The following is an 88,234-nucleotide window of genomic DNA, read 5'->3' as shown; positions in this document are numbered from 1 at the left end:
GAAATTGGTAGACACGCTGGACTTAAAATCCAGTGAACAGCAATGTTCGTGCGGGTTCAAGTCCCGCTCTGAGTACTGAAAACTTCAATTGACTTTTGTTAATTGAAGTTTTTTTTTGCATAAAATTGATATCAGAGATTAATTTTATATTTTTACTTCTCTATTCCTTATATTCTACAATACTTAAAAATTATGCAAAACGTTTTTCTTAAAGAAGATTGTGACCAATTTGTGAAGAGAATCAATCATCTTAAATCAGATACACAACCGCTTTGGGGTAAAATGTCTGTAGATCAGATGTTAGCTCATTGTAATGTTACGTATGAAATGGTGTATGATGATATTCATAAGAAGCCAAATGCGTTTATGAGATTTTTATTGAAATCATTTGTTAAGGATAAAGTAGTAGATGAGACTCCTTATCCAAAAAATATACGAACAGCTCCGCAATTTATTATAAATGGTAATCGTAACTTTGAGCTTGAAAGACAAAGACTTATAGCTTATATCAATAAAACTTTAGAATTAGGAAAAGATAATTTTGAAGGAAAGGAATCTCTTTCTTTTGGAAAATTATCTTCTAAAGAATGGAATAATATGTTCGCCAAACATTTAGATCATCATTTTTCTCAGTTTGGTGTTTAATAATTTTATGGCTATGAAAGTTTATATAGTTGTTTTTTTTCTTCTTTTTGGATTATCTGCCAATGCTCAAAAAAAAGAAGTTCAGCAATGTATTGAATCATTTTTCGAAGGATTTCATCAAAGAGATTCTATAAAAATAAAATTAGTTTGTTCTGAAAAAATGATATTGCAGTCTATTAGCGAAAGCACTGCAAAAGGGAATAAATTATCTAATGAAACTGCAAATGAATTTTACAAATCCATAGCATCAATTCCCACAACTTTGAAATTTCAAGAAAAAATATTAAGTTATAATATTCAAATTGATGGATCAATGGCTCATGTTTGGGCTCCTTATGAATTTTATTTGAATGATAAGTTTAGTCATTCTGGTGTGAATACTTTTACTTTGTTTAAAGAGAAAGATTCTTGGAAAATTATTTATTTGATTGATACAAGAAGAAAATAATTAATTTTTGAGGATTTCAGTATTATAATACAAGCAAATATCATTTAGAAGACATTCTGGACATTTTGGTTTAGGTCTGCAGATTTCACGGCCTAAAAAGGAAATTGCCATTCCTATTTCTGACCAAATATTTTTAGGTAAAACTTGCATTAAATCTTTTTCTACTTTATTTCCATCTTTAGATTCTTTAATTATTCCAATTCTTGGAGCAACTCGTATTACATGTAAATCTGCAATAATTCCTTCTGCAGGTTTGCCAGTTTCTCTTAAAATTACATTTGCAGATTTTCTACCAATCCCTTTTAATGCTGTTAATCCAGCCATTGTTAGAGGAATATCCTTATCCTCTTTTATAGTTGTTGCAATATCTAAAAGCCATTGAGCTTTAGTTCCGTGATTTCGAACTTTCGATATAAAAGGTAAAAAAGTTTCTAAATCAGCTTTTGATAAACTTTTAAGTGTAGGGAACTTTTCAAACAAAGCTGGTGAAATTGAGTTAATATTGGCATCAGAATCTTGAGCAGATAAAACAACCATAACCAATAATTGATATGGATTTTGATAATCTAATGGATGTTTTTTGTTTTTGTACTTTTTTAGAATGGGTTTTAATTTAGTTTCCCAGTTTGATGTTTCTCCAAATAGATCCATTTTAATCTCTTTTAAAGTAATATTGAAATAGTTATCTATAAAGTTAATTGATTTTGATGAATTCTAGAATTTTTTTGATAACATTTTGATTTCCAAGTATTTTTCTATGTCCCAATCCATCGGTTAAAAACAAAGTTCCATTTTTAAGGTTTTCGTGAATGTGTTTACCAGCTTTTACAGATACCTCAGGGTCATCATTGTCATGGATAACTAAAACAGGAATATTAATTTTTTGAGCTGCTCTGTAAGCTGAAAAATCATCCATTTTTACTTGGTATTTTTCTTCAAAAGCATCTCTTAAACGATTGCTGATTTCTTTTTGCAAACCTAATTTAAAAGTAAATTCATCTAAAATATCTTGAACAATATCTCCACTTCCTATAATTACTGCCTTTTTTACTTGAAGCCCGTCTTTAATTGCATTTAGAACAGACATTCCACCTAAAGAGTGTCCGATTGCAATTTCAAAAGGTCCAAATTGCTTTTCTATTTCTAAAACGGAAGCAATAAACTCCGACATTATTGTTGTTTTACCTTTTGATTTTCCGTGTGCTGGCGCATCAAAGCTAACTGTGGAATACCCTTTTGCTAAAAGTTCGTCTGCAATTTTAAAAAGTTGTGTTCCTCTTCCAGACCAACCATGAACTAATAATACTTTACGTTCGCTTTGCCCATAAGTATATGTAACAACACTTTTATCAATTGCTGGAACATAAATTAATTCTTGAATGCTTTTGGCATCCATTTCTAATTCTCGTTTAGGAACTTTATGTTTTATTGGTGTTGTGAAAATCTTTGCAGCAAATTTTGTAACTAATTTTGTAGAAATAAAAGCGCAAATTTTCGCAGATATTATAATAATCTTAGGAATTTTTAATGATTTAGTAGGATTGATTGCCTTTTTTGCCATTTCAATAAAACTTATTTTAGGGAAGGATTTTGCTTGTTTTTTTGCTAAATTTAAAAAGCATAAAAGTAGTATATAAATTATTGCTTCTTATGATAATCATAAATTAATTTCTAAAATGGAAATATTTCATATTAGCGCAGAATGTTATCCTGTAGCAAAGGTTGGCGGATTAGGTGATGTTGTGGGTGCGTTGCCTAAATATCAACAATCTGCCGGTCATAATGTTAGAGTTGTAATTCCTTGTTATGACACTAAATTTAGAAAAGAAAATGATTTTGAGTGTGTTCATTGGGGTAATGTTAAATTAGGAAATTTTAATTTCCCGTTTAGTGTCTTAAAAGAGACAACAGACAAATTGGGTTTCGAACTGTATTTAATAGAAATTAATGAATTGTTTAATAGACCAAATGTGTATGGTTATGAAGATGATATCGAAAGATTTTTGTCTTTTCAGATAGCAACACTAGATTGGATAATCGCTAGAAGTGCAATTCCAGACATTGTTAATTGCCATGATCATCATACTGGTGTTATTCCGTTTATGCTGCAGTTTGCTTATAAATATGAAAGTTTAAAGAATGTAAAAACAACTATAACTATTCATAATGGTTTATATCAGGGGTGGTTTGGTTTTGATAAATTATATTATTTGCCAGAATTTAATCTAAAACATGTTGGGTTTTTAGAATGGAGCAATTCGATAAATTCATTGGCCGTTGGCATTAAATGTGCAAATGCCATAACTACTGTTTCTCCAAGCTATTTGAATGAAATTAATATATCAGCAAATGGATTAGAATCACTGTTTAATTCTGTAAGAAATAAATCGAAAGGAATTTTAAACGGAATTGACATCGAAGTTTGGAATCCTATGAAAGATCAAATGATTGCCGAAAATTATTCGATTGAAGATTTTGAAACGGGAAAAAGAAAAAATAAAGAAAAGCTATGCGAAGAATTTGAATTAGATCCGTCAAAACCATTATTTAGTTTTATTGGTCGATTGTTTGAAGAAAAAGGAGGCGATTTGCTCCCGCATGCTTCTGCTTTGGCATTGTCTGAACATTTCGAAGAAATTAATATTTTGATTTTAGGTTCAGGAAATGCGGAAATTGAATCACAGTTAACTCAACTGCGAAATGATTATAAAGGAAATTACAATGTTTTTATAGGTTATAATGAAGATTTAGCGCATTTGATTTATGCAGGTTCAGATTATATTTTAATGCCTTCTAGGGTTGAACCATGCGGGTTAAATCAAATGTATGCTATGCGTTACGGAACTATTCCGATTGTTAGAAGAACTGGAGGGTTAAGAGACACGGTTGTTGATTTTGGAGATGATGGAAATGGCATTTGTCATGATCAGGCTTCGGTAGCAGATATATGCTATTCAATAAATCGTGCTGTTAGGTTGTATGAGGATAAAATAAATTTCAATAAAGTTTTAACGAAAGGAATGTCAGCAGATCATTCCTGGGAAAGTGTTTGCCAAGAATATATCGAAATATACAACTTAATAATTCAGCAAAATGAAATTTAAAAAGAAAAATGTAGTTGCCATTATTTTAGGAGGTGGACAGGGTTCACGTTTATTTCCATTGACAGAAACAAGATCAAAGCCGGCAGTTCCTATTGGAGGAAAGTACCGTTTGGTCGATATTCCGATTTCGAATTGTATTAATTCTGATATTTTTAAAATATTTGTATTGACACAATTTAATTCTGCATCTCTAAATGCTCATATTAAAAACACTTTTAATTTTAGTATTTTTAGCCAATCTTTCGTTGATATTTTAGCTGCAGAACAAACTCCTGATAATCCGACTTGGTTTCAGGGAACTGCTGATGCAGTAAGACAATGTATGTCACATTTTTTAAAGCACGATTTTGACCACGCTTTAATTCTTTCTGGAGATCAGTTGTATCAAATGGATTTTAATGAAATGCTTGAAGCGCATATCGCAGCTGATGCTGAAATTTCTATTGCAACTTTACCAGTAAATGCCAAAGATGCTCCAGAATTTGGTATTCTTAAAACAGATCATGAAAACAACATTCATGCGTTTATAGAAAAACCTCATGCTTCTTTATTGCCAGAATGGGAATCTGAAGTGAGTGAGCAAATGCAAGAAAAGGGGAAAAAGTATCTTGCTTCGATGGGAATTTATATTTTCAATAAACCATTGCTAGAAGAATTAATGGCTGACCAAGAAACGAAAGATTTTGGAAAAGAAATTATTCCGCAAGCTGTTGGGAAGCATAAAATCTTAAGTTATCAATATGAAGGATATTGGACAGATATTGGGAATATAGAATCATTTTTTGAAGCAAATATTGGTTTAACTGCAGATATTCCAGAATTTAATTTATTTGATAACGAAAACAAAATCTTTACTAGACCAAGATTATTGCCTCCTTCTAAATTTAGAAATTCGATTATCAATCAATCTTTAATTTCTGAAGGCTGTATTATTAATGCAAAAGAAATTAAAAGCTCTGTAATTGGTATTCGTTCTAGAATTGGCGAAGGAACTGTTTTGGAGAACTGTTACGTAATGGGTAATGATTTCTATCAGGATCTAGAAGAATTAAATCATGAAAGCAGTATTAATAAAATTCATGTTGGTATAGGAGAGAATTGTTATATCAAAAATGCTTTGGTTGATAAAAATGTTCGTATTGGAAACAATGTGCATATTTCAGGAGGAAAGCATTTAGACAATTTTACTAATGAATTGTACAGCATAAAAGACGGAATTGTTGTTGTCAAAAAAGGAGTAACATTATCTGATAATTTTAGAATTGAATAATCTAAATTAAGTTCCAATAAAAATTCCGATCGCTATCGGGAACACCTTCAATTGTCTTAAAAAATAAATATGACTAAAGCAATCGCACACTCTCTTTTTACCGATTTTGATATAGATTTATTCAAAGCAGGGAAACATTTCAGATTATATGAAAAACTTGGAGCTCATTTAATTGAAGTGAACGGAGTTAAAGGCGTTTATTTTGCTGTTTGGGCTCCAACGGCTCAAGCTGTTTCTGTAATTGGTGATTTTAATTATTGGACACAAGGTGAACATAGTTTAAATGTTCGCTGGGATTCTTCTGGAATTTGGGAAGGGTTTATTCCAGATATTTCAAAAGGAGCACTTTATAAATACAAAATTCAATCTAATATAAATGGCGTAGTTACCGAAAAAGCCGATCCCTTTGCACGTTATTGCGAAAAACCGCCTCATACGGCATCTGTAGTTTGGGACTTGGATTATAAATGGAAAGATGATAATTGGATGCAAAATCGTCAGGATTTTAATGCTCTAGACAAACCCTATTCGGTTTATGAAGTGCATTTAGGTTCTTGGAAACGAGGAGATCATAATCGATTTTTAACTTATCTTGAACTTGCAGATGATTTAGTAAAATATGTAAAGGAAACTGGTTTTACACATGTTGAGTTTATGCCAATTATGGAGTATCCTTACGATCCTTCATGGGGATATCAATTAACAGGATACTTTGCGCCAACTTCTCGCTTTGGGAAACCGCAAGATTTTATGGTCTTGGTAGATAAATTACATCAGAAAGGAATTGGTGTAATTCTAGATTGGGTTCCATCACATTTTCCAGATGATGCGCATGGTTTAGGATTTTTTGACGGCTCGCATTTATACGAACATCCAGATAGAAGAAAAGGATATCATCCAGATTGGAAAAGTTTAGTTTTTAATTATGGAAGAAATGAAGTTCGAGCTTTCTTAATAAGTAATGCTGTTTTTTGGCTTCAGAATTATCACATTGATGGACTTCGTGTTGATGCTGTTGCTTCGATGCTTTATTTAGATTATTCTCGAAAAGATGGTGAGTGGGAAGCTAATATTTTTGGAGGGAGAGAAAATTTAGACTCAATTAGTTTTCTTAAAGAATTTAATGAAGTAATCTATTCTAATTTTGATGGTATTCAGACTATTGCAGAAGAGAGTACTTCATTTCCTATGGTTTCAAGACCCACTTCTTTTGGAGGTTTAGGTTTTGGAATGAAATGGATGATGGGTTGGATGCATGATACTTTAAAATATTTCGAGAAAGAGACAGTTTATAGAAAATACCACCAAAATGAATTGACTTTTTCTATGACATATGCGTTTACTGAAAATTTCATGCTTCCATTTTCTCATGACGAAGTGGTTTATGGCAAAAAATCTCTGATTTATAAAATGCCTGGAGACGAATGGCAACGTTTTGCAAATTTAAGATTGTTGTATGGTTACATGTTTACGCATCCTGGAACAAAATTGCTCTTTATGGGTGCTGAATTCGGTCAAACAGGGGAGTGGAATTTCGAACAAAGTTTGGACTGGCATTTGTTACAATATGACTATCATTCTGGAATAAAGAGATTGATTACCGATTTAAATCAATTGTATAAATCACAGCCTGCTTTGTATGAGAAACAATTTACTGGAGACGGTTTTGAATGGATCAATTATTCCGATCATCAAAATGCTGTTTTGTCTTATATCCGAAAAGGAAATAATCCAGATGATAATATTATTGTAGTGTGCAATTTTACTCAAGTTGTTCGAGAAAATTATAGAATTGGTATTCCTAGAAAAGGCAAACTGCAAGAAATTTTTAATAGCGATGCCAAAATATATGGAGGAAGTGGTATAGAAAATTCTAAAATTCTAAAAATAGATTCAATATCGTATGATGGAAGAGATTTTTCTGCCGAACTAGTTTTGCCGCCTTTGAGTGTTACTGTATATATTTTAGTTTAATTTAAAATCTTGAAGTAAGATTTTGTTATTATATCGTTTCAAAATTATCAAATTGTTGATTTTTTGTTTGGTAATTTGTAACTCATTCAGAAAAAACGTTTTCGTGAATAAACCTTTTATTCATAGGGTGTTACGGACTTTTTTTGTATGTTTGAATGAAAGAAAATGTTATAAATTAATTCATTGGAGATATGATTACAAACACATCATTAGAATACAAAGGCGATTTATATCCATCAAAAATTGTCTCGTATGAACATGAAGGAGATTCTATTTTCTTTAATACGGATAATAAGGTAATTTTAAAAGTTACTATTCTTCGTGATAGTTTAATTCGATTTCGTTTTACTACAAAAGGCTATTTCAGCAACGATTTTTCATATGCCATTGATAAAACACAACTTCATGGCTACAACTTTTTGGAAGTTACTGAAGAAGAAACCTACTTTCAAATTAGAACTAGTAAAGTTAAATGTAAAATTCAGAAAGCAGATCTTCGTCTTGCGATTTACGATTTAAATGATTTTCTAATTCTTGAAGATGAACTTGGTTTTCATTGGGAAGAAAGCTACGAATATGGCGGGAATATTGTAAAAATGAGCAAATTCGCTAAAGATGGCGAATGTTATTACGGTTTAGGCGATAAAGCCACTCAAATGAATCTTAAAGGCAAAAGAGTAGAAAATTTTGCTACAGATCAATATGCTTACCAGAAAGATCAAGAACCGTTATATAAAGTGGTTCCTTTTTATATTGGACTTCATAACAAACAGTCTTATGGTATATTTTTCGATAATACTTTCAGAACTTTCTTTGATTTTTGTCAAGAAAGAAGAAATGTTACTAGTTTCTGGGCTGAAGGTGGCGAAATGAACTATTATTTTGTTTATGGTCCTCAAATGCAGGACGTTGTTACCACTTATACCGATTTAACAGGTAAACCAGAATTACCGCCACTTTGGGTTTTAGGATACCATCAATGCAAATGGAGTTATTATCCTGAAAGCAAGGTTAAAGAAATTACATCAAAATTTAGAGAGCTTCAGATTCCTTGTGATGCCATTTATTTGGATATCGATTATATGGATGGGTTTAGATGCTTTACTTGGAATAAAAACTATTTTCGCGATCCAAAAAGAATGGTTTCTGAATTAGCAGAAGATGGTTTTAAAACTATTGTAATTATTGATCCAGGAATTAAAATTGATAAAGATTACTGGGTTTATAAAGAAGCTTTAGAAAAAGATTATTTCTGTAAAAGAGCCGACGGTCCTTATATGAAAGGAAAAGTTTGGCCAGGAGAATGTAATTTTCCTGATTATACAAATCCCATAGTTAGAGAATGGTGGGCTGGTTTATTTAAAGAATTAATTGCAGAAATTGGAGTAAAAGGAGTTTGGAATGATATGAATGAACCAGCTGTTATGGAGGTTCCTAATAAAACATTTCCGATGGATGTTCGTCATGTTTACGATGGAAATCCTTGTAGCCATAGAAAAGCTCATAATATTTATGGAACTCAAATGGCGAGAGCCACTTATCATGGTGTAAAGCGATTTGCATATCCAAAACGTCCGTTTGTCATTACAAGATCGGCTTATGCTGGCGCGCAGCGCTATACATCATCATGGACTGGGGATAATGTAGCCACTTGGGAACATTTATGGATTGCAAATATTCAGGTTCAGAGATTATCTATTTCTGGAATGGGATTTACAGGCTCAGATATTGGTGGCTTTGCCGAACAGCCAACAGGAGAATTGTACGCACGTTGGATTCAATTAGGTGTTTTTCACCCTTTCTGCAGAACTCATTCTTCTGGAGATCACGGAAATCAAGAACCTTGGGCTTTTGATGAAGAAGTAATTAATATTACTAGAAAATTTGTGAGTCTTCGTTACCAATTACTGCCTTATTTGTACACTATGTTTTGGCAATATATTGAAGAGGGAGTTCCTATGCTAAAACCACTGGTTTATTATGATCAAGATGATACGCAAACACATTATCGCAACGACGAGTTTATCTTTGGAAACCAGATTTTAGTCTGCCCTATACTTGAACCTAATGCTGTAGGTAGACGTATGTATATTCCTAGAGGTGAATGGTATAACTATTGGACAAATGAATTGTTTGTCGGAGGAAGAGAAATTTGGATTGATACCAAATTTGATGAGATTCCTGTCTTTGTAAAAGCTGGAGCAATTATTCCAAAATATCCTGTTCAACAGTATGTAGGCGAATTAGAATTTGATGAATTAACGTTGGATGTTTACTATAAAAACGGTAAAGAACAGTCGGCTGTATATGAAGATGCTCAAGATGGTTACGATTACAAAAAAGGACGTTACAGTTATTTGTCGTTACGAAATGTTGGAAAAGAAAAGGAATTGATTATTCAACTTCATAAAGAAGGGAAGTATATAACTCCTTACACTAAATATAAAATCAATCTTATCGGATTGCCTTTTAAAGTTGCAGAAATAGAAATTGACAACGAAAAGATTGAATTTGACAAAATTAGTTTTGAGCAAAATAATTTCTTAATAGTTGATAAAGAGTTTAATGAACTTCATATTGTTGGCGAATAGTTAAATTTTGATATTTTTTTATTTTAATGTATAAAATATTTTATTTTTTTTAATCGTATTTTTGTTATAAAAATAGCTCGAATTATGAAAAAATATATGTTTTTAGGGGTTTTTGGGGCGCTTGTTATGGCTTGCGCGACAAATCCAATTACTGGAAAACAAAATTTGAATTTTGTTTCAAACAGCGAATTGTTTCCAACTTCTTTTCAGCAATACAGTACTTTTTTGTCTGAAAATAAAGTTATTACAGGAACGGCAGATGCAAAACTTGTTGAAAATGTTGGATTTAAAATTAAGGCTGCTGCCGAAAAGTATCTAACATATTTAGGACAGTCACAGTATTTAAAAGATTATCGCTGGGAATATAAATTGGTTGATAATAAAGAAGTTAATGCTTGGTGTTTGCCAGGAGGTAAAATTGTGGTTTATTCAGGGATATTACCTGTTACACAAAATGAATCTGGTTTGGCAACAGTTATGGGGCACGAGGTTTCGCACGCTTTAGCCAATCACGGAGCACAAAGAATGAGCGCTGCGCAACTTCAGCAAATTGGAGGAGCCGTTTTAGATGCTGCTACAACAAATAAATCTGCACAAACAAGAGAAATATTTTCACAAGCTTATGGAATGGGAACTGAGGTAGGAGTAATGCTTCCTTTTAGCAGAAGCAACGAAAGCGAAGCAGATAAAATTGGTTTGACATTGATGGCAATTGCAGGCTATAATCCTGATGATGCAGTTGCATTTTGGACAAGAATGTCGGCAAAATCAGGCGGTTCTTCGACTCCAGAATTCATGAGTACTCACCCTTCTGATGCTACAAGGATTGCAAATATTAAAGCTTTAATTCCAGAAGCAAAAGCAATTGCGCTAAAAGTAGGAACTATTAAATAAAATATATTTTTTGAACATCAAGAAAAGCTATTCATAACGAATAGCTTTTTTGTTTATAATTTATTAATGAACGAATTGGATAATTTCTATCTGATTATGATAAAAATTAGATAAATTCGTAGCCTATTAACAAAACCATTTCTATGAAAAACCTACAAAAAGGAGATAAGAAGCTTTTAAATGCTTGGGCATTTTATGATTGGGCAAACTCTGTTTATACTTTGACAATTGCTTCTGCTGTTTTTCCAATTTTTTACGAAGCTTTATTCAGTGATCGCGATCATTACATCGATGTTTTCGGAATGCATCTTAAAAATTCAGCTTTAATTAGTTTTATTACAGCTTTTGCTTTTATGGTGGTTTCGTTTATTTCTCCATTATTATCAGGAATCGCAGATTACGTTGGAAACAAAAAGTCATTTATGAAGTTCTTTTGTTACGTAGGAGCTTTATCTTGCATGGGATTATATTGGTTTGACTTAGAAAATATTTATGTTGGACTTTTGTTTTATTTCCTTGGATTGCTAGGTTATTGGGGAAGTTTAGTTTTCTATAACTCATATCTTCCAGATATTGCTTTTGAGGAACAGCAGGACAGAATTAGTGCAAAAGGTTATTCTTTAGGGTATATTGGAAGTGTTATTTTGTTGATCATCAATTTGGCCATGATTATGAAACCAAAACTTTTTGGTATTTCAGGAACAGATGGTGAAGCAGCAATGAAAGCCATGCGTTATTCTTTTGTAATGGTTGGAGTATGGTGGATTTTATTTAGCCAGTACACTTATTATTATTTGCCAAAAGGGAGTAAAGAATCGGGCCAAAAATTAACAAAATCTGTTGTATTTAATGGTTTCAAAGAATTAAAAAAGGTTTGGGCGTTATTACAGGAAAATATTCCTTTGAAACGATATTTGGGAGGTTTCTTCGTTTCTAGTATGGCAGTTCAAACGGTAATGTTGGTCGCTACTTATTTTGGCGCACAAGAAATACAGTGGGAAAGCAAAGAACAAAGTACAATTGGTTTAATTGTTTGTATATTAATCATTCAGTTAGTTGCTGTTGTTGGAGCTATATTAACTTCTAGGGCTTCAGAGAAATTCGGAAACGTTCCAACCTTAATATTTATTAATGGTATTTGGGCAGTATTTTGTGCGCTTGCGTATTTTATTACTTTGCCAACCCATTTCTATGTCATGGCTACTATCGCCGGATTTGTAATGGGAGGAATACAAGCATTATCTCGCTCAACCTATTCGAAATTATTGCCAGATACCGAAGATACAGCATCGTTTTTTAGTTTCTATGATGTTGCAGAAAAAATAGGAATCGTGATAGGAATGTGTGTTTACGGAATTATCGATCAAATTACAGGAAGTCCGCGTGCTGCAATTGTAATTTTGGCAATTTTCTTCGTTTCATCAATATTTCTGTTAAGAAGAGTACATAAAAAAGACGTTTCAAACTAATTGAAACGCCTTTTTATAAAACCAATATCACGAATTGCAAGGATTATTTTGATTGATGATTTTTTTTGTAACTCGTGATATTTTTTTGAATAGTTAGCTTTTTGAAATAGTTCCTGATCCAGAAACTTTAGTATCTTTTTTTTCAGGATTTCCAACATATCTAATATTTCCAGAACCAGAAACTCTAGCCGTTAAGCTTTCGTCGCAAGCAACTTTACTGTTTCCAGATCCCGAAACATTAGCCTCAACAACCTTCGATTTTAAATCGGCAGCATTAATATCTCCAGAACCAGAAAGTTTAGCTGAGAAATTAGTAGCAGTTCCTTTTAAACGTACATTTCCTGATCCGCTTACGTTCAGTTCTAAATTATTGGTATCAACCGGTAAAGTAAAATTTCCAGAGCCAGATAATTTGATTGAAAACTTATCATTTTTGATCACATCTTTTGATTGAATATCACCAGATCCTGCTAAGCTTAATTCAGAGATTTTTTCAAATGGAACGGTAACTTGAATTTTACCTGAACTTGTACGTATTTGAGTACCTTTCTCCACATAAATTTTTAATGAATTTTCTTCAACTTCGACTTTGATAACAGCTAATAAATTTTCTTCTCCTTTGATAGTGATTTTCCCCTCTTTTCCAGACACTAAGTCCACATCAAAAGAACCTGCTACTTTAATACCATCGTAATCTCCAGTAGATCTTGTTTCAGTAACTATCTTTCCGTTACCTTGTACTTTGTTTTGTGCATTAACTGTGCTATTTGTAAAAAAAATAGCTAGCGCTAATAATAAAATTGATTTTTTCATTGTTTTGATTTTTAGATGATTAATTTTTTGTTAGCGAAATATTTCCGTAGTTCGAATTTATATTGATTTTATTCTGACCTTTTTTCTTGTAGAAACCTGCAATTCTTTTGTTGTTGCTTTTAATCTCAGTAACAGAAACTTCTAATGAATTATCATGTTTAATGTTTGAATATCTTGCAGAAATATCAAAATCAAAAGCATAATTGGGAACATAACCAATTGTAATGTCTGTATATCCTGAGTTTATTGTGATATTTCCAGCTTTTTCTGTTACTGTTCCGATACTGATTTTACTGTAATTGGTATCGTAACTAAAGTTGCTTGAAATTTCTCCAATAATAAAAGTCAAATAGTTTCCTGAACCACTCAAAGAATTGATTTTTTGAAATTTAAAAGTTCCATAGCTGCAATCAGCTTTAATATTCTGACCATCATTTAGATTAACATCTGTATAGTTTGCACTTAGATTCAAATTGCCAGAATCATTAATCTTAAGATTAGAATATCGAGCATCAATATTTCCTGTTTTAATGTAATCTATACTTGAATTTTGGCAATATTGAATAGAGATTTGATTGTTTGATCCGTTTAGTTTGCCTAAAGCAACTTTTCCGTACTTGCAGTCAATATCTGTAGAAGATTCTGCATTTGGAACCGAAATATTACCGTATTTATTGACCAATTTCATAGATCCATTTTTTGGAATTTTAATCACATAATTGATCTCAAAACTATTATTACTTCCTTTACTTTTAACATTAGAGCTTCCAAGTTTTGTCAAAGCAGAAACCAATCCCTTAAGAGCAGTAATATCAACGTCTATACTATTTAAACGTTCATTTACCCAATTTTCATTTGGTCCATTTACTTTTATAGTAATATCCAAATCAATTTTGTCTTCGTCCCAAGTTGTAACCGTTATGCTTCCGTATTTGTTGTCAACATCTATTCCTGCATTTGAATTGACGATATAAGTTTTTTTGATGTTTTTTTGTTTAGTGATATAAGTGTCATCGTTTGAAAACCCTAATAAAGGAATCAAAAGAAACAAGATTAGTAAGTTATAGTGTTTTTTCATTAGAGTTGTTTTTTAGTTTTTCGTTGTCTTCAATTCTTTTCAGAACGGTTTGCAAAAAAGAAATACGCGTTTGAAGATTGCTAATCATGGCATATATAATTTGTTTGTTCTCACCATTTTTTTGCAGTTCATTTATAATTTTTTGATAATCAGCATCAAAAGTTTTCATCTGATTCATCGCATCATTAATAATCTGCTGATTTTCTGGCGAATTTTTCTCTTTCAGTTTAACCAGTTCGTTGTCAATTAGAATATTGAAAATAGAATCGGTGCGTTTAGTTTCTTTAGAAGCAAATTTGAATTCTTTTGGTTTTTCATTTTTATAAAAAAGCGATACTCCAAGCATCAATACGATCGAAGCGACAATAGCAGTTGCGAACCAATATCTTTTCTTAGGCTCTTTTTTATTTAATTTTTGTAGAAAATCGACCTGATGATCAGAATTTAATTCCTGAATATCCCATTGGTTTTCAAATCTGTTGAATAATTCGTCTAAATTGTCTTTTTCATTTTTCATAATTCCAATTCATTTTATATCTCTTCCAATTTTTTTCTCAAACTGTCTTTGGCTCTGCTCAAGGTTGTTCTGCAATTTGCATATGTGATGTTTAAAATTTCGCAGATTTCTTCTTGATCATAACCTTCAATGTAAAAAAGCGTCAATACCATTCTGTAATTATCTTTCAGCTGTAAAATGGTATCTAAAACTTGTTTTACTTTAAGTGAGTTCAAGTCAATGTTTTCAGAAATAATTCCATCATTTTCTTCAATTTTATAAAGTTGTTTACTTAAATCTTCTACCTGAAAAGAGTTGTTTTTCTTGTAAAAATCGATGCTATAATTGATGATTATTTTTTTTAACCATGCGCCAAAAGCCACTTCTTGTTTATAGTCATTGATTTTTGTAAAAGCTTTTAAGAAACCTTCCTGCATGACGTCTTGTGCAAAATGTTCGTCTTTTACAATACGAAAAGCCACATTATACATCGCTTTACAATAGCGATTGTATATTTCAAATTGCGCTTTTTGATTGTTGTCTTTACAAAGCGCAATTAGTTCTTCGATATTTTGGTTGTTTATATTCAAGTAGTGGCTTTTGGTTTTTAGTAATGACTGTGCTTTTTTTGGTTTGTTACACTTTTATAAAATTAATTTTATTTTTTTTGAAATGAGTTGATAATTTTGATAATAATAGAGAGTAGGATTTTTATTTCATTTTATAAAATCTATATTTGCAGATAAAACGAATAGCTATGAAAAAAAAATATTTTTTGTTTATTTTAATTTCCACAATCGGCTTTTTAAGCTCTTGTAATCAAGATTTTGATAGTGGCCTGGATTTTTCAAACTCTGAAAACAATGGAAATGAAAGTGCAGGCGAAAAAGCCATTTTTAGTGCCAAAATTGGAGACGAAGAATTTGTTGCAAATACTACAACTGCTGTTGTAACTGATGACTATGTATTAATAGCAGGGACTAGATCGTCAAAAGGAGATTTAATTCAAATAATTTTGCCTAGTAATAAAGTAGGAACATATACATGGGCAGAAAACCAAGAAAATGCAGAAAAATTTGTTTTAGCTTATGTTCAAGGAGTAGATGGATATGCATTTGTTAGTGCCTCAAATGAAGACGCGGCATTTTTAGGCGTACAGAATTATACAGATACTGCAATCATTAAAATCACTGGAGTAAATAAAACTAAAAAAACAATTTCTGGCACATTTCAGTTTACTGGATTTAGTGATACAGAAGATGGTTCAACTGCGATAAAAGTTATTACAAAAGGTAATTTTGAAAATATACCTTATATAGATGATATTCCTGCTGAAGATTCTGATGATGTTTTGAAAGCAAAAATAGACGGAGTTGATTATACAAACAATAAAGTTGATGTAAGTAGTGTAACTGCTAGCGGCAGTAATCCGTATTATAGTATAGTAGGTAAAAACAACAATGATAATTCTAGCGTCGGTTTAATGATTAATAAATCATATTCTGTTGGAACCTATGAAGCTTCAAGCAATTTATCAGTTGAAGAAGGCGAGCTTGTAAATGTTATTGGCGCTTCTTACAGAACAAATGACCTTTTGTATAATTCTAAATCAGGGTCACTTACAATAACCTCAAAAACAGCAGAAAAAATGGAAGGGACTTTTAATTTTGTCGTTCATAATTTCACTACAGATGATGAAAAGACTATTACAGGCTCTTTTAGTATAGATATAAAGATTTAGAGCAAAGAGACTATCTACAAATTTAATCCGCCTTGTGCGGATTTTTTTTGGTAATGCAATTTGATTTTATTAGTTTGGCTAATTAAATAGATATCATATCTTCCATTCTTGGCATAGTGATTGTCTGTTTTAATAATATATCTTGCAAATTAAGCGTATAGTCTGTTTTTATTAGAAAAAAATGAATTTTAAACGTTAATTGCAAGTTGTATTAAACTTTTAATGACAAAACGACTTATATATTATTATGTCAAACCATAAAATACTTACTATTGACAATCTGTCACTTCAAGAATTTGACTCAGAGGCAGAATTAATTCCATTGTTGACTCCAGAAGACGAAGAGGAAATGAATAATGAAGAACTTCCTGTTTCGCTTCCAATTTTACCTTTACGTAATACTGTTTTATTTCCAGGAGTTGTTATTCCAATTTCAGCAGGAAGAGATAAGTCAATTAAACTGATTAATGACGCTAATGCAGGTGGAAAAATCATCGGTGTTGTATCTCAAATTAACGAAGAAGACGAAGATCCATCAAAAGATGATATTCATAAAGTAGGAACTGTTGCACGTATTTTACGTGTTTTAAAAATGCCTGACGGAAACGTAACAGTTATCCTTCAAGGAAAAAAACGTTTTGAAATTGACGAAGTGGTTTCTGAAGAACCATACATGACAGCAACTATTAAAGAAGTTACTGAGGAGCGTCCAGACGAAAATGATTCTGAATTTACTGCAATTTTAGATTCTGTAAAAGAATTAGCAATACAAATTATTAAGGAAAGTCCAAATATTCCTTCTGAAGCTACATTTGCAATAAAAAACATTGAAAGCCAGTCGTTTTTGATCAATTTTGTATCTTCAAACATGAATTTATCAGTAAAAGAAAAACAAGGCCTTTTATCGATAAATGGATTAAAAGAACGTGCTTTAGAGACTTTGCGATACATGAATGTTGAACTTCAAAAATTAGAATTGAAGAACGATATTCAATCAAAAGTTCGTTTTGATTTAGACCAGCAACAACGAGAATATTTCCTTCACCAGCAAATGAAAACCATTCAAGAAGAATTGGGAGGTGTTTCTCAGGAAGAGGAAATGGATGAAATGGGGCAAAAGGCTAAAACAAAAAAATGGGACGAAAAAACGCAGAAACATTTCGAAAAAGAATTGTCTAAAATGCGTCGTATGAATCCGCAGTCTCCTGATTTTGGAATTCAAAGAAATTATTTGGAATTGTTTTTAGAATTGCCATGGGGTGAATATTCTAAAGATAAATTCGATTTAAAACATGCTCAGAAAATTTTAGATAAAGATCATTTTGGACTTGATGAAGTTAAGAAAAGAATGATCGAGCATTTGGCTGTTTTAAAATTGCGAAATGACATGAAATCGCCAATTATATGTTTAACAGGGCCTCCAGGAGTTGGTAAAACTTCTATTGGGCGTTCTGTGGCAGAAGCTTTAGGACGTGAATATGTTCGTATTTCTTTAGGAGGTTTACGTGATGAAGCGGAGATTCGCGGACACAGAAAAACCTATATTGGAGCAATGCCTGGACGTATTATTCAGAGTTTAAAAAAGGCAGGAACATCAAATCCTGTATTTATTTTAGATGAGATTGATAAACTGTCAAATGGAAATAGCGGAGATCCATCTTCGGCTTTATTAGAAGTTTTAGATCCAGAGCAAAACAGTGCTTTTTATGATAATTTCCTTGAAATGGGATACGATTTATCTAAAGTTATGTTTATTGCGACTTCAAATAATATGGCAGCAATTCAACCTGCTTTACGTGACAGAATGGAAGTAATAAAAATGTCAGGCTATACAATTGAAGAAAAGGTTGAAATTGCCAAAAGACATTTATTCCCAAAACAATTAGAAGCTCACGGTTTAACAGTAAAAGATTTGACTATTGGCAAAAAGCAATTAGAAAAAATCATAGAAGGTTATACAAGAGAATCTGGTGTTCGTAACTTAGAAACTAAGATTGCTCAAGTAATCAGAAATGCAGCAAAATCGGTTGCCATGGAAGAGGAGTATAACAAAAAAGTTACTGATGAAGATATCGTAGCAATTTTGGGAGTGCCAAGACTTGAGCGTGATAAATACGAAAACAATGATGTTGCTGGTGTTGTAACAGGTTTAGCTTGGACAAGTGTTGGAGGAGATATTCTGTTTATTGAATCTTTAATTTCTGAAGGAAAAGGTTCATTGACCATTACGGGAAATCTTGGAACTGTAATGAAAGAATCTGCTACAATTGCATTAGAATATATAAAAGCAAATGCTAAGAAATTAGATATTAGCACTGAACTTTTCCAGAAATATAACATTCACTTACACGTTCCAGAAGGAGCGACTCCAAAAGACGGACCAAGTGCTGGTATTGCAATGCTTACTTCATTAGTTTCGCTTTTAACTCAGAAAAAAGTAAAGAAAAACCTTGCTATGACTGGGGAAATTACGCTTCGAGGAAAAGTATTGCCAGTTGGCGGTATTAAAGAAAAAATCTTAGCTGCCAAAAGAGCAGGAATTAAAGAAATTATTCTTTGTCACGAAAACAAAAGCGATATCGATGAAATCAAAGCTGAATACTTAGAAGGTTTGAGTTTTCACTATGTTAAAGAAATGAGTGAAGTTTTAGCTTTAGCTTTGACAGATCAGAAAGTAAAAAATGCTAAAGAATTAAAATAAAAATCTTTTAGTTAGATATATAAATTCCAAATTCCAATTTAACGATTGGGATTTGGAATTTTTTTATTTGACTTTAATTTAAGTGTTATATAATTTTATATTTGCACTTGCGTTATTCCCATATAGTGCGACAAAAACAAATGCTCAAAAAAGTTGTTTTATTTTTTCTAATCTTAATCTGTTCGTGTTCTTTCGGACAAGTTGGAGGGCGCTACACTTATCAATTTTTAAACTTAACTACTTCGCCAAGACAAGCGGCATTAGGAGGAGACATTATTACAATATATGATGATGATGTTAATCAAGCCATGTCGAATCCTGCTCTTATAAATGCGGACATGGATAATCATTTAGCGTTGAATTACGGAAGTTATTATGGCGAGGCTTCTTACGGTACTGGATCGTATGCTTATACTTATGATAGGCATCTTCAGACTTTTTATGCTGGAGTTACTTATGTTAACTATGGTACATTTGAAGGATATGACGAAAATGGCCAGGCAACTTCGAATTTTACAGGAAGTGAAGGTGCTTTATCGCTTGGATATGCATACAACGTTCCTTTTACAGATTTATACATTGGTGCAAGTGCTAAGCTTATAACTTCATCTTTAGAAACATATAATTCAATAGGAGGTGCGGTCGATTTGGGGTTTTTATATGTAGATGAAAGGAACGATTTGAATTTTGCTCTTGTATTTAGAAATATGGGAACTCAGTTTACTACTTATTCAGGGATTAAGGAAAATCTTCCGTTTGAAATTGTTGCGGGTATTTCGCAAGAATTAGAGCATGTGCCTATTCGTTGGCATCTTTCAGTAGAAAATATACAGCAATGGAATATCTCTTTTTCGAATCCTGTTCGCGGAGAAACTAATATCGACGGATCTACTAGTCCAGAGAAAGTCTCTTTTCTAAACAACGCTTTAAGGCACGTAGCTTTTGGAGTTGAGCTTTTTCCTAAAAAAGCATTCAATTTTCGCGTAGGTTATAATTTTAGAAGAGGCGAAGAATTGCGTGTAGAAGAACAGCGTAACTTTTCGGGAGTTTCGTTAGGGTTTGGTTTGAGAATGAATAAACTGAAGTTTAATTACTCTTATTCAAGATATACATTAGCGGCAAATACAAGTCTTTTTGGTTTAACCTTAAATTTTCAATAATTGCTCTTTTTTGATCATTTATTAATCAAAAAAACAAATAACTTTAATACTTCATATCCAGATAAAGATGGCTACATTTGCAATAACTTTGATGCCGAAATCTCTATTATTGCGATAAAGCAGTCATAAAAAGAATAAAAATTAAAAAATAAAAAATTGAAAAAAATTACCATTGCTATCGACGGATTTTCATCTACAGGAAAAAGCACGCTTGCAAAACAATTGGCAAAAGAATTAGAATATGTTTATGTAGATACAGGTGCGATGTACCGCGCTGTAGCTTATTTTGCAATGCAACATACTTTAATTGGAGCTGATTTTTTCAAGAAAGAAGCTTTGATTGAAGCTTTATCTGGCATTAAATTAGAATTTAAGTTTAATTCGGATTTAGGTTTTGCAGAAATGTATTTAAATGGTGAAAACGTAGAGAAACAAATTCGAACTATTGAAGTTTCTAATTTTGTTAGTAAAGTGGCAGCCGTTTCAGAAGTTCGTGCTAAATTAGTAGAACAACAGCAAGAAATGGGAGCCAATAAAGCTATTGTAATGGATGGAAGAGATATTGGAACAGTAGTTTTTCCAAACGCAGAATTGAAAATTTTTATGACCGCAAGCGCTGAAACACGCGCACAAAGACGTTTTGATGAATTACAGCAAAAGGGAGACAATGTTTCTTATGAAGAAGTTTTGAAAAACGTAGTTGAAAGAGATCATATGGATACACACCGTGAAGATTCTCCTTTAGTAATCGCAGATGATGCAATTGAGATTGATAATTCTTACTTAAATAAAGAAGAGCAATTTGCCGCAGTTCTGGAATTAGTGAATGATGTTGTTAAAACAGCATAATTTTTTGCAGATATTATTTTAAATGGTAGTTTTACCGCTTCATTTTTACAAAAGAACAAATATATTATATGGGGATTAAAAATAGATTGATTTTAATGAGCTTTCTTCAATTTTTTGTTTGGGGAGCCTGGCTTATAACAATTGGAAATTATTGGTTTGGCACAAAAGCGTGGGAAGGAACTCAATTCGGGCTCGTTTTTGGAACCATGGGAATCGCTTCTCTTTTTATGCCTACACTTACAGGTATTATTGCCGATAGATGGATTAATGCCGAAAAATTATACGGTGCTCTACATATTCTTTACGCGGTAGTTCTATTCGGAATTGCGCAAGTTACTACACCAGATACTTTTATTGTTGTAATGCTTTTAGCAATGTGCTGTTATATGCCAACAATCGCTTTAAGTAACTCGATATCTTATACTTCACTTAAATTAAATAACAAAAACATCGTAAAGGATTTTCCGCCAATTCGTGTTTGGGGAACTATCGGATTTATTGTTGCCATGTGGATTACCAATTTAAGCGGAAGTAAGGCAACCGAATATCAATTTTATATTGCAGGAGTTGGAGCTTTAATTCTTGGAATTTACGCTTTTACTTTGCCAAAATGTGAACCACAGCGTTTGATTAAAGAAAATGCAACTTGGATAGAAACTTTTGGTTTAGAGTCTTTTAAATTGTTTGCAAACTATAAAATGGCTTTGTTTTTTGTGTTTTCTATGTTTTTAGGAGGAGCACTTCAGTTGACAAATGCTTATGGAGATGTGTTTTTGGATGAGTTTAAGCACTTTCCAAAATATGCCGATTCTTTCGTTATTCAATATTCAACTATTATTATGTCAATTTCTCAGGTTTCTGAGACATTGTTTATTCTTGCGATTCCGTTTTTCTTGAGACGTTTTGGAATCAAACAAGTAATGCTGATTAGTATGTTAGCTTGGGTTCTGCGTTTCGGATTATTTGCTTTTGGAGACCCTATAAATGGTTTATGGATGATTATCCTTTCTTGTATCGTTTACGGAATGGCATTTGATTTCTTCAATATTTCAGGTTCACTATTCGTAGAAAGCAATACCGATTCTAAAATTCGTTCTTCTGCACAAGGTTTATTTATGATGATGACCAATGGAGTAGGAGCTGTTTTGGGAAGTTTGACTTCTGGTTGGGCAATTGATCGTTTCTTTACAAAATCGTTTGCTAATACAACAGAATTAGCTGGTTTTTTACAAACAGATCCCGCTAATGAAAAAATGGCTGAATTTGTAAAAAATCAAGGGAATTCAATTTCTACAGATGGAGTTTTTACAAATCCAGTTCTAATGAAAGACTGGCACACTATCTGGCTTTCGTTTGCGCTTTATGCTTTGGTGATTGCGATTGCTTTTGCTGTTTTGTTTAAGCACAAACATGACCCAAAAGAGATAGAAAATTTAAGTCATTAATATTTTAGACCTATAAAAAAATCCCGTTTTCGATTTATTGAAAACGGGATTTTTTTCTTTATGTGTATATTTGAAATAATATTCTTAATTTTTAATATGCACCATCAGCAAAAAAAAATACTTCCTCCTTTTAGACCTGTTAGTTCAAAACCAATGCTTTTCTTAAATGCAGTTTTTGGTTTGTTTTGGGTATTCTGTGCGCTTTTCTTTTTGGGAGGAATCGTTTTTTTATCAATAAATTCTCGTGAAGAAACTGGACTGGATGAAAAGGAACTCTTGCCTTATTTTGTATATTCTCTCTAATTATTCTAGCGATAATAGCCTTGATACTATATTCTAGAAGAAAGATGTACACATCAATTATAATTGACGAAAAAGGAATCCGCTATTTGAATGTATTCAATAACAAGGTTAGAAAAGAAATTCGCTGGAGTAATTTTGCAAAAAGAGAGAAGGTTACCTATATATTAGAACCTCCAAAATTTGATGTTTCTTATATTCGACAATCAAAATCTTTTTTTGACCAGTTTTTCTGGCCGGTTTTAATAAATAATAAAATAGAAGTTCATAGTGAAATGTTTTTAGGTAAACATTTTTTTGCGATGCTCTATGCAAATCGATTAGAATTGATTAGAACTTTTTTACTTGGATTGGCACATTACAGACCAGATATTACTGTAAATCCGGAAATTTTTAGTAATCATTATATTGATAAGGAAAGTTATACTATTGATTATAGTCAACGCAGAAAAATTGGAATTATAGCAGGGTTAGTTTGTGTCTTGATTTTTACAATTATATATTTTTTGGTTTTCTAAACAGTAAACAGTTTTTTAGTATTACAATTTTTTCAATATTTTAGTGTTTTTAACGTCTATGAGCAGCCAAACAAAAAATCTTCCTCCATTTAATTCAGTAACTTCCACTCCGTCTAAAATCAAAAATTATGGTTTAGGTTTTCTAATGTTGATTTCTTTTCTATTGGTTTTAGGGGTTTTCTTTTTTATTTTGTTTTTTCTGCCTTTTGAACAAAATATGATTTACATATGCATTTTATTGATTCTTCCTATAGTTCTTCAAGCCATTTACTTAAGAAAAACGATGAAGCATACCACTACGATTATTGATAATCGCGGTATTCATTATGTAAATAGATTTAATCATAAAATTGAAAATGCAATATCGTGGAATAGTTTTGAAAAGAGCGACAATTTTAAAGGAAAAATAACAGGAATAAATTCCTCATCTGATTCAGATCTTTTGCGATATGATGTTTTTGCAAAAATGGTTGGAAGCGGTAAATATAGTCACGAAGCGTTTTTCTGGTTCGTTTCGGCAAACGGAAATATAGAAGCTCACAAGGAAACATTTTCCGGGAATCATATTTTTAGTATGCTTTATTCAAACAAACTTGAGTTAGTAAGAGGTCTGCTGTTAGGATTATCGCACTTTAGACCTGACTTAAAAATTCATCCTAAAGCTTTTAGTATGTACTATATAAATCCTGATACTTTTGCCGTAGAATATGAAAAAAGAAAAGAAGATATTAATTCAGCTCTTTTTATAACGGCACTTGTTATTATAGTTACAGTGTTTGTAATGCTTTTTGTTTTCTTTTAAATTTAATATCTATTATATTTAATATAAACGTTATAGGTTTTTGAAATCTACAGCGTTTATTTTTTATTTAATTTTTCCTGAAAAGAAAACTTTTATTTTACTTGGAAAACTTAATTTTAATTCAATTTTGCAGGTTATAGAATATATAGCAGTTAGCAATGAGTTGTCATGATTATTGCTAGATAAATAATAAGTTGCTTATCTGTTTGTAATTACAAAAAAATATATTAATTTTGCAGTCCTTTTGGCAGAGAAGAGTTTCCATTAGGAATCAACCATTTATGTAAAACAACTTCTGTATTTTCTATCGCATAAAGAAACTCAAGAAAAACAGAATACAAATTTTTTTATCAGCATGTCTGAACAAACAAAATCACAAGAAGAGTTTTTAGCAAATTTTAACTGGCACAACTTCCAAGAAGGAATCGATGCAGTAGATGAAAAAAACTTGCAAGAGTTTGAAGAACTAGTATCAAAAACTTTCATCGCTACAGATCAAGAAGAAGTAGTTGAAGGAGTTGTAGTTAGAATTACAGATAGAGACGTTATCGTTGATATCAATGCTAAATCTGAAGGTGTTATTTCTTTAAACGAATTTCGTTACAACCCAAACTTAAAAGTAGGTGACAAAGTAGAAGTATTAATCGACATCCGTGAGGATAAAACAGGTCAATTAGTATTATCTCACAGAAAAGCACGTACTATCAAATCTTGGGATAGAGTTATTGCAGCTAATGAAACTGGAGAAATCGTTAACGGTTTTGTTAAATGTAGAACTAAAGGAGGTATGATTGTTGACGTATTCGGTATCGAAGCGTTCTTACCTGGATCTCAAATTGACGTTAAGCCAATTAGAGACTACGATGTATATGTAAACAAAATGATGGAATTCAAAGTGGTAAAAATCAACCACGAATTCAAAAACGTTGTTGTATCTCATAAAGCTCTTATCGAGGCTGATATTGAAGTACAGAAAAAAGAGATCATCGGTCAATTACAAAAAGGACAAGTATTAGAAGGTGTTGTTAAAAACATTACTTCTTATGGTGTGTTCATTGACTTAGGTGGTGTTGACGGATTAATTCACATTACTGACCTTTCTTGGAGTAGAATCAACCACCCAAGTGAAGTTCTTGAATTAGACCAAAAATTAAACGTTGTAATCCTTGATTTCGATGATGAGAAAACAAGAATTCAATTAGGATTGAAACAATTAAACGCTCACCCATGGGATGCTTTAGATGCTAACTTAACTGTTGGTGACAAAGTTAAAGGTAAAGTAGTTGTAATCGCTGATTACGGTGCTTTCATCGAAGTTGCTGAAGGTGTTGAAGGTTTAATCCACGTTTCTGAAATGTCATGGTCAACTCACTTACGTTCTGCTCAGGACTTCGTGAAAGTTGGAGATGTTGTTGAAGCAGTTATCTTAACTCTTGATAGAGATGATCGTAAGATGTCATTAGGTATCAAACAATTGTCTCAAGATCCATGGACTGACATTACTTCTAAATACCCAGTAGGTTCTAAACATACAGGTATCGTTAGAAACTTTACAAACTTTGGTATTTTCGTAGAATTAGAAGAAGGAATTGACGGATTAATCTACATTTCTGACCTTTCTTGGACTAAGAAAATTAAACACCCATCTGAGTTTGTAAACGTTGGTGAAAAACTTGATGTTGTAGTATTAGAATTAGATGTTGAAGGACGTAAATTATCTTTAGGTCACAAACAAACTACTGCTAATCCTTGGGATCAATACGAAGATTCTTTCGCTGTAGGAACTATCCACAACGGTGAGATTTCTGAAATCGTTGACAAAGGAGCTACTGTAGAATTCGGAGATGATATCGTTGCTTTCATTCCTACTCGTCACCTTGAAAAAGAAGACGGTAAGAAATTGAAAAAAGGTGATACAGCTGATTTCAAAGTAATTGAATTCAACAAAGAATTCAAAAGAGTAGTTGCTTCTCACACTGCTATCTTCAGAGAAGAAGAAGAGAAAAACGTGAAAGCTGCAACTGAAAATACTTCATCTAACTCTACTACAAATGCACCAGCTGCAACTTTAGGAGACAACAATGATGTATTAGCTGCATTAAAAGCTAAAATGGAAAAAACTGAGAAAAAATAATTCTTAGTTTTTTATAAATAGAAAGTCCCACAGCAATGTGGGACTTTTTTTGCTTAGACTTTATTTATTTTTTTAAATTTTAACAAATAAAGTTGTGTTATTCTGTTAAAAAGTTATTTTTGTATGAAAATACTACATATGAAAAAACTCTACTTTTTTGTTTTGACTTTATGCTTTTTTAACGGTTTGAATGCACAGGTTATTAATTTTCCTGATGCAAATTTGAAAGCCAAATTACTTTCTTCTGCGACATATAGTCCTATTGCCTTGGATTTGGATGGTAAACGCATGAAAGTTGATATAAATGGAAACGGTGAAATTGAAGTAAATGAAGCAGAGCAAGTTAGTCTTCTTTATCTTTCAGAAAATATAGTTGCGAATAGGATTTCTAATTTGGTAGGTATCTTGAATTTTAAAAATCTAAAGAGTATAACCATTGACAATGGTTCACTTACAGCTCCTGACTTACAAGGTTTAGAAAAATTAGAATCTGTAGTATTTAGTGGTAATCAAAAATTAACTTCAATAAATTTAAATGGTTTAGTAAATCTTAGAAATCTGGATCTTAATGGGTGTAAGGTTGTCAATATAGATTTAAGCACATTAATTAATCTTAGGAATTTAAATTGTAACGGAAATAGGCTTACGAATTTAGATTTAACAGGTCTGTCTAATTTGGAATCTTTAAGATGTAATTACAATTTATTCACAACATTAAATATTGTAGATTTTAAAAAACTTTCTATTTTAGACTGTAGTAATACTCCTCTTATTAGTTTGGTTTTAAGTGGTTTGGATAGCTTAACTGAATTGCAATGTGATTATACTAATCTTCTGAATTTAGATTTGAACAACATGATTAAGTTAGAAAACATCATGTGCAGATGGGGTAAACTTGAAAATTTAAATATTAGCAACTTACCGAGTTTAAAAAAATTAGAATGTTTTTATAATAGATTGCCTAAATTAAATATTTCGGGTGCCGATCAGTTGGAATGGCTCTCTTGCGGTAATAATGTTCTTTCAGATTTGAATGTGAGCAATTTCAAAGAACTAAAATTTTTAAATTGCGACACAAATAATCTTTCATCATTAGATTTAAGTAGATCATCGAAATTAGAGACATTGTATTGCGGTGTAAATAAACTTACGAGCCTCAATGTTAAGTCTGCTTTAAATATTGCCACAATTTCTTGTTATAATAATCAGATAACAGAATTAGATTTAAAGGGGCTCTCTATGGTTAATATACTTAATTGCAATAATAATAAGATTGAAGAATTAAACTTAAATGACGCAAAAAATATTCTTGAAATTCAATGTACTAACAATAATTTAATTTATCTATTTGTTAAAAATGGCGTAAAGGAAACTCTAAAACTGTATTCAATTTTTAGTTTTTACGGCAACCCAAATCTAAAATATATTTGTGCTGATGATTTCGATTTTGAATACATAGAACATTATATACAAAATAATGGTTTACCAAAAGTTAATTTGAATACTTATTGCTCTTTCAAACCGGGAGGGAATTTTTATACAATTCAAGCTTTTAATAAATTTGATGTGGGGCGTGATGGCTGTGATCTAAATGATGATAGTATTTATGATATAAAATATAATATAGTAGGAAATCTAAATTCAGGAGTATTAGTTTCTAATAGTTCAAAAGTGGCATCAATTGATCTTCAGGCAGGAAATTATAAAATTGTGCCAGTTTTAGAGCGTCCTGATTTTTTTGATATATCACCAAAAGAAATAAGTGTTTCTTTTCCGAATGATATTAGTCCTTTAAAACAAAATTTTTGTATAACTCCTATTGGAAACGTAACTGACTTAGAAATAATATTAATTCCGCTAAATGCAGCTGTCGGTGGTTTTGATACTGATTATATTGTTAAATTTACAAACAAAGGAAATACGATAGAGAGCGGTTCTGTTAGTATTAAATTTGATGGTACTATTTTACATTATCTTTCATCCAGTATAGCTCCTTTATCTCAATCTATTGGTGAGTTGAAATGGAACTTTACGAATTTAAAACCTTTTGAGAGCAAAGAAATTTCATTAAAACTTTATTTAAATAGACCAACAGACAGACCAGGTGTTAATATTGGTGATATACTAAAGTTTAACGCTATAGTTGAGTCTGTTAATAATGATGTGAATCCAACAGATAATACATTTTTGTTAAATCAAACTGTTTTCGGTTCTTTCGACCCAAACGATAAGACTTGCTTAGAAGGCTCAATTATTACACCAGATTTAATAGGAGAATATGTTCACTATAAGATTCGTTTTGAAAATTTAGGCACATACTATGCTCGAAATGTTGTAGTTACTGATGTGATTGATTTGACTAAGTTTGATATAAAAACATTAATTCCAATAAGTTCTAGCCATCCTTTTGTAACTAAAATTTCTGAGGGAAATAAGGTGGAATTTATTTTTGAAAATATTAATCTTTCTTTTGATGATGCTAATAATGACGGTTATGTAGCCTTTAAAATTAAAACCAAACCAACACTTATTGTGGGAGATTCTTTTACAAACGAAGCAAATATTTACTTCGATTATAATTTTCCAATTTTAACCAATACTGCAACTTCAACATTTAAAAGCACTTTGACCACTCAGGATTTTGATTTTTCGAGATATTTCGTTTTATATCCAAATCCATCAGATCAAATTTTAAATATTTCTCAAAATGAGAATATTAATATACAATCCTTTGAGATTTATGATATTTTGGGACAACTAATTATAGCCATTCCAAATGCAAAAACAACTTCAAATATTGATATTTCTAAACTGAAAACGGGTAATTACTTTATAAGAGTAAAATCAGATAAAGGAAGTTCAAGTATGAAATTCATTAAGATTTAAATAGAAAGTCCCACAATATTGTGGGACTTTTTTTGTTTCAAGTTTGAGGTTTGTTTCTTTTGTCAGTTCGAGCACAGTTGAAAATGATTTTTTTTTATTTTAAAGCTAATAACTTAGATTCCTCTGGCGTAAAATCATTTACAATTGCATATGTACTTATATCTGCAATTGCCATTTCATCTAATATATCAACTAGATTTTTAAAGTTAGATTTTTTGCTTGGTTTTATGATAACAACCATTCCTCGTCCTGGTTTTCCTAATTGCGCAGAATAATTAAGCATGTTTTTGTTTTGTTTTAGAAGCTCTTGTCTTATTCCGTCCTTTCCGTATCCAAACTTTTTAGGAGCAACTTGGGGCACTTCTAGTAATCCCATATAAGACACTAATTTATTATCATCTCCCAGTAAAATTGTATAAGATCTATTTTCTCCACAGCCACCTGTCCACCCACATGTATATGCGTCATAATCTGGTAGACATAGATACATAGCTTTGTTTTTTCGCAATTCTATTGTGACCATAAAAAATATAATTAGCAAAAAAGAGACACTAACCATTGCAGTTAAATCAACTCTTGAACTTAGCTTTTTACTTCTGACTTTTCGAGGTAGGTTTTTCATGATCAATTGGTTTTGAATTTAAATTTAAAAAGAAAAAGAATGCCAAAAACATCAGATTAAAAAAAGAAAAATATAGCATTAAAGGCCTATTAATCAGTGTGAATTGAGAATTTTTCAATATTCTTTTTAATTATTTTAAATTTTCTTAAAACCAAAAGGAATTATTAGCCGTAAATGACATTATAACTTAAAAATTAATAATTATGAAAACTAGAAAATTTTTAGCCACTGCAGTTTTAGCTTTAGCATTCGGATTTACATCTTTTGCACAAAAATCAGTTATGGTTGGCGGTGCAGCGATGTACCCAAATAAAAATATAATTGAAAATGCCGTTAATTCAAAAGATCACACAACATTAGTAGCCGCAGTAAAAGCTGCCGATTTAGTTACAACTTTAGAAGGAAAAGGACCATTTACAGTTTTTGCTCCAACAAACGAAGCTTTTGATAAATTGCCAAAAGGAACAGTTGAAACTTTATTAAAACCAGAAAATAAAAAGAAATTACAAACAATCTTAACCTATCACGTTGCTTCTGGAAAGTGGAGTTCTGCTGATATCGCAAAAGCAATAAAAGACGGAAAAGGTAAAGCAACGATTAAAACAGTAAGTGGCGGAACTCTTACTGCATGGATGAAAGGCAAAGATTTATATATTACTGACGAAAACGGTAATAAAGCTAAAGTAACAATTGCAGATGTGAATCAATCAAATGGTGTAATTCACGTAGTTGATGCAGTATTACTACCTAAAAATTAATAAAAATCTCCAGAATTAGATTTCCTACAATGAAAAGGCCCTGTAATTATTACGGGGCTTTTTTTATTTTTTAGCTGTTAATGTTGCTCCTGCAGAGGCTACAACAACACAAACTACAGCAAGAATTTCATGAAAACTTAAATTTTCATGAAGAAATATAAATGCGCAAATAGAAGCCGCTGCTGGCTCTAAGCTCATTAAAATACTAAAAGTACGTGGAGGAAGTTTTCCTAAAGCTTTCATTTCTAAAGTGAATGGAATCGCACTAGATAAAAGAGCAAGTGCAACACCCATTCCGAATAGCTTTGGCGTAAGATTATCTAATCCGCTTTCTAGAAAGCCAAATGGCAGGACTAAAAGTGCCGCAAATAGCATTCCTGTTGAAACGGCGTAACCGTCATTCATTATTTTTGAAATTTTTCCTCCCAAAACAATATAGGCACTCCAGAAAGCTCCAGCTAAAAGCGCACATATAATTCCAATAGGATCTAATCGATCGTTTGTCCAAGGAGCGATAAGTAAGATGCCAATTGCTGCCAGCATAACCCAACAATAATCAACTAAACGTTTTGAACCTGCTATAGCAAGCAATAACGGACCAACAAATTCTAAAGTCACGGCTAAACCGATTGGAATCTTTTCTATTGCGATATAAAAAATTAAATTCATGGCTCCTAAAGACAAACCATACGGAATTACAATTTTCCACTGTTGGAGTGTTATCGCTTTTAGATTTGGTCTATAAGCCAATAATAAAATTAATGCTGAAATACCAATACGCATAGATGCTGTGCCAGCTGCGCCGATTGTAGGAAATAGTGTTTTGGCAATTGCAGCCCCACATTGCACACTAATAATAGCTAATAATACTGCTGGAACAGGAGGAAGGCTGATTTCTCTGTTTTTCATAAAAAATAGGACAGAATTATAAATGAGTATATTTCTGTCGGATAAATAAAATGTATTCTAAATTAATTGCCTAATGCTTTTTTTGTAACATAGGCGCGATAACCAATAATAGCCATTTGCCATTTCTTAGCCTTAGAAATATCTAGACCTTGTTTGGTAAAGCTCGGCAAAAGTAGTTTATTTAGTTTAGCTAATAATTTATACATAGTAGATTTGTTTTGGTAAAGATAAAAAAAAAAGACTTTGTGATTGAAACAAAGTCTTTTGGGTAGTAAAATGTAAAAGTATTTAAATTTTGAGAATCAGATTTTCATCGCCTCATCTAGATTAAGCTTTTTTATTCTGCTTTTCCATTTCCTTCATGTCTTTTGCATGTTGTTTCATGTCCTTAGCATGTTGCTTCATATCTTTTGCATGTTGTTTCATATCAAGCTCATACTGTTTCATGTCTTGCTCATATTGCTTCATGTTACTTTCGTAGTCTTTAGAGTCATCTCCAAAATCAAACTTAAAGTCATAGCTGAATTTTTCCATGTTAGCATTGAATTTTTCCATTGCTATTTCGTATTTCGCCATTTCTTTTTCGTACACCTCTGCTCGTTGTGACATGATAGATTCAATTTGTTTTTCGTAAGCTTTCAATTGTGGCTCAAATGCTTCCATTTGTTTTCCGAAAGCTTCCATGTCTTTTTCAAATTTAGCCATTGCTATTTTGTCTGTTGGATTTTTAGGTGCAACTGGAGGTTTTGGCATTTTTGACATATCAATTGGTGGAGCAGGAGGAATTGGTCCGCCAGGAAATGTTGGTGGAGTTGGAGGTACTGGTGCCACAACATCAGAATCTGCATGATTGCGAACCACAACTCTTTCGTTTCTGATTATTATTGGCATTCTAAGATTTCTATCAGTATTAATATTGATAGATTTTGCTCCATTCTCGTCTGTTCCAATAGCTAGTTCACAGTCTTTAATAGCGTCGTCACCATCGATTTTGATAGTTTGTTTTTTTCCAGAATCTGATTTTACTTTGATTTGAATTGCAGTCAATTCTTCTTTTGTATTTCTTTTTACATCCGAAATTTCGACGTCAAGATTATGGTTTGACTTTAATTTCCCAGGCAATTCATTTAATTCTTTGTCAGTAGTATTTTTAGTGATTTTGATTGTTTCTTCAGCATCTTTTACTGTGTCTCTTTGGATTGTCGGAGTTTCGGTTTGTTTCTTTTCTTGTGCAATGGTCTTTATTTGAAATAAAAGGACAAACGCACCAAGAGCCGGAATTACTGCCGAATACTTCCAGTAATTTCTTTTGTTTGATTGATTTTTGTTTAACATGACAATTCGTTTTTTGATTAATGATTGATAAAAATGATTGGTGATTGCAACGCAAGTTTCATGCGTCGTTATTTTTAATAGCGTATATTGATACGCTTTTTTGTCGGCAATTTTTTTAGAAGCCTCACTGTCTGCAATGAATTCAAGGTTTTGTAAGATGGCTTTTTTATAAAGCCATATAATTGGGTTAAACCAAAATAGTATGCAAAAGATTCTCGAAATCAAAACGTCTATAGTGTGCTTTTGATCGCTATGCACTTTTTCATGTTCTAAAATGCTTTCTAATTCTGCTGAAGTATATAGTGATGAGTTATATACTATGTAATCAAAATAAGAGAAAGGAGCTATATTTTCATTTACATCTATAAATTTAAAATCTTCCTGCTGTTCAATTTTTTTTCCTTTTAGAACAGAATTCAGACTGTAAAAGTCGAGTGCAAACTTGATCATAAAAGCTAGAAAACCCATTCCGTAAACTACTGCCAAAACCAAACTCCAGTTGATTTCAAAATTTTCTTCTTCAATAACAGATACATTTGTAGGCGAGTAGTGATCTTGGTATGCAGCTACATTGCTATTAGAAACTGGAATGTTTTTTACATCCGTTGTCGTAGTTGTGATTATTGGATCTGGTGTTGGGACAGGTGGTGCTTCAACCCAAATTACTTTCGTGTATACTACAAAAGGCAATATTACAGAAGTAATTAATCCAGCGATTAAAAACCAGCGGCTACTGTTGAAAAAAGTTTCTTTGCGAAGTAAAAAAATGTAAGCAAAATAAAACATTGCTAATAACCCGCTCGATTTTAGTATAAAAATGAAAAGTGCTTCCATAACTGTTTTTATTATTTGCCTTCTGTTGGATTTTCGATCATGTTTAAGATTTCACGTAATTCATCTGCCGAAATTTTTTCTTCTTTAGCAAAAAAAGAAACCATGCTTTTGTATGAGCTATTAAAATAATTATCTATTGCAGTGCTCATGAAACCCTTTCTATAATCTTCTATGCTTACTGCTGGATAATACTGATGTGTATTTCCGAAAGCATTGTGTGCAACATAACCCTTTTCTTCCAGATTGCGAACAATGGTAGATAAAGTGTTATAATGAGGCTGATCTTCTAAAATCTCTGCTTGAATCTCTTTCACGAAAGCTTTTTTAAGCTTCCATAAGATATGCATGATTTCTTCTTCTTTATTGGTCAGTTTTTGCATTTCGTAATTATTTAAAAGATTAAAACGTCTTTATTTCTTAGTTTTAATTTCGACTATGCCATTTTCACCTTTTTCACCAAAAAGAGCTACAGCATCAAGACTTCTATAAACCTTTACCGATTTAATGCTGCTAGGCGGAAGACTATTCATATCAAAATCAGAAGACATATCTATTCCGTCTAGAATTATAAGTGGCGAACTTGTTTTTACATTAGTTTTTGCAGCATTTGAAACAGCAACAGTTGTACCTGCATCAGTTGTTGTTATCACTTTAGTATTATTGTCTTTGTCAACAATTACAGTAGTGCTACTAGTAGATGAGTTAGTATTGCTACTAGTTTTTGTGCTAGTATTAGAATTAGTGTTAACATTGGTTTCTGAATTAGAAGTTAAATTTTTGGTTACCGCAGTTTTAGAAGCTTTATTTTTTTTGTCATTTACGCTTACTTTCTTACTTGTAGCGGTTTTTTCTTCAAAAGTTTTTATACCAGCTTTTATAGTGCCGTTTTTATTTAAGATTACAAGGATTCCAAAATCTTTGATGGCTTCATCTCCACTTTGTATAGATTGAGATTTTTGTGTTCCATAGACTACATCAACTTTAAGAGATGTTAATTGATTTTCTGAGTTTCTTTTGATGTCAGAAACTTCTAAATCAATGTTGTAAGTTGATTTTAAATCCTTTTTTAGATCTTTAAACTCGGTGTCGGTTGTTTTTTTTGTGATTTTGAAAATATTCACCGATTTAATTTCGTTCGAAACTATTTCTAAATTTTGCTGTCTTTCTTTTGCAACTACTTCTACCTGAAATAAAAGTACAAAAGCAGCCAAGGCAGGAATTACGGTATAATACTTCCATGAATTCCTCTTTTTTGATTGATTTTTGTTTAACATGACTATTCGTTTTTTGATTAATGATTGATAAAAATGATTGGTGATTGCAACACAATTTTCGTGCGTTGTTATTTTTAAAAGAGTGTATTGATACGCTTTTTTGTCTGTAAGTTTTTTAGAAGCTTCACTATCAGCAATAAATTCTAAGTTTTGGCTAATTGCTTTTTTGTAAAGCCATACAATCGGATTGAACCAGAAAATAATGCTGAAGATTCTAGAAATCAATACATCAAGAGTATGATTTTGATCGCTATGAACTTTTTCATGTTCCAAAATACTTTCTAATTCTGAAGCAGTGTACAGTGATGAGTTGTACACAATATATTCGAAATAGGAGAAAGGCGCGATGTTTTCGTTTATATCTACAAATTTAAAATCGGCTTGCTGTTTGATTTTTTTTCCTTTTATAATAGCATTCAAACTATAAAAGTCAATTGCTAGTTTTGTTGTAAAGATTAGAAAACCAATACCGTATAATCCTAGAATAATATAATTCCAATTAAATTCTGCAGATTTATTTTGAGTAACGTTTAATAATGTTGATTGAATATTTGTGTTTAAATCGGGAGTAGCATCAATCCAAATTACTTTCGTGTAAGTCAATAATGGTAAAATTATTGAGACAATCAAACCAGATAACAGAAACCATCTGTTGCTATTAAAAAATGTTTCTTTGCGAAGTAAAAAGTAATAAGCGCAATAAAACATAAGCATTAAACTGCTTGATTTTGCGATGTAAATGAAAACTGCTTCCATAACCGATTATTTTTTTTCGTTTTTATTTTCAATCATTGATAAAATCTCACGTAATTCATCTGCCGAAATTTTTTCTTCTTTGGCAAAAAAGGAAACCATGCTTTTGTAAGAACTATTAAAGTAATTATCAATTGCGGTTTTCATAAATCCTTTTCTGTAATCTTCAATTGCTACAATTGGAAAGTATTGATGTGTATTTCCAAAAGCGTTATGTCCAACATATCCTTTTTCTTCCAGATTACGAACAATTGTCGACAATGTATTGTAATGGGGCTGATCTTCGGTGATTTCTGCCTGAATTTCTTTTACAAAAGCTTTTTTAAGCTTCCATAAAATCATCATGATTTCTTCTTCTTTGTTTGTTAACTTCTGCATCTTCTCTAATTTTAATTCAAACTTACAACTATTTTTCTAGTTACACAACTATAAAAATAGTTATTTAACTAAAAATTAAGTTTGCTTTCGGTTTTGAGCGCAGAAAGACCATTCAAATTTAATAGTAATAAATTGAATTATAAGGATTTAAAAAGTTAAAAGTTGTTTTTAAGAAATCTTCTCGTTGACTAGAGCATTCTTAATCCAGATGCAGCAGCCAGTTGCAACAACGCCAATACATGCCATGAATAACCAGTTGATTTGATAACCAAATCGGGTAATAATTTCAAACCCAAGTTTAGAACTAATAATATGAGCTAGACTAAAACTCATAGTGTATAGCGCCATGTATCTGCCTTCTTGTCCGCGAGGAGCACGACTTAAAGCAAAAGCATTAGAAAATGGAAAAGTAAGAACTTCACCAATAGAAATACATACCATACTTACAACCAAAATTCCTGCCCAGAAATTAATTAATAATAAAAAGAAACTACTAGCCATTACAAAAGATCCTACAATAATAATTCTGATTTTTGGAAAAGCTTTTCGTTCTAAGAATCCAACAGTTGGCATTTCGAGAGTAAAAATCAATAATCCGTTTAAAGTCATTAATAAGCCCGTTTGAAACTCACTTAGACCAAACTTTTCATTATGATATAAAGGTAGAGTAGTAAATAGCTGGAAGAAAATCATTGCTGTAATGAAGCTTACAAATAAGAAAACCCAGAAAATTTTATCATGAAAAACAGATTTTATATCTGCAGCACTTTCTTCTTTATCATCGTGGGTAACTTTTTTCTTTTCTTTTACTAATAAAGCAAAAATGGAAATGGAAACAATACAAGAAGCTCCATCAACCCAGAAAAGACCAGAATAACCCATTCCCATAATAATTAAACCTCCAAGAGCTGGTCCTGCGGCAAAACCTAAATTTACAGCAAGACGTACAAGTGTTAGTGCACGAGTACGGTTTTCTGGTTTTGCATAAGCGCCAAGAGATACAAACATAGCAGGACGAAACATATCTGCAATTGTCATAAGAACAAACATTGCAGCACAAAGTGACCAGAAAGTGGTAATAAATTGCACAAAAAAAAGAGAGACTCCACTGGTAAATAAACTGAAAATCATGATTTTATAAAAACCAATTTTGTCTGATAATTTGCCTCCAAGCCAAGAACCCAACATTGATCCTAATCCAAAAGCAACCATAATCCATCCGACTTGATTGTATGTAAAATGAAGATCTTCCTTTAAATATTTAGATAAAAAAGGAAGAACCATTGTTCCAGCGCGGTTAATAAAAGTGATGATGGCAAGGATCCAAACTTCTCTGGTGAAACCTCGAAAGTTGTTAATGTAATGAGTTAGTGCGGTTTTAAGCATTTTATGTGATAAATTATCGTCACAAAGTTAGCAAACTTTGTCTCGTTAAGTGGTTGTTGTTTTGTTACTTTTGAACTATTTTTGCAGAAAATTTCTCAGATGAAAACTATAAACGCCCTAGCTTTATTGTTGGTATTTAATTTTAGCTTTGCTCAAAAAAAGTTCAATAAAGCCGATGCTCAAAAATTCCAAAAGAAAATCAATGCAGAATATGCTGATCCTAAGACGAGTCCGTTGATGGCTGAAGATTTAAAAACTTTTAAAAGCTTAGATTTTTTTCCAATTTCTGAAACTTATTTTGTGAATGCTACTTTAGTAAAAGCAAAAGGCGGAAAAGTTTTTGAAATGAAAACTTCTGGAACGCGTACTCCTAAATATATTAAATACGGAACTTTAAACTTTAAAATAAACGGAAAAGCTTTTCAGCTTGCAGTTTATCAGAGTTTAGAACTTTTGGTTCAGGAGCAATATAAAAACCATCTTTTCTTGCCTTTTTCAGATTTAACAAGCGGGAAACAAAGTTATATTGGCGGTCGTTACATCGACTTAGAAGTTCCAAAAGGAAATACGATAGCAATCGATTTTAATCAAGCTTATAATCCGTATTGCGCTTATAATTATAAGTATTCTTGTCCGCTTGTACCACAGGAAAATGATTTAAAAATCGAAATTAAAGCAGGAGTAAAAGCTTTTCATTAAATGGAATATTTTAATTTTCATACTCATCAATTTACCAATCAATCTAATGTCTTAGAACTGGTTAATCAGTATCCAAAATATTTTGATGGTGAAATTCCATTTTATTCTATTGGAATTCATCCTTGGTATATTGACGAAAGTCGAATTGTTGAAGATTTGAAAATTATAGAAGCAAAATTACAAACTCAAAATTGCTTGGCAATTGGCGAATGTGGTTTAGACAAAAAAATTGAGGTTCCTTTTGATTTACAAGTTTCAGTTTTTGAGAAACAGTTAGAATTAGCAGAAAAATACAGAAAACCAATTGTTATTCATTGTGTTGCGGCTTATCAGGAAGTAATGGCTATCAAGAAAAAAAGGAAAGTGACAGTTCCATTGATTATTCATGGTTTCTCAAAGAATAATCAATTGGCAGAACAATTAATTGCTGCCGGTTTTTTTCTTTCATTTGGAAAGTATTTGTTAAAGAATCCAGATTTGAAATCGGTTTTTCAAAACGTTCCAAACGATCGTTTTTTCTTAGAAACGGATACTATTGAAGAATCGATTCAGCAAGTATACGAATTGGCTGCTGAGTATAAAGAGTTAAATTTAATAGAATTAGAAGAAGTTATTTCAAGTAATTATAGAAAGATATTTAAACAATAAAAAGAATAAAAAGTAAATAGTTTTGTGTTCAAAGTTTGTCACCCTGAGCATAGTCGAAGGGCATTCCAATTAGAACAGGGCTTCGACTTCGCTCAGCCTGACAACAGGGAAAAACTAGAAACATTAAACTTGAAACAAAAAATAAAAATCAACAAAAAAGAATATATGGCAGAATGGACAGAAAGAGCTGAGCTTTTGTTTACTAAAGAAGGATTAGAAAATTTACAAAAATCTAATATCTTAGTCGTTGGATTAGGAGGTGTTGGATCTTTTGCAGCAGAATTTTTAGCAAGGGCAGGTGTAGGAAATATGACAATTGTAGATGGAGACGTTGTAGATATTACTAATATCAATCGTCAATTGCCAGCTTTGCATTCAACAGTTGGTCAGCCAAAAATTAAAATTGTAGGTGATCGTTTAATGGATATTAATCCAGAATTAAATCTAACTCGTGTTCAAGAATTTCTTTCTCCAGAACGCGCTTTTGAGATTGTTTCTCCAGAATTTGATTATGTTTTGGACTGTATTGACAGCATTACTCCAAAATTAAATCTAATTATTGCTGCAAAGCGCAAAAGAGTAAAAATCATTAGCAGCATGGGGGCTGGCGGAAAAATGTTGGCTTCTAAAGTAAAAGTAGCTGATATTTCAAAAACTATAAATTGCTATTTTTCTAAAACAATCCGTAAGCGTTTAAAAGAAGTGAAAATTAATAAACTTAAAGTAGTTTTCTCTTCTGAAATTCAAGACGATAAGAGCTTAAAACTAACAGACGGGAAAAACTTCAAAAAATCATTCTACGGAACAAACAGCTATATGCCTGGATTATTTGGTTTGCACGCTGCAGAAACAGTGATTAGATATTTGCTTAAAAAATAAGGTTCTAAGATGCTAAGATTCTAAGGTGCTAAGTTTTTTGTGGCTGGTAGAGTGAATCTTAATTTTTTAGATCTTATAAATAGAACTTAAAGCAAGCTTTGTCAAGGTTTAAAACTTTGACAAAGTCAAATACAAAAAAGAGAAACCTTAGAATCTTAGTATCTCAGAATCTCAGAAACTTAAAAAAAATGATTAAAACAGTAATTTTTGATATGGATGGCGTAATTGTTGATACAGAGCCTGTTCATCGTTATGCCTATTATTTACAATTTTCAGAATTGAATATCGAAGTTCCTGAAGAAATGTATACCACATTTACAGGATTTTCTACTAGAAACACATTTCAAACTTTAAAAAGTTATTTTCCAAGTGTAGAGCAGGAGGTGGAAGATTTAATTCAGAGAAAAAGAACCATTTTTAATGATGCTTTTGATACTAAGGAAGATTTGCATCTTTTGGATGGTGTTGAAGATCTAATTAAAGATTTGTATAACAATGGTATACAGTTGATTTTAGCTTCTTCGGCTTCAAAAGTAACAATTGATCGTGTTTTTACAAGATTCAATTTACATCAGTACTTTACACATATTGTAAGTGGAGAAGATTTTCCTCAGTCAAAACCAAATCCAGCAATCTTTATTCATGCAGCTTCACTTTCTGTTGCGCCAAAAGAAGAATGTATCATTATTGAAGACAGTACCAATGGTATAAAAGCGGCAAAAGGCGCGGGAATTTACTGTATAGGATATAACAGCGAGCATTCGCATCTTCAAGATTTGTCTGAAGCTGATTTAGTTATCGAACATTTTAATGAACTAAATGCTGAAAAAATATCACAGCTAAAGGGTTGAATTATAGAAAATTTAACATTTGTTCCCTGATTGAATTTGTAAATTTGAATAAAAATAAAACTTAAAATAATGAAGAAACTACTTATTGCTTTAGCCCTGATCTTAGCACCATTAGCATCAGAAGCACAAGTAAAAACGCCACAGGCAAGTCCAAAAGGATATATTAAACAAACTGTTGGTTTAACCGATGTTGAAGTTACCTATTCAAGACCTGGAGCAAGAGGAAGAGCTGTGTTCGGAAATCTAGTTCCTTTTGGAAAATTATGGAGAACTGGAGCTAACGAAAATACAATCATCAACTTTAGCGATGATGTAATAATCGACGGAAAAACTCTAAAGAAAGGGAAATATGCAATTTACACAGTTCCAAGAATCGAAAGCTGGGATATCATTTTTTACCTTTCTACAGACAACTGGGGATTACCAGAAAACTGGAGCGATGCTTATGTAGCTTTAAAAACTACTGTAAAAGAAGATGCACTTCCAACTCCTGTTGAAACTTTTACAATTGGCATTAACGGTTTAGATCCTAATTTTGGATATTTGGATATTTCTTGGGAAAACTCTCATGTAGCTTTAAAATTTGAAGTTCCAACAGCTAAAATTGCTGTAGCTAGTATTGATAAAGCTTTAGCTGGTCCAACGTGGAATGATTATTTCAATGCTTCTCAATATTTATTTCAATCAAACGGAAATATTGAAACGGCTAGAACTTATGTAGATAAAGCTCTTGATATGAGTTCAGATAAACCATATTATGTTTCAAGATTAAAATCGTTGATTCAAGCAAAACAAGGCGACAAAAAAGGAGCAATTGAAACTGCAAAAGCTTCTTTAGCATCTGCAGAAGCTGCAAACAACGCTGATTATGTGAAATTGAACAAAGATAGTATCGCTGAATGGAGCAGATAAGACTTTAAGTCTCATTTTATAAAATTTAAAAAATTCCAAAGCTTTCGGGTTTTGGATTTTTTTTTTGTTTTTTACCGCAAAGAGCGCAAGGTTTTTCGATTTGCTGTTCTTTAACGCAAAGTTCGCAAAGCTATAGTAAATAAACTTTACGTAATCCTTTGCGTTCTTTGCGGTAAAATAATTTTAATTTAAACTAGGTGGTTCAGGAATTTTTACTGTTTTTTTAATTTTCTTTATTAAAAGATAAAAAGTAATTCCTCCAAGTATGATTAACAAAGCGATCTGAAGCTGGCCAAGTATATTATTTCTATTGTACATCGCATTTGCAGCTGCAAGTTTTGCTTTTCCTTCTTCAATCTGAATTTGCGATAGAGATTCAAGTGTTTTTAAAGCCTCGGCACTAGAGTTGGCTATTTTATCCCAATTTTTGCTTTCTACCTGCTTGTTTATTTCTTTACAGGAAAGTAAAAAAGCATCAAAATATTGTTTTTCTTTATTGGTCAAAACCGTTTTAGCGTACAGATCATCAATTGTGTGAATAATGTTTAGCGTATGAATGATTTCATCTTTTTTAATATTATCACTTAGGTTCAATTTTTCGGCTTCAGCTTTTATAAAATGAAGTTCTTTAGAATATTGAAAAATGTAATGCGCTACTACCAATCGGTCCTTATAAATCGCATTAATATTATCGTTTACGTTTTTGGAATTTAGTAAAGTATTAAAATTTCCAAGTAAAATAATCAGCATTACGATTAATAGAATAAAAGCAGCTTTGGTTTTGTTGCTGTATTTTTTTGAATCTCTCATAATGACGATTTTTAGGAGTTAAAATAGCATTCTTGCGATAGACTAAAATAGTGTTTTTTTACTTAAAATAATGGAAAATCCGATCGCAATCTAAGTTTTCAGGATGCTGTTCACTGCATCTTTTGCTTTTCCTACAGTTATCTGATGTTGCTTTTATCGAGGCTAGGTTATGACGTTTTTTATTTGACGAAAAGAAATCTATTTTTAAAACTTATAGAATTTAATTTGTTTTCCATTTGCTTCAAAAATTAGCTCGTTTTTAAGCTGAAAATCAAACTTGTTTCCTTCCCATATATTTTCAAACTTATTTTTTGATGTTGGTTCAAGAAGAAAAAGTGACTGATTATTGAAATTTGCGTATAATCTTTTATTATTGAGTGAAATAGTAATAGCTTCCTGATTTTCGTGGCTTTTGTAAATGCCAGTTATCATTTCTAAATCTTCCTTAACGGGTTCGTAAGCTTCAAAGTTGATTGCATAAGGTTTGTTGAAGTAGTTGCTTAATGCAGCAATTAAAATCTTTTTCTTATCATATATTGCACCATTTGTAACTATAGCAATAGCTAATTTTTCATTTGGAAAATAGGATAGGAGCGAACTAAAACTATCTATTTGGCCACGATGAACAAAACCATTTTTGTTATAAAAAGGAAGTGCGAAAATTCCCATTCCATATTTGTCTTGAATCTGAGTCATCATTTTTAAACTCTGAAAACTAATAATTTTTCCTTGAAAAAGTTTTTCAATAAAAAAAGTCAAATCTGATGGAGTTGAAACAATTGCGCCTGCTCCTAAAGGAACTGACATATCTCCCTCAGAATCTTTTTCCCATTTATCAGAGAAATAGTAAGAGTAACACTCATTATTCTGAATACTAATTTTGCCACCAAAGTAGGTGTTTTTTAGTTTTAAAGGTTGTATTATTTGTTCTTGTAATAGTTCTGAATACGTTTTTTTATACGTTTTTTCGAGAATTAAAGTCAGCAGATAATAATTAGAATTGCTATAATCTGCTTTAGAATCAGGTTCAAAATCACTTGGAAATTTACTTATAATAGAGACCATTTCTTCTTGTGACTTTGCTTCGGTGTATCCATTAGCAAATTCATCGGCTGCTAAAAGTTCATGAATTCCACTTCTGTGATTTAGTAAATTGCCGATGGTAATTTTTTGCGAATTTACAATTGTTGGAAAAAACGAATTGATAGTCTGGTCAAGACTGATTTTTTTTAATTCAACAGCTTTTAATACCAAAGCTGAAGTGAAAATTTTGGTTGTAGAACCAATACGAAATTTAGTATTCGCAGATAAAGATATGTTGTTAGCTATGTCTGCCTTTCCAATAGAATTGAAATAAATCTGATTTCCATTTTTAGAAATGGAAATGCTTCCCATAAAAAGGTTTTTATCGTTTAAAGCTTTGAATAGGCTGTCAAGTTTTGCATTATTAAGTTTTTGCGATTGAACATAGGATACTGTAATTGCAAAAGCAAAAACAAGACAAAATTTAATTTTCATTTTTCTCTATCAATTTAGAATTGAAAGATAGATTATTTTAATATTCGATAGTGTTATTTATTTCTTCTTTTTTAAAAAATAAAAACTGAATTAAAAGCGCCAATACAATCGTTAAAATAGCTCCAATAAAATTTAGCCATAAATAACCCAGTTTTTCTTGTCTGTAAATCATAAAATAATAGATTACAAAAATGGTAAGCTGACTTATAATCGCACTGATAAACATTGATTTTGCTTGAACTCGTTTAGTATAAAAAGCTACAAGAAATATTCCTAAAACGGTTCCGTAAAATATTGAACCAATAATATTTACAAGCTGAATTAAATTTTCAAACAATGTTCCAACACAGGCAAAAAGTATTGCTACAACTCCCCAAAAAAGCGTGAAAAACTTAGTAACGTTCAAATAGTGTTTCTCTGATTTTTCTTCTTTCTGATTTCGTTTATAAATATCAATCGCTGTTGTAGAAGCCAAAGCCGTCAATCCAGAAGCTGTAGAAGACATTGCCGCTGAAAGAATAACGGCCAGCAACAATCCGATTAGGCCTTTTGGTAGATAGTGCAGAATAAAGTGAAAAAATACATAATCTTTATCATTTGTTTCTGAATTGCTATCGGCTCTTGAGATTATTTCTTTGGCTTTATCGCGAAGATCTTTTTCTTTGTTTGATAAAGCAACCAATTCTTTACGCAAAATAGGATTATCGTAATCTTGATTTAACTGATCGATATATAATAAATTTATAACTTTTTTATCTTCAGAAAGCTTAACTAGCTTTTCTTCCAAAACATGATATTCTTGCTTGTAAGCAGACTTCTCAATAGCTATTTTATTATTTGGATTAAAATTTAATGGAACTGGGTTGAATTGGAAAAATACAAAAACCATAACTCCCGTTAAGAGAATGAAGAACTGCATTGGAACTTTTAGAAGTCCGTTCATAATTAATCCCATTTGGCTTTCGCGAACTGATTTTCCAGATAAATAACGTCCAACTTGCGATTGGTCTGTACCAAAATAGGCGAGAGCTAGAAAGAAACCTCCTGTAATACCGCTCCAAAAAGTATATTTTTCTTCAGGGTCAAAAGAGAAATCAACGATATTCATTTTGTCATTGGCACCGGCAATATGCATTGCACTATTAAAAGTCATATCGTTTGGCAAGTAATGCAGAATCAAGAAAAATGTGATAAACATTCCAGACATGATTACAAACATCTGCTGTTTTTGCGTAACGTTTACTGCTTTTGTTCCTCCAGAAAAAGTATAAATAATTACCAACACCCCAATAATGATATTCATTACAGTCAAATTCCAACCTAAAAGAGCCGATAAAATAATCGCCGGAGCATAAATGGTCAAACCAGTTCCTAAACCTCTTTGCACTAAAAATAAGATAGCAGCAAGAGAACGTGTTTTGACATCAAATCTTTTTTCTAGAAATTCATAAGCGGTAAAAACTTTGCTTTTATGATATAATGGAATAAAAGTCAAACAAATGACAATCATCGCAATTGGCAAACCAAAATAGAATTGCACAAAACCCATTCCGTCATGATAGGCTTGTCCAGGCGTAGATAAAAAGGTAATTGCGCTTGCCTGTGTTGCCATTACAGAAAGTCCTACAGTATACCAAGGCGTTTCATTATTTCCTAGAATGAAATCTTCTACGTTCTTACTGCCTCGGGTTTTCCAAGAGCCATATCCAACAATAAATAATAGTGTTACAATAAGTACGATCCAGTCAAATAGCTGCATAGGTTATGAGTATAATTGCATGATTAAGAAAAAAATAGCAATATAAATTGCGTTAGCCACCAAAACATAGGTGTAACTTTTTTTCCATTTTTTTGTCTTTTTAGCTTCCATATTTTATTGCTTTAAATCTTGTTTAGGAGCTTCAATTGGTTGTTTTAGAGAAATAATGTTCGATAATAATCTGTATGCTCCAGAAACCCCTTCTGGCAATTCTCTAAAGAAACTCAAACCTGTGTAAATGTAATAACCTTTTCCGTATGGCGCGACAAGCAAAGCTCCATCTTTCGCAGATTCTCCTTTGTCGTGTGACGAAATAATAGGAGTGAAGGCAGGATCATATTCGTTTGGATAGTATAAGCCTTGTTCTTGTTTCCAGCCTTGAAAATCTTTTTCAGAGATTTTATTTGGCGTATTTAAAACAGGATGATTAGGTGCCAAGAAAGTGATTTTAGCATTTTCTTCTGTTACACGATCGTTCGATAATTTAAGCGGATATGGAGAAATTTTGTCTGTTACTAATTTTCCGTTTGTGTTGTATTGAACGATCATATTTTTACCGCTTTTTACAAAATTGAAAAGTATATTTTGCTTGTTTGCCAAAGCATTTACGGTATTGTAAGCACGAATTCCGGTAATTACAGTGCTGAAAGAATCTAATTTTTCAGGTGTAATTTCTTCAGGTTTTAAGATCGAAACTTTATATCCCATTTGAGTCAAACTCTCAGGAACTTCATCTCCTGCACCCATAATGTAAGCAATAGCTTCACCAGAAATTTTTAAATCAATTCTAATACATTTTGACTCGGCTGGTTTTAAAACCATTTGTTTAGTGATGTGGCTGAATTCTATATTAGTTTGATCTTTATCAAAACGCTTATTGTCAACAATTGCGACACTTTTTGCGATAACTTCTTCTGGATTAACAGGCGGAGTCACTTCAAAATAAAAGATTTGCTCGTTACCTTTTTTGTCTAAAGTAAACGGAATTTCTTTTGGAGAAACAGACCAGCTATTTGGCAATTCTAGTTGTAGATTTCCTTTTACATTATCTTTTCCAGCGCGAACTTTCACTGGAACCATTTTACTTTTGGTGTTTCCAAAAATTAAAACTTTTTCAAGAATAGAAGTAGTCACTTCTGGAACAATATCAAGAAAGTTATACATTTCGCCTTTTACGCCATCATTGTATTTGTAGACAACTGTGCGCTCAAACGGAATTTCTATATCGTTGATTTTTACATTAAATACAACTTTTGTATCTCTTATAATATCTGGAGTGCCAATGATTTCTTGATTAGAAACGATGTACATTCCAACAGTAGCTTTTTCTTTTAACCAATAAGGCTGTGTGTATTCAATATTGTTTGGAAGCTGTAATTGCAGATTGATTTTCTGATCATCATTGTTTTTTAAAACGATATTTTGAGCTGTTGTTTGGTTGTCTGGAAGCGTAGTAACGCTAATTAATTGCATTTCTACAGCGCATCTGTTAATAGCCTCTAGGCTCAATTTAACAGTGCTTCCTGGAGTTGCTTCCTGCTCATTGGCAACAGCTTCAAGATATAAACCAGAACAAGATGCAATAATATTTTTTATAGCAGCTAACTTAATAGTTTTCCAATGTAGATCGTCTAGAGTTTGAATCATAGAATACGCTTTAACCAAATCTGGAATACTGGCTGATGGATTGCTAAAATCGTATTTTGAAATAATTGACGAAATTAAATCTCCAACTGGTTTTCCGTTTTTAATGCGATTCCAGCTTGTATCAATTCCATCAAATAAATTATCTCGTTCTTTTGGAGTTTCTCCATTAATTAGCTCTAAATATTCTGTTTCTTCACCACGAACGCCTGTACTGCCAAAGCCTTGCGATTGGTGACGGCTACGGCTTAAAGCGGCGATTTCTTGATTTGACTTTCCAATTCCAGTGTAGTAAACTCCTGTTTCAATCTTTGTAAATTTTGATTTATTGGCTGCATCAAATTTTTCCTGACTTCCGTAAAACCACCAAGAAGGATTAAAAAACTGACGTTTTACCTGCCAAGGTTTTACATATTTTAATTGTTCAGGATAAACTTTGGGATCGTTTGTTAATTTGAAACTTTCAACGCTTAACATTGCAGAAGAAGTATGATGACCGTGTGTTGTTCCTGGCGAACGATGATCAAATCTATTGATGATAATATCAGGCTGAAATTTTCTAATAGTCCAAACCACATCGGCAAGTACTTTGTCTTTATCCCAAATATCTAAAGTTTCTGAAGGATTTTTTGAAAAACCAAAATCATTTGCTCTAGAAAAAAATTGTTCTCCACCATCTATTTTGCGAGCTTCGATCAATTCTTGAGTTCTGATAACGCCAAGTAATTCGCGCAATTGTGGACCAATTAAGTTTTGTCCGCCATCTCCTCTTGTAAGAGATAAATAACCAGTTCGGGCATTCATATCATTGGCTAAATACGAAATCATTCTAGTGTTTTCGTCATCAGGATGTGCTGCAACATACAAAACAGAACCTAAAAAATTTAATTTCTTGATTTGATTGTAAATTTCAACTGAATTTAGTTTTTGTGGCTGTTGCGCAAATGAAATTTGAAAACCTATAAAAAATAGAAGAAAGATTTGAGCCTGTACTTTTCGCATATTCTGGTTAATTGTTTTTTTGAAAGTGCATCAAAAATACTAATTATTTTATGGAACAGTATTTAAATGAAATGTTAATGATTGATTATTTGATTGATATTTTAAGAAATAAAATAAAAAAAGCTGCCAGATTATTTCTGACAGCTTTTCGAAAATATATATTTGATGCCGTTTACTGCTTATTTCAATTTGTTTTCTGTATCAACGTAGTTTCCTGTAATAGTTACGCCAGTATTTTTTGTAACTTTACCATAAACTGTAATTGACGATGTGTTGCCAACGAACTCAATTTGAGCTCCACTATTCAATGTCAAATCTCCCCAGATTACAACCGAACCTTCAACCACTAATTTTGCACCAGAGTTGATAATTAATTGTGTTGGAGTAGATTGTTGGTATTTACCTTGAGATAAACTTCCTCTCATATTGAAAGTACCACCACTATTTAAAGTTAAGTTATTAAGAATCGCAATAGAACCACAATGTGTTAAAACAGCTTTAGAGTTAATAATTGCCGAATTAATAGCTGTTGCTCCTTGGTAGGATTTTATATCATTAGAATTTAAAATCAAATCTTTACCTTGATTATACAAACCGTAAGTTAAACAGCTTGCAAAAGTGGTACTTGGTTTTTCCATTTTAATAATTTTCAAACCACCTGTTCCACTTGCAACATAAATATAATCACCACTTGATTTTACATAGTTTGAAGAACCAGCAATTCCTACAGAACCTAATAAATTAAGTTGTGTTGTAGATTGGTAAACATTAAGACCTAATGCACCATTTGCAACAAAAGCATAACCATCATTAAAAGAAACTGCATTTGTTACATTATCTTCGCCCGCAGTTGTGATTCCGATAGTCTGCAATTTTGATCCACTATTGATGTCGTAGATACCAAGACCATTTGGACCTTCAGAAACAAAAAGTTTTGTTCCGTCGATATCCATTGTTCTTTTTGCTCCACTTACATCATTAGATGTTGCAAAGCTTTTCTGTAAAGCTAGAGTAGACTGATTGTAAATGTTAACACCTTTAGTTCCGCTTAAAGTAACCACCTTATCGCTTGTTAAGGCAATAGAACGCAAATCTGCCAATGCAGCTTTTCCTGCTATTACTTTTGTAGAACTGTTTATTTTATATAAACTCCCGTTATCTCCTGTTACTGCAAAATAGTTAGAAGTATTGGCTGCAACATCTGTTGTAACTCTGCTTTCTAAATAATTTGTTTTTAGTTTATCTGTTAATAATCCTGAACTAAGCTCCATGTTAAACACAATTGCCGGATTTCCCGCAAGCTGAGTATCTTTATCGACATCTTTTGCAGCTCCGATAATTAAATTTGATCCTGAGAAAGTCAGAGAAGTAATATCAGTATTTGGAATTAAAGCAGAAGTAACCAATTTAGGTTTGTAAGGATCTGAAACATCAATAACGTCAATTGCTCCAGAATAAGCATCGCCCCTCATGATGTAAGAAACATAAGCATAATTTCCGTTTACAGTAACGTGACTGGCTTGAAGTGTTCTTCCGATTGCATCAACTGGTGGTTTTACTTCGGCAATTTGAACAAGAGGGAAAGAAGTGTTGGTAGTCTCCGCAGATTTTCCTGTCAAAGCACCATTTTCGATCGAAATTACCCCAGAATTAGTTAAGTCAAGTCTTTTGTTTAAAGTAGATTGATCTGAGGTAATAGTAATGTTATTTGACGATTGTCCATCGTTTTTGTTGTCATTGTTATCGTCACAACCTATTAACAGTGACATTGCTAAAAATGAAAGCAAATAAACATTCTTTTTCATAAATTTCTTTTTTGGATTTTAAAATTCGGCGCAAATATATATCATAATTGTATTAACAAAGTGCTTTTTTTGACGAAACTTATTGCAATACAGTTATTTATGTTGAATATACAACATTTTAACAAAAGATGCAATTAAACAATTCATAAAAAAAGAGAGTATCAAAAAATTGATACTCTCTTATATTGATTGCTAATAATTTAGCATTATCTTCTTCCGTGACCTCTTCCATGATCATCATGCCCGTGATCGTCATGGTGTCTATCGTGTTTGTCATGCTTATCGTAATGTTTGTAGTCTTTACGATCGTAGTGACGACGATCATTGTAGCCGTATACTGGTCTTGGTTTGTATGGTCTTTGTGGAGCTCCATGATATCCTTTATAGTATTTCACTCTGTGACGGTCGAAATAAGTATAAGGAGTTCTACCATGATAATCTGTCAATACTACTTTATAACCTCCATACAAATCATAGTTTCTATATTGTCTTGGCAAGTAACTTGCTCTTACCCATCTTCCTCCTCCGAAATAGATAAATTGAGACGCACGAACATCGTAATAAGCTTCAATATCTGGAAGATAATAATATTCCATTTCGGTATATCCGACTGGTCCCCAAGCAGGTGGGTTTCCTATATTCACGTTTATCGATACTTGGGCTTGTGTGGCGTTTGCAACCATTAGAAATAATCCGGCGATTGCTAATTTTATCGTTTTCATCTTTTGTTAATTTTATAATGTTAATCTTGAATAGGGATATTCATATACTGTGCCAAAAAATAAAAACAGATGTATTTTGTCGGATAAAAATGCATTTCAACGAGTAACTAAAACGTTATAAGTGATTTAATTTGCTGGTTTTTAAAGTTTTATTTCATTTTTGAAATTTTTCAAAAAAACAACAAAAATTACTTGTAATTGACAACTCTTGGTTTTGCAAGTTCAAAGCTTTGAAGTCCATAATCAGTCGTTTCAAAAGTATTTGTTTTGAAGACATTATCTCCTTGTTGTGGAATACTTGGATAATAAGAAAGCGAAAGCTGGAAAGAACTGAAAACCAAATAGTCATTACTGATTAATAGTCCGATCGTTAATTTAGAATAAGGCTTGTTTTTTGTCATAGCGATTTCAGGACTTCCTAAAACCGCGATTGAATAATTAAAAAATGGATTTAAACGGAAACCTAATAAAGAATGTGGAGAATATGTCTGCGTTTGCAATGACAGAACAGCTTTGCTTGTTCCGTACAAATAACTATTAAATCCTGCCAGGCCATTCTGCCCGTTAATGTTTAACTGATCTCCAATAATATCGTCTCTATTTATTCCAATCACAACTTCCGGATTTACAAATTGTCTAATCTTCCATTTTCCTATACTATATAACTTAGTAAAATAATTGGATTCAAATAAAAACGAGGTTTGATAGGTTTTCGACTGATGAAAGAATGTTCCCGCTTCAAAATTCATGCTCAGAAATCCCAAACGGTAATAATTTCCAAAAGAAAACTGGGCTCCAACATAGGGCCTCCAAAACGTATTTTTATATTGATATCCAAAAGTGACTCCATATATTCGTCCTATTGGAACGTCTTCAGTTTGTCCATTTCTAAAAATGTAGCTGTCTTTTATAAATTTTCGCGTATTTAACCCAATTCCGCTAAGAATTAGTTTTTCAGAAGAATAAAAATGATTCGGGTCATAAATTTCCGAAGGCGTCTCACTATAATTTACATTTAGAAAACGTGCAGTCGTAATTAAATTCGTAATAGCTTTATTTTGGTCTTCGTACATTTTAAAAGCACGACCAACCCAAACATCTTGCGAAGTATATTTTTTAGGCTGATAGGCAAAAGTAGAATCGGGTGCTTGCAATGTGTCTCTCCTAAAGCTTTCGTCCACATAAAATCCTCCTGCCCATTTAGTCAAAGGAGAGTAGAAGTCTCTTTCTATATCTATACTTTTAATATAATTATTGTCTAAATCCATATTGTAATGAAGAACTGTTCCTATATAAGTATTTTTAATATTTGGGATTGTATAAGTTGCGTCGTTGGCAGTTCGGCCGTCATCAAAACGGTTGGTAAAACGATATTCTAATTGCTGTCCGCTTCCAAAGAAATCTTTTTCCTTAAAACCAATTGACATTTGATTACTAGAAATAGAAAATCTCGGAATGGTACTCCAGGAATCTAAAACGCGAATTGTTACATCTACAGAATCTGAGGCTTGTCCAACACTTTGATTGGAGATTCTAACAGCAGTTACATAGCGTTGCGCACGAATTAAACGTTCAGACTCGAGTACTTTATATGTATTGTAAGGAGTGTTTTTCTTAAAAAGCAATAAATTATAAATTGCTATTTTTTTCGTTTTTAAATGCATTCTATTACCCATTCTTTCTCCCCAATTTTTAGGCACTTGATTGGTATCAGCAACAGAATAACCAAAAGGATCTAGAGTGATAATATTGATTTTTCTAATGATTTTGCCATCGTAATTGGTTGAATCAATCGGAACGAGCAATTCTTCTTTTTTCTTCGGTTTTTTAGATCTAAAGAATAATTTATGCATTGCTTGCGTAAATTTATTTTTCTTAGAATAATTTCTAATTCTAGTGTATATTTCTGTAGTGTCTTTTTGAGTTTTTGGCTCTTTTTTAGTTTGATCTACCTGCGCATATCCGCTTTGCAAACAAAAGCACAACAAAATAAAAATCAGTATTTTTTTTTGTAAAGACATTCGGTAGTTTTCTTCTAATAGTTTAAAGTTTTATGAATATAAGTAATAAACAAATGCTATGCTAGCATAACGTTCTTTTTAATTTTCTGTTGTAATTTTTCTTTTTCTCCAGACAAATTTCCTCGGAACATGATTTCCCATAAGATATCCCCAAGCAGAAAGCGAGTCAATTCGATCAAAAATAATTTTAAGAATTGCTAATAACGGAATTGCTAAAAACATTCCCGCAATTCCGGCTGCAGCACCTCCAACAATAATTCCCATAATAGAAACAAAAGCATTTATTTCTACTTTAGTATTAATAATTAACGGAACAAGCAGATTATTATCAATAAACTGAACAATAATATTTACAATTAGAATTCCGAGAATTACTGAAATTTCTCCAGATCCTGTTAACGATGCCAGCACTGTAATAACTCCAGCAATAAAAATTCCGATATAAGGAATCAAATTTAGAATTCCTGTAATCAATCCGAGAAGAATGAAATATTTTACGTCAATAATCCATAAACCTAAACCAGTTAATATCGATACCACGATCATTTCTATAATTAAACTTACAATATAATTATTGATAGAAACTTTAATCTGAGACAAAATATCCTGCAAAACCGCATGGTTCTCTTGTTTGATTAATTTGGCAAAAAACAATTTAAAATGTTCTTTATAAATTAAAAATAGAAAGGTGTAGACGATCATAATCGTGCTATCTAAAAGAACATCACTTATTGAAATGATAAATGACCCTAATTTAGCCTGACCTGTTTTAACAGAGTCTTTTGTAACAGAATCCAAATATTTCTTTTGATCGCCAATGCTTACCTCAAAATTTTCTCTGATAAATTTATGAATTTCAAGAATAAAAGAATTTGCATTTTTCTTTATCGTCTCAAAATCATTTGCCATATAAGTCGCTTGATAGGAAATGAAGACCAATACCGCCACAATTACAGATATAAAAATAGCGAGGCAAATAATTGCGGCGAGATGCCTTGGCAATTTAAGTTTTGTGTTAAAAAAAGTAAATATCGGAAGCAGTAAAACGGCAAATAAAAACGCCATCAAAACTGGTGTAAGAATATCTTTTCCGATGCAAAAAATAAATGCAAAACAAATTAAGGAAACAAGAATAAAGGAAAGTTTTGCATAAAAGGGTAGTGTTACAGGCCGAGTCATTTTAATTTTATTTAGCTGAATTTATAAAACAAATATTACACTTTATTTGTCTTTTTACGTTCTAGCTTTTCTCGTGCCCGTTATAAAATTCCCATTAGAATTTAGTCAAAAAACTCGCGCTCTTCATGCTTTGCAGGAATAATAGAAATTCCTTTCTGAAGTAGTAAATTATTAGGGAAAATTATTTTTTCTCCTTCTTTTGTTTTTAAGCTTACATGAAAGGTATTAATGTCTTCGATTTCTGCTTCAATCGGAAAATCTTTGTCATGAATTTTAATGGTGTCTCCAATCCTAAAAGGAAAAGAGAAAAACAGAACCATTCCTGAAGTAATATTGCTCAAAATAGACCATTGCGCAAACATGGCCACACCAATTACAGTTGCAATAGAAGAAATCGTAATAAAAATATCTTCTGTCTGAACTCCCCAGATTATTATCAAAATGGTTACAAGAAGTATATTCATTAAAATATTAATATACTTAATAACCAAATTGGTACGATGTTCAAATAATTGGCTTGTAGCGGCAAAACGCCTTATTAGTTTAGCAATTACTATACGCAATACAATCAAAACTCCAATAAGAATGATTGTTGCGATTATTTCTCGGCTATACTCTTTAAAAGAAAACATAAATAAATTTTTAGACTAATGTAGTCAAAAATTCGTAAACTTTGGCTGTCGGAAGCCCCATTACATTGGTATAAGAGCCTTCTACTTTTGCAACTGCCATAAAACCAAACCATTCCTGAATTCCGTATGCACCAGCTTTATCATAAGGTTTGTAGTTTTCGATATAATATAAAATAGCTTCGTCAGACAAATCGTTGAAAGTTACTTTTGTAATATCGTGTAATAGAGTTGAAGAGTTTGCTGTTTTAAAACAAACCGAAGTAATTACGTCATGCGCTGTATTGGACATCGATTTAATCATAGCAAAAGCTTCTTCAGCGCTTTTTGGTTTGCCTAAAGCTTTATTTTGATGCCAAACAATCGTATCACTTGTTACCAAAATTTCATTTTCTTTTAATTCGCCTTCAAAAGCATTCGCCTTTAATTCGGCAAGATAATCAGTTATTTCAGCTGCTTTTAATTCTGGCGGATAAATTTCCTCGATGTCTTTTAAGCGAATTTCAAAATCAAGATCTAAATCCTTAAAAAATTGCTGTCTGCGAGGCGAACCCGAAGCTAAAATGATTTTATATTTTTTTAGTTTTTCTTTAAGCATTGTATTTGATGTTTAAGGCGATAATCAGGATTGATAAAATTCCGAAGAACAAAATAAGTTTTAAAATGGTGCTCAAGTGATGAAATTCTTTTTGAGATTTTGCACTGAAAATTTTAACGATAAAATAAAGTAATGGTGCCAAAACTGTAGCAAAAGCATAAAATACAGCAATATAAAGCTTGTTTTGCATAAGGTAAGTGTTGCAATAAAGTCCAGAGATAATAAACGCAACGATAGCAAAACCTAAAGCAATTTTTGCAGCTCTGCTTACCCCAATTGCAACAGGTAAAGTATTCATTCCCATATTATAATCGCCATTTACATCTTCGATATCTTTTACAATTTCGCGGATAAAATTAATTACAAAAGCAAATATGGCATAATCGCTTAGAATTGAGAATAGACTTGCCATTTGAGCTTGATTTTCGGCTGTTGTAGCAGGAAAAAGATCAAAAACACCAATTATTAGTACGCTTGCTGCTAAAAGCAAAGCCACAACAAAATTACCTAAAAGCATAATTTGCTTGAGACTCGTAGCATAAAAATACAGAAGTGAGGCAATTAAAATAAAAAGTGAAGCAAAAGTCGGTCTCATGATAATATTCGACAAAATAAAACCAATGGCGACTCCAGAAATATTCAAACCTATATAAATATTGTAAGCAGCAGTTTCTGTGATTCCTTTGCCAACAACAACATCATTTGGTTTGTTTATACTATCTGTTCCTACATCGAAAATGTTATTGATCACATAGCCTGCAGCAGCAAGAAGTACAGTGCTTAAAACTAACAATCCGTATTGCCAATCTGCCAATGCTAGCGGGACTTGTTGTTGTTTTAAAAAAGCATAACGAAAAAGCAACTGCATAAATGCAAGCATTAAAAGGTTTTTGTAACGAATAAGATTTAGGAATTTCATTTTTTTAGGTTCTGAGGGGCTAAGATGCTAAGTTTTTTCAATTAACAATTTATAATTAACAATTCACAATTAGATTAATCGTGTTTTCCGTTAAAGTACTCCATCCATTTTCCTTGTACTTTCATTACTTGTTCGATAACATCTCTTGCAGAACCGCGTCCGCCTTTTACGTGCGAAATATAGCGGCAGATATTTTTAATTTCTGGGCTTGCATCTTGCGGACAAGTTGGAAGTCCTACTAATTTCATTACATGAAAATCTGGAATATCGTCTCCCATATACAGTACATTTTCAGGTTTGATATTGTTTGACTCACAATAAGCCGTGAAAGTTTTTACTTTATCAGGAGTTCCTAAATGAATGTCATTTATACCCAAATTACGAAGACGAATACGAACGCCTTCATTGCTTCCTCCAGAAATAATGCAAACATGATAACCGCTTTCAATTGCAGCTTTCATTGCGTAGCCATCACGAATATTCATTGTTCTTAACATTTCGCCTTCATTGGTTACAAAAACAGAACCATCTGTAAGTACGCCGTCTACATCAAAAACAAACGTTGTGATGTCATTCATTATTTCTTTATAACTTTTTCCCATTATGCTGTATAGATTGTGTTAGGATTTTATAGATATTTTTTTTGTTTTCGTCTTGTAAAAAAGCCATGTGCGCATCAATTGTAATAGAATCATGCCGTATTGCCGGTCCGGTTTGCGCATCAATAGGATCTAATGTATTGATTTTGTCTGCTGTTTCCTGAATTAAAGGTTTTAAAACAGCAAAAGGAACTTGGTTTTCTTCACAAATTTCATGTCCTATTTGGTATAAATGATTCGTGAAATTGCTAACAAAAACGGCAGCAACATGAAGCGCTTTACGTTGTTCTGAACTAATAGAATAAACTTCAGTAGAAACGCTTTTTGCAATGGTTTCCAATAGTTTAAAATCGGCTGTATTTTCAGCTTCCAAACAAAAAGGAACAACAGAATAATCTAATGTTTTGTTCTTAGAAAATGTCTGCAACGGATAAAAAACACCACGACGATTTTTCGGATTTAATAGTTCTATTGAGGATGTTCCAGAAGTATGAACAACTAATTGATTGTTAAAAGGAAGTTCATTTGAAACTTCTGTAATCGCATTGTCAGAAACTGAAACAATATGTAAGTCAGCAGGTTCTAAAGCTTTAAAATCTGTCACAATCTTTTCAGAATCAATCAAATGGAGTACGGCTTCTTTCTTACGAGAAAAAACCTGTTTTATTTCAACAATTTTGCTGCCAGAAAAAGCTTTTATCAAATGCTGTGCGACATTGCCCGAACCTATTATTGTTATCTGAATCATGAAAGCAAAATTAGTATTATTTTTTTTAATGCTGTTGTGTATTGAGTATACATAAATGCTTTTTTGAAGTTTTTATTGTTCTCTATTTTTTGTTAGAATCCTAACACTTTCTATAAAAAAGGCATTATTTAAAAATAACATCTTTGTTTTGTAAGTTTAAACTTTATATATTATCAATTTGTTTGAAAAATAGTCTTTATTTTTGGTTTTTATTAACAAAAGCCAAAGCCTGCTAATCAACATTTTTAAGTACTTTTGTCGCACTTTTATACAATGTAATCCCTAAGAAATGGATAAAAAAATATTCTCTTTTTTGTTTTCTACACGTTTAATGGCCGTTCTTTTTTTAACATTCGCAATTGCAATGGGTGTTGGAACTTTTATCGAAAGTAAATACAATACCGATACAGCCAGAATACTAATTTACAATACTTGGTGGTTTGAAGCGATTATGGCCATCTTTATGATCAATTTCTTCGGAAATATCAAAAAATACCAATTGCATAAAAAAGAAAAATGGGCAACACTTTTGTTGCACCTTGCTTTTGTTTTTATCATTTTAGGAGCTTTTATTACTAGATATATCAGTTACGAAGGAATGATGCCAATTCGCGAAGGCGCGGCAGAAAACCAAGTTTATTCAGACAAAACCTTTTTAACCATTTTTGCAGACGGTGAATATAAAGGAGAAATGAAAAGAAGAGTTTTTGAAAAAAATCTTTTGTTATCTCCTGCTACTAACAACGATTTTACTATTTCAGGAAAATTTGATGAAACTCCTTTTGAAGTTACTTATTCAAACTATATCATGGGAGCTAAAGAAGTGGTAAAACCGGATCCAAGCGGAACTTTATATCTTAAATTAGTCGAAGCTGGAGCGGGTGGAAGAGAAGAACACTACTTGAAAGAAGGTGAAGTTCAGAATATTCATAATGTTTTATTTGCTTTAAATAAACAGACAGACGGTGCTATTAACATTAATACAACCGGAAAAGAGTACACCATCCAAACTCCATTTGAAGGTGAATTTATGCGAATGGCAGATCAATTTAAAGGAAAAGTTACAAAAGACAATGTACAGCGTTTAATGATGCGTTCTTTATATAGCATTGGAGATATTAGAATTGTATTTCCAGAGCCTCCAATGAAAGGAAAAGTAGAGTACGAATCAAATAATGATTTTAAAGCAAAATCTCATACTGACGCTTTAGTGGTTAAAGTAAAGGCTGAAGGCCAAGAAAAAGAAGTAATGGTTTTTGGTTCTAAAGGTCAGGTTGGAGAAGCTAAAACAATTAAAATTGGTAATATAGAATATTCTTTATTCTACGGAAGTAAAGCTTACATTTTACCATTTAAAGTTCGTTTGAACGATTTTATTGCTGACAAATATCCAGGAACAGAAAAAAGTTATTCTGCTTTTAAAAGTAAAGTAACTGTTCAGGACTCTACAGAAACTTTTGATGCAGATATTTTTATGAACCACGTTTTAGATTACAAAGGATTCCGTTTCTTCCAGTCTTCATTTGATCCAGACGAAAAAGGAACTGTTTTATCTGTAAATCACGATTTCTGGGGAACAAACATTACTTATTTCGGATATTTCCTTTTATACATTGGTTTAATGGCAATTATGTTTACTAAGCATTCTCGTTTTGGTGATTTGAAACGTAAACTTGAAGCTATTCAAAAGAAAAAAGAAAAATTGATTACGATTCTGATTCTGATGATTAGTTTAACTGGTTTTGCGCAGCAGAGTCCACATGTTCATTCTCATGATCACGATCACGCGCATTCTGCAGATCCAAATGATCATGCGAATCACGTAACAGCACCACCAAGCAAAAAACAGTTAGATTCGTTATTAAGTATATACAAAGCACCAGAATCTCATGCAGCAAAATTTGGACGTTTGATTATTCAGGATGCTGGAGGTAGAATGAAGCCAATTAATACGTTTTCATCTGAATTGCTTAGAAAAGTAAGTCATAGTGATACATATAACGGAATGAATTCAGATCAGGTATTCTTGTCTATGACACAATACGCACAAGTTTGGATTCAGATTCCATTAATATATATTAAATCAGGAAATGATAGTATCCGTAAGATTATCGGAATTGATTCTAAAGATCAATACGCTCCTTTTGTAAAATTCTTTGACGAACAAGGAAACTACAAATTATCTCCATATTTAGATGCAGCTTACAAAGCCGCGAATCCAAATAATTTTGAGAAAGATTTTGTTGAAACCGATAAAAAGGTAAACTTGATGGAATCGGCATTGAGTGGAAGTATTTTGAAAATCTTCCCAGTTCCAAATGATCCAAATCATAAATGGGTTTCTTATTTAGAGCGTGAAAGTGCTGGTTTTAAAGGAATGGATTCTACTTACGTAAAACAAATTCTGCCATTATACTTTAGCGCCTTAAATAACGGTTCTATTCAGAAAAACTTTGACACAGCCGATAACTTGGTTGAAAGTATTAATGGTTTCCAAAAGAAATTTGGAGCAAAAGTGAGACCAAGCGAAGATAAAATTGATGCCGAGATTGCTTACAACAAATACGATGTTTTCAAAGTATTACCATATTGGTACATTACAGCATCTATCTTGATGTTGATGTTTACGATTCTTAATATTTTTTTTGAGAAGAAATGGTTAAGATTTACCGTAAACGGTTTTCATATCATTATTGGATTATTGTTTGCGCTTCATACCGTTGGATTAATTGCGCGTTGGTATATTTCGGGTCACGCACCTTGGAGTAACGCGTACGAATCTATTGTGTATGTAGCTTGGTCTACGATGTTCTTCGGATTGGCTTTTGATAGAAAATCGAAACTTACAGTCGCTTCATCTGCATTTGTTACAGCTATGATCTTAATGGCGGCATACATGAACTGGATCGATCCAGAAATAGCAAACTTACAGCCAGTTCTTAATTCATATTGGTTAATGATTCACGTAGCAGTTATCGTAGCTAGTTATGGTCCGACTGCGTTAGGAATGATTTTAGGTTTTGTTGCTTTATTATTGATTTTCTTTACGAATGATAAAAATAAAGCTAAAATGGATTTACATATTAAAGAAGTAAGTTACATTAACGAAATGGCTCTGACTATTGGTCTTATCATGTTGACTATTGGAAACTTCTTAGGCGGACAATGGGCCAATGAAAGCTGGGGACGTTACTGGGGATGGGATCCAAAAGAAACTTGGGCTTTAATCTCGATTATGGTTTATGCGTTTGTAATTCACGCTCGTTTTGTTCCAGCTTTAAGAGGAAAATGGTTCTTTAACTTAATGAGTATGTATGCTTTTGTTTCGATCTTGTTTACGTACTATGGAGTAAATTTCCACTTAGTAGGTTTACACTCTTATGCAAGTGGTGAAGCACATTCATTAAACTGGATTTATTACTGCTTGATTACAATTTCTATAATTGGAGCGGTAACCTATCCAAAGTACCGTAAATACTATAAAACTAAAAAAGTTAAGAAATAAATAATTTACAATAATTATTAATTCATAAAAAAGGTTCAACATGATGTTGAACCTTTTTTTATATCAAATTTTAAAGTTTGCCAAAGAGGAGAAGTACAATAGCAGTTATTAGAAAAAAGCAAATTAGAAAAATAAGATGACTCAACAGCGTTAAGAAAAATGCTTTGATTTTAGACATTTTATTAAAAAACTGCATATTTGTCCAAAAGATTAAAATAATGCCAATAACATACATTACATTGTTGTACTGTGCTATATGTGAAGTATGATTTAGAAAAATCAATACTGGCATTGTTACTAATTGTACAGATATTCTTTGAGCCGCCTTAAAAGTATTGAGTACAAAAAGTTCAACAAAATTATACCCCTGTTTTCTAAAAACAAGATAAGTGCCAATAGTATAAATAGGAATTGAGCCTACTGTAACCCAAGAAAAATGCGTGGCAAACCATTCGTTTATATAATCAGAATCGATATTTGAAGTCTTTGCCGCTTCAAAAGTATTAATGTGAAAGTAATGATATAAAAGACCATAAAGCGTTGCAAGGACCACAACCAAAGATAAAGGCTTAAAATGATGAACTCTTTTTCCTTCAATAAATTCTCGGATAGAATGCCCAGGTCTGGTAAATAATTGTTTCAAAGAATACAAAATACCTTTATCAAAATGCAATAAACCATGCTGAATATCATGCCATAAAAAATGAGCATTAATTTTGTGCGTTTCTGCAGCCTGACCGCAGTTGTTGCAATAATGACCTTTAAAAATCTGATGACAATTTTTGCAAATGATTTCCATTAGAGCTCGGTATTTATTTTATAAATTATTTTTTTTGACGCCATTAGGATACATAATAGCCAATAATACTATTATCAGTAGAAAATTATATTCAACACCATTTCTTCCGGCGCCTACAACAAACCAGCCTTCTTTAAAATGCACTAAAACAATTCCCATTATGAGGACAAAAATGGTTACAAAACCAGCAAGTTTAATGTATTTATTAACCAATAAAAGAATGGCTGCAACTACATGTGACAATTTAATGCTCCAAGCAAGAAACACACCATAAGGAGCAAATCCAATTTGATTGAGAAAAAGATTTCCAAAATCATTAATGCCATTATTAAACATTCCCGAAACAGAATGGGTGAGGAGAATAATCGCCATTGCGATTCTCAAGAGTAAGTTTGCATTCATAAATTGGTTTTTGGTGAATTAAAAATAATAAAAAAACGCATATTACTCTGAATATGCGTTTTAGCTTTTTATAAAAGATTAATTTTAAACTTTTCCTAAAGTATAAAGTTGTGTCATTGTTGGAGTTGGGCTTCCGCCGGCTGGCTCTAAAGTAATTCCAAATGCTTCTGCAGAATCGGTTTGATTTACAGCGAAAATTTTCTGAGAATTTCCTTCAAAATTATCCAATAAACCAATGCTTGTTGGCGTAAGAACAGGACTTAACTTTAAAGACCAAACCTGATAAACCATTCCTTTTGGAGGAGATGGTAAACCTGCCGCATCAATATAAGTGGTTTTAGTCTGCTTATTCCAATATACTTTTGCAAAAGAAGTTGGCGAAACAGCCTGACCGCCAAGAGTTACACCAGTATTTTTAATATCTCTAACAATACTCAAGTTTTTCTCGGTTTGCTTATTCTGTTGATCTAAAAAGGCATATTCACGCTGAATTTTGTTCTTTTCATTTCCAACAGTAGAAATCGCTTCTTTTGTTTTTGTCAATTCTAAAGTCTGATATCCTAAACCTAAAAGCAATAACACTGCCGCAGCCCAGCCTACATATTGCGACCAGTTTGATGCTGGTTTCATGTCAACTACTTTTCCGTGTTTAAGTTCCAGACGAGCTTTAATTTTTTCGAAATTCTCTACAGAATGGAAAGGAGAGAAGCTAGAAGAAAGCGCAATGACAGCCTTTTCTATCGAGATAATTTCCTGATCCATTTCTGGGTTCTTTTTTGCCATTTCGGCAATTTCGAGATTTTCTTTTTCACTTAATAGACCGTAAACATACAGCTCTAAAATTCCTGATTCTATATATTCTTGTGCTTCCATTATATCTTCAAATAATTACGTAAATCGTTAATACAGTTTCTGTTTTGTGTTTTGATAGTTCCCAGTGGCAGTGCCAATTCTTCTGAAGCTTCTTGCTGGGTATATCCTTTAAAGAACAATAAATTAATTATTTCGATACATTTTGGTTTTAGTTTTTTTACAAATTCCTGAATTCCAATTGCATCAAGTTTATGACTCAATTTATTGCTCTCGTCTAAGAGATTTACGAAATTATCTGATGAAAGGTTTTTTTGGCTGTTGTTGTAGTCTTTAGAACGAAGCTTATCTATCGAGGTATTCCTGGCTATATTTAAGATCCAAGTATAAAATCGGCCTTTGCCTTCATTGTAGGTGTCGATGTTTTTCCAGATTTTGACAAAAACATCTTGAAGCACGTCTTCTGCTTCTTCTCGATTTTTGATTAACACATGAATGACAGAAAACAGACTTTTTGAGTACATGTCGTACAAATGCGTAAAAGCTTTTTCGTCTTTTTTGTAAATTAAAACTAGCAGTTCTTCTTGACTCATAGATTTGGATTTTTAAGTTTAAACATTAAAAGTTAAGATGTTATTCGCTAACTGTTATAAAGATAATTTATTTTTTTCTGATATTTTTTATTTTTTTTAATAGCCAAAACCCTAAGAAAATAAAGGGTTTTAAAAAAAAGTGCATTTTTTTTCACTTTTTTTAAAACCAAAAACAATCCTATTACGTAAATGTATTTTATAAGGTCAGAATGATCTTATAGAAAGCCAAAAGTAAATTAGAAAATCTAGAAAGCTGTTGTTATAAAATTATTATAGAGAATATGGATAGCAAAATAATAATGAAAATATTAATAGTTGGATTAACAACAGTTTTGACATTGATCGTTTTTACTGAAAAGGATTTTTTAAAAGACATTTTGCCAAATAACAGTAATAATGCTGGGCAAATGCTGAGATAATAAAGAGAAAACAAAAGATATTGAATAGTTGATGCACTCGGACTTCCAGACCGAAGATTTTTTTAATATGTCTTTCGGATATTTTAGGATTTAAATTTACATCAATACAAGCCAGTTAAAGATTTTTTGAAAGCCATTTGACATATTGGGGGGAAAGAAATTTTCGAACACAACCGAGTCATCAACTATAATTTATAAAAGATTGCATAATAATTAATTCATGGTTTGATTTGTTTGTATGGGGGGAAGCCTAACGTCTGATTAACGTTAGGCTTCATTTTTTATTTAACTTTTGATTGGCAAAAATTAAAGCCTTAAAATAGTTTTTGTAAAATGGATTTTAGCTAATTTTATAAAAAATTATACGATGAAAAAAATACTATTTATACTATTTGGAGCTACAGTTTTGTCTGCGACAGGATTAAATGCTCAAACCAGTACAAACAAATTATCTAAAAAAGATAAAACCATGGCAAAAGAAACAATTTATCAATTTAAGGTTGAAGATTTATCAGGAGACACTTTTGACTTTGCTTCTTTAAAAGGCAAAAAAATCATGATTGTCAACACTGCTTCAAAATGCGGTTTAACACCTCAGTATAAAGATTTAGAAGCGGTTTATAAAGAATATAAAGATAAAGGTTTTGTAATTGTTGGTTTTCCAGCAAACAACTTTGCATCACAAGAACCAGGAACAAATAAAGAAATTGAAACGTTCTGCCAACAGAATTACGGAGTTTCTTTTCCGATGATGAGCAAGGTTTCAGTAAAAGGAAGTGATATGTGCGAAGTATATAAGTTCTTGACCGAAAAATCTAGAAATGGCTTGCAAGATTCTGAAGTAGAGTGGAATTTTCAAAAATACTTAATCAATGAAAAAGGTGAATTGGTTAAAGTAATTAAACCAAAAACTTTAGTTACGGAACCAGAAGTAATTAATTGGATTAAAAGCTAAAAAACATTAAAAAAGCCCAAATTTGAAGATGCAAATTTGGGCTTTTTTTTGTTCTAAAGTTTCAAAGGTACAGAGTTATAAATACTTTGCGAACTTTGCGTAATTCATCGCGTCCTTTGCGGTTAAACTAAAATAAGTTGCATAAAAACCAAATCGAGCCAGTGATCAAATTTGTATCCAACTTCACGAATTGTGCCTGTAGCAACAAATCCGAATTTTTCATGAAAAGCAATACTTCCTGCATTATCGGCATCAATTGCACCAATCATAACATGATAACCTTGTTCTTTTGCTAAACGAATTAATTCTGTCAAAAGTTTTGAGCCAATTCCTTTTCCTATAATGTTATCAACAACATATACAGAATGCTCAATAGTATATTGATAGCCAATTTTTTCTCTAAACTGTCCGTAACTTCCAAAACCAACCACTTCGCCATCTAGATCGGCTACAATTACAGGAAGGTTCTTAGCTGTTTTATCTTCAAACCATTTGGTTTGAACTTCTAAAGTTTGAATTTCGTAACTGTAATTAGCAGTTGTATGCAAAATAGAATGGTTTACAATTTCTAAAATCTTTTGTAAATCGTTTGGTGTTGCAGGTCTTAATATAATGCTCATTGGTAATTATTATAGTTTATTTGGTGTTGAGTTCAACTAACAAGACGTCTACTTCTTTTGAATTCCAGTCCATTTCTTTGGCTATAGCTTTGGCATTTTTGGCGTATTCTAAAGCTTTTTTCTTGTTTTTTAATTTATTGTAAAGTTTGGCCTCAAGTAAATTTCCGTCATAAGAATCATTTAATTCTAGAGAACGATCTACCCAAGAGATAGCTTTTTTTAAACTTTCTGCGTCTTTAATATGCTTAAAATAAGTGTTTCCGATGTCTTTTAAGAAACTAGCATCATTCCAAACCAATTTCTGAGTATCTTCAAGAGTTACTTTTTTATAAAAATCCCATTTCTCGGTTCTTTCTGCCAGTGTCAAATCATATTTAAAAACTAAAGAATCTGTCTTTTGCAATCGAATTGATTTTGCAACTTCTCTTTGTTTATAGTAGTTTACAGTATCTAAATTGTCAACCAAAGGCCGAAGTAATTCATTTACAATACTTTCAATTTTACGATCAACACGACTTTGAGAAGCTACCGCGGCAAAATCTTTCTGATGATTTAAAACATATTGAAATTCTCGAGATTTAATATCAGTAACACCATTTGCAATAACACGCCAGTTTAACTCACTAACTAATTGTTTATCAGATTGTGTGTTCAAATAAATATGCGTTGGTGTTGACAACTCCGTTCTATCTTTTCCTTTTCTCAAAGTATTTAAATAATAAAAGAACTTATCTGAATTGCTAGGATCGGCAAGAAATTGTTTTTCTAAATGAGGCAATTGCATCTTGGGATTTAAAGCATTATTAAGCTCGTTAAGAAATTCTGGTTTCTTTAATTCGCCCTTTAAAGCATAAATTAAAGTTTCGTTACTATCGATAAATAAAAACGTAGGAAGCGATTTGGTGTTGAATTTCTCTTTTAAAGCAATTCCTTCTTCTTTTTCAATGTTTTTGTAAGTGCAGACAAAATTCTTATTCAAAAAATCTATTACAGCAGGATCACTCAAAACTTCTGTTTTCATTAAATTGCAATGTGGGCACCAATCGGCATAAAGCATTACAAAAAGAGGTTTTCCTTCTTTTTTAGCACTTTCTAAGGCCGTTTTATATGGAACATCAACAGGAACAAATTGATTCTGAGAAGTAATGGTTTGAAAAGTAATAGATAAAAATAGTATAAATAAGAAACGCATATTAAGTCTGGCTTTTATTAATTATTCGATTTTACAAATATATTCCCTTTTTTGAGAAACAGCCTTAATATATTCCTAATTATAATATAAATCAAGTGCGAAGTTTGTAACTTTGTAAGCAAGATGAAGAAAAATTATATCAGGATTTTTCTTTAAAAAAATAGTAATACACGACCGGAATGATTTACCCCAAAATAGCGCTAGCACAAAGCATTATCGAAATTTTATCTGCCAAAGGCATTGTTAATATTATAATTTCTCCAGGATCTAGAAACGCACCGTTAACTATTGGTTTTGCTCAAAATCCAAATTTTACCTGTTACAGTATTGCAGACGAGCGATGTGCTGCTTTTTTTGCATTAGGAATTGCCCAGCAAACCAAACAGCCAACAGCAGTTGTCTGTACTTCAGGATCAGCTTTATTAAATTATTATCCGGCTATTGCAGAAGCATTTTACAGTCAGATTCCCTTGATTGTTATTTCTGCTGATCGTCCGCAGAGCAAAATTGATATCGGAGATGGACAAACCATTCGTCAGGAAAATGTTTTTGCCAATCATTCTGTTTTCAATGCCAATTTAACAGAAGAAGCATCAGAAGAAAATGATTTAAAGATCAATCTAGCTATTGAAACAGCTATTCTTAAAAAAGGCCCAGTTCATATCAATGCGCCTTTTGAAGAGCCTTTATATGAAACTACAGAAGAGCTTTCTGTAAAGCCAAAAATCACAAATCTTGAGTTTGAAAATTTTTCAAAAATTATAGAAAACAGCAACGAGTTTGTTTCAGTTTGGAATAATACAAAGCGAAAATTAGTTTTAGTTGGAGTAAATGAAGCCAATAGCATAGATCAAGAAATTATCGAAAATCTAGCTTCAGATCCTTCAGTTGTTGTACTTACAGAAACTACTTCAAATCTTCATCATGAGAGTTTTATCAATTCAATAGATACTTTAATTACACCTTTTGATGATTTTGATTTTAAACAATTTAATCCAGAAGTTTTAGTGACTTTTGGTGGAATGGTTGTCTCAAAAAGAATTAAAGGTTTTTTAAGAAAATATAAACCAAAACATCATTGGCATATTGATACTTTACGTGCTTATGATACATTTGGCGCTTTGACAGAACATTTTGAAATGCAACCAAATGATTTCTTTAAAGATCTATTTTCAAAAACAGTATTTGTAAAGAGCAATTATTTCAAAAACATTGATACTGTTTATAAAGCAAGATTAGAGAGAAGAAAGGAGTACTTAAGTAAAATTGAGTTTTCAGATTTTAAAGCTTTCGAAAAAGTTATACAATCGTTACCTAAAAACAGTTTGCTGCAAATTAGCAATAGTTCTGCCATTCGTTATGCGCAATTAATTGATATTGATGATTCTATTGAAGTTTTCTGTAACAGAGGAACGAGTGGAATTGACGGAAGTACATCTACAGCAGTGGGCGCTGCGCTTGGAAACGAAAAACAAACTGTTTTTGTTACTGGAGATATTGGCTTTTTGTATGATAGCAATGCGCTCTGGAATTCTTACATCCCGAAAAACTTCAAAATTATTTTAATTAATAATGCAGGAGGTGGAATTTTTAGGATTTTACCTGGACATCAGGAAAAACCTGTTTTCAATACTTATTTTGAGACGTCACATAGCTTGACTGCCGAACATCTAGCAAAAATGTACAGATTGAATTACTTTGCGGCTCAAGATGTTCAGTCATTAGAAAATGGAATAGAATCTTTGTATAATTCTAATGATGTTCCATGCATTTTGGAAATATTTACTCCAACATTTGAAAATGATAAAATCTTAAAAGAGTATTTTAAATTTTTATATTGAATTTGAAAGAAAATATATGTTAAATATTTCTGTTGATTGCTTTTTTAGCTATAACTTTGGTGATATTCACCAAATATTTTATAGTTATGAGTACGAGAGAAGATTTAATTAAAAAGTACACAACAGATTTAAAAGAAAAATGTGGCATTACAGCTAATTCTGATTTGTTGACGAAAGTTACAATTGCCTGTGGTCCTTCAATTTATAATGACGATGCTTCTACAGTAGCTTCATCACAACAATCAGAGTTGGATACAGTAAAAAATAGCTTTTTAATCAAGAAATTAGGTTTAAAAGATGGTCCAGAACTAGATAAAGGAATTGATGCCGTTATGGAAAAATATGGAAAATCAAATAAGCACAAGTATAGAGCGGTAGTATATTATTTGCTGACTCTGCACTTTAAAAAAGAAAGCGTGTTTAAGTAATTAAATTTCGCACATCGCAAAATCCCTTTATAACCCAATTCTATAAAGGGATTTTTTAATTTTTACCTACAGTATAAGTTTTGTTAAATTAATTTCATAGTACCGCTTCAAACTTCGTACCTTTGCGGCTCAGAAACTTAGCAGTTGTACTGCTTAGAAATACATTAAAATGCTAGAAATAGGAAAATACAATACCCTAACTATATTACGTGATACCAAAGTAGGTTTGTTTTTAGGTGATCCTGAAAATGATCCTGATGGAATTCACGATGTTTTACTTCCAAATAAATATGTTCCAAAAGTATTTGAAATTGGTGAAGAATTAATCGTTTTTGTTTACTTAGATCACGAACAGCGACCAGTTGCAACAACTTTAGTTCCGTATATCTTATTAAATGAATTTGCTCTTTTGAGAGTAAATTACATTAATAATGTTGGTGCTTTTATGGATTGGGGAATGGAAAAAGATATTTTGGTTCCATTTAAAGAACAGGCGCGTCCGATGGAAAAAGGAAAACGTTATTTGGTTTATCTATATATGGACAAACAAACTAATCGTTTGGTAGCTTCCAGCAAAACCAATCAATTTTTGAACAATGACCAGTTAACGGTAGAAAAAGGAGAAGAAGTTGATTTGATCGTTTCGCATATTACCGATATGGGTATCAATGTTATCATTAACGAGCGCCACAAAGGACTTCTGTATAAAGACGAAGTTTATGATGATTCGATAAGAACCGGAAATAGAATGCGTGGCTATATTAAAAGCATTCGTCCTGATAACAAAATAGATGTTGCGCTTCAGCCTCAAGGTGTTGAGAGTATAGAACCAAATGCCGAAAAAATATTAAGCGAACTAAGAGCAAGTAGAGGCTTTCTTAGATTAAACGATAATTCTCATCCAGAAGATATTAAAACTGTTTTGAAAATGAGTAAAAAATCATTCAAAAAAGCAATCGGATCTTTATACAAAGAAAAACTGATTGAAATTAAAGAAGATGGAATATATCTTGTAAAAGAATAAAAATTGAGAAATTCCAATATGGAAATTCCAATAGATAATTGAAATCTATAATTTGACTTTAGCCTTTTGGAATTTGGAGTTTAAAATATTGAAATTTATTTTGCGCTAGCAAAATTATTATAACACAAAAGGCTGCTCATTACAAGCAGCCTTTCGCTTTTTATTCAGTTTTAAAAAAAATTGTAATTAAAAAAAAACAGAAATAAAATAATTCGAATCCATCTCAGAACAATAGCTTTACGAATTTTAGAAATCGTCCCATTGACGGTATGTCTTTTAAATAATCAATGCACCTATCTTAAAAGCAAAAAAGAGAATTTCACGGCTCATCCATTGGTTTTATAATATAACTTTTAGAAAGTTGTGAATTAGTACTTTTTTCCTCTTTTCGTTATCATTTCTATACTAATTAATAGACAATTCTAACATTTAACCTTAGGTGTTACTTTTTTCTTTTTGAAGTTTCGACAAACACATAAATCATTTGCTCTTTTAATTGAGGTTTGTTACTTAAAACCCTAAAAAAATGAGCGACAAATTTTTTAAATTTTCTCAAAAAAATCATTTTTTAGGTTAATAAATCAGTGAAAGAAAATCAATCTAAAATCTTTGAAATAGTTTGTATCTCATTGATTTCTAGGGTGTAAAATTAATTATTATTTTTCTAAACTAATGTTAAAAAATGTTATTTTTTGTAGGTAAATACCAATTGTTAACATTAGAAGTCAATTTAGTAAAGACTTAAGACTGATTGAGTAGGTAAAGTAGTAAAAATGATTTATTTTTACCGTATAATTATTTTAAACAAAAAATCAAAATGGATTGGATTACAGCCAGAGAATTTGAGGATATAACTTATAAAAAATGCAATGGAGTAGCGAGAATAGCTTTTAACAGACCAAATGTTAGAAATGCATTCCGTCCAAAAACTACTTCAGAATTATACCAAGCTTTTTACGATGCACAAGAAGATACTTCAATAGGAGTTGTTTTACTTTCTGCTGAGGGACCTTCAACAAAAGATGGAGTTTACTCTTTCTGTAGCGGTGGAGATCAGAATGCACGCGGACATCAAGGATATGTTGGAGATGACGGACAGCACCGTTTGAATATTCTGGAAGTGCAGCGTTTAATTCGTTTTATGCCTAAAGTTGTTATTGCAGTAGTTCCAGGATGGGCTGTAGGTGGCGGACATAGTTTGCACGTAGTTTGCGATATGACGCTAGCAAGTAAAGAACATGCTATTTTTAAACAAACAGATGCTGATGTAACTAGTTTTGATGGCGGTTACGGATCGGCATATTTAGCTAAAATGGTTGGTCAGAAAAAAGCTCGTGAAATTTTCTTTTTAGGTAGAAATTATTCTGCTCAAGAAGCTTTTGAAATGGGAATGGTAAATGCTGTAATTCCGCATGATGAGTTAGAAGCTACTGCTTATGAGTGGGGACAAGAAATTCTTCAAAAATCGCCAACTTCTATAAAAATGCTGAAATTTGCAATGAACTTAACAGATGACGGAATGGTTGGACAGCAAGTTTTTGCAGGAGAAGCCACTCGTTTAGCTTACATGACCGAAGAAGCTAAAGAAGGTAGAAATGCTTTCTTAGAGAAAAGAAAACCAAACTTCGGCGAAAATAAGTGGTTACCATAAATAAGTTATAAAATAGTTTCAAGCATCAGGTTTCAAGTTAAGAACCTGAAACTTGAAACCTGAAACTAAAAAAACAAAACAAATAATGAAACATTGGATTGAAGCCGCAAGATTGCGCACATTACCTTTATCAGTTTCCGGAATTATAGTTGGAAGTATTTACGCTTTATCAAATCCAACAGAAACTATTAACACTCCAACAGAAGTATTTAGCTGGAAAGTTTTTGGTTTTGCTCTATTGACAACACTAGGATTACAGGTTTTATCCAATTTTGCAAATGACTATGGCGATGGAGTAAAAGGTACTGACAATGCTGATCGAGTGGGGCCACAACGTGCTATTCAGAGCGGTGTAATTACACCTCAAGCAATGAAAAAAGCCATTATTATTACTTCGTTTTTGACTTTATTATCTGCAATTATATTGATTTATTTTGCATTCGGAAAAGACAATTTTGGGTATTCAATCTTTTTTCTATTGTTAGGAATCGCAGCTATTATTTCTGCAATTCGCTACACAGTTGGTAATTCTGCCTACGGATATAGAGGTTTTGGAGATTTATTTGTTTTCATTTTCTTCGGATTAGTGAGTACTTTGGGCGTAAACTTTTTATATGCAAAAGAAGTAGAACCGCTTTTAATTCTTCCAGCTGTTGCAATCGGATTATTGAGTGTTGGGGTTTTAAATCTTAACAATATGCGCGATCAGGAATCTGATAAAAAATCGGGTAAAAACACTATTGTAGTGCAAATTGGAGCTCAAAAAGCTAAAAATTACCACTTCTTCTTGATTATTACAGCAATGGTTTTAGTGGTTGTATTTGCTATTTTAAGCGATTATAACTTTGACCAATACTTGTTTTTATTGGCATATATCCCGTTGACCAAACATTTAATCACGGTTTACAAAAATCAAGATCCAAAATTATTAGATCCAGAATTAAAAAAACTGGCATTAAGTACATTCTTACTTTCTATATTACTTACAGTATGTATGATTTCTTTGATTTCAGACATTATTGTAAACCTCTTTTTAGGAGGAAGATAAAACAATGTTTAACTTAAAAAGTGACAAAATGAAAATTACATACTACGGACACGCTTCATTAGGAATTGAAGTAGGAGGAAAACACATTATTGTGGATCCATTTATTACCGGAAATCCACAAGCTGCTACAATCAATCTGAGCACTATCAAAGCAGATTATATTTTACTGACGCATGCACACGCTGATCACGTTTTGGATGTTGAAGCTATTGCAAAAAATACAAATGCAGTTATTGTTTCTAATGCAGAAATTGCAAGCCATTATGCTAAAAAAGGATTCAATTCGCATCCAATGAATCACGGAGGAAGCTGGAAATTTGATTTCGGAAAAGTAAAATATGTAAATGCAATTCACTCAAGCAGTTTTCCTGACGGTTCTTACGGAGGGAATCCTGGAGGTTTTGTAATTGAAGGCGAACATAAAAATATCTATATCGCTGGAGATACTGCTTTGACTTACGATATGAAATTGATTCCACTTCGCACAAAACTAGATTTAGTTATTCTTCCGATCGGAAATAACTTTACAATGGATGTTGAAGATGCTATTATTGCTTCAGATTTTGTAGAATGCGACAAAGTTTTAGGATACCACTATGATACTTTTGGTTATATCGAAATCAATCATGAAGAAGCAATTCGCAAATTTTTCGATAAAGGAAAAGATTTAATGCTTTTACCTATAGGAGATTCGATCGAATTATAAGAAGCTAATCCCGCTTTCGGCTATATCTTTTTAAGGCAAAGAAAAATTGCCTTAAAAAGGATACCGCCTCTATCGGGGCTAGGGCACTCAATTCCATAAGAAAGTTATTTGGCATAATCTATGTTAATTGAATTAAAGTTTTTTAAAGTAAAAATCATTTTAATCTGTGAAATCTGTGGCAATTAAAGCATCATCACAAAATACAACTTTCAAACAAATCCTTTTATTACTATTTATCGCAACTTCATATAACGCTTTTGCACAAAAAGATGGTTATTGGGACAAAGAACGTGCAACAACCAAAGAAATTATGGTTCCTGCACGCGATAGAATTTCTATACCAACAGAAGATTTACCAGTTGGAACTACAGAAATTGTATACAGAATCACACTTTTAGATAAAAACCAAGAAATGGCCAATAGCTTGGTTTCGGTATTAAAAGCCATTCCAGATCCTACAGGTATAAGCCAAGGCTCTGCGGGTGCGGTTTTCTTAATGTCAAAAATTTCTGGAGAAGATAAATGCACCTATTCGATTTTTACATCTAATGAAAATGCTAAAAAATATATTGCAGATGGTAAAATTGACAATGCCTGTTATTCTCAAGCAGAACCTGTAAGTAAAGATGCTAAACGATTATCTGTAAACAGATCTTCTTGCTTAAAAGAAAATATTAGCACCATTTGGTTTGGCTTTGAAAGCAAAAACTGGTTGTTGAGCCAGAAAGTGGTTTTAGAAGTAGTGCCTTGGGTAGACACAAAACTAAATCGCGGTTGGAATCAAGACAACAAAAACGAAATTATAAGCTTGTGCAAAACTTCTACAATGGCACAAAAAATGGCAAATTCAGATGATTTTTGCGTTTGTATTTTAAATAAAATTATGAAGCAGTATCGCTATGATGAGTTTCAGAAATTATTAGCTGTAGAAAAAACTAAAGTCTATAAAGATTTTGGAAACAGCTGTTATCAAGATGCTGATATATCTAAAAACGTATTCAACGATTTAAGAATTCAGGTAGCTTCTTTGATAAAGACGCAAAAATATAACGAAGCAATTCCAAAATTGAATACCATTGTAAGCGAAGGAAAAGCAACAGCTGTAGATTACAGTTATTTAGGCTATTGTTATATTTTGACCAAACAATATGCAAAAGCTTTAAAAGTACTGCAAGAAGGCGAGAAACTTGATGATACAGAATTATTAATCAAATTAAACTTAGCACATGCTTATTTAGTAAGTGATGACTACAGTGCAGCCAAAACAATTTACAAAAAATATCAGACTCAAAACGTAACCGATAGTTTAAGCTGGATTGTTAAAACAAAACTTGATTTTCAGGCTTTTGAAAAAGCAGGTCTGCCTTCAAAAGACTTTGAGAAAATCTTAAAATTATATAACTGAGAAATTTAGTTGTTTTTTAAACTTAACATCTCAGTAACTTAGAATCTTAGCATCTTAAAAAATGAAAGCATCCTATAATAAGTATTTACTAGAATTTAAGCGTCCATCTGGAACTTCTAGAGGAATTATGACCGAAAAAGAAACTTGGTTTATAATACTGGAAGAAAATGGCAAAAAAGGAATCGGTGAATGTGGAATATTACGTGGATTAAGTGCTGACGATCGTCCAGATTATGAAGAAAAATTAAAATGGGCTTGCGAAAATATCCATTTGGGAGAAAACGCATTATGGAATGCATTGCTAGAATTTCCTTCTATACAATTTGGATTAGAAATGGCTTTTTTATCTCTTAAAAGCGAAAATCCATATATTTTGTTTCCATCAGATTTTACCACTAATTTAAGTTCAATAGCTATAAACGGATTAGTCTGGATGGGGGAATCTGCTTTTATGAAACAGCAGATAGAAGATAAATTAGCCGATGGTTTTAACTGTATAAAGCTTAAAATTGGAGCAATCGATTTCAATAAAGAATTGGAGTTATTGCAATTTATTAGAAGTCATTTTTCACCGGAAGAAATAGAAATTAGAGTAGATGCTAATGGTGCTTTTTCTTCAACAGAAGCTTTAGATAAATTAAATCAATTGAATAAATTTCAGCTTCATAGCATAGAACAGCCAGTTAAGAAAGGACAGGTTGCAGAAATGACTCAGTTGTGCAAACAGACACCATTTCCGATTGCTTTAGACGAAGAGCTTATTGGCATATTTTCATTAGAAGAAAAAGAAAAATTGCTGCAAGAAATAAAACCGCAATATATTATTTTAAAGCCAAGTTTTATTGGAGGTTTTCGTGGTACGCAAGAATGGATCACTTTGGCAGAAAAGTATGATATAGGCTGGTGGATTACTTCTGCATTAGAGAGCAATATAGGATTGAACGCCATCGCACAATGGACATTTACCTTGAATTCAGATATGCCTCAAGGTTTAGGAACTGGAGCTTTATATACTAATAATATAGATTGCCCTCTTGAAGTAAAAAAAGGCCAACTTTGGTATAATATTTCTAAGAATTGGTCAAATTTCTAAGATTTTTTTATGACATCTTAAAGTTTGTTAGATCTCAACTTTTGTTTTTTGATACTTAGAATCTTAGCACCTTAGAATCTTAACACCTTAGAAACTTAGTGTCTTCTTTTTACTCTTTTCCTCCCAGCAAACTATCTTGCCAATCTTTCAATTCTTTCCACTTTCCTTGATAAGCCATTAGTGCTTGTTTTGCCCAAGTGCTTGGATTATGCATAGCATAATTTTCTCCACCAGCATCCAAAATTGACTGTAGCTTTTCGGTAGAAGTTTGAGACAGATTTTGCCAAGTTTTTATTCCTGCTTCAACAAATAAAGATTCTATTTTAGGGCCAATTCCTTCTACTATTTTGAGATCATTTTCTTTTATCTTTTTACCTAAAGCATTTTCTGCCAATCCTGGTTCAAAAGGAATTACGACTGGAGCAGTTGCTTTAGTTTTTACAGCAAGATCAGCTTCAAGTTTTAAGATTCTTGCATTCAAATTTCTCGTATGAGCTTTGCAAACATCTAAATCGGCTTGAAGAGCAGTTGCTAGAGAATTATCATTTTTAGAATTAATTTTTCCTAGTATGTAACCTAAAATCCCACAGATTACACCTAGTGCTATTGGTATTACAACATAAGGTACATTCATGATTTTTATATTTTAGAATTAAAATTACAGTCGATTTCATGTTATGACAGAAATCATTTCCACTCATAACCAGCTGTTTAATGAGGTGTTAGGTTCTATCAAAATTACTCAAAATACTAATTGCAACATGTTAACAATCAGTTATATTGAAGTTTTTTATTTCTAGTTTGATAGAATAAATTAACTTTTTTTCATTTTTTAGAAGCTCAAAGGCTAGATTAAAATGAGTAACTTGCATAAAAAATAATCTGCATTTAAGATGATCGAAATAGAAAGAAAGTTTCTAGTAAAATCTGATGATTTTAAGAAACAAGCTTTTGCTCAAAATGATATTGCTCAGGGCTATTTGAGTTCTGCACCTGAGCGCACAGTTAGGGTCAGAATAAAAGGACATAAAGGCTTTATAACCATAAAAGGAATAAGCAATACAGCTGGAATGTCTCGTTTTGAGTGGGAAAATGAGATTCCGTTAGACGAAGCTCAAGAGTTACTAAAATTGTGCGAAAAGGGTAAAATTGAAAAAACACGTTACGAAATAAAATCTGGCAAGCATGTGTTTGAAGTTGATGAATTTTATGGCGAAAATGATGGCCTAATAATGGCTGAAATAGAATTGAACTCTGAAGACGAAACTTTTGAAAAACCTGAATGGCTTGGCGAAGAAGTAACAAACGATGAAAGATATTATAATGCTTATTTAAGCAAAAATCCATATAAAGATTGGCAAAAATAAAATGGCAGAATCAAAATACGACCTTATTATTGTGGGAGGAGGACCAATTGGCCTGGCTTGCGCAATAGAAGCTGAAAAGAAAAAATTAAATTATTTAATCATTGAAAAAGGAGCGATCGTTAATAGCATTTTTAATTATCCGTTATATATGACCTTTTTCTCTACTGCAGAAAGATTAGAAATTGGTGAGATTCCGTTTAATTGTCTTGCACCAAAACCTGGACGGCAGGAAGCTTTAGAATACTACAGAAATATTCATCGTTACTTTAAATTCAATATTAAGTTGTTTGAAAGAGTTCTCGATGTTCAAAAGGAAAATACCATTTTCAAAATTAAAACAGATAAGCAGAATTACGAAGCTACGAATGTTATAATAGCAACCGGTTTTTATGATATTCCGATTGAAATGAATGTTTTAGGTGAAAGTTTGCCAAAAGTTCGTCATTACTATAAAGAAGCACACGAATATGCTTTTAGAAAAGTTTTGGTAGTTGGAGCCAATAATTCTTCTGTAGACGCAGCTTTAGAATGTTGGAGAAAAGGAGCAGAGGTTACAATGGTAATTCGTAAAAACGAAATTAATAGCCGTGTAAAATATTGGGTAAAACCAGATATTGAAAATAGAATAGAAGAAGGAAGCATTAAAGCTTTTTTTCAATCGAATATTACTGAAATCCGAGAAGATAAAGTAGAAATTGAGACTCTAAACGGAAAAGTTACAATTGAAAATGATTTCGTTTTAGCTTTAACAGGTTACAAACCAGATTTGACTTTTCTAGAAAAAATGGGAATTCAGCTTTCTGATGATGAATTGAAAATTCCTGTTTACAATCCAGAAACGATGGAAACTAATGTAGAAGGTTTATTTCTTGCAGGAGTAGTTTGCGGTGGAATGCAGACGCATAAATGGTTTATTGAAAACTCGAGAGTTCATGCTAGTTTAATTTTAAATTATATAGTTTCGTTAAATAAATAGCTCTTGATTTATAATATGGGTATTGAAATACAGGGATATTGATCATTTAGCTATTATTTTATAGTTATTACAGTTCTTCTGTTTAAAACTCTTTCATAAACGGATGCATTATTACCAATTGGTTCATTAGAACCTTTCGATTCTGTTACAATTCGCGAAGCTTCAATACCATTTTTAATTAAATAGTTTTTAGAGAACTCAGCACGTTTTTGCGCCAGAATTATATTAGATTCTTTATTGCCGACATTATCAGCGTGCCCTACAATTAAAACGGATGCATCTTTTACATTCGCCATGTAAAGTTTAATATCTTTAAATTTTTCTTTATCGGTTCTGGTAGAAATAACTGTTCCGACATCTTCAAATGTTTTCGTGACAACCAGACTTGATTTGTTTGTCTCAAAATACTGGGTTAAAGGTTCATTCTTGATCTTCCGTTTTATTAAAATCAAATCATTATTTAGTGAAGGATCTTTTTCACGTTGTTCGAAATTAAATCTCACCGGCCCATAAACATTATAGGAAAAAGTTCGCCAATCATTGCTTATTTCCCCTTTGGCTTCTAATTGTAAAGTTGATAAGCCTTTGGAAATAAAATATTCTTTAACCTCCTGAGCTCTTGCTAAACCAAGATTTTCAAATTCTGGCGTGTTAACTTCGTTAGCAGTGAGGAATCCAGTTATGACAAGTTTCTTATTTGGATTTGAAATAAAGAATTTTTTAAGTTTTTCAATGCCGATATTTATAGAGTCATCTATTGGAAAAATTAAATCACCTTTATTTATGTAAAAATTAAAATTAGTGTTGGTATGAAATTCAAAATTCGATTCTTTAATAGTAAAGAAATTTGGATCTGGCACTATGGTGGTATTATTTAATTGTTTTTTTAAATTACAATTGTGACAAAACTTTGAATACAATAAACTGCCTAAAACAATTGTGAGCAATATGCCTAAAATATAGAATATTTTTCTTGCCATAAATATGAGTTTAAGATGACTACTAATTTATAAAGCAATGAATTATTGAATTGCTACATATAGCTATTTTTATGTTAAAATACGCTTTTTATACATTTTATTTTAAGTCCTAATAATTTCCAGAACTTAAAATAGAACTGCGGCATTAGGAGTAATGCAGACGCATAAATGGTTTATTGAAAACTCAAGAATCCATGCTAGCATGATTGTAGATTATATTGCTACGAAATAAAAAGTTTGCCACAGATTAAAAGGATTTTTAAGATTAATCATTTAAATCTTTTTAATCTGTGGCAAATAAATTTAAGAACTACAAGACAGCATAGAACAGCCAACCTTAGTTCTAGCCCAATCTGGGCGTTTTGCAAACCATTTTTCAAATTCTGGTTGTTCATCGTACGGATTTTTCAAAAGCTGAAATAATTCATCAACCAAAGAATAATCCTCTTTATCTGCAGCATCAATTGCTAATTGTGCCATGTAATTTCTCAGAACATATTTTGGATTAACCTGATTCATTTTTAAAATTCTTTCTTCATCAGAAAGCAATTCAGAGTTTAATCTCTTTAAATAAACTGCAAACCATTTTTGCCAAGCATCGAGTACATTTCCTTTTATCTCTTCTGGAATATAAAATGCATATTCTACTTTTTCGAAGGCTTGTTCTACAGAATCATCTTTTTTAATCTTACTAAGATTTCTAAAAAAGATGGTCATGTCAGTTTCTGACAATTGTAAAATTTCTTCTAAACCTTTAATTATTTTATCATCAGCTTCACTTGAAGTAAATAGACCTAATTTACTTAAGAACATTTCTTTATATTCAGACTCAAATTCAATTATAAATGAATCCAAAATTTTTTCTAAAGGAGCGGCTTCATTAATTAGCGGATAAAGCGCATTGGCTAATTGAAACAAATTCCATTGTGCAACTTGCGGCTGATTTCCGAAACGATATCTTCTATTTTGTCTGTCTGTTGTATTTGGAGTCCAATCTGGATCATAGTTTTCCAACCATCCGTAGGGACCATAATCAATCGTAATTCCATGAACTGACATATTATCAGTATTCATTACTCCATGAACAAATCCGACACGTTGCCAATGCAGAATCATTTCGCGAGTTGTATCGGCAACTTTCTGAAAGAATTGTAAATATTGTTCTTTTGGTTCTCCTTTTATTTCAGGAAAATAGTGTTGAATTGTGTATTCAACAAAGTGTTTCAAGTTTTTTAGCTCATTTCTAGCTGTTAACATTTCGAAACTTCCAAAACGAATAAATGAAGGGGCAACACGACAAACGATTGCACCTTTTTCATATGCAGGATTTCCGTTATATAAAACATCTCTTAACACCTGATCTCCAGAAAGAACAAGCGAAAGCGATCGAGTAGTTGGAACACCCAAATGATACATTGCTTCGGCACATAAATACTCTCTTATAGAAGAGCGTAAAACTGCCAAACCATCTGCAGTTCTTGAATACGGAGTTTTTCCAGCACCTTTTAGTTGCAATGTATAAAACTGATTATTGTTTTCAACTTCAGTTAAATTGATTGCGCGACCGTCGCCCAATTGTCCTGCCCAGTTTCCAAATTGATGACCAGCGTAACACATTGCATAAGGTTTTGATTCTGGAAGAATTTCTTTTCCAGAAAATATATTTAGAAATTCTTCTGAGTGAATTTCATCTTTAGAAATCCCAACTAATTCTACAACTTCTTCAGATGCATGAATCAATTTTGGATTTGAAGGCTTTACTGGATTTACATACGAAAACAGTGTGTTTTTAACCTGACGAACTTCGTTTGTCAAATCTGGATCTGCTGGTAGTTCGGCAGTAAATCGATTATTTATTCTAAGATTTTTCATTTTGTTTTCTTTCTATATGCCACAGATTACACAGATTTTTTTGTTTGCCACGAATTACACAAATTTCCACTAATTTTAGGTTTAGTTAGAATAACATTCGTGAGAATTCGTGTAATTCGTGGCAAATAGAGAATAAATAAATTTTTTTCAATCGATATAATCTGTGGCAAACTTAAATTTAGCCGATTAACATATCAGCGTACATTTTTTTAAGTTTTTGAATTTTTGGATCAATTACAACTTGACAGTATCCAGCTTCTTGATTTTCATTATAATAATTTTGATGATAATCTTCAGCTTCATAAAAAACTTCAAAAGGTTTTAATTGCGTTACAATTGGATCGCCATATGCAGGTTGTACTTCTTCAAATACTTTTTCTGCAATCTCTTTCTGTTCATCATTATGATATAGAATGATAGAACGATATTGCGTTCCACTGTCTCCGCCTTGACGGTTTAAAGTTGTTGGATCATGACTTGTCATGAATACAAAAATTAAGTCATGATATGAAATTATGTCAGGATTAAAAGTCACTTGTATTACTTCGGCGTGTCCGGTTCTTCCTGTACATACTTCACGATAAGCAGGATTCTTTATAAATCCGTCTGAATAACCCGATTTCATTGATTCTACACCTTTTAAACGCTGAATTACAGCTTCTATACACCAAAAACATCCGCCACCAAAGGTAGCTATAGATAAATTTCCCATAAATAATACTTTCTTTAAAGTTTAATGCCTATTAATTCGATAGGATATTATGATAATTTATTAAAAAAAAGTTGTTTTAACTAAAAATACCAAACGGTAATATAGTGTTTGAAGTTTACTATTGATAAATTCGCAATTTTATAAAAAACTATATATATTTGCAATCAAACACAAGGCACAACTAATGGATAGCAAAAATAGTACCATGACCCTGGAAACTTACTTTCAGGAATTTAGACAAAATATTGTCGGTATAAATCAAGAATTTACTTCGCCTTATGGCAGAAAATCAATAATTTACACAGATTGGACTGCCAGCGGAAGATTATATCGTCCAATTGAAGAAAAACTGCTAAATGCATTTGGACCTTTTGTAGCCAACACGCATACAGAAACGACTGTATCTGGTACTGCTATGACAAAAGCGTATCATCATGCAAGACATATTATTAAGCGTCACGCTAATGCGAATCATGATGATGTTTTGATTACAGACGGAACTGGAATGACGGGAGTTATCAATAAATTTCAGCGTATTTTAGGATTGAAAATTCCAGAAAACTTGAAAAGCTTTACAAATGTCCCTGCCGAGAAAAAGCCAATTGTTTTTATTTCGCATATGGAGCATCATTCTAATCAGACTTCTTGGTTAGAAACTATTGCAGATGTTGAAATTATTCCGTCTTGTGAAAAAGGACTTTTTAATTTAGAGAACCTTGAAGCTTTACTTGAAAAATATAAAGATAGAACGATAAAAATTGCTTCTATTACAGCATGTTCGAATGTTACGGGTTTAAGAACGCCTTTTCACGAAACAGCAAAATTAATGCATCAATATAATGGTGTTTGTTTTGTTGATTTTGCTTGTTCTGGACCTTATGTAGAAATAGATATGCATCCAGCAGACCCAGAATCTTATTTAGATGCTGTTTTTATGTCTCCGCATAAATTCTTAGGAGGTCCAGGAACATCTGGTGTTTTAATTTTCAATAAGAAATTATACAACAATATGATTCCTGATTGCCCGGGAGGAGGAACGGTAAGTTGGACAAATCCGTGGGGAGAACATAAATATATTGATAATATTGAAGATCGCGAAGATGGAGGAACTCCTGGTTTTCTTCAAGTTATCAAAACTGCTTTGGCAATTGAGCTAAAAGAAGAAATGGGAATTGAAAACATAATGGAGCGTGAGCACGAAATTGTGGATTATGTTTTCTCTCAATTAGAACCAGTTGAAAATATTAAAATTTTAGCAGGTCAGCATAAAGAACGTCTTGGTGTAATTTCATTTTTTATTGATGATCTTCACTTCAACTTAGGAGTTAAGATTTTAAATGATCGTTTTGGAATTCAGACTAGAGGAGGGTGTAGCTGCGCAGGAACTTACGGTCACTATTTATTGCATGTTGATCAAGAAACATCTAATAAATTGGTTAATGAAATTACGATTGGCGATTTAATCAAAAAACCGGGATGGATTAGAATGTCGATTCACCCGACAACTACTGATGAAGAAATTGCTTTTGTTTGTAGAAGTATAAAAGAGTTAGCTGCAAATCATAAAGCTTGGGCTTTGGATTATTCTTATGATAAAGAGCGTAATGAGTTTATTCATAAAGATGCAACTTCTTTTGAAGATGAATTAGTGGAAAGCTGGTTTAAATCTTAAGCCCTAATACTTAAAAGGCTTATATTTTTTTTAGCCACAGATTAAAAAGATTAAAGGATTTATAAAAATCTGTCTGAATCTTTCTAATCTGTGGCTAGTTCTTTTAACGCAAAGATTTTTATAGATTTTGCGTGATAATCTTTGTGTTTATTGAGGTCGCATAGGAGAAAAACTTACTTTTTTTGCTAAAAATTTCAGAACTGTTGAGTTTGTTATTTCTTATGAAAACTAAACTTCTAATTTAGCCCCGATAGAAGTGGAAATCCTTTTGTGGTGGGGTTCACCACAAAAGATTGAAACGAATAGCGGGACTGGACGTCTTGAGAAAACGAATTTTTCTGCTTTTAAAAAATTACATAATCAATCGAACACCACCTAAATCGGCAACACGATAGGAGAATTTATTTCCAGGCGAGCCGATGAACATAAAGTTTTTGGGGATTTTCCATTTCTCAGAAAGTTCATCAATGATTTCTGGACCAAATACACCGTCAATTTCTATGTATTCAATGTCTAACCCTCCATAAGCACGATCTAAAACTTCTAAGTCTTTCTTTAGCACTTCGTTGTCTACAGTGTCTTTTTTAACATGAACAATTTTTAATTTCTTAGTTGTTTCGTTGTCTTCAACGTATTGCAAAACTTTATTTAAGATTGTTATATCGTCTCCTTTTGTAAAGAAAACAAATTCTTGCGAATTGATTTCAGAGCTAAGTTTCTCCAAATAACGATTGCTGAGAATCACCATTTTACGTAGCGGCTGATAGAAATATTCTAAAGCTTCTATTAATAAACGGATTAAGGTAACACGATTAAGCATAATTCCGATAAAGATTAAGGCTGGAACCATGTATTGCAAAAAAGTGTAAAATGAATTGATATTAAGGAGCATGTTTCCGAAGAATGCCGAAATCACCGAAGCTACAGCAATAACAACTGAAATGCCACGAGCACGTTCTGGTCTAGGAAGCTTTCTGCGTTTGTATTTTAAGAGTAAATTTCCAATTCCGAAAAGTGCCATTACAGCTAGGAAAGAAAAGGTATAAACTCCAGCTAAAGATTCTAAATGTCCGTTTGTTGCAAAAAGTACTGAAATACAAAGAATTAAAAAACTCAGAACAATTCTATAGTGAGAGCCTCTTTTATTTTGTTTTAAAAAATAATTAGGTAAAATACGGTCTAATGTCATTCGATTTAAAAGCCCAGAAACTCCCACAAATGAAGTCAAAACGGCTCCGCAAAGTACCATTACAGCATCTATAGAAATGAGCCAAGCAAGCCATGAACCACCAGTGGTTTCTCCTAAATGTGCCAGAAGCGATTCCTTGTTTTCGCCTACTTCTGTAAGTGGAATTACACTTATTAACAAAATAGCAATTACTGGATTGAAGAAACTCACTATTCCCCACATGTTACGAAGTGTTTTTGGAAAAACGCCTTGTTCCTGTTCTTCTACAAAGTTGGCTGAACTTTCAAAACCAGAAATCCCTAACATAGCTGCAGAAAAACCTAGAAAAAGAGCTGTTTCAATACTTCCAGACGTAATTGGAGTTTGCCAATTAATATGAAAAGTATCTAAGCCATGAGTCAAAACAAACCAGATTGATGCCAAAACAAGCAAAGCCAAGGTTCCAATATGTGTCATAAAAATAATAACAGCTACAAATGCAGATTCTCCGATTCCTAAAATAGCTAATCCTGTAAAAAGCACTAAAACTACAACCGTTGCTATAGTTACATTAAGATTCTCAAAGATTCCGTGTAGGTAATGCATTCCTTCAGAAGCTGAAATTACAGCAGTTGCCATATAAGATAAAACCGTTAACGTTGCAGCCAAGGAAGCTAAACGTTTTGTTGAAGTGTTTAATAAAACATTGTAAGCTCCTCCGTTTAAAGGAATTGCACCAACAACTTCTGCATAAATTTTTCTGAAAAGAAACAATACTGCAGCAACAATTAAAAGAGAAATCCAAGCATATTGTCCTGCATATAAGATGGTCAAAGCTGAAACATATAGGCAAGAAGAGCTAATATCGTTTCCACAAATTGCAGTTGCCTGTAATTGATTTAATTTTTTGTGTACGATTTCTTTCATCAGTATTGATAATTAACACTTTTAATAAAATTTAAGTAACAAAATAATTATAATCGAACGTAGGCAGATAATGTATGAAATGCGAAAAATACTTTGTGTTGTTTTATTTGTTTTTTTGGAACTGTCTAAGCGCCGATAGCGCTTGTGCCTGAACTTTTTTCTGAAAAAATCCTGTCCATCCCACTAAATAACCGGTTAAGCCAAAGGCTTGTTTTGACCATTTCCAAACGTCAAAGTTATCAGTGTGTTTGATAATCAATCCGTCTTGAAAGATAAATTCGGCCGAGATTTTATTAATAACTTCTCTATTTGTTTTGCTAAAGTTATATGTAGCAGTCCAATTTGCCGAACCAGTTGAATCGTCTGCCTTTACGTTTGAAAATTCGATTTTTAGCTTGCCTTTACTTTTTAAAAGCAGCATTTCCCACATTTTAGAAACCTGTTCTTCTTTTAATAAACCAAAAGCTGGATCAATAAAATGAACTTTTGGATGATAGCATTCGCTCATTGTTTTAGCATCTGCATTTGCGAAAGCGGTATAGAATTTTGTTATTAAGGCTTCATTTGGATTCATAAAAAAATATTTATGTTAAATATAAGATTTATTAGATTAAAAAATCATTATAAAACACTAATTTCTTTAGCTGTATCAAATGTTTTTTTAGATTTATCAAATGCAGTTGAGAAATACTTCATTTTATTATAAGCTGTAAAATGGCCGGTTAGATTTCCAGAAATATCTGGCCCGCCAACAATTATAAATCGTACAGCATAAATATCTGTCTTTTTAAGTTTTAACCATTCTGCAGGTGTAAAATAGTAATAAGCAGTTGTTGTTCCGTCTGCAGATTCTTTTACATTTTTGTCTGTACATGCAATAACATCAGCATTTGTCAGATCGACATAAACACCACCAGCTATTTTTGCTTTGTCACTTGCTGTAGAGATGGTTAGTTTTAAAACACCTCCTTTATCTGTTTTAGCTATTTGAACATTGATTTCGCCAGAGTAAGCATATTTATCGCAGATAAAAGGGTATTCCTGCGTTGCAGGATAAGGAGCCGAACCTTTAATGCTTATGGTTTGCTGTGCTGAAGCAAAAGTTGAAACAAATAACAACAGGAGTAGTGGAAGTTTAAAATTCATATATATATAGTATTTATTGATCAGCTAATTTGGCATCAAATTTCTCATCCCAATCCATTGATTTTATGGCAGAAATAAGATTGTCTTCATTTACAAAAATGCGCAATTCTTTATTGGCCACTTTTTTGGTGTACAATGCATGATAGCGGTAAATGACTTCATGTTTGGTTTTGTAAACTCCGTCTAATTTTAAGTCTATGAAACTTCCGTAGTATTGTCTAAATCTTTGGCAGGTTTTAGTTAAACGCTCTTCTGTAGTGTTTTCCATAACCGATTTAGTTACTTCAGTTTCATTAAAAGGTTTAAATTTTGAAGTGTTACAAGTTTCTAAAACTCTCTTTCCTAAATCATAGGCTTTTCGCTGCTGATTTGCACTTACTTCTTCTCCAGAAACTTTTTTAATTTTTAAATCTTCCGTATCTCTACTTACTGTTTTCGATTTACATCCAATTAATAATAACAAACATATAATCAATCCTGCTTTCTTCATAACTATTTAAGTAATTTTTAATAATAAGTTAGGATCGGGACAATTTTCGATATAAAAGTTTAGGTCTTTTGTATTGCATACACCAGGATAATCTCCCCAGTAATCACCAATTTTATGGATAATCTGAAAGTGGACATGTGGAGCATAATCCCCATTTACTAAAGCGCTTCCTAAAGTCGCAATCTTTTCACCTTTCTTAAATTGGTCACCGATATTTAAATTTTCTATACTTTCTAACGATAAATGTCCGTATAAAGTATAAAATTTTTCATTTTCAACTTCATGCTCCAATATAATAGTAGGCCCATAGTCTCCCAATCCAATATTATTTTTAAAACTATGAACTGTTCCATCAAGTGCAGCAAGCACAACTGTTCCTTCTTCTGCCCAAAGATCTAGACCAATATGAATATTACGTTCTGGTCTAGAAGCATCCAAAAAAATGGGGCTTCTTTGATATAGAAATCTTCCTTCTATATAACCGCCAAATGCAACTTTAGCGCTATTTTCTTTAAGAAAATTTGAAATGTATTTTTCAAAATCTTCTGAGGTATCTAATTTCTGACTTATTAATTCTTCATTTGAAACCGATAAATTTAACGGCGTATATTCTGAGATATTAATTGAGGCATCAATAATTTTAGTAGGTGGTAGAGAATTTAAGATTGAGGCTAGGGGTTTCATGAAATTTAAGCTACTTTATTAATTATTATTAATTCATTGTGGACTTCTATTCGGGGAAGCATTTTGGTTTGAAATAATTTAGGATTTACTTCTGCAACATACTTTCTATTTCTAATATTATGCGCTTCATCTAATATCATTGTATTGAATAAAATAAAACCATCATCTTTTAGAAGCGTACAGATTCTATCTACAAAAAACTTTTCAAACAAGAAATTCGGCATATGAGTGTCTTCAAAA

At 32.0% G+C, this 88,234-nt stretch carries 79 protein-coding genes (1 of these 79 running past the window's edge); 36 read left to right on the top strand and 43 right to left on the bottom strand.

The features are described from left to right. Positions 1–192: 192 nt before the first annotated feature. Together AC1Q5Z_RS06860 and AC1Q5Z_RS06855 are read left to right on the top strand one after the other, a co-directional pair. Positions 193–645: a DUF1569 domain-containing protein gene (locus tag AC1Q5Z_RS06860; protein WP_198855537.1), complete on the top strand. Its 453-nt coding sequence runs from the start codon at positions 193–195 to the stop codon at positions 643–645. 7 nt (positions 646–652) lie between these two features. Further along, entirely contained in the window at positions 653–1,093 is a 441-nt protein-coding gene (locus tag AC1Q5Z_RS06855; RefSeq protein WP_492444119.1) for a nuclear transport factor 2 family protein, read from the top strand. On the opposite strand, the gene AC1Q5Z_RS06850 is transcribed toward AC1Q5Z_RS06855, so the two are convergent. Both AC1Q5Z_RS06850 and AC1Q5Z_RS06845 read right to left on the bottom strand, forming a co-directional pair. After that, positions 1,094–1,744: an endonuclease III domain-containing protein gene (locus AC1Q5Z_RS06850; protein WP_492444118.1), complete on the bottom strand. Its 651-nt coding sequence runs from the start codon at positions 1,742–1,744 to the stop codon at positions 1,094–1,096. Positions 1,745–1,787: 43 nt separating this feature from the next. Then, positions 1,788–2,654 (bottom strand): alpha/beta hydrolase, encoded by an 867-nt coding sequence (locus AC1Q5Z_RS06845; protein WP_492444117.1) that lies wholly within the window; start codon positions 2,652–2,654, stop codon positions 1,788–1,790. A 115-nt stretch (positions 2,655–2,769) separates the two neighbouring features. Here AC1Q5Z_RS06845 and AC1Q5Z_RS06840 point away from each other — a divergent pair, with 115 nt between their 5' ends. From AC1Q5Z_RS06840 to AC1Q5Z_RS06815, 6 genes are all read left to right on the top strand, one after another. Beyond that, complete coding sequence (locus tag AC1Q5Z_RS06840; RefSeq protein ID WP_198855541.1) at positions 2,770–4,197, top strand: glycogen synthase; 1,428 nt, start codon at positions 2,770–2,772, stop codon at positions 4,195–4,197. Beyond that, complete coding sequence (locus AC1Q5Z_RS06835; RefSeq protein ID WP_198855542.1) at positions 4,187–5,467, top strand: glucose-1-phosphate adenylyltransferase; 1,281 nt, start codon at positions 4,187–4,189, stop codon at positions 5,465–5,467. The genes AC1Q5Z_RS06840 and AC1Q5Z_RS06835 overlap by 11 nt, the downstream gene beginning before the upstream one ends. A 69-nt stretch (positions 5,468–5,536) precedes the next feature. After that, positions 5,537–7,441, top strand: a complete 1,905-nt coding sequence (gene glgB / locus AC1Q5Z_RS06830; RefSeq protein WP_492444116.1) for a 1,4-alpha-glucan branching protein GlgB — start codon at positions 5,537–5,539, stop codon at positions 7,439–7,441. Between the two features lie 191 nt (positions 7,442–7,632). After that, positions 7,633–10,032: a glycoside hydrolase family 31 protein gene (locus tag AC1Q5Z_RS06825; RefSeq protein ID WP_492444115.1), complete on the top strand. Its 2,400-nt coding sequence runs from the start codon at positions 7,633–7,635 to the stop codon at positions 10,030–10,032. Between the two features lie 84 nt (positions 10,033–10,116). Then, entirely contained in the window at positions 10,117–10,926 is an 810-nt protein-coding gene (locus AC1Q5Z_RS06820) for a M48 family metallopeptidase (RefSeq protein WP_286968632.1), read from the top strand. A gap of 143 nt (positions 10,927–11,069) precedes the next feature. Then, positions 11,070–12,395, top strand: a complete 1,326-nt coding sequence (locus AC1Q5Z_RS06815; protein WP_492444114.1) for an MFS transporter — start codon at positions 11,070–11,072, stop codon at positions 12,393–12,395. 93 nt (positions 12,396–12,488) lie between these two features. Here the strand turns inward: AC1Q5Z_RS06815 and AC1Q5Z_RS06810 are convergent, their stop codons facing one another. The 4 genes from AC1Q5Z_RS06810 to AC1Q5Z_RS06795 are packed head-to-tail and all read right to left on the bottom strand — an operon-like array spanning position 12,489 to position 15,372. Next, positions 12,489–13,208 (bottom strand): head GIN domain-containing protein, encoded by a 720-nt coding sequence (locus AC1Q5Z_RS06810; protein WP_492444113.1) that lies wholly within the window; start codon positions 13,206–13,208, stop codon positions 12,489–12,491. A 19-nt stretch (positions 13,209–13,227) separates the two neighbouring features. Beyond that, positions 13,228–14,286, bottom strand: a complete 1,059-nt coding sequence (locus AC1Q5Z_RS06805) for a hypothetical protein (protein ID WP_343589831.1) — start codon at positions 14,284–14,286, stop codon at positions 13,228–13,230. Further along, entirely contained in the window at positions 14,270–14,803 is a 534-nt protein-coding gene (locus AC1Q5Z_RS06800; RefSeq protein ID WP_343589829.1) for an anti-sigma factor, read from the bottom strand. The genes AC1Q5Z_RS06805 and AC1Q5Z_RS06800 overlap by 17 nt, the downstream gene beginning before the upstream one ends. Positions 14,804–14,817: 14 nt before the next feature. Further along, positions 14,818–15,372, bottom strand: a complete 555-nt coding sequence (locus AC1Q5Z_RS06795) for an RNA polymerase sigma factor (protein ID WP_198855550.1) — start codon at positions 15,370–15,372, stop codon at positions 14,818–14,820. Positions 15,373–15,539: 167 nt separating this feature from the next. On the opposite strand from AC1Q5Z_RS06795, the gene AC1Q5Z_RS06790 reads away from it, so the two are divergent. The 9 genes from AC1Q5Z_RS06790 to AC1Q5Z_RS06750 all read left to right on the top strand — a co-directional run bounded on the left by AC1Q5Z_RS06790 (position 15,540) and on the right by AC1Q5Z_RS06750 (position 29,318). Next, entirely contained in the window at positions 15,540–16,523 is a 984-nt protein-coding gene (locus AC1Q5Z_RS06790; RefSeq protein ID WP_492444112.1) for a DUF6252 domain-containing protein, read from the top strand. Between the two features lie 247 nt (positions 16,524–16,770). Continuing rightward, positions 16,771–19,224, top strand: coding sequence for an endopeptidase La (gene lon, locus AC1Q5Z_RS06785; protein WP_492444111.1), 2,454 nt, complete (start codon positions 16,771–16,773; stop codon positions 19,222–19,224). Between the two features lie 140 nt (positions 19,225–19,364). Then, a complete protein-coding gene (gene porQ / locus AC1Q5Z_RS06780) occupies positions 19,365–20,384 on the top strand; it encodes a type IX secretion system protein PorQ (RefSeq protein ID WP_492444110.1) in 1,020 nt (339 codons plus the stop codon). 156 nt (positions 20,385–20,540) lie between these two features. Then, entirely contained in the window at positions 20,541–21,233 is a 693-nt protein-coding gene (gene cmk, locus AC1Q5Z_RS06775; RefSeq protein ID WP_198855554.1) for a (d)CMP kinase, read from the top strand. A gap of 68 nt (positions 21,234–21,301) precedes the next feature. Then, positions 21,302–22,678: a nucleoside permease gene (locus AC1Q5Z_RS06770; RefSeq protein ID WP_492444109.1), complete on the top strand. Its 1,377-nt coding sequence runs from the start codon at positions 21,302–21,304 to the stop codon at positions 22,676–22,678. 347 nt (positions 22,679–23,025) lie between these two features. Further along, the gene (locus tag AC1Q5Z_RS06765) at positions 23,026–23,496 is read left to right on the top strand and encodes a hypothetical protein (protein ID WP_343589958.1); all 471 of its coding nucleotides are present in this window, start codon (positions 23,026–23,028) and stop codon (positions 23,494–23,496) included. Between the two features lie 58 nt (positions 23,497–23,554). After that, positions 23,555–24,298, top strand: a complete 744-nt coding sequence (locus AC1Q5Z_RS06760; protein ID WP_492444108.1) for a hypothetical protein — start codon at positions 23,555–23,557, stop codon at positions 24,296–24,298. A gap of 355 nt (positions 24,299–24,653) precedes the next feature. Then, positions 24,654–26,432, top strand: a complete 1,779-nt coding sequence (gene rpsA / locus AC1Q5Z_RS06755; protein WP_198855558.1) for a 30S ribosomal protein S1 — start codon at positions 24,654–24,656, stop codon at positions 26,430–26,432. A gap of 123 nt (positions 26,433–26,555) precedes the next feature. Continuing rightward, entirely contained in the window at positions 26,556–29,318 is a 2,763-nt protein-coding gene (locus tag AC1Q5Z_RS06750; RefSeq protein ID WP_343586934.1) for a DUF7619 domain-containing protein, read from the top strand. A 94-nt stretch (positions 29,319–29,412) separates the two neighbouring features. On the opposite strand, the gene AC1Q5Z_RS06745 is transcribed toward AC1Q5Z_RS06750, so the two are convergent. Continuing rightward, positions 29,413–29,940 carry an ExbD/TolR family protein gene (locus tag AC1Q5Z_RS06745; RefSeq protein ID WP_492444107.1) on the bottom strand — a complete coding sequence of 176 codons (528 nt, stop codon included), beginning with the start codon at positions 29,938–29,940 and terminating at the stop codon, positions 29,413–29,415. 203 nt (positions 29,941–30,143) lie between these two features. On the opposite strand from AC1Q5Z_RS06745, the gene AC1Q5Z_RS06740 reads away from it, so the two are divergent. Then, positions 30,144–30,698 carry a fasciclin domain-containing protein gene (locus AC1Q5Z_RS06740; protein WP_198855560.1) on the top strand — a complete coding sequence of 185 codons (555 nt, stop codon included), beginning with the start codon at positions 30,144–30,146 and terminating at the stop codon, positions 30,696–30,698. Positions 30,699–30,761: 63 nt separating this feature from the next. Here AC1Q5Z_RS06740 and AC1Q5Z_RS06735 read toward each other — a convergent pair whose 3' ends face one another. The 7 genes from AC1Q5Z_RS06735 to AC1Q5Z_RS06705 form a co-directional block, all read right to left on the bottom strand. Continuing rightward, complete coding sequence (locus tag AC1Q5Z_RS06735) at positions 30,762–31,607, bottom strand: EamA family transporter (protein WP_198855561.1); 846 nt, start codon at positions 31,605–31,607, stop codon at positions 30,762–30,764. Positions 31,608–31,669: 62 nt separating this feature from the next. After that, positions 31,670–31,813 (bottom strand): SsrA-binding protein, encoded by a 144-nt coding sequence (locus tag AC1Q5Z_RS06730; RefSeq protein WP_111368963.1) that lies wholly within the window; start codon positions 31,811–31,813, stop codon positions 31,670–31,672. Positions 31,814–31,934: 121 nt separating this feature from the next. Beyond that, the gene (locus AC1Q5Z_RS06725) at positions 31,935–33,776 is read right to left on the bottom strand and encodes a M56 family metallopeptidase (RefSeq protein WP_492444106.1); all 1,842 of its coding nucleotides are present in this window, start codon (positions 33,774–33,776) and stop codon (positions 31,935–31,937) included. Positions 33,777–33,787: 11 nt separating this feature from the next. Further along, the gene (locus tag AC1Q5Z_RS06720; RefSeq protein WP_278021604.1) at positions 33,788–34,156 is read right to left on the bottom strand and encodes a BlaI/MecI/CopY family transcriptional regulator; all 369 of its coding nucleotides are present in this window, start codon (positions 34,154–34,156) and stop codon (positions 33,788–33,790) included. A 30-nt stretch (positions 34,157–34,186) separates the two neighbouring features. Next, on the bottom strand, positions 34,187–35,806 hold the full coding sequence (locus tag AC1Q5Z_RS06715; protein ID WP_343586925.1) for a M56 family metallopeptidase: 1,620 nt from the start codon (positions 35,804–35,806) through the stop codon (positions 34,187–34,189). Between the two features lie 6 nt (positions 35,807–35,812). Further along, complete coding sequence (locus AC1Q5Z_RS06710) at positions 35,813–36,181, bottom strand: BlaI/MecI/CopY family transcriptional regulator (protein WP_095931146.1); 369 nt, start codon at positions 36,179–36,181, stop codon at positions 35,813–35,815. Positions 36,182–36,349: 168 nt separating this feature from the next. Further along, entirely contained in the window at positions 36,350–37,567 is a 1,218-nt protein-coding gene (locus AC1Q5Z_RS06705) for an MDR family MFS transporter (RefSeq protein ID WP_286968610.1), read from the bottom strand. Positions 37,568–37,666: 99 nt separating this feature from the next. On the opposite strand from AC1Q5Z_RS06705, the gene AC1Q5Z_RS06700 reads away from it, so the two are divergent. From AC1Q5Z_RS06700 to AC1Q5Z_RS06680, 5 genes are all read left to right on the top strand, one after another. Then, positions 37,667–38,266 carry a DUF1684 domain-containing protein gene (locus AC1Q5Z_RS06700; RefSeq protein ID WP_492444105.1) on the top strand — a complete coding sequence of 200 codons (600 nt, stop codon included), beginning with the start codon at positions 37,667–37,669 and terminating at the stop codon, positions 38,264–38,266. Further along, the gene (locus AC1Q5Z_RS06695; protein ID WP_492444104.1) at positions 38,267–38,914 is read left to right on the top strand and encodes a TatD family hydrolase; all 648 of its coding nucleotides are present in this window, start codon (positions 38,267–38,269) and stop codon (positions 38,912–38,914) included. Positions 38,915–39,079: 165 nt separating this feature from the next. Then, positions 39,080–39,793 (top strand): tRNA threonylcarbamoyladenosine dehydratase, encoded by a 714-nt coding sequence (locus tag AC1Q5Z_RS06690; RefSeq protein WP_343586939.1) that lies wholly within the window; start codon positions 39,080–39,082, stop codon positions 39,791–39,793. Positions 39,794–39,981: 188 nt separating this feature from the next. Continuing rightward, entirely contained in the window at positions 39,982–40,644 is a 663-nt protein-coding gene (locus AC1Q5Z_RS06685) for an HAD family hydrolase (RefSeq protein WP_343586916.1), read from the top strand. Between the two features lie 69 nt (positions 40,645–40,713). Next, complete coding sequence (locus AC1Q5Z_RS06680) at positions 40,714–41,556, top strand: DUF2911 domain-containing protein (RefSeq protein WP_492444103.1); 843 nt, start codon at positions 40,714–40,716, stop codon at positions 41,554–41,556. A 183-nt stretch (positions 41,557–41,739) separates the two neighbouring features. On the opposite strand, the gene AC1Q5Z_RS06675 is transcribed toward AC1Q5Z_RS06680, so the two are convergent. From AC1Q5Z_RS06675 to AC1Q5Z_RS06615, 13 genes are all read right to left on the bottom strand, one after another. After that, positions 41,740–42,366 carry an MCP four helix bundle domain-containing protein gene (locus AC1Q5Z_RS06675; protein ID WP_198855572.1) on the bottom strand — a complete coding sequence of 209 codons (627 nt, stop codon included), beginning with the start codon at positions 42,364–42,366 and terminating at the stop codon, positions 41,740–41,742. Between the two features lie 204 nt (positions 42,367–42,570). Then, positions 42,571–43,884, bottom strand: a complete 1,314-nt coding sequence (locus AC1Q5Z_RS06670) for a serine hydrolase domain-containing protein (RefSeq protein ID WP_492444102.1) — start codon at positions 43,882–43,884, stop codon at positions 42,571–42,573. Positions 43,885–43,921: 37 nt separating this feature from the next. Next, complete coding sequence (locus tag AC1Q5Z_RS06665; RefSeq protein ID WP_343586908.1) at positions 43,922–45,643, bottom strand: sodium:solute symporter family protein; 1,722 nt, start codon at positions 45,641–45,643, stop codon at positions 43,922–43,924. 114 nt (positions 45,644–45,757) lie between these two features. Next, positions 45,758–48,289: a PIG-L family deacetylase gene (locus tag AC1Q5Z_RS06660; RefSeq protein ID WP_492444101.1), complete on the bottom strand. Its 2,532-nt coding sequence runs from the start codon at positions 48,287–48,289 to the stop codon at positions 45,758–45,760. 179 nt (positions 48,290–48,468) lie between these two features. Next, positions 48,469–50,094 (bottom strand): LVIVD repeat-containing protein, encoded by a 1,626-nt coding sequence (locus tag AC1Q5Z_RS06655; RefSeq protein ID WP_492444100.1) that lies wholly within the window; start codon positions 50,092–50,094, stop codon positions 48,469–48,471. Positions 50,095–50,300: 206 nt separating this feature from the next. Then, positions 50,301–50,816, bottom strand: a complete 516-nt coding sequence (locus AC1Q5Z_RS06650) for a hypothetical protein (RefSeq protein WP_198855578.1) — start codon at positions 50,814–50,816, stop codon at positions 50,301–50,303. Positions 50,817–51,004: 188 nt separating this feature from the next. Further along, positions 51,005–52,837 carry a BamA/TamA family outer membrane protein gene (locus AC1Q5Z_RS06645; protein WP_198855579.1) on the bottom strand — a complete coding sequence of 611 codons (1,833 nt, stop codon included), beginning with the start codon at positions 52,835–52,837 and terminating at the stop codon, positions 51,005–51,007. 78 nt (positions 52,838–52,915) lie between these two features. Then, positions 52,916–54,016 (bottom strand): AI-2E family transporter, encoded by a 1,101-nt coding sequence (locus AC1Q5Z_RS06640; protein ID WP_198855580.1) that lies wholly within the window; start codon positions 54,014–54,016, stop codon positions 52,916–52,918. Between the two features lie 101 nt (positions 54,017–54,117). Next, on the bottom strand, positions 54,118–54,648 hold the full coding sequence (locus AC1Q5Z_RS06635; RefSeq protein ID WP_198855581.1) for a mechanosensitive ion channel domain-containing protein: 531 nt from the start codon (positions 54,646–54,648) through the stop codon (positions 54,118–54,120). A 10-nt stretch (positions 54,649–54,658) separates the two neighbouring features. Then, positions 54,659–55,243, bottom strand: coding sequence for a Maf-like protein (locus AC1Q5Z_RS06630; RefSeq protein WP_492444099.1), 585 nt, complete (start codon positions 55,241–55,243; stop codon positions 54,659–54,661). After that, the gene (locus AC1Q5Z_RS06625; protein ID WP_492444098.1) at positions 55,236–56,162 is read right to left on the bottom strand and encodes a geranylgeranylglycerol-phosphate geranylgeranyltransferase; all 927 of its coding nucleotides are present in this window, start codon (positions 56,160–56,162) and stop codon (positions 55,236–55,238) included. Before AC1Q5Z_RS06625 ends, AC1Q5Z_RS06630 begins: the two co-directional genes overlap by 8 nt. Before the next feature lie 74 nt (positions 56,163–56,236). Then, on the bottom strand, positions 56,237–56,764 hold the full coding sequence (locus AC1Q5Z_RS06620; protein ID WP_198855584.1) for a KdsC family phosphatase: 528 nt from the start codon (positions 56,762–56,764) through the stop codon (positions 56,237–56,239). Continuing rightward, complete coding sequence (locus AC1Q5Z_RS06615; RefSeq protein WP_492444097.1) at positions 56,748–57,509, bottom strand: Rossmann-like and DUF2520 domain-containing protein; 762 nt, start codon at positions 57,507–57,509, stop codon at positions 56,748–56,750. The genes AC1Q5Z_RS06620 and AC1Q5Z_RS06615 overlap by 17 nt, the downstream gene beginning before the upstream one ends. Positions 57,510–57,798: 289 nt before the next feature. Here AC1Q5Z_RS06615 and AC1Q5Z_RS06610 point away from each other — a divergent pair, with 289 nt between their 5' ends. After that, on the top strand, positions 57,799–61,014 hold the full coding sequence (locus AC1Q5Z_RS06610; RefSeq protein WP_492444096.1) for a cytochrome c biogenesis protein: 3,216 nt from the start codon (positions 57,799–57,801) through the stop codon (positions 61,012–61,014). A 70-nt stretch (positions 61,015–61,084) separates the two neighbouring features. On the opposite strand, the gene AC1Q5Z_RS06605 is transcribed toward AC1Q5Z_RS06610, so the two are convergent. From AC1Q5Z_RS06605 to AC1Q5Z_RS06590, 4 genes are all read right to left on the bottom strand, one after another. Next, positions 61,085–61,813: a DUF3667 domain-containing protein gene (locus AC1Q5Z_RS06605; RefSeq protein ID WP_492444095.1), complete on the bottom strand. Its 729-nt coding sequence runs from the start codon at positions 61,811–61,813 to the stop codon at positions 61,085–61,087. Positions 61,814–61,831: 18 nt separating this feature from the next. Beyond that, complete coding sequence (locus tag AC1Q5Z_RS06600) at positions 61,832–62,215, bottom strand: DoxX family protein (RefSeq protein WP_492444094.1); 384 nt, start codon at positions 62,213–62,215, stop codon at positions 61,832–61,834. Between the two features lie 84 nt (positions 62,216–62,299). After that, positions 62,300–63,088, bottom strand: coding sequence for an anti-sigma factor (locus AC1Q5Z_RS06595; protein ID WP_343586880.1), 789 nt, complete (start codon positions 63,086–63,088; stop codon positions 62,300–62,302). Beyond that, on the bottom strand, positions 63,088–63,618 hold the full coding sequence (locus AC1Q5Z_RS06590) for an RNA polymerase sigma factor (protein WP_198855590.1): 531 nt from the start codon (positions 63,616–63,618) through the stop codon (positions 63,088–63,090). Before AC1Q5Z_RS06590 ends, AC1Q5Z_RS06595 begins: the two co-directional genes overlap by 1 nt. 786 nt (positions 63,619–64,404) lie before the next feature. Here AC1Q5Z_RS06590 and AC1Q5Z_RS06585 point away from each other — a divergent pair. Continuing rightward, the gene (locus AC1Q5Z_RS06585) at positions 64,405–64,992 is read left to right on the top strand and encodes a glutathione peroxidase (protein ID WP_488755429.1); all 588 of its coding nucleotides are present in this window, start codon (positions 64,405–64,407) and stop codon (positions 64,990–64,992) included. Between the two features lie 122 nt (positions 64,993–65,114). Here AC1Q5Z_RS06585 and AC1Q5Z_RS06580 read toward each other — a convergent pair whose 3' ends face one another. Together AC1Q5Z_RS06580 and AC1Q5Z_RS06575 are read right to left on the bottom strand one after the other, a co-directional pair. After that, the gene (locus AC1Q5Z_RS06580) at positions 65,115–65,612 is read right to left on the bottom strand and encodes a GNAT family N-acetyltransferase (protein WP_198855592.1); all 498 of its coding nucleotides are present in this window, start codon (positions 65,610–65,612) and stop codon (positions 65,115–65,117) included. A gap of 16 nt (positions 65,613–65,628) precedes the next feature. Next, positions 65,629–66,804: a thioredoxin family protein gene (locus AC1Q5Z_RS06575; protein ID WP_492444093.1), complete on the bottom strand. Its 1,176-nt coding sequence runs from the start codon at positions 66,802–66,804 to the stop codon at positions 65,629–65,631. Positions 66,805–66,983: 179 nt separating this feature from the next. Here AC1Q5Z_RS06575 and menD point away from each other — a divergent pair, with 179 nt between their 5' ends. The 8 genes from menD (at position 66,984) to AC1Q5Z_RS06535 (ending at position 76,000) form a co-directional block, all read left to right on the top strand. Further along, the gene (gene menD / locus AC1Q5Z_RS06570) at positions 66,984–68,645 is read left to right on the top strand and encodes a 2-succinyl-5-enolpyruvyl-6-hydroxy-3-cyclohexene-1-carboxylic-acid synthase (RefSeq protein ID WP_343586872.1); all 1,662 of its coding nucleotides are present in this window, start codon (positions 66,984–66,986) and stop codon (positions 68,643–68,645) included. Positions 68,646–68,731: 86 nt separating this feature from the next. Then, entirely contained in the window at positions 68,732–69,073 is a 342-nt protein-coding gene (locus AC1Q5Z_RS06565; protein WP_492444092.1) for a DUF2853 family protein, read from the top strand. Positions 69,074–69,242: 169 nt separating this feature from the next. After that, on the top strand, positions 69,243–70,097 hold the full coding sequence (locus AC1Q5Z_RS06560) for a CvfB family protein (protein WP_492444091.1): 855 nt from the start codon (positions 69,243–69,245) through the stop codon (positions 70,095–70,097). 817 nt (positions 70,098–70,914) lie between these two features. Further along, positions 70,915–71,748: a 1,4-dihydroxy-2-naphthoyl-CoA synthase gene (locus AC1Q5Z_RS06555; protein ID WP_492444090.1), complete on the top strand. Its 834-nt coding sequence runs from the start codon at positions 70,915–70,917 to the stop codon at positions 71,746–71,748. 85 nt (positions 71,749–71,833) lie between these two features. Beyond that, positions 71,834–72,796 carry a 1,4-dihydroxy-2-naphthoate octaprenyltransferase gene (gene menA / locus AC1Q5Z_RS06550; RefSeq protein ID WP_286968586.1) on the top strand — a complete coding sequence of 321 codons (963 nt, stop codon included), beginning with the start codon at positions 71,834–71,836 and terminating at the stop codon, positions 72,794–72,796. A 28-nt stretch (positions 72,797–72,824) separates the two neighbouring features. After that, positions 72,825–73,502, top strand: a complete 678-nt coding sequence (locus AC1Q5Z_RS06545) for a metal-dependent hydrolase (RefSeq protein WP_488755426.1) — start codon at positions 72,825–72,827, stop codon at positions 73,500–73,502. A gap of 166 nt (positions 73,503–73,668) precedes the next feature. Continuing rightward, positions 73,669–74,907, top strand: coding sequence for a tetratricopeptide repeat protein (locus AC1Q5Z_RS06540; protein WP_492444089.1), 1,239 nt, complete (start codon positions 73,669–73,671; stop codon positions 74,905–74,907). A 61-nt stretch (positions 74,908–74,968) separates the two neighbouring features. Then, positions 74,969–76,000, top strand: coding sequence for an o-succinylbenzoate synthase (locus AC1Q5Z_RS06535; RefSeq protein ID WP_492444088.1), 1,032 nt, complete (start codon positions 74,969–74,971; stop codon positions 75,998–76,000). A 109-nt stretch (positions 76,001–76,109) separates the two neighbouring features. Here AC1Q5Z_RS06535 and AC1Q5Z_RS06530 read toward each other — a convergent pair whose 3' ends face one another. After that, complete coding sequence (locus AC1Q5Z_RS06530; RefSeq protein WP_343586860.1) at positions 76,110–76,634, bottom strand: hypothetical protein; 525 nt, start codon at positions 76,632–76,634, stop codon at positions 76,110–76,112. A 259-nt stretch (positions 76,635–76,893) separates the two neighbouring features. Between AC1Q5Z_RS06530 and AC1Q5Z_RS06525 the strand changes: the two genes are divergently transcribed. Beyond that, the gene (locus AC1Q5Z_RS06525; RefSeq protein ID WP_492444087.1) at positions 76,894–77,367 is read left to right on the top strand and encodes a CYTH domain-containing protein; all 474 of its coding nucleotides are present in this window, start codon (positions 76,894–76,896) and stop codon (positions 77,365–77,367) included. A 1-nt stretch (position 77,368) separates the two neighbouring features. Continuing rightward, complete coding sequence (locus AC1Q5Z_RS06520; protein ID WP_492444086.1) at positions 77,369–78,343, top strand: YpdA family putative bacillithiol disulfide reductase; 975 nt, start codon at positions 77,369–77,371, stop codon at positions 78,341–78,343. 53 nt (positions 78,344–78,396) lie between these two features. Here AC1Q5Z_RS06520 and AC1Q5Z_RS06515 read toward each other — a convergent pair whose 3' ends face one another. From AC1Q5Z_RS06515 to msrA, 3 genes are all read right to left on the bottom strand, one after another. Next, positions 78,397–79,323 carry an OmpA family protein gene (locus AC1Q5Z_RS06515; protein WP_492444085.1) on the bottom strand — a complete coding sequence of 309 codons (927 nt, stop codon included), beginning with the start codon at positions 79,321–79,323 and terminating at the stop codon, positions 78,397–78,399. A gap of 303 nt (positions 79,324–79,626) precedes the next feature. Continuing rightward, positions 79,627–81,195, bottom strand: a complete 1,569-nt coding sequence (locus AC1Q5Z_RS06510; RefSeq protein ID WP_492444084.1) for a protein adenylyltransferase SelO — start codon at positions 81,193–81,195, stop codon at positions 79,627–79,629. 178 nt (positions 81,196–81,373) lie between these two features. Further along, positions 81,374–81,907, bottom strand: a complete 534-nt coding sequence (msrA, locus tag AC1Q5Z_RS06505; protein WP_492444083.1) for a peptide-methionine (S)-S-oxide reductase MsrA — start codon at positions 81,905–81,907, stop codon at positions 81,374–81,376. Between the two features lie 184 nt (positions 81,908–82,091). On the opposite strand from msrA, the gene AC1Q5Z_RS06500 reads away from it, so the two are divergent. After that, positions 82,092–83,579 (top strand): aminotransferase class V-fold PLP-dependent enzyme, encoded by a 1,488-nt coding sequence (locus tag AC1Q5Z_RS06500; RefSeq protein WP_492444082.1) that lies wholly within the window; start codon positions 82,092–82,094, stop codon positions 83,577–83,579. 352 nt (positions 83,580–83,931) lie between these two features. Here the strand turns inward: AC1Q5Z_RS06500 and AC1Q5Z_RS06495 are convergent, their stop codons facing one another. The 6 genes from AC1Q5Z_RS06495 to AC1Q5Z_RS06470 all read right to left on the bottom strand — a co-directional run. Beyond that, on the bottom strand, positions 83,932–85,674 hold the full coding sequence (locus AC1Q5Z_RS06495; RefSeq protein WP_343586848.1) for an APC family permease: 1,743 nt from the start codon (positions 85,672–85,674) through the stop codon (positions 83,932–83,934). A 103-nt stretch (positions 85,675–85,777) separates the two neighbouring features. After that, entirely contained in the window at positions 85,778–86,248 is a 471-nt protein-coding gene (locus AC1Q5Z_RS06490; RefSeq protein WP_343586846.1) for a nuclear transport factor 2 family protein, read from the bottom strand. A 47-nt stretch (positions 86,249–86,295) separates the two neighbouring features. Further along, positions 86,296–86,820 (bottom strand): hypothetical protein, encoded by a 525-nt coding sequence (locus AC1Q5Z_RS06485; protein WP_343586844.1) that lies wholly within the window; start codon positions 86,818–86,820, stop codon positions 86,296–86,298. 13 nt (positions 86,821–86,833) lie between these two features. Further along, positions 86,834–87,310: a hypothetical protein gene (locus AC1Q5Z_RS06480; RefSeq protein ID WP_286968573.1), complete on the bottom strand. Its 477-nt coding sequence runs from the start codon at positions 87,308–87,310 to the stop codon at positions 86,834–86,836. Positions 87,311–87,316: 6 nt separating this feature from the next. Beyond that, complete coding sequence (locus AC1Q5Z_RS06475; RefSeq protein ID WP_198855610.1) at positions 87,317–87,994, bottom strand: peptidoglycan DD-metalloendopeptidase family protein; 678 nt, start codon at positions 87,992–87,994, stop codon at positions 87,317–87,319. Positions 87,995–87,999: 5 nt separating this feature from the next. Next, positions 88,000–88,234, bottom strand: the 3' portion of a protein-coding gene (locus AC1Q5Z_RS06470) for a spermidine synthase (protein ID WP_343586837.1). 431 nt of this gene lie beyond the right edge of the window; the window shows 235 of its 666 coding nt (coding positions 432–666); its start codon lies beyond the right edge, outside the window — the gene reads right to left on this strand; it ends in the stop codon at positions 88,000–88,002.

This window comes from Flavobacterium sp. GW823-FHT06G12, assembly GCF_058794775.1.
The sequence above is the reverse complement of the archived record's forward strand: the minus strand, read 5'-3'. Positions and strand labels throughout refer to the sequence as shown.

Bases quoted from the DNA above. Each gene is read 5' to 3' on its own strand.
- AC1Q5Z_RS06860 (WP_198855537.1), top strand. From the start codon at position 193: ATGCAAAACGTTTTTCTTAAAGAAGATTGTGACCAATTTGTGAAGAGA.
- AC1Q5Z_RS06855 (WP_492444119.1), top strand. From the start codon at position 653: ATGGCTATGAAAGTTTATATAGTTGTTTTTTTTCTTCTTTTTGGATTA.
- AC1Q5Z_RS06850 (WP_492444118.1), bottom strand. From the start codon at position 1,744: ATGGATCTATTTGGAGAAACATCAAACTGGGAAACTAAATTAAAACCC.
- AC1Q5Z_RS06845 (WP_492444117.1), bottom strand. From the start codon at position 2,654: ATGGCAAAAAAGGCAATCAATCCTACTAAATCATTAAAAATTCCTAAG.
- AC1Q5Z_RS06840 (WP_198855541.1), top strand. From the start codon at position 2,770: ATGGAAATATTTCATATTAGCGCAGAATGTTATCCTGTAGCAAAGGTT.
- AC1Q5Z_RS06835 (WP_198855542.1), top strand. From the start codon at position 4,187: ATGAAATTTAAAAAGAAAAATGTAGTTGCCATTATTTTAGGAGGTGGA.
- glgB (WP_492444116.1), top strand. From the start codon at position 5,537: ATGACTAAAGCAATCGCACACTCTCTTTTTACCGATTTTGATATAGAT.
- AC1Q5Z_RS06825 (WP_492444115.1), top strand. From the start codon at position 7,633: ATGATTACAAACACATCATTAGAATACAAAGGCGATTTATATCCATCA.
- AC1Q5Z_RS06820 (WP_286968632.1), top strand. From the start codon at position 10,117: ATGAAAAAATATATGTTTTTAGGGGTTTTTGGGGCGCTTGTTATGGCT.
- AC1Q5Z_RS06815 (WP_492444114.1), top strand. From the start codon at position 11,070: ATGAAAAACCTACAAAAAGGAGATAAGAAGCTTTTAAATGCTTGGGCA.
- AC1Q5Z_RS06810 (WP_492444113.1), bottom strand. From the start codon at position 13,208: ATGAAAAAATCAATTTTATTATTAGCGCTAGCTATTTTTTTTACAAAT.
- AC1Q5Z_RS06805 (WP_343589831.1), bottom strand. From the start codon at position 14,286: ATGAAAAAACACTATAACTTACTAATCTTGTTTCTTTTGATTCCTTTA.
- AC1Q5Z_RS06800 (WP_343589829.1), bottom strand. From the start codon at position 14,803: ATGAAAAATGAAAAAGACAATTTAGACGAATTATTCAACAGATTTGAA.
- AC1Q5Z_RS06790 (WP_492444112.1), top strand. From the start codon at position 15,540: ATGAAAAAAAAATATTTTTTGTTTATTTTAATTTCCACAATCGGCTTT.
- lon (WP_492444111.1), top strand. From the start codon at position 16,771: ATGTCAAACCATAAAATACTTACTATTGACAATCTGTCACTTCAAGAA.
- porQ (WP_492444110.1), top strand. From the start codon at position 19,365: ATGCTCAAAAAAGTTGTTTTATTTTTTCTAATCTTAATCTGTTCGTGT.
- AC1Q5Z_RS06770 (WP_492444109.1), top strand. From the start codon at position 21,302: ATGGGGATTAAAAATAGATTGATTTTAATGAGCTTTCTTCAATTTTTT.
- AC1Q5Z_RS06765 (WP_343589958.1), top strand. From the start codon at position 23,026: ATGTACACATCAATTATAATTGACGAAAAAGGAATCCGCTATTTGAAT.
- AC1Q5Z_RS06760 (WP_492444108.1), top strand. From the start codon at position 23,555: ATGAGCAGCCAAACAAAAAATCTTCCTCCATTTAATTCAGTAACTTCC.
- rpsA (WP_198855558.1), top strand. From the start codon at position 24,654: ATGTCTGAACAAACAAAATCACAAGAAGAGTTTTTAGCAAATTTTAAC.
- AC1Q5Z_RS06750 (WP_343586934.1), top strand. From the start codon at position 26,556: ATGAAAATACTACATATGAAAAAACTCTACTTTTTTGTTTTGACTTTA.
- AC1Q5Z_RS06745 (WP_492444107.1), bottom strand. From the start codon at position 29,940: ATGAAAAACCTACCTCGAAAAGTCAGAAGTAAAAAGCTAAGTTCAAGA.
- AC1Q5Z_RS06740 (WP_198855560.1), top strand. From the start codon at position 30,144: ATGAAAACTAGAAAATTTTTAGCCACTGCAGTTTTAGCTTTAGCATTC.
- AC1Q5Z_RS06735 (WP_198855561.1), bottom strand. From the start codon at position 31,607: ATGAAAAACAGAGAAATCAGCCTTCCTCCTGTTCCAGCAGTATTATTA.
- AC1Q5Z_RS06730 (WP_111368963.1), bottom strand. From the start codon at position 31,813: ATGTATAAATTATTAGCTAAACTAAATAAACTACTTTTGCCGAGCTTT.
- AC1Q5Z_RS06725 (WP_492444106.1), bottom strand. From the start codon at position 33,776: ATGGAAGCACTTTTCATTTTTATACTAAAATCGAGCGGGTTATTAGCA.
- AC1Q5Z_RS06720 (WP_278021604.1), bottom strand. From the start codon at position 34,156: ATGCAAAAACTGACCAATAAAGAAGAAGAAATCATGCATATCTTATGG.
- AC1Q5Z_RS06715 (WP_343586925.1), bottom strand. From the start codon at position 35,806: ATGGAAGCAGTTTTCATTTACATCGCAAAATCAAGCAGTTTAATGCTT.
- AC1Q5Z_RS06710 (WP_095931146.1), bottom strand. From the start codon at position 36,181: ATGCAGAAGTTAACAAACAAAGAAGAAGAAATCATGATGATTTTATGG.
- AC1Q5Z_RS06705 (WP_286968610.1), bottom strand. From the start codon at position 37,567: ATGCTTAAAACCGCACTAACTCATTACATTAACAACTTTCGAGGTTTC.
- AC1Q5Z_RS06700 (WP_492444105.1), top strand. From the start codon at position 37,667: ATGAAAACTATAAACGCCCTAGCTTTATTGTTGGTATTTAATTTTAGC.
- AC1Q5Z_RS06695 (WP_492444104.1), top strand. From the start codon at position 38,267: ATGGAATATTTTAATTTTCATACTCATCAATTTACCAATCAATCTAAT.
- AC1Q5Z_RS06690 (WP_343586939.1), top strand. From the start codon at position 39,080: ATGGCAGAATGGACAGAAAGAGCTGAGCTTTTGTTTACTAAAGAAGGA.
- AC1Q5Z_RS06685 (WP_343586916.1), top strand. From the start codon at position 39,982: ATGATTAAAACAGTAATTTTTGATATGGATGGCGTAATTGTTGATACA.
- AC1Q5Z_RS06680 (WP_492444103.1), top strand. From the start codon at position 40,714: ATGAAGAAACTACTTATTGCTTTAGCCCTGATCTTAGCACCATTAGCA.
- AC1Q5Z_RS06675 (WP_198855572.1), bottom strand. From the start codon at position 42,366: ATGAGAGATTCAAAAAAATACAGCAACAAAACCAAAGCTGCTTTTATT.
- AC1Q5Z_RS06670 (WP_492444102.1), bottom strand. From the start codon at position 43,884: ATGAAAATTAAATTTTGTCTTGTTTTTGCTTTTGCAATTACAGTATCC.
- AC1Q5Z_RS06665 (WP_343586908.1), bottom strand. From the start codon at position 45,643: ATGCAGCTATTTGACTGGATCGTACTTATTGTAACACTATTATTTATT.
- AC1Q5Z_RS06660 (WP_492444101.1), bottom strand. From the start codon at position 48,289: ATGCGAAAAGTACAGGCTCAAATCTTTCTTCTATTTTTTATAGGTTTT.
- AC1Q5Z_RS06655 (WP_492444100.1), bottom strand. From the start codon at position 50,094: ATGAAAAAGAATGTTTATTTGCTTTCATTTTTAGCAATGTCACTGTTA.
- AC1Q5Z_RS06650 (WP_198855578.1), bottom strand. From the start codon at position 50,816: ATGAAAACGATAAAATTAGCAATCGCCGGATTATTTCTAATGGTTGCA.
- AC1Q5Z_RS06645 (WP_198855579.1), bottom strand. From the start codon at position 52,837: ATGTCTTTACAAAAAAAAATACTGATTTTTATTTTGTTGTGCTTTTGT.
- AC1Q5Z_RS06640 (WP_198855580.1), bottom strand. From the start codon at position 54,016: ATGACTCGGCCTGTAACACTACCCTTTTATGCAAAACTTTCCTTTATT.
- AC1Q5Z_RS06635 (WP_198855581.1), bottom strand. From the start codon at position 54,648: ATGTTTTCTTTTAAAGAGTATAGCCGAGAAATAATCGCAACAATCATT.
- AC1Q5Z_RS06630 (WP_492444099.1), bottom strand. From the start codon at position 55,243: ATGCTTAAAGAAAAACTAAAAAAATATAAAATCATTTTAGCTTCGGGT.
- AC1Q5Z_RS06625 (WP_492444098.1), bottom strand. From the start codon at position 56,162: ATGAAATTCCTAAATCTTATTCGTTACAAAAACCTTTTAATGCTTGCA.
- AC1Q5Z_RS06620 (WP_198855584.1), bottom strand. From the start codon at position 56,764: ATGGGAAAAAGTTATAAAGAAATAATGAATGACATCACAACGTTTGTT.
- AC1Q5Z_RS06615 (WP_492444097.1), bottom strand. From the start codon at position 57,509: ATGATTCAGATAACAATAATAGGTTCGGGCAATGTCGCACAGCATTTG.
- AC1Q5Z_RS06610 (WP_492444096.1), top strand. From the start codon at position 57,799: ATGGATAAAAAAATATTCTCTTTTTTGTTTTCTACACGTTTAATGGCC.
- AC1Q5Z_RS06605 (WP_492444095.1), bottom strand. From the start codon at position 61,813: ATGGAAATCATTTGCAAAAATTGTCATCAGATTTTTAAAGGTCATTAT.
- AC1Q5Z_RS06600 (WP_492444094.1), bottom strand. From the start codon at position 62,215: ATGAATGCAAACTTACTCTTGAGAATCGCAATGGCGATTATTCTCCTC.
- AC1Q5Z_RS06595 (WP_343586880.1), bottom strand. From the start codon at position 63,088: ATGGAAGCACAAGAATATATAGAATCAGGAATTTTAGAGCTGTATGTT.
- AC1Q5Z_RS06590 (WP_198855590.1), bottom strand. From the start codon at position 63,618: ATGAGTCAAGAAGAACTGCTAGTTTTAATTTACAAAAAAGACGAAAAA.
- AC1Q5Z_RS06585 (WP_488755429.1), top strand. From the start codon at position 64,405: ATGAAAAAAATACTATTTATACTATTTGGAGCTACAGTTTTGTCTGCG.
- AC1Q5Z_RS06580 (WP_198855592.1), bottom strand. From the start codon at position 65,612: ATGAGCATTATATTAAGACCTGCAACACCAAACGATTTACAAAAGATT.
- AC1Q5Z_RS06575 (WP_492444093.1), bottom strand. From the start codon at position 66,804: ATGCGTTTCTTATTTATACTATTTTTATCTATTACTTTTCAAACCATT.
- menD (WP_343586872.1), top strand. From the start codon at position 66,984: ATGATTTACCCCAAAATAGCGCTAGCACAAAGCATTATCGAAATTTTA.
- AC1Q5Z_RS06565 (WP_492444092.1), top strand. From the start codon at position 68,732: ATGAGTACGAGAGAAGATTTAATTAAAAAGTACACAACAGATTTAAAA.
- AC1Q5Z_RS06560 (WP_492444091.1), top strand. From the start codon at position 69,243: ATGCTAGAAATAGGAAAATACAATACCCTAACTATATTACGTGATACC.
- AC1Q5Z_RS06555 (WP_492444090.1), top strand. From the start codon at position 70,915: ATGGATTGGATTACAGCCAGAGAATTTGAGGATATAACTTATAAAAAA.
- menA (WP_286968586.1), top strand. From the start codon at position 71,834: ATGAAACATTGGATTGAAGCCGCAAGATTGCGCACATTACCTTTATCA.
- AC1Q5Z_RS06545 (WP_488755426.1), top strand. From the start codon at position 72,825: ATGAAAATTACATACTACGGACACGCTTCATTAGGAATTGAAGTAGGA.
- AC1Q5Z_RS06535 (WP_492444088.1), top strand. From the start codon at position 74,969: ATGAAAGCATCCTATAATAAGTATTTACTAGAATTTAAGCGTCCATCT.
- AC1Q5Z_RS06530 (WP_343586860.1), bottom strand. From the start codon at position 76,634: ATGAATGTACCTTATGTTGTAATACCAATAGCACTAGGTGTAATCTGT.
- AC1Q5Z_RS06525 (WP_492444087.1), top strand. From the start codon at position 76,894: ATGATCGAAATAGAAAGAAAGTTTCTAGTAAAATCTGATGATTTTAAG.
- AC1Q5Z_RS06520 (WP_492444086.1), top strand. From the start codon at position 77,369: ATGGCAGAATCAAAATACGACCTTATTATTGTGGGAGGAGGACCAATT.
- AC1Q5Z_RS06515 (WP_492444085.1), bottom strand. From the start codon at position 79,323: ATGGCAAGAAAAATATTCTATATTTTAGGCATATTGCTCACAATTGTT.
- AC1Q5Z_RS06510 (WP_492444084.1), bottom strand. From the start codon at position 81,195: ATGAAAAATCTTAGAATAAATAATCGATTTACTGCCGAACTACCAGCA.
- msrA (WP_492444083.1), bottom strand. From the start codon at position 81,907: ATGGGAAATTTATCTATAGCTACCTTTGGTGGCGGATGTTTTTGGTGT.
- AC1Q5Z_RS06500 (WP_492444082.1), top strand. From the start codon at position 82,092: ATGGATAGCAAAAATAGTACCATGACCCTGGAAACTTACTTTCAGGAA.
- AC1Q5Z_RS06495 (WP_343586848.1), bottom strand. From the start codon at position 85,674: ATGAAAGAAATCGTACACAAAAAATTAAATCAATTACAGGCAACTGCA.
- AC1Q5Z_RS06490 (WP_343586846.1), bottom strand. From the start codon at position 86,248: ATGAATCCAAATGAAGCCTTAATAACAAAATTCTATACCGCTTTCGCA.
- AC1Q5Z_RS06485 (WP_343586844.1), bottom strand. From the start codon at position 86,820: ATGAATTTTAAACTTCCACTACTCCTGTTGTTATTTGTTTCAACTTTT.
- AC1Q5Z_RS06480 (WP_286968573.1), bottom strand. From the start codon at position 87,310: ATGAAGAAAGCAGGATTGATTATATGTTTGTTATTATTAATTGGATGT.
- AC1Q5Z_RS06475 (WP_198855610.1), bottom strand. From the start codon at position 87,994: ATGAAACCCCTAGCCTCAATCTTAAATTCTCTACCACCTACTAAAATT.